Origin of the sequence: Pseudomonas sp. 2957 (assembly GCF_031456345.1) — a bacterium.
GTDB classification, from domain to species: Bacteria; Pseudomonadota; Gammaproteobacteria; order Pseudomonadales; family Pseudomonadaceae; genus Aquipseudomonas; species Aquipseudomonas siliginis.
This window is the reverse complement of sequence record NZ_JAVDUL010000008.1, coordinates 1-113,328: the sequence shown is the minus strand read 5'-3', so window position 1 is coordinate 113,328 and position 113,328 is coordinate 1. Positions and strand designations below refer to the sequence as shown.

Here is a 113,328-nt window from a genome sequence, read left to right as displayed (position 1 = left end):
TGGCGCTGTACTTGCGTCAGGAACTGGGGCTGGCGATTGAAACCGTCGGCTGGTTGCTGTCGGCCTATGGCGCTGGGTTGCTGGTCGGTTCGATGCTCGGGGGCTTGCTCAGTGATCATGTGCGCACGGCGCGGCTGACGGCGGCGCTGTTTTTCGTTTCGGTGTGGGTGCTGATGCTGTTGGGGCTGGTGAAGCAGGTGCCTTGGCTCGCCGGTTTGCTATTGCTTAGCGGTGTCATCGATGGGGCGATTCGGACGTTGCATCAGCGGCTGATCATGGAGTATTGCGAAGTCGCGCAACGCTCGCGTGCGCAGGCCCTTAGTCGGGTCGCGCGTAATCTGGGCATGGCCGCTGCCGGGGTGGCGGGTGGGGTGTTGGCGCAGGCGGATTTTCGTTGGGTGTTTTTTGCCAGTGCAGCGATGACGATGCTGGCGTTGCTGTGGTTCGTGCGCACAACGTGGCGGCGGCCGGTGCTGGTGGTTGGAGACGAATCCGCCGATGGCTCGAGCGTGCCGCTTCGCGACAAGCCGTTCCTCTGGCTGCTGGCGGCGACGGCCGTGCTCGGCATTGCGTTCGACACGGTCTACAGCACGCTGGGCAATTATCTGCGTGATTACTACCACCTGAGCACAGAGGCGATCGGCTGGCAGTTCGGGCTCAATGCGCTGTTGGTGATCGCTTTACAAATCCCGCTGTCGCACTCGGTCGAACGCTGGGGCTCGCGTTGGCAGATGCTCGTTGGCAGTGTCCTGTTGGCCTGTGGGCTGGGCATGTTGCCGTTCGGTTCCGGCTTGGCTTTTGTCTGTCTGTCGACGCTGATCTGGACGCTGGGCGAGGCGCTGTTCATGCCGCCACTGAATGTGCTGGCGATGCACTTTGCGCAGAGCGGCAAGAGCGGTCAGTACTTCGGGCTGTTCTTCATGAGCTGGAGTGCCAGCGCGCTGTTGTCGCCGGTGCTCAGCGGTCAGCTGTATGGCCAGTTTGGCGGGCACAGTGTCTGGTTGATGAGCGCGCTGCTGGTGCTGATCTCCATTCCACTGACCTGGCAGGCCACGCGCGGCGCTTAGCTGATTCGGTTATCGGGGTTATTCGAAAGCAATCTGGCGGTCGATGGCATTTCTGCCTGCGCGGTCGCGTCCTAAGTGGTGAGCCGGTCGGATCGCAACTAGATTTCACACGGAGCCAGTCCGGCAAGCATGTCTTAGCGCAACAGGATGGAGTCGGCCATGAAAAGCAGATTGCTACGGGTTTTGATGTTGTTGAAAGTGATGGTGATGCTATCCCTCGGCACCGCAACGGCGTGGGCCGAGTGCGAGGATCACGAATCTCAGGCGTTCAATGGGCAGGTCGGGCATAGCGGGCTGATGCTGGCCAAATCCGAGTCGGAGCCGGGAGATATGAATCAGGGTGGCAGCGCCGAAGATGATGACTCGACGACCGACGAGCCGGACACCGATGATCCGGGTGACGAAGGCGATAGCCAGACATAGATCGCCGGCCAAAGAAAAACCCCTTCTGCCTCGACTGATGCGCAATGGAGGTGGAAGGGGTTTTGTTATCGCGTGAACTCTTGAATCAACACGAATTCCCTGTGGGAGCGAGCCTGCTCGCGAAAGCGGTTAATCAGTCACCGATGATGTTGACCGAAATGACGCCTTCGCGAGCAGGCTCGCTCCCACATGAGATATTTCGTGGGCCTACGCCGCGCCGTCGAGAAACTGCTCGGCGTAGTGGCAGGCCACCTGCCGATTATCCAGCTCACGCAACAGCGGTTCTTCCGTGGTGCAACGCTCGGTCGCGTACGGGCAGCGCTTGTGGAAAGCGCAGCCCGGTGGCGGGTTCAGCGGGTTGGGCAGTTCGCCGACGATCTTGATTTTCGGCTTGTTCGGGTCCGGGTGAATCGTCGGGGTCGCCGACAGCAGCGCTTGGGTATACGGGTGCAGCGGGCGCTCGTAGATGTCGTTCTTCGGACCCAATTCCACCGGGCGGCCGAGGTACATCACCATCACGTCATCGGCCACGTGCTGCACCACCGCGAGGTTGTGCGAGATGAACACGTAGGCGGTGTTGAACTCCTGCTGCAAATCCATGAACAGGTTCAGCACCTGGGCCTGAATCGATACGTCCAGCGCCGAAGTCGGTTCGTCCGCGACCAGCACTTTCGGTTGCAGCATCATTGCCCGCGCCAGAGCGATACGCTGGCGCTGACCGCCGGAGAACATGTGCGGATAGCGCTGGTAATGCTCGGGCCGCAAGCCGACCTGCTTCATCATCGCCTGGACTTTCTCGCGACGTTCGCTGGCCGACAGCTTGGTGTTGATCAGCAACGGCTCGGCCAATTGATCACCGATTTTCTGCCGTGGGTTCAACGACGCATACGGGCTCTGAAACACCATCTGCACGTCTTTGCGCAGTTGCTTGCGCTCGGCCTTGTCGGCGCCGGCGACTTCCTGGCCGGCGATCTGCAGCGAACCCGACGACGGCTCTTCGATCAGCGTCAGGGCGCGGGCGAGGGTGGATTTGCCGCAGCCCGACTCACCCACTACGGCGAGGGTCTTGCCGGCTTCCAGTTCGAACGACACGCCGTTGAGCGCGCGCACGGTGGCGTGGCCCTTGAACAGGCCACGGGAGACTTCGTAGTGACGGGTCAGGTCGCGGGCGGTAAGTACGACGGCCATTACGCCACCTCCTGGTTCAGCGGGTAGAAGCAGCGGGCGAGGCTGTTGGCTTTCGGATCAAGGCCCGGACGCTGGGTGCGGCAGTTGTCCTGCACATACGGGCAGCGCGGCGACAGCAGGCAACCCTGCGGTCGGTCGTAACGGCCCGGGACGATGCCCGGCAAGGTCGACAGGCGTGAGGCGCCGAGGCTGTGCTCGGGAATCGCCTTGAGCAGTGCTTCGCTGTACGGGTGTGCCGGGATGTCGAACAGCTGCGGCACCTGGCCGACTTCCACCGCTTGGCCGGCGTACATCACGCAGACGCGCTGGGCAGTTTCCGCCACGACCGCGAGGTCGTGAGTGATCAGCACCAGGCCCATGTTCTGCTCTTTCTGCAACGCCAGCAGCAGATCCATGATCTGCGCCTGAATCGTTACGTCCAGCGCCGTGGTCGGTTCGTCGGCGATCAACAGTTTCGGCTCGCCGGCAATCGCCATGGCGATCGCGACGCGCTGGCTCATACCGCCAGACAGTTGATGCGGATAGGCGTCCATGCGGCTGGCGGCGCCGGGGATCTCGACTTTTTCCAGCAGTTCGATGGCACGCTTGCGCGCTTGCTTGCCGGACATTTTCAGGTGCAGGCGTAGCACTTCCTCGATCTGGAAACCGACGGTGTAGCTCGGGTTCAGTGCGGTCATCGGGTCCTGGAAGACCATCGACAGATCTTTGCCGACGATCTGCCGACGCTGACGGTTGCTCAGCTTGAGCATGTCCTTGCCGTCGAAGCTGAGCGAGTCAGCGGTGACGATGCCGGGATGCTCGATCAGGCCCATCAGCGCCATCATGGTCACGGATTTACCCGAACCCGACTCGCCAACGATGGCCAATACTTCGCCTTTGTCGACTTTCAGGTCGAGGCCGTCGACCACCGGGGTCGCGGTCTTGTCGCCGAAGCGGACGTTGAGATTCTTGATTTCTAGCAGTGACATTTGAATCTCCTCAGGCGGCGTTCTTGAGTTTCGGGTCCAGCGCATCGCGCAGGCCGTCGCCCATCAAGTTGATTGCCAGCACGCTGAGCAAAATGGTCAGACCAGGCAGGCTCACCACCCACCAGGCGCGTTCGATGTAGTCGCGGGCCGAGGCCAGCATGGTGCCCCACTCAGGGGTTGGCGGTTGTACGCCGAGGCCGAGGAAGCCCAGTGCGGCGGCATCGAGAATCGCCGAGGAGAAGCTCAGGGTTGCCTGCACGATCAGCGGCGCCATGCAGTTGGGCAGCACGGTGATGAACATCAGGCGCGGCAGACCGGCACCGGCCAGACGCGCGGCGGTGACGTAGTCGCGGTTCAGTTCGCCCATGACGGCGGCACGGGTCAGACGCACGTAGGACGGCAGGGAAACCACGGCAATCGCGATCACGGTGTTGATCAGGCCAGGGCCGAGGATGGCGACAATCGCCACGGCCAGCAGCAGCGACGGCAGGGCCAGCATGATGTCCATCAGACGCATGATGGTCGGGCCGACCACTTTCGGGAAGAAACCGGCAAACAGACCCAGCAGGATCCCCGGAATCAGCGACATCACCACCGACGACAAGCCGATCAGCAGCGACAGGCGCGAACCCTGGATCAGACGCGACAGCAGGTCACGGCCGAGTTCATCGGTGCCGAGCAGGAACTGCATCTGCCCGCCTTCGAGCCACGCCGGTGGCGTCAGCAGGAAGTCACGGTATTGCTCGCTCGGATTATGCGGCGCGACCCACGGCGCGAAAATCGCGCAGAAGATGATCAGCAGCATGAACAGCAGGCCGGCAACGGCGCCCTTGTTCTTCGAGAACGCTTGCCAGAATTCTTTGTACGGCGACGGGTACAGCAGGCTTTGATCCACGGCGGACGTGGCGGTGGCTACTGAGGATGTTGGAGTGCTCATGGGTATTGACCTCAGCGCTGATGACGGATGCGTGGGTTGGCAAAGCCGTAGAGGATGTCCACTACGAAGTTGACCAGAATCACCAGGCAGGCGATTAACAGGATGCCGTTTTGCACCACCGGATAGTCCCGGGCGCCGATGGCTTCGATCAGCCATTTACCGATGCCGGGCCAGGAGAAGATGGTTTCGGTCAGGACCGCACCGGCCAGCAAAGTACCGACTTGCAGACCTACAACCGTCAGCACCGGAATCAGCGCATTGCGCAGACCGTGCACGAACACCACGCGCGACGGCGACAGGCCTTTGGCCTTGGCGGTGCGGATGTAGTCTTCGCGCAGCACTTCGAGCATCGACGAACGGGTCATCCGCGCGATTACCGCCAGCGGAATGGTACCGAGCACGATGGCCGGCAGGATCAGGTGGTGCAGGGCGTCGAAGAACGCGCCGACGTCATCGGCCAGCAGCGTGTCGATCAGCATGAAGCCGGTTTTCGGCTCGATGTCATACAGCAGGTCGATGCGCCCGGACACCGGGGTCCAGCCCAGGCTCACCGAGAAGAACATGATCAGGATCAGGCCCCACCAGAAGATCGGCATCGAATAGCCCGCGAGGGAGATGCCCATCACCCCGTGGTCGAACAGCGATCCTCGTTTGAGTGCCGCGATCACCCCGGCCAGAAGCCCGAGGATGCCAGCGAACAGCAGGGCGGCCATGGACAGTTCCAGGGTCGCCGGGAAAAGAGAGGTGAACTCGGTCCACACACTTTCACGGGTACGCAACGACTCACCGAGATCGCCCTGAGCCAGTTTGCCGATGTAGTCCAGATACTGGGCATACAGCGGCTTGTTCAGCCCCAGGCGTTCCATTGCCTGAGCGTGCATTTCGGGGTCGACCCGACGTTCGCCCATCATCACTTCCACGGGGTCGCCCGGAATCATGCGAATCAACGCGAAAGTCAGCAAGGTGATGCCGAAAAACGTGGGGATCAACAACCCCAGTCGGCGGGCAATAAAACTAAACATCTTGTGTGGTACCTCATCAGCCGGTTAGGCGTGTCCGGCGTCCCTCAGGTAAGGGACGCCGGGCGTTTCTTATCTACTTCACCTGGGTGGTGGCGAAGTTATTAGTGGTGAGAGGGCTGATGTGGTAGCCCTCTACATTGTTGCGCATTGCAGTGAACATCCGAGTATGGGCCATGCTGATCCATGGCTGGTCCTGATTAAACAGCACTTGAGCCTGTTCGTAGAGCGCGGCGCGTTCGGCCGGATCTACTTTAGCCCGCGCTTCATCCAGCAGTGCCTGGAATTTCTCGTTGCACCAGCGTGCGTAGTTTTCGCCGTTCTTGGCGGCCTCGCAACTGAGCATAGGCGTCAGGAAGTTATCCGGGTCGCCGTTGTCGCCCGCCCATCCGGCCGAGACCATGTCGTGCTCGCCGGCCTTGGCGCGCTTGAGCATTTCGCCCCATTCCATCACGCGGATGTCGATCTTGATCCCGACTTTCGCCAGGTCAGCCTGCATCATCTGCGCACCGAGCATCGGGTTGGGGTTGGTCGGACCGCCGCCGTTGCGGGTGAACAGGGTGAAGGTGGTGCCTTCCGGAACCCCGGCTTCCTTGAGCAGCGCGCGCGCCTTGTCGAGGTCGCGTGGCGGGTTTTTCAGATCATGGTTGTAGCCGAGCAGGGTCGGCGGGTAAGGGTTGACCGCCACCGACGCGTTACCCTTGCCGAACAGCGCGTTGACGTAGGCTTCCTTGTCGAACGCGATGTCGATGGCTTTGCGCACGCGTACGTCGCTCATGTACTTGTGCTGGGTGTTCATGGCGATGTACGAAACGGTCATCGCGTCCAGCTCGTCGACTTTCAGCTTGCTGTCTTTCTTGATGCTCGGGATGTCATCCGGTTTCGGATACAGCGCGACCTGGCACTCGTTGGCCTTGAGCTTTTGCAGGCGCACGTTGTTGTCGGTGGCGATCGCCAGGATCAACGCGTCGGCCGGTGGCTTGCCACGGAAATAATCCGGGTTGGCCTTGAAGCGCACCTGCGCATCCTTGGCGTAGCGCTGGAAGATAAACGGGCCGGTGCCGATCGGCTTGTTGTTAAGATCGCCGGTCTTGTTGGCCTTGAGCAACTGGTCGGCGTACTCGGCCGGGTAGATCGACGAGAAGGCCATGGCGATGTCGGCCAGGAACGGCGCTTCGCGACGGGTCAGGGTGAACTTGACCGTGTTGTCGTCGACTTTTTCTACGCTTTTGAGCAGTTCCTTGAAGCCCATGCTTTCAAAGTACGGGAAGCCTACGCTCGACAGTTTGTGCCACGGGTGATTCGGGTCCAGCTGACGCTGGAAGCTCCAGACCACGTCGTCGGCATTCATGTCGCGGGTCGGCTTGAAATATTCGGTGGTGTGAAACTTGACGCCTTTGCGCAGGTGGAAGGTGTAGGTCAGGCCGTCTTCGCTGATGTCCCAAGACTCGGCGAGCGCCGGGATCACCTCGGTGGTGCCGGGTTTGAAATCGGCCAGGCGGTTGAAGATGGTTTCGGCCACAGCGTCCGCCGTGACTGCAGTTGTGTACTGGACCATATCGAAGCCTTCCGGGCTGGCTTCGGTGCAGACCACCAAGGGTTTGGCCGAGGCGCCGACAGCGACACTCAGCAACGCAGCCGCGATGGCCGCACGTAGGGGAAGCATTTTCATCGATAACCCTCTGCAATCGGTTGAAGACAGAAAACCGAACGGCCGACTCATCATGAGTCAGCCGTCGGTTGGCGTTTTTACAGAATGTTGAACGGGATGGTGGTTACGAGACGGAACTCGTTGATGCTGCCGTCCGATTGGAACTCGCTCGCACGGTGGGCTGTGTAGGTGCCGCGAATCGTGGTGGCTTTCAGAGGACCGCTTTGTACCGCATAGGTCGCACCGATGCCGTATTCATAGTGGTGCTCGCCATCCTGTTCCTGGATGCCGTCGTAGCCTTTGCCTTCAACGCCTTTGTTGCCGTTGTAGTGCGTGCCATCGATTCCCCAGCCGCGAGCTTGATAGATGTTGAATTTCAGGCCCGGCACACCGTACTCGGCCATATTGATGGCGTATGAAACCTGGAAGGATTTCTCGTTCGGGCCGTTGAAGTCCGACAGCAGGGAGTTGGCTAGGTAGATACCGTTAGTCTCGTGCAGGTAATCGAAGTACTCGTTACCGTTTACTTGCTGGTAGGAGAAGGTCAGGTTATGCGCTTGGTGGGTCAGTCCGAACGACAGCGAGTAGGTGTCGTTGTCGATGTCGCCCAGCAGCTTCTTACCTTCGTCGACGGTTTTGTAGTAGTTGAAACCGGTAGTCAGGGCGAGGACGCTGCTGTCACCCAGTTCATGGGTGGCGCCGAAGTAGTACTGGTTCCACAGATCTTCAACTTGCGTGCCCCATAGACTGGTTTTCAGACTTTCGAGCGGCTGATAGCTGATACCGGCGGTGTTGACCTTGTCGGATTCGACACGGCCGTTGGCATACTCGGCGCGGAATTTCTGCAGGCTTTGTTCCGATCGTGGCGAGACGCGATCAAAAGTGGCCAAGTCGAAGGACAGATTGTTCAACTCTTCACTGTGCAGGGAGACACCCTCGAAGCTCGAAGGCAGTGCACGGTTGCCGATCACGTCGACCTGCGGGCTGCTGAAGCTCATACGACCGGCAGTCAGAGTGGTGTTGGAAACGCGCGCCTTGATGTTGGCAAGGCCTACCTTGCTCCACTGATCTACGGCTTCACCGTTATTCTTGTGCGTCAGGGTGCGGTTGTTACCCGATCCCACGCCCGTCTTTGGGGCGCCGCCATTTCCGGAAGCCAGATTTTCACGATCACGTTCAAGCGCAATTGCATTATATGCCGCAACTTCGGTGCTGATACCTACAGTGCCCTCGGTGAAACCCGAGTTGTACTTGACGATGGTCCCTTGCACCCAGTTGATCCGACGGTCAGTTTCGGCCGGAGAACCATTTTTTTTATAGGAGAATTTGCCGCCGCGCTTCAGTTGCTCGTTGGCGTACCAGTTACGTGTCGTACCGGTGATCGACTGTCCTTCGACGAACCCAGTGGCCTCAGCCTGGGCGCTTTTGGTGTTGACGGTCACCGGGGTGAACGCCTGGCTCTGGGTTTCCGCATAAGCCGTGGCGGTGATGCTGCTGATGGCCAGAGCCAGTATCGCGGTGCTGCTCAGTTTCATGGGTGAAGCTCCTTTACTTTCTTTTTATCCCGGCTTTTTTTGGTATGCCGGTTATTGGTTTAGAACTCGTTCACACATCGCAAACGTTTGCAAAAAGCCGGATTGGCGAATTTAGGCAAAGCGCTTGCGTGAGGGGAGTAGACGGCTCCCCTCAGCATTGCGGCTAATCGGTTGGGTTAATCGATACTGACACCCGAGAACACGTTGCGGCCGAACGGGCTGACTTTGAATCCTTCGACCCGGGTGCTTAACGGCTGGTTGACCGTCGAGTGGGCGACAGGCGTGATCGGCACTTGCTGTTTAAGCAATTGCTGGGCCTGTTTATAAAGCACGGTGCGCTGGTCGCGGTCGGTGACGACCTTGGCCTGTTTGATCAGCTTGTCGTAAGCCGGATCGCACCACATGGAGTAGTTGTTGCCGCCGATGGCGTCACAGCTGTACAGCGTGCCCAGCCAGTTGTCCGGATCCCCGTTGTCACCGGTCCAGCCAATCAGGCTGACGTCGTGCTCGCCGTTCTTGGTGCGCTTGATGTACTCGCCCCATTCGTAACTGACGATCTTCACTTTCAGACCGATCTTGGCCCAGTCGGACTGGAGCATTTCGGCCATCAGTTTGGCGTTCGGGTTGTACGGACGCTGCACCGGCATTGCCCACAGGGTGATCTCGGTGCCTTCTTTCACGCCGGCAGCCTTGAGCAGTTCCTTGGCTTTTTCCGGGTTGTAGGCGGCGTCCTTGATCGTGTCATCGTAGGACCACTGGGTCGGCGGCATGGCGTTGACGGCCAGTTGGCCGGCGCCTTGATAAACAGCGTTGAGAATTCCCTGTTTATTCACCGCCATGTCCAGTGCCTGACGCACTTCGAGTTGATCGAACGGCTTGTGGCGCACGTTGTAGGCGATGTAGCCGAGGTTGAAGCCCGGCTTGGAAATCAGTTGCAATTTCGGGTCGGCCTTCAGCGCTTCAACATCGGCGGGGCGCGGGTGCAGGGTGATCTGGCACTCGTTGGCCTTGAGCTTCTGCACACGTACCGAGGCGTCGGTGTTGATCGCGAAAATCAGGTTCTTCAGCTTGACCCGGCTCGGATCCCAGTACTGCGGGTTACCGGTGTAACGGATGTTCGAGTCTTTCTGGTAGCTCTTGAACACGAACGGCCCGGTGCCGATCGGCTTCTGGTTGATGTCGCTCGGCTTGCCGTCGGCCAGCAGTTTGTCGGCGTATTCGGCAGACAGAATGGCGGCGAAGCTCATGGCGATGTTCTGGATGAACGCGGCGTCAACACTGTTGAGCGTGAACTCCACGGTCAGCGGCCCGGTCTTCTCGACCTTGGCGATGTTCTTGTTCAGGCTCATCCCGTTGAAGTACGGAAACTCGGTGGGATAGGCCTTGCGGAACGGCTGTTGCGCATCGAGCATGCGATTGAACGTGAACAGCACGTCGTCGGCGTTGAAATCGCGGCTCGGCTTGAAGTAAGGGGTTGTGTGAAATTTCACGCCTTCACGCAGGTGAAAGGTGTATTTCAGGCCATCTTCGGAAATGTCCCACTTGGTTGCCAGACCGGGTACGACATTGGTCGCGCCTTTTTCGAACTCCACCAGGCGGTTGTACAGCGGCTCGGCGGCGTCGTTGTCGGTGGCCGTCGTGTATTGCGCGGTATCGAAACCCGCCGGGCTGCCTTCCGAGCAAAACACCAGGCTGTCGCTGGCGGCGTAGCTTGCAGACGTGGCGGCCAACAGGCCGGCGCCCAACAGTGCGGAAAAAATCAAGGTATGGCGCATGACGCTCCCTCTTTTTAGTGTTGTGCAATGCGTCAGGGTCCCTATCCCGGGACTTTCTGGTCGCATTGAGCTCAATCCAATACGTACGGCAAAACCGGTGGCCCACGCAGACACTGGTCAGTACGCGACGGTAGGCACCGTGCCTCTGGCAGTAAATACGTAATTGCCTTAATGCTCGTAGGAAAAGTCGACGCGCCTATACCGAAGCAATCATCTGCGGCGGATTTGGGTGTAGGCCTTTTCCTTTTTTCCCGGTAGATAAAGCAACGGCGACGTCAGAAACGCCGCCGTTGCAATGTCTTACTTGCTGACGCTGACGCCGTAGAAGGAATTCAGGCCAAATGGGCTGATCTTGAAATCCTGCACGTTGGCGCGCATGGGTTGATACACCGTCGAGTGAGCGATAGGTGTCATTGGAACTGCATCTTTGAGGACGTGTTGCGCCTGTTTGTACAGCTCGGTGCGCTTGCCCTGGTCGGTAGTGCGTTTGGCTTCTTTCACCAGGCCGTCGAACTTCTTGTCGCACCACTTGGAGAAGTTGTTGCCGCTCAGCGAGTCGCAGCCGAACAGAACGTTGAGCCAGTTGTCCGGATCACCATTGTCACCGCTCCAGCCAATGATCATGGCCTGGTTCTCGCCACCTTTGGAACGCTTGATGTACTCGCCCCACTCGTAGCTGGTGATCTTCACTTTCAAGCCGATCTTGGCCCAGTCGGACTGGAGCATTTCAGCCATCAGTTTGGCGTTCGGGTTGTACGGACGCTGCACCGGCATCGCCCACAGGACGATCTCGGTACCTTCCTTGACGCCGGCTTCCTTGAGCAGCTGTTTGGCTTTCTCAGGGTCGTACTTGGCATCCTTGATCGTGGTGTCGTAGGACCACTGGGTCGGTGGCATGGCGTTGACCGCCAGTTGGCCGGCGCCCTGGTAAACCGAATCGATGATCTGCGGCTTGTTCACGGCCATGTCCAGCGCCTGGCGCACACGCAGGTCAGCCAGTGGGTTGGCCTCGTTGCTGCCCTTGACCTTGTCCATCACGTTGTAAGCGATGTAGCCCAGGTTGAAGCCAGCCTGATCCGGCATCTTCAGGGACTTGTCTTCTTTCAGCGCTTTCAGATCGGCCGGACGCGGGAACAGGGTGACCTGGCACTCGTTCTTTTTCAGCTTCTGGATACGCACCGACGGGTCGGTGGTGATGGCGAAGATCAGGTTGTCGATCTTCACGTCTTCAGGTTTCCAGTAATCCTTGTTGCCGGTGTAACGGATGTTCGAGTCTTTCTGGTAGCTCTTGAACACGAACGGGCCGGTGCCGATCGGCTTCTGGTTGATGTCGGCGGCTTTGCCATCCTTGAGCAGTTGGGCCGCGTATTCGGCGGACTGCACGGACGCGAAGCTCATGGCCATGTTCTGGATGAACGCGGCGTCGACTTCTTTCAGGGTGAACTTGACGGTGTGGTCGTCGACTTTATCGATCTTGGTGATGTTGGTATCCATCCCCATGTCGGTGAAGTACGGGAATTCGGTCGGGTACGCCTTACGGAACGGGTCATCCTTGTTAATCATGCGATTGAAGGTGAACAGCACGTCGTCGGCGTTGAACTCACGAGTCGGCTTGAAATACGGGGTGGTGTGGAACTTGACGCCTTCACGCAGGTGGAAGGTGTAGGTCAGGCCATCGTCGGAAATGTCCCACTTGGTCGCCAGGCCAGGAATCACGGCGGTGCCGCCGCGCTCGAACTGGGTCAGGCGGTTGAACATGGTTTCGGCTGAGGCGTCGAAGTCGGTTCCGGTGGTGTACTGGCCTGGATCAAAACCGGCCGGGCTCCCTTCGGAGCAGAACACCAGGTTAGTCGCAGCGGTGGCGAAAGGTGCGGAGGCTAACAAGCCTGCGCCGACTAGAAACGGAATGACCGCGTGTTTAAGCATGTTGGCCTCATGATTTGTTGTCATTTTTTAGTTGTGAGGTACGACCTCGTGAGTCGTGCCTGCGGATACTTATGCAGGCCCCATACCCAATGCAAGATCCAGAGCAGTCGGCGGCGTTAAACGGTGGCACGAACGTACCTTAATGTCGCATCCGTATAACTTTTGACGCATTTGACCGTTTGCGGGTGGTTTTTGCGGTGCATTCGGGGCACTGAAATGGTGCGCTGCAGGTGTCGGGTGCGCTTGGGTGGGGCTTGGTGTTACTTATTTATACCCTTGGGGATGGGCGGGGTTGAGGGGTTTTCGGGGTGGGCTTTGGTGGGGTGGATTGGGGCAGGGATTGGGGAGTTTTACTTGGTGCAACTGGGTGTTTCGATTGGTGGCACCTTGGCGGCCTTTGGGCCGACCAGGGTGTTGGTTGGTTTAGGTGAATATCCGTTTTTTGCGGTGTGGCGGCTGGCGGTTTCGCCCTTACGGCGAGTCACCTTTTTCAAACGCCAAAAAGGTAACCCAAAACGCTAGCTCCTGCGTTCGGCCCTCGCAGGCTCGGGTTCCTTCGCTCCGGGACTGATCCGGGCGCAGCGGCTCCGGTTTGCTTCGCTGCACCTCCTTCCGCTGTGTCTGGCTGCGCCAGACGGTCGCTGCGCTCCCACGCCCGGATCAATCCCTCCACTCAGCCTTCGGACGTCGCCGGTGGATCAAGATCAAGAGCAGGCGAGCTGACACTCGGCCTATTGAGTGGTGAAGAGCGGGTGTTCGGCGTTATTTTTGTTGTGGATTTGCCCCTCACCCCAGCCCTCTCCCCGAGGAGAGGGGGCTGATTTGTGTGCTTTTCAAATCCTGAGTTCAACTCGGAGTTTCACGTTGGCGTATCTCCCCCAAACACCTCGGTCAGTCCCCTCTCCCTCTGGGAGAGGGTTAGGGTGAGGGTTTGCTTTTTGGCTGTTTAAATCCGCTGCGAAACAGCCAGAACCTTCCCACAAGGTTTTCAGGTTGTCCGTCGGACGTGCGCTCTCTAGGCTTGGGGCGTCGCTGGTTGTTCAGCGATCGGGTGTGAGAACCCGGAAAATTAGTGATTCAGTGCGCATGTCCGCATAATTGCCGCCAGCTCTTCAGTTGTCTGCAATAACGATATGGCGACTGTGTGCGGGCAGACTTCGGTCTGGCCGGTTTTCCTATTTTTCCGGTTTCTCACCCCGCACATAGTTGCCACCCACTTCGCCGCGTGAGAAACGGCAGGTGATGGCGTTCATTTAGCAAAGTAGGGCTATTTAATGACCAAACCAGTCCCCGACCCACCCGAAGAAACCTCAACCCCCCTTGAAGCCGCGCTGCGTGCCGACGATTTCGCGAAGAACCGCGAAGCCATCAAGCGTGCCCTCGATTTCTATCTCTGCCCGCCACCCGGCAAACCCCATCCACCCAGCACGATGTTTTTGATCCGGCCCGACATCGACACCGAAAGCCTGCTGGCTCACGCCTGTGAGTCCCTTGCTTCAGCCAATACGCTGGCCAGCGATTTCGCCGATCAGCTTGGTAGGCCGCAGCGCAATACGGCGCTGGCGATTCAGCAGATCATCATGCTGGCGGAGTTGGCGGTGAATCGGGCGCTGGATCGGGTTGATCCGCACGCTTGAGATCGCGTCATCGTTCTTCGCGAGCAGGCTCGCTCCCACATGGAAATGCGTTCAACCTGTGGGAGCGAGCCTGCTCGCGATAGCGGTGGATCCTTCACTACAAAACCCGGACACAAAAAAACCGGCAACCATTTGCTGATTGCCGGTCCTTCATTCAGCCAAGCTCAAATCACTGCATCAACACTTCAATCGAGCCATCGGCGGTCATGCTGACCTGACTGGTGCCGGCTTCGACTTCCGGGGTGACTGGTGCGGAATCCATGGCTGCGGCTTTCATCATCATCGGCGCGCGCAGGTACGGTTGTGGATAACCGTTGCTGTTGAGGTTCAGGTTGACGATTTTGTAGCCCTTGCCGCCCAGTGCATCGGTGGCCAGTTGGGCGCGGGTCTTGAAGGCGGTGACGGCTTCTTTGAGCAACTGGTCTTCGCTGGCCTTGCGGGTCGGGTCGGCGATGGCGAAGTCCATGCCGCCCATTTTCAGGTCGGTCAGCAACTCGCCGGTGAGTTTGGACAGAGCGGCGAAGTCGGTGCTTTCCAGGCGCAGTTCGGCGCGTTCGCGCCAGCCGGTGATCTTCTGGCCTTTGGTGTCGTAGATCGGATAGCTGTTGCGGCTGCCCGTGCGCAGGGTGATGTCTTTGACTTGTTTGGCCTGGGCGGTGGCCTTGTTCATGGTGGTGCTGATGGCGGCGGCGAGTTTGGCCGGGTCGGTGTTCTGCTCTTCGGTGTAGAGCGTCACGATCATCTGGTCGCGGGCCACTTCCTGGCTGACTTCGGCGCGCAGGGAAATCTGGTTGTAGTGCAGCTCATCGGCGGCCAGCGCCGGAAGGCTGGCGACGCTGCCGACGGTCAGGGCGAGGAGGGCGGCGCTGCGGCGAAATGTGTGCATGAAGGCTCCTTGAATGAGGCGCAGGTGATGGGTCGCGGCCTGCGTGAACCATCAGACTCTAACTTCTATGATCCGGTTCGCCCAGTTACAACTTCTATACAGATACCTGCGCGCAGTGGGGAGTGCTTCTGTGGCGAGGGGATTTATCCCCGATCGGCTGCGCAGCAGGCGCAAATCCGGCTGATACGGTATTTCTGGTTAAATGAGGTCGCATGATTTGGGGCGGCTCCGCCACCCAGCGGGGATAAATCCCCTCGCCACAATGATCTCCAATAGCCTTCGGAATTTTCTTCAACTCAGATGAATTCTTCATCGTCGCCATGTGGTCGTTTGCCGCACTTTCGCCTCTGAACCCCGCGCCTTGGTTATACTCCGTGCGATCCGCCTGGAGCGCTCATCAGGAGAGCTCATGCTCGCCCCCGTACAACTGACTTCCGCCACTCGCCAGAACCTCTGGCGGCTGACTTTCATCCGCACACTTGTGCTCGCCGCGCAGGCCGGGTCCGTGGGTCTGGCCTACTGGCTGCAATTGCTGCCGTTGCCGTGGGTGCAATTGGCGATGACCCTGGGCTGTTCGATTCTGCTCTGCGTGTTCACTGCCGTGCGCCTGCGCACATCGTGGCCGGTGACCGAGCTCGAATACGCGCTGCAACTGGCCTGCGATCTGGTGATTCACAGTGCGCTGCTGTATTTCTCCGGCGGTTCGACCAACCCCTTCGTTTCCTATTATCTGGTGCCGCTGACCATCGCGGCGGTGACCTTGCCGTGGCGTTATTCGGTGATTCTGTCCGGTATCGCGCTGGCGCTGTACACGCTGATGCTGACGCGTTTCTATCCGCTGGAAACCCTGCCGGTCGCCCGTGAGAATCTGCAGATCTACGGCATGTGGCTGAGCTTTGCCCTGGCTGCTGCGGTCATCACGTTCTTCGCCGCGCGTATGGCTGAAGAGCTGCGCCGGCAGGAAGAATTGCGCGCGATCCGCCGGGAGGAAGGGCTGCGTGATCAGCAGCTGCTCGCCGTTGCGACCCAGGCCGCCGGTGCGGCGCATGAATTGGGCACACCGCTGGCGACCATGAGCGTGTTGCTCAAGGAAATGCAGCAGGATCACCCCGATGCACTGCTGCAGGACGATCTGAAAGTGCTGCAGGATCAGGTCAAGCTGTGCAAGGAAACCTTGCAGCAACTGGTCCGTGCCGCCGAGGCCAATCGGCGTCTGGCGGTGGAGATGCAGGACGTTACCGACTGGCTCGACGAAGCGCTGAACCGCTGGCACCTGATGCGCCCGGAAGCCAGTTATCGCTTCCAGCGTCTCGGTCAGGGGGCGGTGCCGCGCATGGCGCCGCCGCCGGATCTGACCCAGGCATTGCTGAATCTGCTCAACAATGCAGCCGACGCCTGCCCGGAAAATCTCCAGGTGACCCTCGACTGGGACGCAGAGACTTTGACGATCAGCATTCGCGACCACGGCGCCGGTGTGCCGCTGGCCATCGCCGAGCAGATCGGCAAGCCGTTTTTTACCACCAAGGGCAAAGGTTTCGGCCTGGGCCTGTTTTTGAGCAAGGCCAGCGTGACACGCGCCGGCGGCTCAGTGAAACTCTATAGTCATGAGGAAGGCGGCACGCTCACCGAGCTGCGCCTGCCCCACGGCGCCCGAGGAGACCAACATGAGTGACGAAATCCAAGTCGAAGGCGAAGAACTGCCGCATCTGCTGCTGGTCGACGACGACGCGACCTTCACCCGCGTCATGGCCCGCGCCATGGCCCGTCGCGGCTTTCGCGTCAGCACTGCCGGTTCCGCTGAAGAAGGCCTGACCATCGCCCAGGCCGATCTGCCTGATTACGCCGCGCTGGACCTGAAAATGGACGGCGACTCCGGTCTGGTCCTGCTGCCCAAGCTGCTGGAACTCGATCCGGAAATGCGCGTGGTGATCCTCACCGGTTATTCGAGCATTGCCACGGCAGTCGAGGCGATCAAGCGTGGCGCCTGCAACTACCTGTGCAAACCCGCCGATGCCGACGACGTGCTGGCCGCGCTGCTGTCCGAGCATGCCGACCTCGACAGTCTGGTGCCGGAAAACCCGATGTCGGTCGATCGTCTGCAATGGGAGCACATCCAGCGCGTGCTCACCGAGCACGAAGGCAATATTTCCGCCACGGCCCGCGCGCTGGGCATGCACCGCCGCACCTTGCAGCGCAAACTGCAGAAGCGCCCGGTGCGTCGCTGAACCTGCGCTGAACGACTATCGCCAGCCCTCGCGATAAAACGCGCCGATCATCTATGATCGGCGCGTGTCCGTTCTTTTTACTATCGAGCCTTATCCATGAATCAGAACGCTGAATATTCCGCGGTCAACGATGCTGTGCGCGGGCAGTTTTTTCGCAAGGTCTGGGCGATGACCACGCCTTACTGGCGCAGCGAAGAGAAGGGCAAGGCCTGGACGTTGCTGATTGCCGTAATTGCGCTGACGCTGTTCAGCGTAGCGATCTCGGTGTGGATCAACAGTTGGTACAAGGATTTCTACAACGCTTTGCAGAGAAAGGATGAAGCCGCGTTCTGGCAGTTGATCCTGTATTTCTGCGGCATCGCGACGGTGGCGATTCTCGGTGCGGTGTATCGGTTGTATCTGACTCAGATGCTGACGATCCGCTGGCGGGCGTGGCTGACCGAAAAACACTTCAAGCGCTGGCTGGACCACAAGAATTACTACCAGCTGGAGCAGGGCGGGTACACCGATAACCCCGACCAGCGGATTTCCGAAGACCTCAACACTTACACCGCCAACACCCTGAGCCTGGGCCTCGGGCTGCTGCGCACGATTGTCAGTCTGGTGTCGTTCTCGATCATTTTGTGGGGCGTGTCGGGCAGTATTGAAGTGTTCGGCATCGAGATTCCCGGCTACATGTTCTGGTGCGCGCTGCTGTACGCAGCGGTCGGCAGTTGGTTGACGCATTTGATCGGTCGCCGTCTGATCGGTCTGAACAACAAGCAACAACGCTTCGAAGCAGACCTGCGTTTTTCCATGGTGCGCGTGCGTGAGAATGCGGAAAGCATCGCCTTGTACAACGGCGAACCCAATGAAAACCGCCGCTTGAGTAATCGCTTCGGACTGGTCTGGCACAATTTCTGGGACATCATGCGCGTGTCCAAGCGCCTGACGTTCTTCACCTCCGGCTACGGGCAGATCGCAATCATTTTCCCGTTTGTCGTCGCCGCACCGCGCTATCTGTCCGGCAAGATCGAACTGGGCGAGCTGATGCAAATCAACTCGGCGTTCGGCAACGTGCAGGAGAATTTCAGCTGGTTCATCACCGCCTACTCGGATCTCGCCGCGTGGCGCGCCACCTGTGATCGTTTGCTGAGTTTCCGTCAGGCCATGAGCGACAACGAACAACGCACCCCGGCCATCGACGTGCAGAACCAGGGCAGTGAGTTGCAGGTTCACAACCTCGGCCTGGATCTGGCCGATGGTCGTCACCTGCTGACCGACGCCGACATGACCGTTGAACCGGGTGAGCGCGTGATGCTCAGCGGCCGTTCCGGCAGCGGCAAGTCGACACTGCTGAGAGCGATGGGGCATTTGTGGCCGGCGGGGCACGGCAATATTCGTTTGCCGGCGGCGCGTTATCTGTTCCTGCCGCAGAAGCCTTATCTGCCGATCGGCACATTGCGTGAAGCGTTGAGTTATCCACAACCGGGCGACACCTACGCGCCAGAACGTTATGCACAGGTGCTGGAAACCTGTCGTCTGCCACATTTGATTGGGCGGCTGGATGAAGCCAATCACTGGCAGCGCATGCTTTCACCGGGCGAGCAACAACGCCTGGCCTTCGCCCGCGCGCTTCTCTACGCACCGCAATGGCTGTACATGGACGAGGCTACATCGGCGATGGATGAAGAGGACGAGGCGACCTTGTATCAGGCGTTGATCGATGAGATTCCGGGGCTGAGCATTGTCAGCGTCGGTCACCGAAGCAGTTTGAAACGATTCCATCCACGGCACGTGCGGATCGACAGCGGTCGTCTGGTCGAACAGGCCATAACTGTCTGAACACCCACCTGTGGGAGCGAGCCTGCTCGCGAAGGGGTCATATCGGTCGACGAATCTGTCGTCTGAACCACCGCTTTCGCGAGCAGGCTCGCTCCCACAGTGGGGCAATGTGATCTGCCCGGTGATCGTACAACCCGCTTGAGCTATGATGGCGCCAAGCCGAACTTTCGAGACAAGATGCAGACCATGGAAAAGCTGATCGACACCCCGCGCCTCCCCCGCAAGCGCCGCAGCCTCGCCCAGGAATTGGTGACGGTGTTGAGCGAGCAGATCCGTGATGGCCTGCTCAAGCGTGGCGACAAATTGCCCACCGAGTCGGCGATCATGGAAGCCCATGGCGTCAGCCGCACCGTGGTCCGCGAGGCAATTTCCCGTCTGCAGGCCGCCGGCCAGGTAGAAACCCGCCATGGCATCGGCACCTTTGTTCTCGATACGCCGAGCCCGAGCGGTTTCCGCATCGATCCGGCCACCGTTGTCACCCTGCGTGACGTGCTGGCGATTCTCGAATTGCGCATCAGCCTCGAAGTCGAATCCGCCGGCCTTGCCGCGCAACGCCGCAGCCCCGAACAACTGGCAACCATGCGCGCCGCCCTCGACGCCTTGAACGAAAGCGCCTCGCACGCCAGCGATGCGGTGTCGTCAGACTTCGCTTTCCATCTGGAAATCGCCCTGTCCACCGGCAACCGCTACTTCACCGACATCATGACGCACCTGGGCACCAGCATCATTCCACGTACGCGGCTGAACTCGGCGCGGCTGGCCCACGATGATCAACAGCACTACATGAGCCGCCTGAGCCGCGAGCACGAGGAAATCTACGACGCGATTGCCCGTCAGGACTCCGATGCCGCGCGTGCGGCGATGCGTCTGCACCTGACCAATAGCCGTGAAAGACTGCGCCAGGCTCATGAAGAGGCGCAGGCGCAGCGAAGCTGAGTCTTACGCCTCTATGCGCATTCGCAGCGGCAGCGAATACGGCTCCATGCTCGACTCGTCACGAAATTTGTAGCGCAGCTCCACCTCGCGGTTCAGGTACGGTTGCAATGCCTCTTTCGGCAGCTGCACCTCGATGTCGAGCAGCTTTTCCATTTCATCCTCGGCGTCGTCCCAGGCGCCAGTGTCCACCTCATCACCTTCCCATTCGGGTTCCTCGGCATCGCTGCCGAGGACCGCGTAGACGCTCCAGTTTGCTGCGAAATCGCTGGAATCCGGGACCTGCACGGTGAGGATGTCCGGCAATTGCGAGAGCTGAAGCGTCACGCAATCGTCTTGCGCAGGGGCGACGTGGGTGAGGGTGGGGGCGGCAAAATGCATCGACATAGCGGCTTCCTTTGAGTGGTCCGCCACGATCCTTCGTGGCAGTCGACGTACTTTACGAGCCGCAGGTCGCCTCAGAATTAAACGAATCCAGACCAGATATTTCAGCCTTCGAAAGCGTCAAGCACGAGCCTTGTAGCCATTTCATAAAGCGCAAAAGCCAATCTTGTCCGACAAAAAAGCCCTGCCAACGATGAAATGCAGTTGACGGTTATTTTTTAAGTTGTACGATGACCTACAACTTCGGCGAAGGCTGAATGGTCCACTCACAATAAAACGTTGCTACCAGGGTGTTCGAATAATGAATCCACAAGAACTGAAGTCCATCCTCTCTGCCGGCCTGCTGTCTTTCCCGGTGACCGATTTCAACGCGCAGGGCGATTTCAACCGCGCGGGCTACATCAAACGCCTGGAATGGCTGGCTCCGTATGGCGCTTCGGCTCTGTTCGCCGCCGGTGGCACCGGTGAGTTCTTCTCCCTGGCCGCCAGCGAATACTCGGAAATCATCAAGACTGCCGTCGACACCTGCGCAACCAGCGTGCCAATCCTCGCCGGCGTTGGTGGTTCGACCCGCCAGGCCATCGAATACGCTCAGGAAGCCGAGCGTCTGGGCGCCAAAGGTCTGCTGCTGCTGCCGCACTACCTGACCGAAGCGAGCCAGGACGGTGTTGCCGCCCACGTTGAAGCCGTGTGCAAATCGGTGAAGATCGGCGTGGTCGTCTACAACCGCAACGTTTGCCGTCTCACCGCGCCGCTGCTGGAACGTCTGGCCGAGCGCTGCCCGAACCTGATCGGCTACAAGGATGGCCTGGGCGATATCGAGTTGATGGTGTCGATCCGTCGCCGCCTCGGTGATCGCTTCAGCTACCTGGGTGGTCTGCCGACCGCCGAAGTCTACGCCGCTGCCTACAAGGCGTTGGGCGTGCCGGTGTACTCCTCGGCGGTGTTCAACTTCATCCCGAAAACCGCGATGGACTTCTACCACGCGATCGCTCGCGAAGATCACGCCACCGTCGGCAAGATCATCGACGACTTCTTCCTGCCGTACCTGGACATCCGCAACCGCAAGGCCGGTTACGCGGTGAGTATCGTCAAGGCAGGTGCAAAAATCGCCGGCTATGACGCAGGTCCGGTGCGTGCGCCGCTGACCGACCTGACCGGCGAAGAGTACGAAATGCTCGCCGCGCTGATCGACAAGCAAGGCGCGCAATAAGCGAGAGAAGCGAGGCCGCTGAGCAATCAGCGGCTTTTTGCGTGAAGGCTTTTAGAGTTGAGGGCTGCCCTGTGACAACTGCAAAACGCTACGACAACTACATCAATGGCGAATGGGTCGCCGGTGCCGATTACTCGGCCAACATCAACCCGTCCGAACTCAGTGACACCATCGGCGATTACGCCAAGGCTGACCTGACCCAGGTCAACGCCGCCATCGACGCTGCCCGCGCTGCGTTCCCGGCGTACTCCACGTCGGGCATCCAGGCTCGTCACGATTCGCTGGATAAAGTCGGCACGGAAATTCTCGCCCGTCGCGAAGAGCTTGGCACCCTGCTGGCCCGTGAAGAAGGCAAGACCCTGCCGGAGGCGATCGGTGAAGTGACCCGCGCCGGCAACATTTTCAAGTTCTTCGCCGGTGAATGCCTGCGTCTGTCCGGTGACTACGTGCCGTCGGTACGCCCGGGCGTCAACGTCGAAGTCACTCGCGAAGCCCTGGGCGTGGTCGGTCTGATCACTCCGTGGAACTTCCCGATCGCCATCCCGGCGTGGAAAATTGCTCCGGCCCTGGCCTACGGCAACTGCGTCGTGCTCAAGCCTGCCGATCTGGTGCCGGGCTGCGCCTGGGCGCTGGCGGAAATCATCTCCCGCGCGGGCTTCCCGGCCGGTGTGTTCAACCTGGTAATGGGCAGCGGTCGCGTGGTTGGCGAGGCGTTGGTCAACAGCCCGAAAGTCGACGGCATCAGCTTCACCGGTTCGGTGGGCGTGGGTCGTCAGATCGCGGTCAACTGCGTTTCGCGCCAGGCCAAGGTGCAGCTGGAAATGGGCGGCAAGAACCCGCAGATCATTCTCGACGACGCCGACCTCAAGCAAGCGGTCGAGCTGTCGGTGCAGAGCGCGTTCTACTCCACCGGCCAGCGCTGCACAGCGTCGAGCCGTCTGATCGTCACCGCCGGCATTCACGACAAGTTCGTTGAAGCGATGGCCGAGCGCATGAAGTCGATCAAGGTCGGCCACGCGCTGAAGGCCGGCACCGACATCGGTCCGGTGGTCTCCCAGGCGCAGCTGGAACAGGACATGAAGTACATCGACATCGGCCAGTCCGAAGGTGCACGTCTGGTCAGCGGCGGCGGTGTGGTGACTTGCGACACCGAGGGCTACTTCCTCGCGCCAACGCTGTTCGCCGACAGCGAAGCGTCGATGCGCATCAGCCGCGAAGAGATCTTCGGCCCGGTGGCCAATATTGTTCGTGTGGCCGATTACGAAGCTGCGCTGGCAATGGCCAACGACACCGAATTCGGCTTGTCGGCCGGCATCGCCACCACCTCGCTGAAGTACGCCAACCACTTCAAGCGCCACTCCCAGGCCGGGATGGTGATGGTCAACCTGCCGACCGCCGGTGTGGATTACCACGTACCGTTCGGCGGGCGTAAAGGTTCGTCCTACGGCTCCCGTGAGCAGGGCCGCTATGCACAAGAGTTCTACACCGTGGTGAAAACCGCCTATATAGGCTCCTGATACACGCAATACCCCTGTAGGAGCTGCCGAAGGCTGCGATCTTTTGATCTTTTTTTTCAAGATCAAGATCAAAAGATCGCAGCCTTCGGCAGCTCCTACAGGCAATAAATGCAAGACCAAAGAAGCTTCACCCCGCATAAAAATAATCAGTGGGAGTACATCTGCATGCAATCCTCCAAGCCGACTCACGTCCGCTATTTGATCCTGCTCATGCTGTTTCTGGTGACCACGATCAACTACGCCGACCGTGCCACGATCGCCATTGCCGGCTCCAGCCTGCAAAAGGACCTTGGCATTGACGCCGTCACCCTCGGCTACATCTTCTCCGCATTCGGTTGGGCCTACGTCGCCGGGCAAATTCCCGGTGGCTGGCTGCTCGATCGTTTCGGCTCGAAAAAAGTCTATGCCCTGAGCATTTTCACCTGGTCGCTGTTCACCGTGCTGCAAGGCTTTGTCGGAGAATTCGGCATGTCCACGGCAGTGGTTGCGCTGTTCATGCTGCGTTTCCTCGTGGGCCTGGCCGAAGCGCCATCGTTCCCCGGCAACGCACGCATCGTGGCGGCGTGGTTCCCGACCGCTGAACGCGGCACCGCTTCGGCGATCTTCAACTCGGCGCAATACTTTGCCACCGTGCTGTTCGCGCCGTTGATGGGCTGGATCGTCTACAGCTTCGGCTGGGAGCACGTGTTCATCGTCATGGGTATCCTCGGTATCGTGTTCTCGCTGGTGTGGCTGAAAGTCATCTACAGCCCGCGCGAACACCCACGCGTCAACGAGGCCGAGTTCAAGCACATCGCTGACAACGGCGGCATGGTCGACATGGATCAGAAGGGCAAGAAGTCCGACGGTCCGAAGTGGGATTACATCCGTCAGCTGCTGACCAACCGCATGATGCTGGGAGTGTATCTGGGCCAGTACTGCATCAACGGCATCACCTATTTCTTCCTGACCTGGTTCCCGGTGTATCTGGTGCAAGAGCGTGGCATGACCATTCTCAAGGCCGGTTTCATCGCTTCGTTGCCGGCCATTTGCGGCTTTATCGGCGGCGTGCTCGGCGGGGTGATTTCCGACTACCTGCTGCGCAAGGGCCATTCGCTGACCTTCGCCCGCAAGGCGCCGATCATCGCCGGCCTGCTGGTGTCGAGCAGCATCGTCGCGTGCAACTATGTTGACGTGGAATGGATGGTGGTGGGCTTCATGGCTCTGGCATTCTTCGGCAAAGGCGTTGGCGCACTGGGCTGGGCGGTGGTTTCCGACACTTCGCCGAAACAGATCGCCGGTCTGAGCGGTGGCTTGTTCAACACCTTCGGCAACATCGCTTCGATCACCACGCCGATCGTCATCGGCTACATCATCAGCTCCACTGGCTCGTTCAAGTGGGCGCTGGTGTTTGTCGGCGCCAACGCACTGGTCGCGGTGTTCAGCTATCTGGTAATCGTCGGCCCGATCAAGCGTGTGGTCTTGAAAGAGCCGCCAGCCAAGGGCGGCAATGAAGCCACCGGCAATTTGTCTCAAGCGCATTCCTGAGGAGCGGCGTCATGCAGTTGATTGAACATTCCGACTCGCCGCGCTACATCCGCCTGCACGAGCGGGACAACGTTGTAGTGGTGGTCAACGATCAGGGCGTACCGGCCGGTACCGAGTTTGCCGATGGCCTGGTCACCTTGGATTTCGTACCGCAGAGCCACAAGGTCACCCTGGAGGATATTCCTGAAGGCGGCCCAGTTATCCGTTACGGGCAGATCATCGGCTACGCCTTGCAGCCGATCCGCCGTGGCAGTTGGGTCAAGGAAGATCAACTGCGCATGCCCACCGCGCCGCCGCTGGACAGCTTGCCGCTGTCCACCGATGTGCCGGATGCGCAGGCACCGCTGGAAGGCTTCACGTTCGAGGGTTATCGCAACGCCGACGGCACCGTCGGCACGCGCAACATTCTCGGCATCACCACCACCGTGCAGTGCGTCACCGGCGTGCTCGATCACGCGGTCAAGCGCATCAAGGAAGAGCTGCTGCCGAAGTACCCGCACGTCGATGACGTGGTGGCGCTGACCCACAGTTATGGCTGCGGTGTGGCGATTACCGCGACCGATGCCTACATCCCGATTCGTACCGTGCGCAATCTGGCGCGCAACCCGAACTTGGGCGGCGAGGCGCTGGTGATCGGTCTGGGCTGCGAGAAATTGCAGGCCGGGCAGGTGATGCACGAGGACGATGCCTCGGTGGATCTCAGCGATCCGTGGCTGTACCGCTTGCAGGATTCCAGTCACGGTTTTACCGAAATGATCGAGCAGATCATGGACCTGGCCGAAGTGCGTTTGAAGAAACTCGACCAGCGCCGCCGCGAAACCGTGCCGGCCTCCGAGCTGATTCTCGGTATGCAGTGCGGCGGCAGCGATGCGTTCTCCGGGATTACCGCCAACCCGGCGCTGGGTTATGCCTCGGATTTGCTGCTGCGTGCCGGGGCGACGGTGATGTTTTCCGAAGTCACCGAAGTGCGCGATGCGATCTACCTGCTGACCTCACGGGCGCAAACGCAAACCGTCGCCGAAGAGCTGGTGCGCGAGATGGACTGGTACGACCGTTACTTGGCCAAGGGCGAAGCCGATCGCAGCGCCAACACCACGCCGGGCAACAAGAAGGGCGGGTTGTCGAACATTGTCGAGAAGTCGCTGGGCTCGATCGTCAAGTCCGGCAGCAGCGCGATCAATGGCGTGCTCGGCCCGGGCGAGCGTTTCAAGCACAAGGGCCTGATTTTCTGCGCGACGCCGGCCAGCGATTTTGTCTGCGGTACGTTGCAACTGGCAGCAGGGATGAACCTGCACGTGTTCACCACCGGTCGCGGCACGCCTTACGGGCTGGCCATGGCGCCGGTGGTCAAGGTATCGACGCGTACTGAACTGGCGCAGCGCTGGCCGGACCTGATCGACATTGATGCCGGACGCATTGCCACCGGGCGCGCGACCATCGAAGAACTGGGCTGGGAGTTGTTTCACTATTACCTGGATGTTGCCAGTGGCAAGCAACAGACCTGGGCGGAGAAACACAAGCTGCACAACGACATCACCTTGTTCAACCCGGCGCCGATTACCTGATCGTTTCATGGAAGATCAAAAGCCCCTCACCCCAGCCCTCTCCCGGAGGGAGAGGGGGCCGACCGAGTTGTTTGGCGCTATACATCGACCTGACAAATCGGGTCGATTATGGATTCGACGATGTCATTTCAGGTCGGTGGATTGTTTAAATATCCCCCGATCGGTTCCCTCTCCCTTTGGGAGAGGGCTAGGGTGAGGGGCTTTTGCTTTATCATTGCCCCCCTGACTAAGCTCACCCAAGGCTCCCCGGCATGCTGGCAATCTTTCTTGAAACCCTGAACATCACCGCGCCGGTGTTTGCCATGCTGTTTCTCGGTGTGCTGCTCAAGCGCATCGACTGGATCAACGACAACTTCATCCACACCGCCTCGTCGCTGGTGTTCAACGTGACCATGCCGGCGCTGCTGTTTCTCGGCATTCTCCACGCTGACCTGCACGCCGCACTGCAACCTTCGCTACTCATCTACTTTTCCCTCGCCACCCTGGTGAGTTTCGCCGTGGCCTGGGGCTGGGCGATTTTCAGGTGTCCGCGCGAAGATCGCGGCATCTACACCCAGGGTGCGTTTCGCGGCAACAACGGCGTGATAGGCCTGGCGCTCGCCGCGAGCATGTACGGCGATTACGGCATTTCCCTCGGGGCAATTCTCGCGGCGCTGGTGATCCTGTTCTACAACACGCTGTCGACCATCGTGCTGGCGGTGTACAGCCCGGTGATCAAGTCCGATCCGTGGAGCATCTGCAAAAGCGTGTTCAGCAACCCGCTGATCATCAGCGTGATTTCGGCAGCGCCGTTTGCCTATTTCAAGATCGGACTGCCGGGCTGGCTGGAGACCTCCGGCCAGTATCTGGCGCAGACCACTTTGCCACTGGCGCTGATTTGTATCGGCGGCACGCTGTCGCTGGCGGCGCTGCGCAAGAGCGGCAAGATGGCACTCAGTTCCAGCCTGGTGAAGATGATCGGTCTGCCGGTGCTGGCGACACTGGGGGCATGGCTGTGGGGCTTTCGCGGCGCGGAGCTGGGGATTCTGTTTCTCTACTTTGGCAGCCCGACGGCGGCGGCGAGTTTCGTCATGGCCCGGGCGGCGCAGGGCAATCATGAGCTTGCAGCAGCGATTATCGTGATGACCACGTTGATGGCGGCTATTACCACCAATGTCGGGATCTTTGTGTTGCAGTGGGGTGGGTGGATCTGACCAAGGATTTGCAGTGTCTGTCAGGGCCTCTTCGCGAGCAGGCTCGCTCCCACAGGGAAACGCATTCCAACTGTGGGAGCGAGCCTGCTCGCGAAGGCGGTCACTGCGGTTTCTGATAGCTGTCGATCACTTCCTGCGCCGCGCGAAACGCATCGATCGCCGCTGGCACGCCGGCATACACCGCGCAATGCAGCAGCGCTTCGCGAATCTCTTCCACGCTGCAGCCGTTGTTCAGCGCACCGCGCACGTGGCCCTTCAACTCCTGCGGGCACTTCAACGCGGTCAGCGCGGCGAGGGTAATCAGGCTGCGGGTCTTCAGCGACAGACCTTCGCGATTCCACACGCCACCCCAGGCGTGTTCATTGACGAAATCCTGCAACGGCTGGGTGAACTCGGTGGCGTTGCCCAGGGCGCGATCAACGAACGCATCGCCCATGACCTGACGACGGATTTCAACCCCGGACTGCTTCGACTCGCTCATGGCACATCTCTCTTGTGGTGTTGGCGACGCCAGGCGCGGATCGACGTGAACAACAGAAACGTCAGCAGCGCCGGCAGGACATAAAACAGCATCAAGCGCTCGAGTTTGCCGGCCAGCGGCATACCAGTGGTGAACGACACCACATGCAGTCCGTAGACCAGATACAAACCGAGCAGCAGCAAGCCTTCGGCCCGGGTAACCCGGTAGCCGGAATAGAACACCGGCAAGCACAGCGCCGCGACGCCGAGCATCACCGGCAAGTCGAAATCCAGCGCATTCGGGGAAACGGAAAGCGGCGTCGGTGCGAGTAGGGCGGTCAGCCCGAGCACTCCGAGCAGGTTGAACAGATTGGCGCCGATCACGTTGCCCACGGCAATGTCACGCTGCCCGCGCAGGGCGGCGATCAGCGAGGTCGCCAGTTCCGGCAGCGAGGTGCCGACCGCGACCACGGTCAGGCCGATGACCCGTTCGGACAGGCCCAAGTCGGTGGCCACGACCACGGCGGCGCCGAGCAGCAAACGCCCGGCGAACACCAGCATGGCCAGGCCAGCGAGAATCATCAGCACACTGATCAACCAGGATTGCTGCGTATCCTGTGGTCGTGCGCCATGGGGCCGGGTCGAGTGTCGCGACTGACGCAACAGCAAGCCGAGGTACAGCGCCAGAGCGCCGAGCAGCACGACGCCGTCGAAACGCCCGAGGTCTTTATTCCAGGCGAGGATGAATACCAGCAGGCTGGCACCGATCATCAACGGGATATCCAGGCGCACCAGTTGCCGCGATACGCGCAGCGGGATGATCAGTGCCGAGAGGCCAAGGGTTACGAGGATATTGAAGATGCCGCTGCCGACCACGCTGCCGACGGCGATGTCCGGGTTGTCGGTCAACGCCGCTTGCAGGCTCACGGTCATCTGCGGCGCGCTGCTGCCGAGGGCGACGATGGTCAGGCCGATGATCAACGGACGCACATGCAGGCGCTCGGCCAGACGCACGGCGGCGCGCACCATCAGCTCGGCGCCGATGAGCAAAAGACACAGGCCGCTGAGCAGTTCGATGACGTTGATCAGCGGCAGATCGGCTAGTCCGAAAATGGTCGGCGCTCCATCAGTCCAGGGCCTGCACGCGAACCCGTGCGGTGCCGCTGCGCAGCATGCCGATTTCATCGGCGGCCTCGCGTGACAGATCGATCAGTCGGCCACGGGTGTGCGGGCCACGGTCATTGATGCGGACCACGACTGATTCATCGTTTCTCAGATTGGTGACCTTCACCCGCGTGCCGAACGGCAACTGGCGGTGGGCGGCGGTCAGGGAATGCTGGTTGAACGCTTCGCCGCTGGCGGTGCGTTTACCGTGATGTTTGGCTCCGTAATAGGAGGCGACGCCGGTCTGGTCATAACCGTGCGGGTCGATGGTGTCGGTACTGGCGCAACCGGCCAGCAGAGAGAGCAGGGCGCTGCTCAGCAACAGACGCTTCATTCAAAGGTATCCCGGATCAAATGTAGGAGTGACCTGTGGCGAGGGGATGGAGCCAGGCTTTGGATCTGGCTCCATTGGTGGTCAGCCTTCGAGCTTGCTTTTCAGCAGTTCGTTCACCTGCTGCGGGTTGGCCTTGCCTTTCGAGGCTTTCATGGCCTGGCCGACGAAGAAGCCGAACATCTTGCCGCGTTTGGCTTCGTCTGCCGCGCGGTACTGTTCGACCTGTTCGGCGTTGGCCGCGAGCATTTCGTCGAGCACGGCCGAGATCGCGCCGGTGTCGGTGACTTGCTTGAGGCCGCGCTTCTCGATGATCTCGTCAGCACTGCCTTCACCATTGGCCATCGCTTCGAACACCACCTTGGCGATCTTGCCGGAGATGGTGTTGTCCTTGATGCGCTGCAGCATGCCGCCCAGTTGCTCGGCGGAGACTGGCGAGTCTTCGATGTCCAGGCCCTGCTTGTTGAGCAGGCTGCCCAACTCGACCATCACCCAGTTCGCCGCCAGTTTCGCGTCGCCACCGATGGCTGCGACTTTCTCGAAGTAATCCGCCTGTTCACGGCTGGTGGCCAGCACGTTGGCGTCGTAAGCCGACAGACCGAACTGGCTCTGGAAGCGCTCGCGCTTTTGCGGTGGCAGTTCCGGCAGGGTGGCACGCACTTCACCGAGGAACGACTCTTCGATGACCACCGGTAGCAGGTCCGGATCAGGGAAGTAACGGTAGTCGTTGGCTTCCTCTTTCGAACGCATCGGACGGGTCTCGTCCTTGTTCGGATCGTACAGGCGGGTCTGCTGGATCACTTTGCCGCCGTCTTCGATCAGCTCGATCTGGCGCTGAATTTCCGAGTTGATCGCCTTCTCGATGAAACGGAACGAGTTGACGTTCTTGATCTCGCAGCGGGTGCCGAACTCAACCTGGCCTTTCGGCCGTACCGAGACGTTACAGTCGCAACGCAGCGAGCCTTCGGCCATGTTGCCGTCGCAGATACCCAGGTAGCGCACCAGCGCGTGGATCGCTTTGACGTAAGCCACGGCTTCCTTGGCGCTGCGCATGTCCGGCTCGGAGACGATTTCCAGCAGCGGCGTGCCGGCACGGTTCAGGTCGATGCCGGTGGCACCGTTGAATTCTTCGTGCAGGCTCTTGCCGGCATCTTCTTCCAGGTGCGCGCGGGTGATGCCGACGCGTTTGACCGTGCCGTCTTCCAGGGCGATGTCCAGGTGGCCTTTGCCAACGATCGGCAATTCCATCTGGCTGATCTGGTAGCCCTTCGGCAGATCCGGGTAGAAATAGTTTTTCCGGGCGAACACGTTGTGCTGGCCGATCTCGGCGTCAATTGCCAGGCCGAACATCACCGCCATGCGCACCGCTTCCTGGTTGAGCACCGGCAGCACGCCGGGCATGCCCAGGTCGATCAGGCTGGCCTGGGTGTTCGGCTCGGAACCGAATGTGGTGGAACTACCGGAAAAGATTTTCGACCGGGTGGTGAGCTGAGTGTGAATCTCCAGCCCGATCACGACTTCCCATTGCATGTGTGTCTCCTCAGAAGCCGGTTGGGGTGCGGGTGTGCCAGTCAGTGTTGAGCTGATACTGGTGGGCAACGTTCAACAGGCGGCCTTCCTGGAAGTACGGCGCGAGCAACTGCACGCCCACCGGCAGACCGTCGACAAAACCGGCCGGCATCGACAGGCCCGGCAGGCCGGCGAGGTTGGCGGTGATGGTGTAGACGTCTTCCAGGTATGCAGCGACCGGGTCGCTGTTCTTCGCGCCAAGCTTCCAGGCCGGGTTCGGCGTGGTCGGGCCGAGGATGATGTCGACTTCATTGAACGCAGCCATGAAATCGTTCTTCACCAAACGACGAATCTTCTGCGCTTTCAGGTAGTAGGCGTCGTAGTAACCGGCGGACAGCGCGTAGGCACCGACCATGATCCGGCGCTGTACTTCCGCGCCGAAGCCTTCGCCACGGGAGCGCTTGTACAGGTCGATGAGGTTTTCCGGGTTTTCGCAGCGGTGGCCGAAACGCACGCCGTCGAAACGCGACAGGTTGGAAGACGCTTCTGCCGGGGCGATCACGTAGTACGCAGGAATGGCGTGCTGCATGTTCGGCAGGCTGATTTCCTTGATCACCGCACCGAGCTTCTGCAACTGCTGGATGCTGTTCTGGATCAGCTCGGCAATGCGCGGGTCGAGACCGGCGCTGAAGTATTCCTTCGGCACGCCGATGCGCAGGCCTTGCAGCGACTCGCCCAGGCCGGCGGAGTAATCCGGCACCGGCTCATCGATGCTGGTGGAGTCGTTCGGGTCGAAGCCGGCCATGCCTTGCAGCAGAATCGCGCAATCTTCGGCCGTGCGCGCCAACGGACCGCCCTGATCAAGGCTGGACGCGTAGGCAATCATGCCCCAGCGCGAAACGCGACCGTAGGTCGGCTTCAGGCCGGTGAGGTTGGTGAACGCCGCCGGCTGACGGATCGAGCCGCCGGTGTCGGTTGCGGTGGCGGCAGGCAGCAGGCGAGCGGCCACGGCGGCGGCGGAACCACCGGACGAACCGCCCGGCACGTGTTCCAGGTTCCACGGGTTTTTCACTGCGCCGTACCAGCTCGACTCGTTGGCCGAACCCATGGCGAATTCGTCCATGTTGGTCTTGCCCAGGGTCACGGCGCCGGCAGCGGCCAGTTTCGCGACGACAGTGGCGTCATACGGGGCTTTGAAGTTGTCGAGCATCTTCGAGCCGCAGCTGGTGCGGATGCCCAGGGTGCAGAACAGGTCCTTGTGGGCGATCGGCGCGCCGAGCAGGGCGCCGCTCTCACCATTGGCCCGGCGTGCATCGGCGGCTTTCGCCTGCTCGATGGCCAGATCCTCGGTGAGGCTGATGAAACTGTTGAGCTGCGGATCGAGCTGGGTAATACGCGCCAGCAGGACTTTGGTCAGCTCTTCGGAGGAAAACTTTTTATCGGCGAGACCGCGGGCGATCTCGGCCAGAGTCATTTGATGCATTGCAGGCTCTTTCCCTTTAGTCGATGACTTTCGGAACCAGATACAGGCCGTTTTCGACCGCTGGTGCGATGGACTGGTAGGCCTCGCGATTATTCGTCTCGGTCACCACGTCGGCGCGCAGGCGCTGACTGGCTTCCAGGGGGTGGGCCAGCGGCTCGATACCGTCGGTATCAACGGCCTGCATTTCGTCGACCAGCCCGAGAATGCTGTTGAGGGCGGAAGTAATGTGCGGAAGATCGGCATCGTTGAGGCCAAGGCAGGCCAGATGCGCGATTTTTTCCACGTCGGAGCGTTCTAGCGCCATCGGGATTCTCCAGTGGAAAACAGAACGGACGGCGTCCGTGTGTTAGATTGTCGGAACACTACCGCACTTCTACGGTCATAAGGCCGCGATTGTGGGGCTTGGTGCACAGAAAAGCGGCCAATTTAACATATTGGCGCCTTGCCCAAAATCCCTGTCGTTGTTAGAGTTTGCCGCACTTTTTTACCCACGCGTTGCCTAGGGTCCCTTTCCCATGTTCAAGAAACTGCGTGGCATGTTTTCCAGCGATCTTTCCATTGACCTGGGCACTGCCAACACCCTTATTTACGTGCGCGAGCGCGGTATCGTCCTGAATGAGCCATCGGTTGTGGCCATTCGGACACACGGTAACCAGAAAAGTGTCGTTGCTGTCGGCACCGAGGCCAAGCGCATGCTCGGCCGTACGCCGGGCAACATTGCTGCCATTCGTCCGATGAAGGATGGCGTGATCGCCGACTTCAGCGTCTGCGAAAAGATGCTGCAGTACTTTATCAACAAGGTTCACGAAAACAGTTTCCTGCAGCCCAGCCCTCGTGTGCTGATCTGCGTTCCATGCAAGTCCACCCAGGTTGAGCGTCGCGCCATCCGTGAATCGGCCCTTGGCGCCGGTGCCCGTGAAGTGTTCCTGATCGAAGAGCCGATGGCTGCTGCGATCGGTGCCGGTCTGCCGGTTGAAGAAGCACGCGGTTCGATGGTCGTGGACATCGGTGGTGGTACCACTGAAATCGCCCTGATCTCCCTTAACGGTGTGGTTTACGCCGAATCCGTACGTGTCGGCGGCGACCGTTTCGACGAAGCGATCATCACCTACGTGCGCCGCAACTACGGCAGCCTGATCGGTGAATCCACCGCCGAGCGCATCAAGCAGGAAATCGGTACGGCCTACCCGGGCGGCGAAGTACGCGAAGTCGATGTTCGCGGTCGCAACCTGGCCGAAGGCGTTCCACGCGCATTCACCCTGAACTCCAACGAAGTGCTCGAGGCTCTGCAAGAGTCGCTGGCCACCATCGTTCAGGCGGTGAAAAGCGCGCTGGAGCAATCGCCGCCGGAACTGGCTTCCGACATCGCCGAGCGTGGCCTGGTGCTGACCGGTGGTGGCGCGCTGCTGCGTGACCTCGACAAGTTGCTGGCCCAGGAAACCGGTCTGCCGGTGATCGTTGCCGAAGATCCGCTGACTTGCGTTGCTCGCGGCGGTGGCCGTGCGCTGGAAATGATGGATAAGCACACCATGGATCTGCTTTCGAGCGAATAAGCTTCGAATGCAATACGTGGGTGAGCGCACAGGCAGCACTTTGCAGTGCTGCCTGTTGGCGTTTATCTTCTGTCAGTCTTCATCCAGGCCGGTTTGATGCCGTATGAATAAACAGAACATTTGCCTGGGAGGAGCGGCTTATTAAACCGCTTTTCACCAAAGGCCCTTCGTTGGGCGTGCGCCTGTTGGTGCTGGCCGTGCTCGCGGTCGCGCTGATGGTGGTCGATGCACGTTTCGACCTGCTCAAGCCCGCGCGCAAGCAAGCGTCGCTGGTGCTCATGGATGCCTACTGGATCACTGATCTGCCCGGCCGCTTGTGGGAAGGGGTCGCCAGTCAGTTCGGCAGCCGCACCGAGCTCGTCGCCGAAAACGAAAAACTCAAGACCGAAAACCTGCTGTTGCAGGGGCGCATGCAAAAGCTCGCGGCCCTGACCGAGCAGAACGTTCGGCTGCGCGAGTTGCTCAACTCCTCCGCACTGGTCAATGAAAAGGTCGAAGTGGCCGAGCTGATCGGCATGGACCCCAACCCCTTCACCCATCGCATCATCATCAACAAAGGTGAGCGCGACGGCGTGGTGCTCGGCCAACCGGTGCTCGATGCACGCGGGCTGATGGGCCAGGTGGTTGAATTGATGCCGTACACCTCGCGGGTCCTGCTGCTGACCGACACCACTCATAGCATTCCGGTGCAGGTGAATCGTAACGGTCTGCGCGCGATTGCCAGTGGCACCGGCAACCCTGAGCGCCTGGAATTGCGTCATGTCGCCGACACGGCGGACATCAAGGAAGGCGATCTGCTGGTCAGCTCCGGCCTTGGCCAGCGTTTTCCGGCCGGTTATCCGGTGGCCACGGTCAAGGAAGTCATCCACGATTCCGGCCAACCGTTTGCCATTGTCCGCGCCGTGCCGACTGCCGCCCTGAACCGCAGCCGCTACCTGCTGCTGGTGTTCAGCGACAGCCGCACTGCCGAGGAACGCGCCAATGACGCGGCCCAGGCGCAGGAACAGCTCGATGCCCACGGCGGCGGTCCGATGTTGCCGGCCAGCGTGCCGAAACCGTTGATCATGCCTGCCACGCCGTCGACCGCTACCGCAGCGCCGGCCGCTGAAGCAGCGGCGCCTGCCACCACGCCTGCCAAGCCTGCCGCGAGCAAACCGCCCGCTGCCGCTCCGGCCACTGCCAAACCGCCCGCCGCGAGCAAACCACCGGCGAAACCGCCAGCGACTACCGGGGGACGAGAATAATGGTCGGCGCGAAAAAATCCGGAAACGGCTGGATGATCTGGCTGACGTTCTTCGTCGGCATCCTGCTCAGCGTTTCACCGTTGCCGATCTTCATGGAAATCCTTCGCCCGCTGTGGCTGGCCTTGCTCGTGACTTTTTGGGCGCTGTACATGCCGCACACCGTCGGCATGGTCACCGCCTTCTGTCTGGGACTGGCCGAAGATGTCCTGCAGGGCGACCTGCTCGGGCAGAACGCGCTGATCCTGACCCTGATTACTTTCCTCGTGTTGTCGTTGCAGCAGCGTCTGCGCATGTTCCCGATGTGGCAGCAGTGCCTGGTGATCCTGGTGATCTTCGGCCTCGCACAGTTGGCGCAACTGTGGCTGAGCGCTCTGACCGGCAACCGTCAGCCAACCCTGGCGCTGGTCTTGCCGGCGCTGGTCAGTGCCTTGCTCTGGCCGTGGGTCAGCTTCGCCCTTCGCGGGATGTGCCGACGCTACAGAATCTATTGAGCCGGTGAAGCAGGGCACTGAACAGGGAGATGTTTTGATGAAACTGCTTTACCTCGCCTCCGGCTCACCGCGTCGCCGTGAATTGCTCACGCAGATCGGCGTGCAGTTCTCCGCCATCAGCGCGGACATCGACGAAACCCCGCTTCCTGAAGAGTCCCCTTCGGCCTATGTCGAACGCCTTGCGCGTGGCAAGGCTGAGGCCGGTCGCTGTTCGGTCGTCTCTGATCAGCCGTTCTGCGTGCTTGGCGCCGACACCGCAGTGGTGCTCGACGGCAAAATACTTGGCAAACCGGTGGACGAAGCCGATGCATGCGCCATGCTGATGATGTTGTCCGGCAACGAACACGAAGTGCTGACCGCCATCGCCGTGCTTGAAGGTGAGCGCTGCGAGTCGCGGGTGGTGCGCAGTCGCGTGCGTTTCCGCACCATCAGCCGCGATGAGGCCGCTGCCTACTGGGCCAGTGGCGAACCGCGCGACAAGGCCGGCGGCTATGGCATTCAGGGCCTGGGTGCGGTGTTTGTCGCCGGGCTCGAAGGCAGCTATTCGGCGGTGGTCGGCTTGCCGTTGTGCGAAACCTGCGAGGTGTTGGGCCATTTCGGCATACCCTGTTGGCAAAACCTGAACACGCCCTGAGCGTCGTACGAATCCAGATGCGGCCACTATCGTGAACATGCCTGAACGAGATCCTGCCATGAGTGAAGAGATTCTGATCAACATCACGCCGATGGAATCGCGCGTGGCGGTGGTCGAAAACGGTGTGCTGCAAGAAGTCCACGTCGAGCGCACGCAGAAACGCGGGATCGTCGGCAACATCTATAAAGGCAAGATCGTTCGCGTCCTGCCGGGCATGCAGGCGGCATTTGTTGACATCGGCCTCGATCGTGCGGCTTTCATTCACGCCGCCGAAATCTCCCTGCGCGAAGGCCCGGCGGTGGAAAGCATCAGTTCGCTGGTGCACGAAGGCCAGAGCCTGGTGGTGCAAGTCACCAAGGATCCGATCGGCTCTAAAGGCGCACGCCTGACCACGCAACTGTCGATTCCTTCGCGTTATCTGGTGTACATGCCGCGCACTGCCCACGTTGGCATTTCCCTGAAGATCGAAGACGAAGCCGAGCGCGAGCGTCTCAAGCAGGTGGTCAGCGATTGCGTGGCCAAAGAAGGCATCAAGGAGGCCGGCGGTTTCATTCTGCGCACTGCTGCTGAAGGTGCAGGCGCTGATGAAATCCTCATGGACATCCGCTACCTGCGGCGTCTCTGGGACCAGATCAACGAGCAGATCAAGACCATCGCCGCGCCGAGCGTGATTTACGAAGACCTCGGCCTGGCCCTGCGCACCCTGCGTGACCTGGTCAATCCGAAAATCGAGAAGATCCGCATCGATTCCCGGGAAACCTTCCAGAAAACCACGCAATTCGTCGCCGAACTGATGCCGGAAATCGCTGATCGTCTGGAACACTACCCGGGTGAACGACCGATCTTCGATCTGTACGGTGTCGAAGACGAAATCCAGCGCGCGCTGGAGCGCAAGGTGCCGTTGAAGTCTGGCGGCTATCTGGTGATCGATCCGGCGGAAGCCATGACCACCATCGACGTCAACACCGGGGCGTTCGTCGGTCATCGCAACCTCGAAGAAACCATTTTCAAGACCAATCTCGAAGCGGCCACGGCGATCGCCCGGCAGATGCGCCTGCGCAATCTCGGCGGGATCATCATCATCGACTTCATCGACATGGAAGATGAAGAGCACCAGCGTCAGGTCCTGCGCACTCTGGAGAAACAGCTGGAGCGCGACCACGCCAAGACCAACATCATCGGCATCACCGAGTTGGGCCTGGTGCAGATGACCCGCAAGCGCACCCGCGAAAGCCTTGAGCAGGTGCTGTGCGAACCGTGCAGCAGTTGTCAGGGACGCGGCAAACTGAAGACCGCCGAAACCATCTGTTACGAGATCTTCCGCGAGATTCTGCGCGAGGCCCGCGCTTATCAGGCCGAGGGTTACCGGGTGCTGGCCAACCAGAAGGTGGTCGATCGTCTGCTCGATGAAGAGTCCGGTAACGTCGCCGAGCTTGAAGGCTTCATCGGTCGCACCATACGCTTCCAGGTGGAAACCATGTATTCCCAGGAACAATATGACGTGGTGCTGCTCTGAAACCCTGCATCACCCTTCATTCAACGCGGCTGGCCTCAGCTTTTCGCAGTTTTTTTGCCATGGGAGCCAACTGACATGGAGCGTCTGACACGCATTCTGGCCGCACTCACCCGCTGGGGGCTGGGCCTGTGCGCGTTGGTTCTGGTGTTGATGGCGTTGTACGTCAGCCTCGGCCGCGAGCTGACGCCACTGGTGGCCGAATACCGCGCCGACATCGAAGACAAGGCCAGCGCCGCCCTCGGCATGCCCTTGCAGATCGGTGAGCTGGAAGGCAACTGGAGCGGTTTCGCGCCGATCCTGCTGGCCCATGACGTGATGGTCGGCGACGGCGCCAACGCGCTGCGCCTCGACCGCGTACGGGTAGTGCCGGATATGTGGGGCAGCTTGCTCGCCCGCGAAGTCCGTCTCGCGCATATCGAACTCAACGGTTTGAAGATCAGCCTCAAGGAAGCCGAAGACGGTACCTGGGCGCTGGAAGGGCTGCCGGTGCAGAAGGATCAGCCGTTCGATGCGGCGCAACTGTTCCAGCGCTCGCAGATGATCAGGCAATTGTCGGTGCTCGACAGCCAGGTGACCCTGCAACCGCTCGATCACCCGCCCATGACGCTCACCTATGTCGGCCTCAATCTGCGTACCGGCGCCAGCCGCCAGCGTCTCGACGCGCGTCTGACCTTGCCCGATGGCCAGCCTGTCGCGCTGAGCCTGCGCAGCCAGCTGCGTCCCGATCAATGGCAGAACAGCGCCATCGAGGGTTATGCCAGCCTGCCGCAGAGCGACTGGTCGAAATGGCTTCCCGAGCGCCTGACCCAGCAATGGAATTTTTCCGAGATCAAGGCCGGCGGCGAACTCTGGGTCGATTGGTCCGAAGGCGCTTTGCAAAGCGCCGCGTTGCGCCTGAATGCGCCGCAAGTGACCGGTGCCTACGCCGAGCGCAAGCCGATCCAGATCAACAATCTGGCGCTCAACGCCTATTACCGCAACACAGCCGAAGGGGTGAAAGTCACCCTCGATTCACTGGCGATGAGCTTCGGCGAAACCCGCTGGGAATCCCATGTGCAGGTGCAGCAGACTCGCGCCAGCGCCAAGGCTGAAGAGCTCTGGCATCTGCAGGCCGATCGCCTCGATCTGACCCCGATCACGCCGCTGCTCAATGCGCTGGGGCCGTTGCCACAAAGCTTCGCCACAGTGGTCGAGCGTTTGAAGGTAACCGGCGGCCTGCGTAATGTGCTGCTGGACTTCCGCCCGACCGCCACCGATGGCAGCAAATTCGGCTTTGCCGCCAACCTCGACAATGTCGGTTTCGATGCCTACCACGGCGCTCCGGCGGCGCGCAATGTCAGTGGCAGCCTGAGCGGCAACCTCGACGGCGGCGAGTTGCGCCTCGACAGCAAGGATTTCGTCCTGCACCTCGATCCGATTTTCGCCAAGCCATGGCAATACCTGCAGGCCAATGCGCGGCTGACCTGGAAGCTCGACAAGGATGGCTTCACCCTGATTGCGCCATACCTCAAGGTATTGGGCGAGGAGGGCAAGATTGCCGGCGATTTCCTCATTCGCCTGCACTTTGACCATAGCCAGGAAGACTACATGGACCTGCGCGTCGGCCTGGTTGATGGCGACGGTCGCTACACCGCGAAATACCTGCCGGCGGTGTTGAGCCCGGCGCTTGATGAGTGGCTGCGCACAGCGATCCTCAAAGGCGCAGTGGACCAGGGCTTCTTCCAGTATCAGGGCTCGCTGAGCAAGAACGCCGGCGAGGCTGATCGCAGCATCAGCCTGTTTTTCAAAGTGCACGACGCCGAGCTGGCGTTTCAGCCGGGCTGGCCGCATGTGAGCAAAGTCAGCGGCGATGTGTTCATCGAAGACAGCGGCGTGCGCATCTGGGCCAGCAAAGGCCAGTTGCTCGACACCCAAGTCAGCGATGTCTTCGTCAATATTCCTCATGTACCGGCCGGGCAGAACTCGCATTTGTTCCTTGATGGCGCATTTGCCGGTGGCCTCGGCGACGGCTTGAAGATTCTTCAGGATGCGCCGATCGGCACTGGTGAGACCTTTGCTGGTTGGGAGGGTGCGGGTGATCTGAATGGCAAGCTCAAGCTGGATATTCCGCTGGCCAAGGGCGAACAGCCGAAAATCCTCGTCGATTTCAAAACCGCCAACGCGCGGCTGAAACTGGCCGAACCGAAACTGGAACTGAGCCAGCTCAAGGGCGATTTCCGCTTCGACAGCAATAAAGGCCTCAGCGGCCAGAACATCTCTGCACGGGCCTTCGACAAAGCGGTCACTGCGCAGATCTTCGCTGATGGCAGCCCCAACCAGATCAAGACCCGAGTTGCGGCGTCGGGGCAGGTCGAAGTGAAGAAGCTCACTGACTGGCTGGGTGTGACCCAGCCGTTGCCGGTGTCCGGGACGATTCCGTATCAGTTGCAGCTGAATCTTTCCGGGGCCGACAGTCAGTTGCTGGTCAGCTCCAGCCTCAAAGGCGTGGCGGTGGATCTGCCGGCGCCGTTCGGCATGACCGCCGATGTCGGGCGCGACACAGTGTTTCGCATGACCCTGCAAGGGCAGGAGCGGCGTTACTGGTTCAATTACGATCAACTGGCCAATTTCACTTTTGCTGCGCCGCCGAGCAATTTCGCCGACGGCCGTGGCGAACTGTTTCTCGGCGCTGGCGAAGCGGTGTTGCCGGGCGCCAAGGGCCTGCGCATTCGCGGGGTGCTGTCGGAACTGGACGTCGCGCCGTGGCAGGATCTGGCCAGCAAGTACGCTGGCGGGGATCCGGGCGGCAGCGCCAAACAACTGCTGAGCAGTGCTGACATCAAGGTCGGCAAATTGACCGCGTTCGGCACCACGCTGGATCAGGCTTCGGTGCAGATCAATCGCAAGCCAGGCGCGTGGAACCTGGCGCTGGATAGCCAACAGGCCAAGGGCAGCGCCAGCCTGCCGGACGCCAACGGCGTGCCGATTGCGGTGAATCTGCAATACGTGAAACTGCCGGCGCCGGACCCGGCGGTGCAGGCTGACGAGAATGCACCGGATCCATTGGCGTCGGTCGACCCGACGAAAATCCCGGCGCTGGATATCACCCTCAATCAGTTGTTCCTCGGCCCCGACCTGGTGGGTGGCTGGTCGCTGAAAGTGCGGCCGACCGCCAAGGGCATCGCGCTGAACAACCTCGACATGGGCCTCAAGGGCATCCTCCTGCAAGGCAACGGCGGCTGGGAAGGCGCGCCGGGGGCGACCAGCAGTTGGTACAAGGGCCGCATTGGCGGCAAGAATTTGGCCGACGTGCTCAAAGGCTGGGGCTTCGCGCCGAGCGTGACCAGCGAAGAATTCCATATGGATGTCGACGGCCGTTGGCCGGGCTCGCCGGCGTGGCTGGCGACCAAGCGCTTCTCCGGCACCCTCGATGCCTCGCTGAACAAAGGCCAGTTCGTTGAAGTGGAAGGCGGTGCTCAGGCGCTGCGGGTGTTCGGCCTGCTCAACTTCAACTCGATCGGCCGGCGCCTGCGTCTGGACTTCTCCGACCTGTTCGGCAAAGGCCTGAGCTACGACCGGGTCAAAGGTCTGCTGGTGGCGAACAATGGTGTCTACGTGACACGTGAGCCGATTCGCCTGACCGGGCCTTCGAGCAACCTGGAATTGGACGGCACGCTGGATCTGGTCGGTGACAAGGTCGATGCGAAATTGCTGGTGACACTGCCGGTGACCAACAACCTGCCGATCGCCGCGCTGCTCGTCGGCGCACCGGCGGTCGGCGGCGCGCTGTTCCTCATCGACAAGCTGATCGGCGACCGCGTCGCGCGCTTCGCCAGCGTCAAGTACACCGTCAAAGGCCCATGGAAAGAGCCGAAAATCACCTTCGACAAGCCTTTTTAACTAGCAGACACTACCCCTGTAGGAGCTGCCGAAGGCTGCGATCTTTTGATCTGGCTCTTAAAAAAAATCAACAGATCGCAGCCTTCGGCAGCTCCTACACAGTCATATGCAAATCCCGAGGAGCGGCCATGTCTTTAGCGGTGATTCAAATGGTCAGCCAGAGCGACGTGCTGGCCAATCTGGCCCAGGCCCGACGCCTGCTTGAACAGGCCGCCGCCGGCGGGGCGGAACTCGCGGTGCTGCCGGAAAACTTCGCCGCCATGGGCCGTCGCGACGTCGCCGATATCGGCCGCGCCGAGGCCTTGGGCGAAGGGCCGATCCTGCCATGGTTGAAACAGACCGCCCGCGACCTCACCTTATGGATAGTCGCCGGTACATTGCCGTTGCCACCGTTGGGTCAACCCACGGCCAAAGCCAATGCCTGCTCGTTGCTGATCAACGATAACGGTGAGATCGTCGCGCGCTATGACAAGCTGCATCTGTTCGATGTCGATGTCGCCGACAATCGCGGCCGGTACCGTGAATCCGATGACTATGCTTATGGCGGTAATGTAGTGGTGGCGGATACGCCGATGGGGCGCGTTGGTCTGAGCGTGTGTTACGACTTGCGTTTCCCGGAGCTGTACAGTGAATTGCGTGCCGCCGGTGCCGAATTGATTACTGCACCGTCGGCCTTTACGGCCGTAACCGGCGCCGCGCACTGGGATGTACTGATCCGCGCGCGGGCCATCGAAACACAGTGTTATATCCTCGCGGCCGCACAGGGCGGCAGTCATCCGGGGCCACGCGAGACCTTCGGGCATGCGGCGATTGTCGACCCGTGGGGGCGCGTACTGGCCCAACAGGATCAAGGCGAGGCGGTGTTGCTGGCCGCCCGCGACAGCGATGAACAAGCGTCCATCCGGGCGCGCATGCCGGTGACGCGTCATCGGCGGTTTTTCTCGCAGGGCGCCCAGCGGCCTGCTTCAGAACACGAATTTAAGGCGTAAACCTATGAGCGAGTTGTTGTCCTCAGTCAGTGATCACCTGTTGGCACCCGGCGGTGTCACGATCGAGAGCCTGCAAGGCGTGCTCGGCGATCTGGCCGGACCGGGCATCGATGCCGCCGACCTGTATTTCCAGGGCCAGATTTCCGAGTCATGGGCGCTGGAAGACGGCATCGTCAAGGAAGGCAGCTTCAACCTCGATCAGGGTGTCGGCGTGCGTGCACAGTCCGGTGAGAAAACCGGTTTTGCCTACAGCAACGCGATCACCCTCGAGGCCCTCGGCGCAGCGGCCCGCGCCGCGCGTTCGATCTCCCGCGCCGGACAGAACGGCACCGTGCAGGCATTCACCAGCCAGGACGTCGCGCAGCTGTACGCGCCGGATAACCCGCTGGAAGTGCTCAGCCGCGCGGAAAAAGTCGAGTTGCTCAAACGCATCGACGTCGCCACCCGCGCACTCGACCCACGGATTCAGCAGGTCAGCGTGAGCATGGCCGGGGTCTGGGAGCGGATTCTGGTGGCCTCCACCGACGGCGGTCTGGCCGCTGATGTGCGCCCGCTGGTGCGCTTCAATGTCAGCGTCATCGTTGAACAGAATGGCCGTCGCGAACGCGGCGGGCACGGCGGCGGTGGGCGTACCGATTACCGCTACTTCCTCGCCGAAGACCGCGCCATGGGTTATGCCCGCGAGGCGCTGCGCCAGGCACTGGTCAACCTTGAAGCAATTCCAGCGCCGGCCGGTACCTTGCCGGTGGTGCTGGGTTCCGGCTGGTCCGGGGTGCTGCTGCACGAAGCGGTCGGTCACGGTCTGGAAGGCGATTTCAACCGCAAGGGCAGCTCGGCCTATAGCGGGCGCATGGGTGAAATGGTTGCCTCCAAGCTATGCACCATCGTCGATGACGGCACCTTGAGCGGCCGTCGCGGTTCGCTGAGCGTCGATGACGAAGGCACGCCGACCGAATGCACCACGCTGATCGAAAACGGCGTACTCAAGGGCTACATGCAAGACAAGCTCAATGCGCGGCTGATGGGCGTGGCGCGCACCGGTAACGGTCGTCGCGAATCCTATGCGCATCTGCCGATGCCCCGGATGACCAACACCTACATGCTCGGTGGCGAAAGTGATCCGGCGGAAATCATCGCCTCGGTGAAGAAGGGCATCTACTGCGCCAACCTCGGCGGCGGTCAGGTCGATATCACCAGCGGCAAGTTCGTGTTCTCGACCAGCGAGGCTTATCTGATCGAGGACGGCAAAATCACCGCACCGGTCAAAGGCGCGACATTGATCGGCAACGGCCCCGAGGCGATGAGCCGGGTGTCGATGGTCGGTAACGATCTGGCGCTGGACAGCGGTGTGGGTACGTGCGGCAAGGATGGGCAGTCGGTGCCGGTGGGTGTCGGCCAGCCAACGCTGAAAATCGATGCGATCACCGTGGGTGGCACGGGCGCATAAGAACGGTGGGGCTTTCGGGTGGCGCGCAGGACGGCCACCCGGTGGCGATTATCAACGCAGACCGCGTTGAGTCTCGTCCAGCTCCCGAATGTATTTGAAGATCTTGCGGCTCGAAGCAGGTGGTTTGTTTTGCGCAACCTCATGCTGGGCCTGACGGATCAGGGAACGCAATTGCTGGCGATCGGCGTCCGGGTACTCGATGACGAATTTTTCCAGCACGGCGTCATCGCCCGCGATCAGGCGGTCACGCCAGCGTTCCAGATTATGGAAACGCTCGTTGTACTGGCGAGTGGAGGCATCGAGTTGATCGAGCAGAGTCAGAATCGCGTCAGTGTCCTGGTCGCGCATCAGTTTGCCGATGAACTGCAAATGCCGTTTACGCGCGATGTTCGCGGTGTGCTTGGGCGCATCGGCCAATGCCCGGCGCAAAGCGTCGGTCAACGGCAGTTTGGCGACCAGATCAGGCTTGAGTGTGGTCAGGCGCTCGCCGAGGTCAACCAGCGCATGCAACTCGCGTTTGACCTGAGATTTGCTTTTTTCTCCCGTATCGAGGGAGTCGTCGTAAGAATCAACCATGGTGGCAGTCCGCAAAGAAACGCCGCCATGATAACCAGTCGGGGGCCGCTTGTCCGGCCCGGTCGCTCGATGACCCCAGCCGAAAGCAGAATTTGAGTGGAGATGAGCATGAGTGCAGTTCAAAGCGTCGGCCCGCAGGCATTGCCGGCACTGCAAGAACAGGTCGAGCAGATCATCGCCGAAGCCAAGCGCCAGGGCGCCAGCGCCTGTGAAGTCGCGGTGTCGCTGGAGCAGGGGCTGTCGACCTCGGTGCGTCAGCGCGAGGTCGAAACCGTTGAATTCAATCGTGATCAGGGTTTTGGCATCACCCTGTACGTCGGCCAGCGCAAAGGCTCGGCCAGCACCTCGGCCACCGGGCCGGAGGCGATTCGTGAAACCGTCGCTGCAGCACTCGCGATCGCCAAACACACCTCCGAGGACGAAGCCTCGGGTCTGGCCGACGCCGCACTGATGGCCAGGGATGTGCAGGATTTCGACTTGTTCCACGAATGGGACATCACCCCGGAACAGGCCATTGAGAAGGCTTTGCTCTGCGAGGCAGCGGCGTTCGATGCCGATGCGCGGATCAAGAACGCCGACGGCACCACCCTAAGCACCCATCAGGGCTGCCGGGTTTATGGCAACAGCCACGGTTTCATCGGCGGTTACGCATCGACCCGGCACAGCCTGAGTTGCGTGATGATCGCCGAAGCTGACGGGCAGATGCAGCGCGATTACTGGTATGACGTCAATCGCCAGGGCAGTCTGCTCGCCGATCCGGTGAGCATCGGCCAGCGTGCCGCGCAACGGGCGGCGAGCCGTCTGGGCGCGCGGCCGGTGCCGACCTGCGAAGTGCCGGTGCTGTTTTCCGCCGAACTGGCGGGCGGTCTGTTCGGCAGCTTCCTCTCGGCAGTATCCGGCGGCAGCCTGTATCGCAAATCGTCGTTTCTGGAAGGCACACTGGGGCAGAAGCTGTTCCCGGAATGGCTGACCATTGATGAGCGTCCGCATCTGATGCGTGCCATGGGCAGTGCTTCCTACGACGGTGATGGCCTGGCGACTTACGCGAAACCGTTCGTCGAAAAGGGCGAGTTGGTCTCCTACATCCTCGGCACCTATTCCGGACGGAAACTGGGCATGCCGAGCACCGCCAACGCGGGCGGGGTGCACAACCTGTTCGTCACCCATGGCGACGAGGATCAGGCAGCACTGCTCAAGCGCATGGGCCGGGGATTGCTGGTCACCGAGTTGATGGGCCATGGCCTGAACATGGTCACCGGTGACTATTCGCGCGGCGCTGCGGGCTTCTGGGTGGAAAACGGCGAGATCCAGTTCGCCGTGCAGGAAGTGACCATCGCCGGCAACATGCGTGACATGTTCAAGCAGATTGTCGCAGTGGGTAATGATCTGGAACTGCGCAGCAACATTCGCACCGGGTCTGTGTTGATCGAGCGGATGACTGTCGCCGGCAGCTAAGCCGCGAATCCGCCAACAAAAAAAGGCGCGCCATCCGTTGTGGATGGCGCGCCTTTTTTATTCGCTTCGCACAAATCCCCTGTGGGAGCGAGCCTGCTCGCGAAAGCGGTGGATCAGTTGCAAATGTGCTGGCTGACACGGCGCATTCGCGAGCAGGCTCGCTCCCACAAATGAACAGCGCAAACTCGAACGCTTGTTTTGGTTCTCATTATCATCTAATAATAAATCTCATTACTGAACGAATCACGGATCATGAGTTCTGCCTTGTACGAGCAGCCCTATCTCGAAAGCCGGCGCTGGATGAGTCGCCAGATCCGTTGCGCGCTAAAGCCTGCAAGGAAGGCCGCGCGGTGATCGACGTCGCCCTGGAACACACCGACCTGTCGCGCAGCCAGCTGGAAGAGTTGCTCAACCCCGAGAAACTCACCGCCGGCGGCGTGTAAACCCCGCAACCGCTTTGGAGGCTCATCATGGAGCACTGGAAACGCACGATCGAACGGGCCAATCGCTGCTTCATGCTGGGCGAACTGATCGACGCCCGAGAGGCTTACCTGCAAGCCCTGGCCCTGGCGCAAGTGTTGTTCGAACGCTGGGCGGATGCCGACGAAGCGGTGGCGGCCTGCGTCGTCTCACATCACAACCTGGCTGACCTGCATCTGCGCCTGAACCAACCGGAGGAGAGCGCCGAATATCTCTGTGCCATCCATCAACGTTTGTTGCAGACCATGCAGGACGAGCGCTTGCGTCCGGCCCTGCGTGAGGCGGCGCTGCGCCAGAGCAGCAAGACCTATGTCGAACTGTTGAATTTCATCAGCGAGCACGGCGAATACCCACGCACCCAGCGCCTGCTGCATCCGGACACCGGCAATGCCCGCCGCGCCTCAACTTCTCATCAGTATGGAGTCCATTGAAATGGCTTTTACCTTGCCTGCCTTGCCTTACGCCTACGATGCCCTCGAGCCGCACATCGATGCGCAGACCATGGAAATCCATTACACCAAGCATCACCAGACCTACATCAACAACCTCAACGCCGCCGTGGAAGGCACCGAGTTCGCCGAGTGGCCGGTAGAAAAACTCGTCGCCAGCGTGCAGCAACTGCCGGAAAAACTTCGCGCGGCGGTGATCAATCAGGGCGGCGGCCACGCCAACCATTCGCTGTTCTGGGAAGTAATGGTGCCCAACGGTGGCGGCAAGCCCAGCGGCGCGCTGGCCAAGGCCATCGACGAGCAACTGGGCGGACTCGACAGTTTCAAGGAAGCGTTCACCAAAGCCGCGCTGACCCGTTTTGGCAGCGGCTGGGCGTGGCTGAGCGTGACACCGGATAAAAAACTGGTCGTGGAAAGCAGCGGCAACCAGGACAGCCCGTTGATGAACGGCAACACCCCGATCCTTGGCCTCGATGTCTGGGAGCACGCTTACTACCTGCGTTACCAGAACCGTCGCCCGGAATACATCAACGCGTTCTACAACGTGATCAACTGGCCGGAAGTTGCTGCGCGCTATCAGGCCGCACTGGTTTAAGCCTTCAATAAAAACAATCAGGGCTGACTATGGGCACGGAAACACTGGCGATTGGCAGCGGGCGCATGTTTCGTTACGCGGTGGGTTCGCTGTTGCTGTTGGCGGGTATGACTTTACTGGTCGCCCACGCTTTGCAATGGCTGAATCTGGAACCGAGGCTGTTGCGCGCCTTGCAGGGCGGTGCCATCTGCGCCTTGGGCACGGCGCTTGGCGCGGTGCCGGTGCTGGTGATCCGGCGCATGCCGCAGGCACTAAGCGACACCTTGCTGGGATTTGGTGCCGGGGTGATGCTGGCGGCGACGGCGTTTTCGTTGATCGTGCCGGGCATAGCTGCAGCTGAGAGCCTTGGCCTGACGCCGTGGGCCGCCAGTGGCCTGATCTGCTTTGGCATCCTGCTCGGTGCGTTCGGTCTGTATCTGGTGGATCGGCGCATTTGCGGTGCCTCGCCGGAGATGCTCGTCGGCACGCTGGAGCATCCGGTGATTCCACCGCGAATCTGGCTGTTCGTGTTCGCCATCATCGCGCACAACATTCCGGAAGGCATGGCGGTTGGCGTATCTGCCGGAGGCGGGATGGCGGACGCCGACAGTCTGGCGATGGGCATTGCGTTGCAGGATGTGCCGGAAGGACTGGTGATTGCTCTGGTGCTGGCCGGGGCGGGAATGTCGCGGGTCAGAGCGTTTCTGATCGGCGCGGCGTCGGGGCTGGTCGAACCGGTATTTGCGCTGCTGTGTGCGTGGCTCGTGAGTCTGGCTCAGGTGCTGCTGCCGCTGGGGCTGGCACTGGCGGCGGGGGCGATGTTGCTGGTGGTGACCCACGAAGTGATCCCGGAATCGCGCCGTCATGGGCATGACAAGCTGGCCAGTCTGGGCCTTCTGATCGGGTTTTGTCTGATGATGGTGATGGATACGGCGTTGGGGTGAATGGAGGCGAGGAACAGTGTCCCCGCCTCGAGGATTATTCACCTTCGTCGAAATACCTTTCGATCAGATCGACCAATGCGTCCATGGCTTCCTGAGCCTGTTCGCCTTCGGTGCTCAAATGGATCTTGGTGCCTTTACCCGCCGCGAGCATCATCATTGCCATGATGCTCTTGCCGTCGACAGTCGTTTCAGGTGTGCGTCCCACTCGGATCGTGCAGTCTGGATACTGACCCGCCACGCCGACAAATTTGGCCGATGCCCGGGCATGCAGGCCCAGCTTATTGATGATTTCGATTTCACGAGCAGGCATCGCGGTGTAAATCCTTTAGGTGAGGTCGCGGTGGCGAACCTGGACGTTCTTCAGGGTTTTCTGCAGGGCCTGACCCAGTCGTTCGGTCAGGTAGACGGAGCGGTGATGCCCGCCGGTGCAGCCAATGGCAATGGTGACGTAGGCGCGGTTGCTGGCGGCGAAGCGTGGCAGCCACTTGTTCAGGTAGGCGTAGATGTCCTGATACATTTCTTCGACATCCGGCTGCTGCGCCAGGTACTCGGCCACCGGTGCATCAAGGCCCGACTGAGCGCGCAGCTCCGGTTTCCAGTACGGATTGGGCAGGCAGCGCACGTCGAACACCAGGTCGGCGTCGACCGGCATGCCGCGCTTGAAGCCGAACGACTCGACCAGAAACGCCGTACCGGGCTCCGGTTGATTCAACAGGCGCAACTTGATGGTGTCGCGCAGTTGATACAGATTCAGACTGGTGGTGTTGATCTTCAGGTCGGCCAGATCGGCGATCGGACCGAGCAGGGCGGTTTCATCGTGAATCGCCTCGGCCAGTGAGCGATTGGCGTTGCTCAGCGGGTGACGACGACGGGTCTCGGAAAAACGCTTGAGCAGGGTTTCTTCATCGGCGTCCAGGTACAGCACATCGCACTTGATATGCTTGGCACGCACGTCTTCGAGCAATTCAGGGAAACGTGACAGATGGCTGGGCAGGTTGCGCGCATCGATCGACACGGCGACCAGCGGCTGCGCCAGTTCTGTGTGAATCAGCGCTCGCTCGGCCAGTTCCGGCAGCAAACCGGCCGGCAGATTGTCGATGCAGTAGTAGCCGTTGTCCTCAAGGACATTCAGGGCGGTACTTTTACCCGAGCCCGAACGGCCACTGACAATGATCAAGCGCATGATTAGTGCCCGTTCTGCTCGTCCAGTACAACCTGGTACAAGGCTTCATTGCTCGGAGCGCTGCGCAATTTGTCGCGCACTTCCTTGCGGTCGAGCATGCTGGCGATCTGGCGCAACAACTCCAGATGCGCGTCGGTTGCGGCTTCCGGGACCAGCAGCACGAACAACAGGTCCACCGGAGCGCCGTCGATGGCGTCGAAATCGATCGGGGCTTCGAGGTGCAGCAGGGCGCTCACTGGCCCCGCGCAGCCCTTGAGGCGGCAGTGGGGAATGGCGATGCCGTTGCCAAAACCGGTGGAGCCGAGTTTTTCACGGGCGATCAGCGCCTCGAAGACATCCTGCATCGCCAGATCCGGCACTTCGCGGTGGATCAGGTTGGCAATCTGTTCGAGGGCTTTTTTCTTGCTGCCGCCCGGCGCGTTCACTTGGGAACGGCCGGGGGTCAGGATGGTTTCAAGTCGGATCATGGATAGGGGTGTTAACGACCGGTCGCGCCCTGGAGGAGGCTCTGGGTCTTTTCCTTATGCTTTTTGAGTTGGCGATCCAGCTTGTCGGTAAGTGAGTCGATCGCAGCGTACATGTCGGTATCTTCTGCGTTGGCGACCACTTCGCTGCCGGGGATATGCAAGGTGGCTTCGATCTTCTGCTTCAGCTTTTCGACGCACATCGTGACCTGCACGTTGGTGATCTTGTCGAAATGTCGCTCCAGTCGCTGGAGTTTTTCCTCGATGTAGGAACGCAGAGGTTGGGTCACTTCCAGTTGGTGTCCACTGATGTTGACTTGCATACAGCTTCTCCTTCGTTGCCAGTGCATAAAGCGGCAGGCCGAAAAGCCTGCCACTGGAACGCTGTAACGTGGCTTACATCAACCGCTTGCGTTCGCTCGAAGGCGCGATTCCGAGGGATTCGCGGTACTTGGCGACGGTGCGGCGAGCCACCTGAATGCCTTGTGCCTCCAGTAAACCAGCGATCTTGCTGTCACTCAACGGCTTTTTCTGATTTTCCGCTGCGACCAGTTTTTTGATGATCGCGCGGATCGCTGTGGACGAGCATTCGCCGCCTTCGGAGGTACTGACGTGGCTGGAGAAAAAGTATTTCAGCTCATAAATACCGCGCGGGGTATGCATGAATTTTTGTGTGGTCACCCGGGAAATCGTCGATTCGTGCATGCCGACCGCTTCGGCGATGTCATGCAATACCAACGGCTTCATTGCTTCGTCGCCGTATTCGAGGAAGCCGCGCTGATGTTCGACGATCTGCGTGGCCACTTTCATCAGGGTTTCGTTACGGCTCTGCAGGCTCTTGATGAACCAGCGCGCTTCCTGCAACTGGTTGCGCATGAAAGTGTTGTCGGCGCTGGTGTCGGCACGCTTCACAAAACCGGCGTACTGGGCGTTGACGCGCAGGCGAGGCACCGATTCCTGGTTCAGCTCGACCAGCCAGCGCTCGTTGTCCTTGCGCACGATCACGTCGGGAATCACGTATTCGGCTTCGGTCGACTCGATCTGTGAGCCGGGACGCGGATTGAGGCTCTGCACCAGTTCGATGACTTGGCGCAGCTCGTCTTCCTTGAGCTTCATGCGTCGCATCAACTGGCTGTAATCGCGGCTGCCGAGCAGGTCGATGTAATCGGCGACAAGCCGCTTGGCCTCGGTCAGCCACGGCGTCTTCGCGGGCAGCTGGCGCAATTGCAGCAGCAGGCATTCGCTGAGGTTGCGGGCGCCGATACCGGCGGGCTCGAATTGCTGGATGCGATGCAGGACGGCTTCGATTTCGTCGAGCTCGATGTCCAGTTCCGGATCGAACGCTTCAAGAATTTCTTCGAGTGTTTCGTCCAGATAGCCCTGATTGTTGATGCAGTCGATCAGGGTGACAGCGATCAGGCGATCGGTGTCGGACATCGGTGCCAGGTTCAGTTGCCAGAGCAGATGGCTTTGCAGGCTCTCGCCGGCGGACGTGCGGGTGGTGAAATCCCACTCATCGTCATCGCTGCTGGGCAGGCTGCTGGCGCTGGTCTGGTAGACGTCTTCCCAGGCGGTATCCACTGGCAGTTCGTTGGGGATGCGCTCGTTCCAATCGCCATCCTCGAGGTTATCCACCGTCGGGGCGGTTTCCTGGTAGGAGGGTTCCTGGATTTCGGCGGGCTTCTGTTCGGCGTTGTCGGCCAGCGGATCGGCGTTGTCGAAGTCGTCGCCTTCTTCCTGGCGCTCGAGCATCGGATTGGATTCCAGAGCCTCCTGGATCTCCTGTTGCAGGTCCAGGGTCGACAATTGGAGCAGGCGGATGGCCTGTTGCAGCTGCGGTGTCATCGTCAGCTGCTGGCCCATTCTCAAGACTAGCGATGGTTTCATGGCAGGGGCTTAACACCTTATTCGCCGGCGCTTTGCGCCATCCACTACAGGGCGCCGAAGCGCCAAACTTAAGCAAATTATATGCCTGAAACTGAAGTGTTTGCCTAGAGCGCTGTAACAATTAAAGCGGATAAATGCGCCTTGAATCGATACAGCGCTGTCGCGCTTACAGGCGGAACTCGTGACCCAGATACACTTCCTTGACCAGATCGTTGGCCAGGATGGTCTCGGCATCGCCTTCAGCGATCAGTTGACCGTCGTTGACGATGTAAGCGGTTTCGCAGATATCCAGCGTCTCACGCACGTTGTGGTCGGTGATCAGCACACCGATGCCCTTGGCCTTGAGGTGATGGATGATCTGCTTGATGTCGCCGACCGAGATCGGGTCGACACCGGCGAACGGTTCGTCGAGCAGGATGAACTTGGGTGCAGTGGCCAGGGCGCGAGCGATTTCCACCCGGCGACGCTCACCGCCGGACAGGCTCATGCCGAGGTTGTCGCGGATGTGGCTGATGTGGAATTCCTGCAGCAGGCTTTCCAGCTCCTTGCGACGACCGGTCTTGTCCAGCTCCGGGCGGGTCTCGAGGATCGCCATGATGTTGTCGGCGACCGACAGTTTGCGGAAGATCGACGCTTCTTGCGGCAGATAGCCGATACCGGCCTTGGCGCGGCCGTGCATCGGCTGGTGGCTGACGTCCAGATCATCGATCAGCACACGGCCCTGATCTGCCTGCACCAGGCCAACGATCATGTAGAAGCACGTAGTCTTGCCGGCGCCGTTCGGGCCGAGCAAGCCGACGATCTGCCCGCTGTCGATCGACAGGCTGACGTCACGCACGACCTGGCGGCTTTTATAGGCCTTGGCCAGATGCTGAGCTTTCAGAGTTGCCATTACTGGGATTTCTCTTCGTTTTTCTTCTTCGGCTGGATCACCATGTCGATGCGCGGACGCGATTCGGTGACCTTGCTGCCCGTGGCGCGACCGGCGCTGGCCAGTTTCTTCACGGTGTCGTAGACGATTTTTTCGCCCTGGGTGACGTTGTTATCCTTGTCGATAACCTTGGCCTTGTCGATCAGCACCACCCGGTTCTGCTGGGCGTGGTATTGAATCGTCACGCCGTAGCCCTTGACCGGGTTGGCGTCGCCCTGGGTCTGCAACTGCTCGAAGTAAGCCAGGTTGCCTACCGAGGTCACCACGTCGATGTCGCCATTGGGCGCGCGCGTCATGGTCACGGTGTTGCCTTTAACGATCATCGAGCCCTGGGTAATGATCACGTCACCTTTATAGGTGGCGATGCCATTCTTGTCGTCCAGTTGGGCGTCGTCGGCCTGAATGCGGATAGGCTGCTGCTGATCGTTCGGCAGGGACCAGGCGCTCGCGCTTCCCAGTGCTGCGCCCAGACTGAGCAAAATAGGGAGGGTTTTAACGAGCCTCATACTGTCCTCTTACGTTCGATTGCAGGTGTATCCTGCTGTCCTTCAGGTACGCTTTCATTCCGACGCCAGTCGATACGCCGCCAGCGCCCTCGATTCTAACGGGTTGCGCGGTCTGCGCATATTCTTGCTGCGGGAACACGGTCATGCGGGTGCTGGTGATCAGGGTGCCGCGCTGTTTCTCATCGGTGCGCTGTACGCGTACCGAATCGATCAATTCAACTTCGGTGCCGCCCGAATTCACTTCGCCGCGCTCGCTGGTCACGTGCCACGGGAAGTCGGTGCCGCGGTACATGTTCAAATCAGGCTTGGTTACCAGAGTGACATCAGTGGCCTTGACGTGCTCGGCCTTGTCGGAGGTCATCTCATACTGCACCTTGCCGTCGGGCAGGTATTGAATGGTGTGCGTGTTGGTCGCGTACCAGTCGATCGGATTCTCGGCGGCCGAGACCGGCGGCTTGTCGAGGAAGCGCTCCGGGCTGATGTTCCAGTAGCCCACCGCAGCGAAAATCGCCGCGATGCAGCCGAACAGCAGGAAATTGCGAAACTTTTTGCTAAACATGGTCAGGCTCACAGGTACGCGGCGTTGGCCGCTTCGAGGCGGCCCTGGGCGCGCAGGATCAATTCGCAGAATTCGCGGGCGGCACCTTCGCCGCCACGGGCGCGGGTAACGCCGTGGGCATGTTCGCGGACGAAATCGGCAGCGTTGGCCACCGCCATGCCCAGCCCTACACGGCGGATCACCGGCAAGTCTGGCAGATCGTCACCCAGATAGGCGACTTCTTCATAGCTTAGGCCCAGTTGCGCGAGCAGACCGTCGAGTACCACCAGTTTGTCCTCGCGCCCCTGAAACAGATGCGGGATGCCGAGGTTCTTCGCGCGGCGCTCGACCACCGGGGTCTTGCGACCACTGATGATCGCCGTCTGCACGCCGGCATTCATCAACATCTTGATGCCCTGGCCGTCGAGCGTGTTGAAGGTCTTGAACTCGCTGCCGTCTTCAAGGAAGTACAGGCGCCCATCGGTGAGCACACCGTCGACGTCGAACACAGCCAGTTTGATTGCTTTACCGCGTTGCAGCAGATCGTTGCTCATTACATGACTCCTGCGCGCAGCAGATCGGAGAGGTTGAAGGCGCCGATCGGGCGATCCTCCTCGTCGACGACTACCAGGGCGTTGATTCGATGGTCTTCCATGATTTTCAGGGCTTCGGCGGCGAGCATGTCGGGCCGGGCGGTCTTGCCGTGGGCGGTCATCACCTGGTCGATGGTGGCGCTGCGGATGTCGATGGCGCGATCCAGCGTGCGGCGCAAATCACCGTCGGTGAAGATCCCGGCGAGCTTGCCATCGGCTTCAATAATAGCGGTCATGCCCAGACCCTTGCGGGTCATTTCCATCAGCGCGTCCTTGAGCAGGGTGCCGCGTTGTACCTGCGGCAGCTCCTGCCCGGCGTGCATGACGTTTTCGACTTTCAGCAGCAGGCGACGGCCAAGGGCGCCACCCGGATGCGAGAAGGCAAAATCTTCGGCGGTAAAACCACGCGCTTCCAGCAGGGCCACGGCCAGGGCGTCGCCCATGACCAGTGCCGCTGTGGTCGATGAGGTCGGCGCCAGGTTCAGCGGGCAGGCTTCGTGCTCCACATGCACATTGAGATTGACCTCGGCAGCCTTGGCCAGTGGCGACTGCGGATTGCCGGTGACGCTGATCAGCTGGATACCCAGGCGTTTGATCAATGGCAGCAGCGTTACGATTTCGTTGGTCGAGCCGGAGTTCGACAGGGCCAGAATCACATCGTCGCGGGTGATCATGCCCATGTCGCCGTGGCTGGCTTCGGCCGGATGCACGAAAAACGCTGGAGTACCGGTGCTGGCGAGGGTGGCGGCGATCTTGTTGCCGACGTGCCCGGATTTGCCCATGCCGACTACGACCACGCGGCCCTTGCTGGCCAGAATCATCTCGCAGGCGCGTACGAAATCGGCGTCGATATGGGCCATCAAGCCTTGGACGGCTTCCACTTCGAGGCGGATGGTGCGTTGTGCCGATTGAATCAGGTCGCGGGTTTTGCTCATGTCAGAATCGTATGGGCCGATGAAAAGGCGGCGATTATAGCGGTTATGTGGCAAAGCCTCACGCAAGTTCGACGTGCTTTGTCATTACTGGTTACCAAAACACTCTGAAAGTCGCTCAGGCCCTCTTCAGTCGGCGATCTTGGCCGGGTTCTCGCTTGGGCGCTCAGCCTTTGCAGTGATATAGTTCGCCGCCAGTTCGGCCTGCCCGGGATGCAGGTGTTTCCGAGGAAAGTCTGGCATCCCAGTGAGAGGCTGCATCGCAAGGAGTTTAGATGAGTGCCGATAACGCCTACGCGGTCGAGCTGAAGGGAGTCTCCTTCAAGCGCGGTGCGCGGAGCATTTTCAATAACGTCGATATCCGCATCCCGCGCGGCAAGGTCACCGGCATCATGGGGCCTTCCGGCTGCGGCAAGACCACGCTGCTGCGCCTGATGGGCGCGCAGTTGCGGCCGTCCGGCGGCGAAGTCTGGGTCAACGGGCAGAACCTGCCGACGCTGTCGCGCAGTGATCTGTTCGATGCGCGCAAGCACATGGGCGTGCTGTTTCAGAGCGGTGCGCTGTTCACCGACCTCGATGTGTTCGAGAACGTGGCCTTTCCGCTGCGGGTGCACACGCAACTGCCGGAAGACATGATTCGCGACATCGTCCTGCTGAAATTGCAGGCCGTGGGACTGCGTGGCGCCATCGAGCTGATGCCGGACGAACTGTCCGGCGGCATGAAGCGCCGCGTGGCGCTGGCCCGGGCGATTGCCCTCGATCCGCAGATTCTCATGTACGACGAGCCTTTTGTGGGCCAGGACCCGATTGCCATGGGCGTGTTGGTGCGCCTGATCCGCCTGCTCAACGATGCACTGGGAATCACCAGCATCGTGGTCTCGCACGACCTGGCGGAAACCGCGAGCATTGCCGACTACATCTATGTCGTGGGCGATGGTCAGGTGCTGGGGCAGGGCACGCCGGATGAGCTGATGAATTCGGATGACCCGCGTATCCGTCAGTTCATGACCGGTGATCCCGATGGCCCGGTGCCGTATCACTTTCCAGCGACGGATTACCGCGCAGATCTTCTGGGGAAGCGTTGATGCGCAGAATTTCATTGATGGAACGCGTGCGTCGGTTCGGCGAATCGGCGATCGACGCGGTCGCGGTGTTTGGTCGGGCGACCCTGTTCCTGTTTCACGCCCTGCTGGGCCGTGGCGGCATCAGCGGTGGATTCGGCCTGTTGGTCAAACAGCTGCATTCGGTCGGCGTCATGTCGCTGGTGATCATCGTGGTCTCCGGCATTTTCATCGGCATGGTCCTGGCGCTGCAGGGCTTCAGCATTCTTTCCAGCTATGGTTCAGAGCAGGCTGTAGGGCAGATGGTCGCCCTGACGCTGCTGCGTGAACTGGGGCCGGTGGTCACGGCGTTGCTGTTTGCCGGGCGGGCCGGTTCGGCGTTGACCGCCGAGATCGGCAACATGAAATCCACCGAGCAGCTGTCCAGCCTGGAAATGATCGGTGTCGATCCGCTCAAGTACATCATTGCCCCGCGCCTGTGGGCCGGCTTCATTTCCCTGCCGGTGCTGGCGATGATTTTCAGCGTCGTCGGCATCTGGGGCGGTTCGTGGGTGGCGGTCGACTGGCTGGGCGTCTACGAAGGCTCGTACTGGGCGAACATGCAGAACAGCGTGAACTTCACCAGTGATGTGCTAAATGGCGTGATCAAGAGTGTCGTTTTCGCCTTTGTCGTGACCTGGATCGCCGTATTCCAAGGCTATGACTGTGAACCCACTTCCGAGGGGATCAGTCGTGCCACCACCAAGACCGTGGTGTTTGCCTCGCTGGCAGTGCTCGGCCTGGACTTTATTCTGACCGCTTTGATGTTTGGAGATTTCTGATGCAAAACCGCACCCTGGAAATCGGTGTCGGCCTGTTCCTGCTGGCAGGGATCCTGGCTTTGCTGCTGCTCGCCTTGCGCGTCAGCGGCCTCTCTCCGACTTCGTCCACCGACACTTACAAGTTGTATGCGTATTTCGACAATATCGCCGGTCTGACGGTCAGAGCCAAAGTGACCATGGCCGGTGTGACCATCGGCAAGGTCACCGCAATCGATCTGGATCGCGACAGCTTCACCGGTCGGGTCACGCTGCAAGTGGATAAAAAGGTCGACAACCTGCCGGTCGATTCGACTGCATCTATCCTCACCGCGGGTCTGCTGGGCGAGAAATACATCGGTATCAGCGTCGGCGGTGAAGACACCCAGTTGAAAGACGGTGGAACCATCCACGACACGCAGTCGTCACTGGTACTGGAAGACCTGATCGGTAAATTCCTGCTCAATACCGTTAGCAAAGACGCCAAATGAGGAGCTTTTGAATGATCTCTATCTTGCGACGTGGCCTGTTGGTGTTGCTCGCGGCCCTGCCGTTGATGGCTAACGCTGCACCGGGGCAATCGGCTCATGACCTGATTCAGGACACCACGAACCGGATGCTTGCCGACTTGCAGGCAAATAAAGAGAAGTACAAGCAGGATCCGCAGGATTTCTATGCGGCGCTCAACAGCATTGTGGGGCCGGTGGTGGATGCCGAGGGCATCTCCAAAAGCATCATGACCGTGAAGTATTCGCGCAAGGCCACGCCTGAGCAGATGCAGCGCTTTCAGGAAAACTTCAAGCGCGGTCTGTTCCAGTTCTATGGCAACGCTCTGCTGGAATACAACAACCAGGGCATCACGGTTGATCCGGCCAAAGACGAATCGGGCGACCGCACCAGCGTCAACATGACCGTCAAGGGCAGCAATGGCGCGATCTATCCGGTGCAGTACACGCTTGAGAAGATCAGCGGCGAGTGGAAGCTGCGCAACGTGATCATCAACGGCATCAATATCGGCAAGCTGTTCCGTGACCAGTTCGCCGACGCCATGCAACGCAATGGCAATGATCTGGACAAGACCATCGATGGCTGGGCCGGTGAAGTGGCCAAGGCCAAGCAGGAAACCGACAAAGCCGCCGCGAAGCCAGCGCAATGAGTGAGGCGGCAGTTCGTATGAGTGATGTCGACGAGCTGGTGCTCAGCGGCGTGCTGGATTACCGCACCGGGCCTGAGCTGCGCAAGGAAGGGCAGGCGCTGATCAAGTCGAGCAAGGCGTCCGCGCTGGTCATCGATTGTTCGGCGGTGCAGAAGTCCAGCAGCGTCGGCCTGTCGTTGCTGCTGTGCTTCATGCGCGATGCGCAGGCGGCCGGCAAGGCCGTCAGCATCCGTGCGATGCCTGATGACATGCGCCAAATCGCTCAGGTCAGTGAATTGACCGAGCTGTTGGCGCAACCCTGAACCACCATCTATAAAGAAGCCCCCCGTCAGAGTCCTGCGTTGCGGGGTTCGCAGGCGCGGGGCTTTTTTGTATGATGTCCGACCCGTGCGCACAGGGCGCCGATTGAGGTTGAGCATGCAGGCCGTAGAAGTGAAGAGCTTCCTTGAAGGAAAGCTGCCAGGAACGCTGGTAGAAGTTGAAGGCGAAGGCTGCAACTTCCAGCTGAACGTGATTAGCGATGAACTGGCGGCGTTGAGCCCGGTGAAGCGTCAGCAGCAGGTCTATGCCCATTTGAACCCATGGATCACCGATGGCAGCATCCATGCGGTCACTATGAAATTTTTCAGCCGCGCGGCCTGGGCCGAGCGCACCTGAGCCCTAGGGCGTCGAGATACTAATGGATAAATTGATTATTACCGGTGGCGCTCGTCTTGATGGCGAGATCCGCATTTCCGGCGCGAAGAACTCCGCCCTGCCGATTCTGGCCGCGACCTTGCTGTGCGATGGCCCGGTCACCGTTGGCAACCTGCCGCACCTGCACGACATCACCACGATGATCGAGCTGTTCGGGCGCATGGGCATCGAGCCGGTTATCGACGAGAAGCTCAGCGTCGAAATCGACCCACGTACCATCAAGACCCTGATCGCGCCGTACGAACTGGTGAAAACCATGCGTGCGTCGATCCTTGTGCTCGGCCCGATGGTAGCGCGTTTCGGTGAAGCCGAAGTCGCGCTGCCTGGCGGTTGCGCCATCGGTTCGCGTCCGGTCGATCTGCACATCCGCGGTCTGGAAGCCATGGGCGCGGTCATCGACGTCGAAGGCGGCTACATCAAGGCCAAGGCGCCTGAAGGCGGCCTGCGCGGCGCACACTTCTTCTTCGATACCGTCAGCGTGACCGGTACCGAAAACATCATGATGGCCGCTGCGCTGGCCAAAGGCCGCAGCGTGTTGCAGAACGCCGCGCGCGAACCTGAAGTGGTCGACCTGGCGAACTTCCTCAACGCCATGGGCGCCAAGGTTTCCGGTGCTGGCACCGACACCATCACCATCGATGGCGTCGAGCGCCTGGGTTCGGCGTTCTACAAGGTCATGCCTGACCGTATCGAAACCGGCACCTACCTGGTCGCCGCTGCCGTGACCGGTGGCCGCGTCAAGGTCAAGGACACCGATCCGACCATCCTTGAAGCGGTGCTGGAAAAGCTGCGTGAAGCCGGTGCGGAAATCACCTGCGGTGAAGACTGGATCGAGTTGAACATGCACGGCAAGCGCCCGAAGGCGGTCAACGTGCGCACCGCGCCGTACCCGGCGTTCCCGACCGACATGCAGGCCCAGTTCATCTCGCTCAACGCCATTGCCGAAGGTACTGGTGCGGTGATCGAGACGATCTTCGAAAACCGTTTCATGCACGTGTACGAGCTGCACCGCATGGGCGCGCATATCCAGGTTGAAGGCAACACTGCCATCGTCACCGGTATCGAGAAGCTCAAGGGCGCGCCAGTCATGGCCACCGACCTGCGCGCATCGGCCAGTCTGGTGATCTCGGCGCTGGTTGCCGAAGGCGACACGCTGATCGACCGCATCTACCACATAGACCGTGGTTACGAGTGCATCGAAGAAAAACTGCAAATGCTGGGTGCCAAGATCCGTCGCGTTCCGGGCTGATCGCTGCATCGGGACACAGGGACGTGTCCACTGAATTCGTTTCGAGTCGAGGGTGTACGCACCCTCGATGTGTGTCCGGCGCCGATTGCGACCGGGCATGAGTACCTTGATAAGGACTGACGTTTCCCATGTTGACCATCGCACTGTCCAAGGGCCGCATCCTTGACGACACTCTGCCGCTTCTCGCTGAAGCGGGCATCGTGCCGACCGAGAATCCGGACAAGAGCCGCAAGCTGATCATTCCCACGACCCAGGACGACGTGCGTCTGCTGATCGTGCGTGCCACCGACGTGCCGACCTATGTCGAGCATGGCGCGGCCGACCTCGGCGTCGCCGGTAAGGACGTGCTGATGGAATACAGCGGCCAGGGCCTCTACGAGCCGCTGGACCTGCAGATCGCCCAGTGCAAGCTGATGACCGCCGGCAAGATCGGCGCGGCCGAGCCCAAGGGCCGTCTGCGCGTGGCGACCAAGTTCGTCAACGTTGCCAAGCGTTATTACGCCGAGCAGGGCCGTCAGGTCGACATCATCAAGCTGTACGGCTCGATGGAACTGGCGCCGCTGATCGGGCTGGCCGACAAGATCATCGACGTGGTCGACACCGGCAACACCCTGCGCGCCAACGGCCTGGAGCCACAGGAACTGATCGCCACGATCAGCTCGCGTCTGGTCGTCAACAAGGCTTCAATGAAAATGCAGCACGCCCGAATCCAGGCGTTGATCGACACCCTGCGCAACGCAGTGGAATCGCGACACCGCGGCTGATCTACCAGCGCGGCCCGAGGCCGCGCCGTCTATCCGCCTCATAGCCAGAATTCTCAGGTGCCCAAGCGGATCGAATGCTAGTTTCGGGCGCCTGAGTTTTTTGCCAATTCCTATGAGGCTCTCGCTATGACCGCACCGACTGCAATTCGCCGACTCAACGCTGCTGACCCGGATTTCGCGCATCATCTGGATCATCTGCTGAGCTGGGAAAGTGTGTCTGATGACTCGGTCAATCAGCGCGTGCTGGACATCATCAAGGCTGTGCGCGAGCGCGGTGACGCGGCGCTGGTCGAGTTCACCCAGAAGTTCGACGGTCTTGAAGTCGCCTCGATGGCCGACCTGATCCTGCCGCGCGAGCGTCTCGAACTGGCCCTGACCCGCATCACCGTGCCGCAACGCGAGGCCTTGGAAAAAGCCGCCGCCCGCGTGCGCAGCTATCACGAAAAACAGAAGCAGGATTCCTGGAGCTACACCGAGGCTGACGGCACGGTGCTCGGCCAGAAAGTCACGCCACTGGATCGTGCCGGCCTGTACGTGCCAGGTGGCAAGGCTTCGTATCCGTCGTCGGTATTGATGAACGCGATTCCGGCGAAGGTGGCCGGCGTGACCGAAGTGGTCATGGTCGTGCCGACCCCGCGCGGTGAAATCAACGAGCTGGTGCTGGCCGCTGCCTGCATCGCCGGTGTCGACCGCGTGTTCACCATCGGCGGCGCGCAAGCGGTTGCCGCACTGGCTTATGGCACCGAAAGCGTGCCGCGTGTTGACAAGGTTGTCGGCCCGGGCAACATCTACGTCGCCACGGCCAAGCGTCATGTGTTCGGCCAGGTCGGCATCGACATGATCGCCGGCCCTTCGGAAATTCTTGTAGTGTGCGACGGCCAGACCGATCCGGACTGGATCGCCATGGACCTCTTCTCCCAGGCCGAGCACGACGAAGACGCGCAAGCGATTCTGGTCAGCCCGGACGCCGAGTTCCTCGACAAGGTAGCCGCAAGCATCGACAAACTGCTGCCGACCATGGACCGCGCGACCATCATCGAAACTTCGATCAATGGCCGTGGTGCGCTGATCCAGGTCACTGACATGGCCCAGGCCATCGAAGTCGCCAATCGTATCGCCCCGGAACATCTGGAATTGTCGGTCGCTGATCCACAAGCCTGGCTGCCGCAGATTCGTCACGCCGGTGCGATCTTCATGGGCCGCCACACTTCCGAAGCGTTGGGCGATTACTGCGCCGGTCCGAACCACGTGTTGCCGACTTCCGGCACCGCGCGGTTCTCCTCGCCGCTTGGCGTCTACGACTTCCAGAAGCGCTCGTCGATCATCTTCTGCTCCGAGGCCGGCGCTTCCGAACTGGGCAAAACTGCATCGGTACTGGCCCGTGGTGAATCGCTGAGCGCCCACGCGCGCAGCGCCGAATACCGCATCAAAGACCAAGACTTTCTGAAAGGGCAGGGGAACTGAGCGATGAGTAAATTCTGGAGCCCGTTCGTCAAGGATCTGGTGCCCTACGTGCCGGGCGAACAGCCGAAGCTGACCAAACTGGTCAAGCTCAATACCAACGAAAATCCGTATGGCCCGTCGCCAAAAGCGCTGGCGGCGATGCAAGCCGAACTCAACGACAACTTGCGCCTGTATCCGGACCCGAACAGTGATCTGCTGAAAAACGCCGTGGCCGAATATTACGGCGTGCAAACCAGTCAGGTGTTCCTTGGCAACGGTTCGGACGAAGTGCTCGCGCACATCTTCCACGGTCTGCTGCAACACGATCAGCCGCTGCTGTTCCCGGACATCAGCTACAGCTTCTATCCGGTCTACTGCGGTCTGTACGGCATTGAATTCGATGCGGTGCCACTGGATGCGCAATTCCAGATCAACCCGGCCGACTACGCCAAACCGAATGGCGGGATCATTTTCCCCAACCCGAACGCCCCGACCGGATGCCTGCTGGCGCTGGACGCCGTCGAGCAAATCCTCAAGGCCAGTCCAGATTCGGTTGTAGTCGTGGATGAGGCGTACATCGACTTCGGTGGCGAGACGGCGATCAGTCTGGTGGACCGCTATCCGAATCTGCTGGTGACGCAGACGCTGTCCAAGTCACGCTCGCTGGCCGGCCTGCGTGTCGGTCTGGCGGTAGGGCACCCGGATCTGATCGAGGCGTTGGAGCGGATCAAGAACAGCTTCAACTCCTATCCACTGGATCGTCTGGCGATTGTCGGCGCGGCGGCGGCTTTTGCCGATCGCGAGTATTTCGACAAGACCTGTCGTCAGGTGATCGAGAGCCGCGAATGGGTGGTGGCGCAGTTGCAGGCTAAAGGCTTTGAAGTGCTGCCGTCGGCGGCCAACTTCATCTTCGCTCGCCACCCGCAGCATGATGCGGCGGGCATGGCGGCCAAGCTGCGCGAGCAGGGCGTGATCGTGCGGCACTTCAAGCAGGAACGGATTGCGCAGTTCTTGCGGATATCGGTGGGTACGCCGGAGCAGAATCAGGCGTTGATCGACGGCCTTGGCGACCTCTAAAAGCAAAAGCCCCTCACCCTAGCCCTCTCCCAGAGGGAGAGGGGACTGAATGGGGAATATTGCAGAGGTTCACCGACTTGAACGATTTGTATTGAATCCATAATCAACTCGGTCTTTCAGGTCGATGTATCCCGCAAGACAACTCGGTCGGCCCCCTCTCCCAGAGGGAGAGGGGGCTGAGTGGGAATATTGCAGAGGTTCACCGACTTGAACGATTTGTATTGAATCCATAATCAACTCGGTCTTTCAGGTCGATGTATCCCGCAAGACAACTCGGTCGGCTCCCTCTCCCGCCGGGAGAGGGCTGGGGTGAGGGTGTGCTTTTATTCGTGATGCGGCTCGCCAACGAATGTCAGCGAACTGAACAACCCACGACTGTCCACATCCACACTGTCCTTCACCGGCACTTCAACCTGCGCCGCAATCACATTCAACCCTTCATTACGCACCAGCACCTGCGCACGCCCATCCTTGTCGGTCTCGGTGCTCAGGGTGTTTGGCGCGCTGCGATAGTCGCCAATCAACTTCACCCCTGCCGCCGGTTTGCCATCGAGCAGCACCCGCACCGGTAACGATTTGCCCGGCCCGACCGTCAGCGGATCGACCTCCGGCAGGATCAGCAGTTTGATCTGGTCCAGTTTCGGCAATTTCGCCCCCGGCTGATAGATCGACAGGCTGTACTTGAAGGTCTGCGTGGCCTCGGTAGCGCCGGGCACTTTGCTGCGTCCTTCGTTGATCCACTTCTTGTCCGCCGTCTGCGACCACATGCCATTGTTCAGCGCCACGGCCATCACCGCCGGCGGCTTCAATGGTTTCAGCCGGGCATGATCGGCCAGGCGCTCGACGCTGACCGGGATCATTTTGCCGCTTGCGTCATATGCCCAGGCACCGCTGATTTTTTGTGCCTTGAAGGCGTTGTCTTCGGCGCCGTGACCGTAGACCACTTCGATGTTGCCGCGTCGTTCCTCTGTCCACAGGCCGTGGGCCGACACCTGACCGGTGAATAGCGCAGCGATGAGCAGAAGGGATTTGCCGTAGTGCATGGTGACGCCCTTTTACAGGTTGAGTGTCAGGCTGACGGTGAAATTGCGCGGCTCGCCGGGGTTGACCCAGTAGTTGCTGTAGGAGCGCTCGTAATATTTCTCGTCGAAGACGTTGTTCAGGTTGAGGCCGACCGTGACGTTGTCGCTGGCCTTGTAGTGCGCGAGCAAGTCGACGGTCTGGTAGGCCGGCAATTCGAAGTCGCTGCCGGATTCGCCCGAGCGATCGCCGACGTAGGTGAACGCTGCGCCGACGTCTGAACCGCGCAGACGGCCATCCTGAAATTCATAGACGCCCAGCAGACTGCCGCTGCGTTTGGCCACGCCGAGGATGCGGCTGCCGGTGGGAATGGTCGCGTCGCCCTTGGTCACCTCGGCGTCGATGTAGGCGAAGGCGCCGATGACCCGTATCGCGTCGGTCACCTGGCCGCTCACTTGCCAATCGAAACCCTGACTGCGCGCCTTGCCCATGGCGCGGCTGGTGTCGGTGCCCGGATCGAGGGCGAGGACGTTTTCCTTGTCGATGTGGAAGAAGGCGAGGGTGCTGCTCACGCGCTCATCGAAGAGTTCGTTCTTGATCCCCACTTCGTAACCGACACCTTCTTCCGGATCGAAGGATTTGCCGGAAGCATCCAGGCCGTTGTTCGGTTTGAACGAGGTCGAGGCGTTGGCGAACAGGCCGGTGTTCGGCGTGAGCTGATAGAGCAGGCCGGCGCGTTGAGTCAGCGCGTCGTGGCGTTGCTGACTTTTGGCGTTGCGGCTGTGATCGTCGATGCGCTGATCGAAGTGCTCGAAGCGCGCGCCGACCATGCCGCGCAGCTTGTCGGTGAAGATGATCTGGTCCTGCAGATTCAGCGCATGACTTTCGACGTGTTCGAAGAAGTCGGTGCCCGAGCGTGCGCCGTTGGGTTTCGGCTGGCCGTAGACCGGCTTATAGATGTCGATGGCGTAGGGGCCGCCAGCAATGGTGGTGACGCGTTCGTCCTTGCGGTAATTCTCGTACTCGGTGCCGATCAGCAATTCATGCTGCCACGGCCCGAGGTCGAACAGACCGCGCAGTTCCAGTTGGGTGATGCTGTCGTGCCAACTCGTGTCGCGTTCGCGCAAGCGGCGGTTGACCGTATGGCCGTCGGCGTTCAGCGCGCGTTGTTCCGTGGCGTCGCCCCAGAGCTTGCCTTCCTTGTAGTGGCTGGCCAGACGCAGTTTCCAGCTGTCGTTCAGATGGTGTTCAAGAGTGGCCTGGAGCAGGTTGTTATGGTTGTCGATGTTGCCGTCGTTGGGCTCGCCCAAGAACGTCGAGCGCGATACGCCGCTCCATTTGTTGTTCGGCGCCACAACGCCACGATCGAACGTCGAGTTGTGACGGACAATTTCGCTCTCCACCAGCAGCGAGGTGTCCGGGCTCAACTGCCAACTGATCGAGGGCGCAACGAATACCCTCTGGCTGTCGACGTGGTCGCGAAAGCTGTTGTTGTCTTCTACGGCGAGATTGATGCGCGAGAGCAAATCGCCCTGATCATCGAGGGGCGTGTTGACGTCCAGCGCGGTGCGGTAGCGGTCCCAACTGCCGGCGCTGGTTTGCACAGTGGTGAACGCTTCGGGCTGCGGTTTCTTGGTGACGATGTTCACCGTACCGCCGGGATCGCCCCGGCCGTACAGGCTGGCGGCCGGGCCTTTGAGCACTTCGATGCGCTCGATATTGGCCGCATCCGGCGTGCTCGGGTAACCGCGATTGGCGCTGAAACCGTCCTTGTAGAACTCGGACGTGGTGAAGCCGCGCACGCTGTATTCGTACAGGGTCAGGCCGCCGAAATTGTTCTGCTTCGACACGCCGCCGGCAAAATCCAGCGCACGTTCGACGCTGCTGCTGCCCAGATCCGAGAGCACACTGGCCGGAACGACGCTGATGGCTTGTGGGATATCGCGAATCGCCGTGTCGGTTTTGGTCGCACTGGCGGAGCGAGTCGCGCGATAACCGCTGACCGGGCCGGTCGGGGATTCGTAGTCGGAAGTGACGCTGATGGCTTCCAGTTCAACGGGCTGCGGCTCATCGGCGAAGGCGGGATCGCAGAGCAAACCCAGAGTCAGGCCCAACAGCGAGGCCTTTTTGCGAGACGACATGTTATGTTGTTCCAATTGCTAGAATTGAAACAATATAACATGCCTGTTGAGAGTGTCTGTTATTCGCGCCACTGGCGCGAAAACATTTTTACTCTTCTTTTTCTTTCACCGGTGCCGGTGGTGGACGCAGGCCGATTTCAGCGGTCAGCTTCAGCTCCTTGCCGTTACGCATCACTTGAATCGTCACCTTGTCGGTCGGTTTGATCCGCGCCACCTGGTTCATCGAGCGGCGACCATCGCCGGCCGGCTCGCCATCGATGCTCAGAATCACATCGCCCAGTTGCAGGCCGGCTTTCTGCGCCGGGCCGTCACGGAAGATTCCGGCGACGACAATCCCCGGACGCCCGGACAAGCCAAACGACTCCGCCAGCTCCTGAGTCAGCGGTTGTACTTCGATGCCCAGCCAGCCACGAATCACCTGGCCGTGCTCGATGATCGACTTCATCACTTCCATCGCCAGTTTCACCGGGATGGCGAAACCGATGCCTTGCGAGCCGCCGGACTTGGAAAAGATCGCCGTGTTGATGCCGGTGAGGTTGCCGTTGGCATCGACCAGCGCACCGCCGGAGTTGCCCGGGTTGATCGCCGCATCGGTCTGGATGAAGTCTTCGTAGTTGTTCAGCCCCAGCTGATTGCGGCCGGTGGCGCTGATGATGCCCATGGTCACGGTCTGACCGACGCCGAACGGGTTGCCGATGGCCAGCGCGACGTCACCGATGCGAATGCTGTCGGAGCGGCCGACGGTGATTGCCGGCAGGTTTTTCAGATCGATTTTCAGAACAGCGAGGTCGGTTTCCGGATCGCTGCCGATCACGCGGGCCAGCGTCTCGCGACCATCCTTGAGCGCCACGACGATCTGGTCGGCGCCGCTGGTGACGTGGTTGTTGGTGAGGATGTAGCCTTCCGGGCTCATGATTACCCCGGAACCGAGGCTCGATTCCATGCGCTTCTGTTTCGGCGAATTGTCACCGAAGAAGCGGCGGAACTGCGGATCCTCGAACAAGGGATGCGCCGGTTTGTTGATGACCTTGGTGGTGTACAGGTTGACCACCGACGGCGCGGCGATGCCCACCGCATCCGCATAGGACACCGGCCCCTGTTGCACGATCGTGGTCTGTGGCGCCTGTTGCAGATTGACGTCGAGGCTCGGCAGCCCGACCCACTCGGGGTAACGCTGAATAATCAACAGAGCGATAAGCACACCGGCCAACAGCGGCCAGCCAAAAAAACGCAGCGCCTTGAGCATTAAGCACGTTCCTGGAAAGGTTGCAGGCGAGGTCAGACCGCCCATAATGTCGCGCATTATACGAGGCCGCGCGCGCCTCTGAACGGGATATTTAGGAGTCTTTCATGGCCGTTGCCCTCAGCACCCTCGTCGAAGAAGCCGACCGTTACCTGGGCAGTGCAAAAATTGCCGATTATTGCCCCAACGGATTACAGGTCGAAGGCCGCCCGCAAGTGATGCGCATCGTCAGTGGCGTCACCGCCAGCCAGGCTTTATTGGACGCCGCCGTCGAAGCCGAGGCCGACCTGATCCTGGTCCACCACGGGTATTTCTGGAAAGGCGAAAACCCCTGCGTCACGGGTATGAAACAGCGCCGCTTGAAAACCCTGCTCAAGCACGACATCAGTCTGCTCGCCTATCACCTGCCGCTGGATCTGCACCCGGACGTCGGCAACAACGTGCAACTGGCGCGTCAGCTCGACATCACTGTCGAAGGGCCGCTCGACCCGAGCAATCCGAAAGTCGTCGGGCTGGTCGGTTCGCTGAATGAGCCAATGACTGCGCGGGATTTCGCGCGCAAGGTGCAGGAAGTCATGGGCCGCGAGCCGCTGCTGATCGAAGGCAGCGGCATGATCCGCCGCGTCGGCTGGTGCACCGGCGGTGGCCAGGGTTATATCGATCAGGGCGTGGCGGCGGGGGTCGATCTGTTCATCAGTGGCGAGGCCTCCGAGCAGACTTTCCACAGTGCGCGGGAAAACGACATCAGCTTCATCGCCGCCGGCCATCACGCCACCGAACGCTATGGCGTGCAGGCGCTGGGCGAGTATCTGGCGAAGCGCTTTGCCCTTGAGCACATATTCATCGATTGCCCCAACCCGATCTGAACTCACCGCAAACCCCTGTGGGAGCGAGCCTGCTCGCGAAGTCGTCAGACCTTCAATACAAAGGTGCCTGACACTCCGCCTTCGCGAGCAGGCTCGCTCCCCCGTTCGGCCCTGACGGCCGAACTGGTGGGCATATTCATATACCCTTTCGATCTAGTTGGCGTCCTGATTAGAAGAGGTCGCTGTGCTAGGATTCCTCGCTCGAACACGGCCCGCTGGCCGTTCATAAGAAAGCTTTCGTGAGTAGCCATGGTCGACAAACTGACGCATCTGAAACAGCTGGAGGCGGAAAGCATCCACATCATCCGCGAGGTGGCCGCCGAGTTCGATAACCCGGTGATGCTGTACTCCATCGGTAAAGACTCCGCCGTGATGCTGCACCTGGCACGCAAGGCGTTCTTCCCGGGCAAACTGCCGTTTCCGGTGATGCACGTCGACACCCGCTGGAAATTCCAGGAAATGTACAAGTTCCGCGACAAGATGGTCGAAGACTTAGGCCTGGACCTGATTACCCACATCAACCCCGATGGCGTGGCGCAGAACATCAACCCGTTCACCCACGGCAGCGCCAAGCACACCGACATCATGAAAACCGAAGGCCTGAAACAGGCACTCGACAAGCATGGTTTCGACGCAGCGTTCGGCGGCGCCCGTCGCGATGAAGAGAAATCCCGCGCCAAAGAGCGCGTGTACTCGTTCCGTGACAGCAAGCACCGCTGGGACCCGAAAAACCAGCGTCCGGAGCTGTGGAACGTCTACAACGGCAAGGTCAACAAGGGCGAATCCATTCGTGTGTTCCCGTTGTCGAACTGGACCGAGCTGGACATCTGGCAGTACATCTATCTCGAAGGCATTCCGATCGTGCCGCTGTACTTCGCCGCCGAACGTGAAGTGATCGAGAAGAACGGCACGCTGATCATGATCGACGACGAGCGCATCCTCGAGCACCTGTCCGACGAAGACAAAGCGCGCATCGTGAAAAAGAAAGTGCGGTTCCGCACCCTTGGCTGCTACCCGTTGACGGGCGCGGTGGAGTCCGAGGCCGAAAGCCTGACGGACATCATTCAGGAAATGCTCCTGACGCGAACTTCCGAGCGCCAGGGCCGGGTCATCGACCACGATGGCGCAGGCTCGATGGAAGACAAAAAACGTCAAGGCTATTTCTAAGGGGCTGTCATGTCGCATGTTTCTGATTTGATCAGCGAGGACATCCTCGCCTACCTGGGCCAGCACGAACGTAAAGAGCTGCTGCGCTTTTTGACCTGCGGTAACGTCGATGACGGCAAGAGCACCCTGATTGGGCGCCTGCTGCACGACTCGAAGATGATCTACGAAGATCACCTCGAAGCGATCACCCGCGATTCGAAGAAAGTCGGCACCACCGGTGACGACATCGACCTGGCATTGCTGGTCGACGGTCTGCAGGCCGAGCGTGAGCAGGGCATCACCATTGATGTCGCTTACCGCTATTTCTCCACCGCCAAGCGCAAATTCATCATCGCCGACACCCCCGGCCATGAGCAGTACACCCGCAACATGGCCACCGGTGCGTCCACCTGTGACCTGGCGATCATTCTGGTCGACGCCCGTTACGGCGTGCAGACCCAGACCCGTCGTCACAGCTTCATTGCTTCGTTGCTGGGCATCAAACACATCGTCGTCGCCATCAACAAGATGGACTTGAAGGACTTCGACGAAGGCGTGTTTGAATCGATCAAGGCCGACTATCTGAAGTTCGCCGAAGGCTTGAAGATGAAGCCGACCAGCATGCACTTCGTGCCGATGTCTGCCCTTAAAGGCGACAACGTGGTGAACAAGTCCGAGCGCTCGCCGTGGTACACCGGCCAGTCGCTGATGGAAATCCTCGAGACTGTGGAAGTGGCGGGCGATCGCAACTTCACCGATCTGCGTTTCCCGGTGCAGTACGTCAACCGTCCGAACCTGAATTTCCGTGGTTTCGCCGGCACCCTGGCCAGCGGTATCGTGCACAAGGGCGACGAAGTCGTGGTGCTGCCGTCGGGCAAGAGCAGCCGGGTGAAATCCATCGTCACCTTCGAAGGTGAACTGGAGCACGCCGGCCCAGGTCAGGCGGTAACCCTGACCATGGAAGACGAAATCGATATCTCCCGTGGCGACCTGTTGGTGCATGCCGACAACGTGCCGCCGGTCACCGACAGCTTCGAAGCGATGCTGGTGTGGATGGCTGAAGAGCCGATGCTGCCGGGCAAGAAATACGACATCAAACGCGCCACCAGTTACGTGCCGGGCTCGATCGCCAGCATCGTCAACAAGGTCGACGTCAACACATTGGAAGAAGGCCCGGCGAGCGCGTTGCAGCTCAACGAAATCGGCAAGGTAAAGATCGCGCTCGACGCGCCGATCGCCCTCGACGGTTACGAAAGCAACCGCACCACCGGCGCGTTCATCGTCATCGATCGCCTGACCAACGGCACCGTTGGCGCCGGCATGATCGTCGCTCAGCCAGTGGCCCATGGCACCGCCACCCACCACGGCAAACTGGCCCACGTGGCGACCGAAGAACGTGCCCAGCGCTTCGGCCAGCAACCGGCCACCGTGCTGTTCAGCGGCCTGTCCGGCGCGGGTAAAAGCACCCTGGCGTATGCGGTCGAGCGCAAGCTGTTCGACATGGGCCGCGCGGTGTTTGTACTGGATGGCCAGAACCTGCGTCATGACTTGAACAAAGGTCTGCCACAGGATCGCGCCGGGCGTACCGAGAACTGGCGTCGAGCCGCCCACGTGGCGCGTCAGTTCAACGAAGCCGGTTTGCTAACCCTGGCGGCGTTCGTTGCGCCAAGTGCCGAAGGTCGCGAGCAGGCCAAGGAACTGATCGGCAAGGATCGCTTGCTGACGGTCTACGTGCAGGCCTCGCCGACCGTGTGCGCCGAGCGTGATCCGCAAGGGCTGTACGCTGCTGGGGGCGACAATATCCCGGGCGAATCCTTCCCGTACGACGTGCCGCTGAATGCCGATCTGGTGATCGACACGCAGTCCCTGAGTCTGGAAGAAAGCGTCAAGCAAGTGCTGGAGCTGTTGCGTCAGCGTGGCGCGATATAAGCGTTAGGCACTAATGAAAAGCCCGCCGATGAGTGATCATCGGCGGGCTTTTTTAGTGTTGGGTGATCGTTCCCACGCTCCGCGTGGGAATGCCTCATTGGACGCTCCGCGTCCGCTTCGGCAGGGACGCGGAGCGTCCCGGGCTGCATTCCCACGCGGAGCGTGGGAACGATCAACTGTGGGAGCGAGCCTGCTCGCGAAAGCTTTATCTCATTCAACATCTTTGCAAGCTGATCCACCGCTTTCGCGAGCAGGCTCGCTCCCACAGGGGTCAGTGTTTGGGTGGATATTCGCGGTGCATCTGCTCCAGCAACGCATCCTTGTCCAGCCACAGCTGATTGATCCAGCCCTGGAACTGCAATCTATACTCGCCGTCCTGGTCGTAGTTCTTGCCGATGAAGGCCGGCGGGATTTTGATTTCTTCAAAATGCACCACCACATCACTCACATTGCCGCAGAGCAAATCCCAGAACCCCGGACGCCCGGCCGGGTAATGAATCGTCACGTTGACGATCGACTCCAGCTGTTCGCCCATCGCATCCAGCACAAAGGCGATCCCGCCGGCCTTGGGCTTGAGCAGGTATTTGAACGGTGACTGCTGCTGCGCATGCTTGCCTTCGGTGAAGCGTGTGCCTTCGACGAAGTTGAAAATCCCCACCGGGTTATGGCGGAATTTCGCGCAGGTCTTGCGCGTGGTTTCCAGGTCCTTGCCTTTTTTCTCCGGGTGTTTTTCCAGATACGCCTTGGAGTAGCGCTTCATGAACGGAAAGCCCAGCGCCCACCAGGCCAGCCCGATTACCGGCACCCAGATCAGCTCCTGCTTGAGGAAGAACTTCAGCGGCTGAATCTTGCGGTTGAGCACGTATTGCAGCACCAGAATATCCACCCAGCTCTGGTGGTTGCTGGTGATCAGGTACGAGTGCTGATAGTCGAGGCCTTGCAGACCGCTGAGGTGCCAGCGGGTGCGCCGTACCAGATTCATCCAGCCCTTGTTGTTGCTGATCCACGCCTCGTGGGTGTGGCTCATCAGCCAACCGGCAATGCGCTGGGTAAAGGCAAACGGCAGGGCCTTGACCAGCGCCACACAGAACAGGAACGAGCACAGCAGAATCGTGTTGAGCGCCAAGAGCAGCGAGGCGATCACGCCGCGCACGGGGGCGGGTAGAAAATCCAGCATTTACACATCCATAGGTCGGTTGGCGGCTTGAATCGCGGTGAGCGCGATGGTGTAGACGATGTCATCGACTTGCGCGCCGCGCGGCAGGTCGTTCACCGGTTTGCGCAGGCCTTGCAGCATCGGCCCGAGGCTGACGCAATCTGCGCTGCGCTGCACGGCTTTGTGCGTGGTGTTGCCGGTGTTCAGATCGGGGAACACAAACACCGTGGCGCGCCCGGCGACCTGACTGTTCGGCGCCAGTTGCCGGGCGACGTCGGCGTTGGCGGCGGCGTCGTACTGCAACGGGCCGTCGATCAACAGCGAGTTTTGTTGCTCATGGGCGAGCAGGGTCGCCTCGCGGACTTTCTCGACTTCTTCACCGCGCGCCGATTCGCCGCTGGAATAGCTGATCATCGCCACCCGTGGGGTGATGCCGAATGCGGCCGCCGAGTCAGCGCTTTGCAGGGCGATCTCGGCCAGTTCCGCGGCGCTCGGGTGCGGGTTCATCACGCAGTCGCCGTAGACCAGCACCTCTTCCGGAAAGAGCATGAAGAACACCGACGACACCAGCGTGCAGCCCGGCGCGGTCTTGATCAGTTGCAGGGCGGGGCGGATGGTGTTGGCGGTGGTGTTGATTACCCCGGAGACCAGGCCGTCGACCTCGTCCAGCGCAAGCATCATGGTGCCGATCACCACGGTGTCTTCCAGTTGCTGCTCGGCCATCGGTGCGTTGAGGCTTTTGCTCTTGCGCAGGGCGACCATCGGCTCGACGTAACGCTCGCGGATGTGGTCCGGGTCGAGAATTTCCAGACCCGGCGGCAGCACGATACCTTGCGCGCGGGCGACCGCTTCGACGTCTTCGGGTTTGGCCAGCAATACGCAGCGCGCGATCCCGCGTTCCTGACAGATTGCCGCTGCTTGCACGGTGAACGGCTCGCTGCCTTCGGGCAGCACGATGCGCTTGTTCGCCGCTTGCGCGCGCTGGATCAATTGATAGCGGAACACTGCCGGCGACAGGCGCATCTCCCGTGGCGTGCCGCAGCGCTGGTGCAGCCAGTTGGCGTCGAGGTGGCTGGCGACGAAATCAGTGATGATCTCCGCGCGCTCGCGGTCATCGATCGGGATTTCCTTGTTCAGGCCATTGAGCAGATTGGCGGTGTCGTACGAGCCGGTGCTCACCGACAACACCGGCAAACCGGCCTGCAACGCGCCCCGGCACAGGTCCATGATGCGCGGGTCGGGCAGGGTGTCACTGGTCAGCAGCAGGCCGGCCAGCGGCACGCCGTTGATCGCGGCAAGACTGACGGCGAGGATGATGTCGTCGCGATCGCCCGGCGTCACCACCAGCACGCCGGGCTTGAGCAGCTCGACGGTGTTGCGCATGGTTCGTGCGCAAATGATGATTTTGCTCATGCGCCGGGTTTCGTAGTCGCCCGCGTTGAGCACTTGCGCGCCCATCAGGTCGGCGACGTCACGGGTGCGCGGCGCGTTGAGTTCCGGCTGAAACGGGATGCAGCCAAGCAAGCGGAAATCACCGCTGCGCAGCAACGGCGAATGCTCCTTCAGACGCGTGGCGAAGGCGTCCATGCTCTCGTCGGTCTTGACCTTGTTGAGGATCACCCCGAGGACCTTCGGATCCTTCGGGCCGCCGAACAATTGAGCCTGAAGCTCGACACGGCCAGAAAGCTCGGCGAGCACTTCGTTTTCCGGCGCCGAGACCAGAATCACCTCGGCATCCAGACTCTTGGCCAGGTGCAGATTGACCCGTGCGGCGTAACTGGCGCTGCGGGTCGGCACCATGCCTTCGACCACCAGCACGTCTTTGCCGACCGCCGCTTGCTGATACAGGGCGATGATTTCTTCGAGCAGTTCGTCGAGCTGACCGTCGCCGAGCATGCGTTCAACGTGCGCCAGGCCTAACGGCTGCGGCGGTTTCAGACCGTGGGTGCGCGCCACCAGTTCGGTGGAACGTTCAGGGCCGGTGTCGCCCGGATGTGGCTGGGCGATCGGTTTGAAGAAGCCGACTTTCAGCCCGGCGCGTTCAAGTGTGCGCACCAGCCCGAGGCTGATAGAGGTCAGACCCACACCAAAATCGGTGGGGGCGATAAAAAAAGTTTGCATGGGAATTCTCTATGCAAGGGTGTCAGCCTATGTCTGGCCGACTACCGAAATTCAGTCGCCAAGGTTATCGCTAACCGAGCCTTGTGCACACCAACCGCAGGCAAAGGGTTGACCTGTTTTTTCAATACGTTGCGCCGGATCCAGGACCCAGGCGCGGGTTTGCCACGGCGGCTGGTGGCGCAGGTGCTGGGTGTGGCCACAGGAAAGCTCGACCACCCAATGGCCGTCTTCGTCCTGATGGAAGCCGGTGATGGTCGAAACCCGTTTGTCCGGGTTGTGGTCGCTTTCACGCGATTGCTTCGCTAAACTTGGCCTTTCTATATTCTTATGCAAAAGGTCTCGCCCCATGCTGATCGCCGCCAATAAGGCTGTCTCCATCGACTATACCCTGACCAACGACGCTGGTGAGGTCATCGACAGCTCCGCCGGCGGCGCTCCGCTGGTTTACCTGCAAGGCGCAGGCAACATCATCCCGGGCCTGGAAAAAGCCCTTGAAGGCAAAGCTGTCGGCGACGAGCTGAAAGTAGCCGTTGAGCCGGAAGATGCTTACGGTGAATACGCCGCTGAACTGGTCAGCACCCTGAGCCGCAGCATGTTCGAAGGCGTTGACGAGCTGGAAGTCGGCATGCAGTTCCACGCTTCGGCGCCGGACGGCCAGATGCAGATCGTCACCATTCGTGATCTGGACGGCGACGACGTCACCGTTGACGGCAACCACCCTCTGGCCGGTCAGCGCCTGAACTTCGAAGTGAAGATCGTTGATATCCGTGACGCCAGTCAGGAAGAAATCGCTCATGGTCACGTCCATGGCGAAGGTGGCCATCACCACTGATTTTCTGCGCTAAGCTTCGAGTACTGGAGAGGCGCCTGTGGGCGCCTTTTTAGTCCGCGGCTGTCCTTGGTGGCCTCGCCAAGTGGCTGTTTCGAGTAGAACACGAGAATCCTGGAGTTCGGCATGAGTGCTTTTCACGACCTTAAGTTGACCGCCCTGGATGGTCAGGAGCTACCGCTGGCGCCGTTCAAGGGCCAAGTCGTGCTGGTGGTCAACGTGGCCTCCAAATGCGGCTTGACCCCTCAGTACGCGGCACTGGAAAACCTCTACCAGCAATACAAAGATAAAGGCTTTGCTGTGCTGGGCCTCCCGTGCAACCAGTTTGCCGGCCAGGAGCCAGGCTCGGAGAAAGAGATCCAGGAGTTCTGCAGCCTCAACTATGGCGTGACCTTTCCGTTGTCGAGCAAGCTCGAAGTCAACGGCCACGAGCGGCATCAGTTGTATCGCCTGCTGGCGGGCGAGGGCGCCGAATTTCCCGGTGACATCACTTGGAACTTCGAAAAGTTTCTGCTCGGCAAGGACGGCCGGGTGCTGGCGCGGTTCTCGCCGCGCACCGCGCCGGATGATCCGACAGTGATTGCCGCGATCGAAAAAGCCTTAGCCTGAATCAGAAAATCGCAGCATTGAGCTGCGATTTTTTTGCCTGCCTTTTGACCCTTAATCACTCTGATCAATAGTGCTGTCACGCGAAGGATGTGGTGGATATTATCGCCGTCATATCGATCAATATCTGTCGCCAATGTTTTCGTGGAGCCTCTCGATGCCCGTTAAAGCCCTGTTCAAACCGTTCCTTCTCGGTGCCCTCGAACTGCCGACCCGCGTGGTCATGGCGCCAATGACCCGTTCGTTTTCGCCGGGCGGTGTGCCGAATTCCAAGGTCATTGAGTACTATCGCCGTCGTGCGGCCGCCGGGGTTGGTCTGATCATCACCGAAGGCACCACGGTCGGCCACATCGCGTCCAATGGCTATCCAAACGTGCCGCAGTTTTTCGGTGAAGCGCCGCTGGCCGGCTGGAAAAATGTTGTCGACGCCGTGCACGCCGAGGGCGGCAAGATCGTCCCGCAACTGTGGCACGTCGGCAGCGTACGTCGCCTCGGCACCGAGCCGGACGCCAGCGTACCGGGCTACGGTCCATCGGAGAAACTCAAGGACGGTCAGGTCGTGGTGCACGGCATGACCAAGCAGGACATCCAGGACGTGATCGCCGCGTTTGCCCAGGCTGCCAAAGATGCGCAAAGCATCGGCATGGACGGTGTGGAAATCCATGGCGCCCACGGTTATCTGATCGACCAGTTCTTCTGGGAAGGCAGCAACCAGCGCACTGACGAATACGGTGGCAGCCTGGCCAACCGTTCGCGTTTTGCCATCGAATTGATTCAAGCAGTGCGTGCAGCCGTCGGTGAGGGTTTCCCGATCATCTTCCGCTTCTCGCAATGGAAACAGCAGGATTACACCGCGCGTCTGGTGCAAACACCCGAAGCGCTGAGCGAGTTTCTCAAGCCGCTGTCTGACGCTGGCGTGGACATTTTCCACTGCTCGACCCGACGCTTCTGGGAGCCGGAGTTCGACGGCTCGGATCTGAACCTCGCTGGCTGGACCCGCAAGCTGACCGGCAAACCGACCATCACCGTGGGCAGCGTCGGCCTGGACGGCGAGTTCCTGCAGTTCATGGTCAACACCGACAAGGTCGCGCAACCGGCCAGCCTGGAAAACCTGCTGGAGCGTCTGAACAAAGAAGAGTTCGACCTGGTAGCGGTGGGCCGCGCGCTGCTGGTCGATCCGGACTGGGCGCAGAAAGTCCGTGAAGGGCGTGAGCAGGACATTCTGCCGTTCAGTCGTGAGGCGTTGATGACCCTGGTTTAAGCAGCGCCAGTTCGACCTTTTCGCGAGCAGGCTCGCTCCCACCCTCTACTGCATTTCATATGACGGAATGCGGTGCCCATGTGGGAGCGAGCCTGCTCGCGAACGCTGTTTCTATGTCGACGAAAATCTAAGGTTGTGTCTGCGCCCCAGGCACCACCAGCTCCCCCGCACAAGCCCCCCGCAAATACCCCTCGAACTGCTCGATGATCGCCGCCCAGCCCTGGCGACTGCCATGCTGCCGCGCATTCAGTCGCACACAACGCAACCGTTCATCTTCCTCCAGCAACCACGCCGCCGCTTCGCAAAACGCCTGCTCATCGCCGGGCATGGCTGACACGCCGTTGTAGCCATGGCGAATATGCTGCGCCGCGGCTGCCTGGTCATAGGCAACAACGCCAAGTCCCGAAGCCAGGGCTTCCAGCACCACATTGCCGAAGGTTTCGGTCAGGCTGGGAAATACAAACAGATCTCCTGAGGCGTAGTGCGCCGCCAGTGGTTCTCCCCGCTGCGCGCCGCAGAAGATTGCCTCCGGCAGTTCTTTTTCCAGCGCCGAACGTTGCGGGCCATCTCCGACCACGATCAGCTTCAGATGGCGTTGTGGATAAGTCTGCTGCAGGCTTTCAAAGCAGCGCTTGAGCAGGCCCAGATTTTTCTCCGGGGCGAGCCTTCCTACGTGGATGACCGCGATATCCGTATCAGAGAGCCCCCATTGCTCACGCAACGCGCTCTGCCGTTTGCTTGGATGAAACAACTGGCTGTCCACACCCCGCGACAACAACGCCAGCCGCTCGAAATGCCGTCGCTCCAGTTCCAGGCGCTGACTGACGCTCGGCACCAAAGTCATTGCCGAACGATTGTGAAACCAGCGCAGGTAATGAGTGAGCATGCGCGTCAGCAGACCGAGGCCGTACTGGCTGGTGTATTGCTGGAAGTTGGTGTGAAAACCGCTCACCACCGCAATCCCCAGGCGCCGTGCGGCGCGCAGTGCCGACAACCCGAGCGGGCCTTCCGTGGCGATGTACAGCACATCGGGGCGCTGGCGTTTCCAGCGGCGCAGCAGTTTATGCATCGACGACTGGCCCCATTGCAGTCCCGGATAGCCCGGTAGTGGCCATCCGCGACACAGCAACAGTGCATCGTCTTCGCTGCGTTGCGGATCGCCGGCCTGGCGCGGGCGCACCAGCTCCACCTGATGCCCACGTGCGCGCAAACCCTCGCACAAGCGGCCAAGGGTATTGGCCACGCCGTTGATTTCCGGTGGGAAGGTTTCGCTGATGAGGGTGATATGTAGAGCTGTCGTCATGACCTCAGTGTCGGCTGAGGCCATGTCGACGTTGTGACATTTGGATGATGGATTTGTGACGCGGTCAGTGCTGGATCACCAGATTTTCGGCACCACGTTCACGCACCCAGAACAACGTCGCCCCGGCTACCGCCGCCGGCATCATCAGGATGTTGACCACCGGAATCAGCAACACCAGATAGACGATCCCGCCAAAACTCATGCTCTGCCAGCGCTTCTGCCGCAGCCAGGCGAGCATCTCGTTCCAGCCCAGCTTGTGGTTGTCCGCCGGGTAGTCGATGTACTGGATGGCCATCATCCACACGCCGAACAGCAGCCATAACGGCGCGGCGATGATATTCACCACTGGGATGAACGACAGGATGAACAGGCCGATGGCGCGCGGCAGGAAATAGCCGAGCTTGCGCATTTCCCGGGAGAGGGTGCGCGGGATCATCGCGATCAGTTCGCCCCAGCTGAACGCCGGGAAATCATCGGTGCCGCGCACTACCACTTCGACTTTCTCCGCGAGGAAGCCGTTGAACGGTGCGGCAATGATGTTGGCGAGCATGGTGAAGGTGAAAAACACCATCAAGGCCACGAGGACCACGAACAATGGCCAGAGGATATAGCTGAGGAAACTCAGCCATTCAGGCAACGAGGGCATCAGCGTGTCGACCCACAGGCTGAACTGGTGGCCGGCCAGATAGATCAATCCGACGAACAGCACCAGGTTGATCGCCAGCGGCAATAGGACGAACAGGCGCAGGCCAGGGCTCAGTACCAGTTTGAGGCCTTCGCGCAGGTATTGCGGGCCGGACAGAACAGGGGCGGGCATAAGGTACTCCGAAGCAAGGGAAAACGCGCCGACGTTACCGGCTTTGCCCCAGCGGCGAAAGCGCGGCAGAGCAATCGACATTCACTGTAACAAAGAGGTCTATCTCGTCAGCGTCTCGGCATAGAGACCACCTATGAGCTGGATTGTTAAACCGTATTTCCTTAATCTTGCCCCCCTCGATACGCTGCACCCAACTTTTTACAGGACTGTCGAGTTCAAGCCTTCCCCAAGGTGTCCACGGTCCTTTTTTATTCCGCCGGCCGTCCGGCGTCCGCGCCAGATTTTTCATGGCCGGCCAACAGGAGCAGATTCATGTCTGAAGTCCGTCATTCGCGAGTGATCATTCTCGGTTCCGGCCCCGCCGGCTACAGCGCTGCGGTCTACGCGGCCCGCGCCAACCTCAAGCCACTGCTGATTACCGGCATGCAGGCCGGCGGTCAACTGACCACCACCACCGAAGTCGACAACTGGCCGGGTGATGTTCATGGCCTGACCGGCCCGGTGCTGATGGAGCGCATGCGCGAGCACGCCGAGCGTTTTGAAACCGAGATCGTGTTCGATCACATCAACGCCGTGGACTTCGCTGCCAAGCCGTACACCCTGACCGGCGACAGCGCGGTTTACACCTGTGATGCTCTGATCATTGCCACCGGCGCCAGCGCCCGCTACCTGGGCCTGCCGTCGGAAGAAGCGTTCATGGGCAAAGGCGTGTCGGCCTGCGCAACCTGCGACGGTTTCTTCTACCGCAACAAGCCGGTCGCCGTGGTTGGCGGTGGCAACACCGCTGTCGAAGAAGCGCTGTACCTGGCCAACATCGCCAGCACCGTGACTCTGATCCACCGTCGCGAAACCTTCCGCGCCGAGAAGATCCTGATCGACAAGCTCAACGCCCGTGTGGCTGAAGGCAAGATCATCCTCAAGTTGAACGCCAACCTGGACGAAGTCCTCGGCGACAACATGGGCGTCACCGGTGCGCGTCTGCGCAATAACGATGGCAGCTTCGACGAAATCAAAGTCGATGGCGTGTTCATCGCCATCGGCCACACCCCGAACACTTCGCTGTTCGAAGGCCAGTTGACCCTGAAAGACGGCTACCTGGTTGTGCAGGGCGGCCGTGAAGGCAATGCGACTGCCACCAGCGTAGAAGGCATCTTCGCTGCCGGTGACGTGGCTGACCACGTTTACCGTCAGGCCATCACCTCGGCCGGCGCCGGTTGCATGGCGGCACTGGACACCGAGCGTTACCTGGACGGCTTGCAGAACGCCACGTTCTAAGACCGCAGGGCATAAAAAAAACCGGCCAGATTGGCCGGTTTTTTTGTGCCCGAGATTCGCAGTCGCCACGCATCCAGTGTGGGAGCGAGCCTGCTCGCGAAAGCGGTGTATCAGTCGACATCAACGTTGAATGTCAGTCCGTCTTCGCGAGCAGGCTCGCTCCCACAGGTGTTATGTGTGGCCGTTGGGGATCAGCGGCGGGTCAAGGGTTGGGCGCTGAATTCAACCCCGGCCAGGCCGTGCTTGATCAACGCGCGGATATTGCCGTGATCGCTGCCCTCGGGCGTCGCCAGGACCGAACGGTAATGCTCGCCGAAAGCCAGCAGCGCTTCTTCATCGCTCAAGCCTTCCAGCAGTGCCAGACCCAGGGTCTTGCACGAGCCTTCGTTCTGCCCGGCAGCGTTTTCCACGCCGCCGTTGTTGAATGCTTGCGGCTGGTAGTCATAACCGGCGGCGATGAACGCCAGGGTGTCGGCGAAAGCATGCTCGCCACTCTTGAGGCTGGCGCGCAGGGTGTTCAGATCAGTCATTGGGTTTTCCTTTGGCAAACGCTGCTTGCTGCTCGGCGCTGGCTTCTTGCTGGTATTGGGCTTTCCACTCGGCGTAGGGCATGCCGTACACCACTTCGCGGGCGTCATCGAGGCTGACCTCGATCTGACGTTGGTCGGCTTCGGCCTTGTACCATTTCGACAGGCAGTTGCGGCAGAACCCGGCGAGGTTCATCAGGTCGATGTTCTGCACGTCCTTGCGGCTGTCGAGGTGAGCGACCAGTCGGCGAAAGGCGGCGGCTTCGAGTTCCAGGCGTTGTTGCTCGGTCATAAGGGTCTCTTCGAGACAGCTTCAAGCGGCAAGCTACAAGCTGCAAGATTGAATTGTGGGGGGCGTTAGATTAACGCTTACGGCTTGAAGCTTGAAGCTTGAAGCTTGAAGCTTGAAGCTTGAAGCTAGCGGCTCGCTGCGAGCGTAATCGATACCGATTCGGCGAAGCGCAGCGCGTGGGGCTTGTCGACTTCGACTTCGGCGTACAGTATCGATGCATTGGTCATTACCAGATCGAGCAATTCCTGGGTCAGGCGTTCGAGCAGGGCGAAGCGGTTGCCTTCGACGTGGGCGATGATTGCCTTGGTGATGGTGCGGTAATTCAGCGCATGGTCGATATCGTTGTCGCGCACCGCCTCCTGCGCTGCGTACAGAATGGTCAGGTTGATCAGCACATCCTGCTTGTTGAGGATTTCGTCCTCGTTGATGCCGATAAAGGTGCGCAGGCGCAGATCCTTGACCCGGATGCGCGCCATTCCCGGTTGAAGTTGTGGCATTGATTTGCTCCGTCCAGTCTATTGCAGGCGTTCAGGTGGATCTTACTCGACTCGCGGCTGAAGCGGGACGGCCTATTTGACGTGCCGGCCGCCGTTGACGGTCAGGGTCGTGCCGGTGACATAGGGATTGTCGAGCAGATAGCGCAGGCTCTGATAGATCACCTCGCTGCCCGGCTCGATACCCAGCGCGGACTTGGCCAACGCCTTGGTGCGGTACGCCGTGTCATCTTCGGGGTTGAACAATAACAGCGCCGGGGCGATGCCGTTAACCTTGATGGCCGGCGCAAAGCGCGCGGCAAACGACAGGGTCAGACTGTCGAGCCCGGCCTTGCTGGCGCAATAACCGATGTGCTTGCTGCTGCCTTTGCGGGTGACATCGTCGCTGATGTGGATGATGTCGGCAGGCGTCGAGCGCTGCAGCAACTCGGCGCAGTGCAGGTTGATCAGGTAAGGCGCGAGCATGTGAATGTTGAACATGCGATTGAAGGCTTGTGCTTCGCTGCCCTGGGTTTCCGCCAGCCATTCGGAGGCGTTGTGCACGACGGCGCGCAAGCTCTCGGTGTGGGCTTTCAGCGCGTCGATGAAGGCAAGAATCCCGGCCTCGCTGGAAAAGTCCGCGAACAGCGCTGTCGCACCAAGATCGCGAAGGGCCTGTACGCCCGGTCGCTCGGTGCGGTAAGTGAAAATCAGCGGGTGGCCATCCTCGATCAAGCGCTGCGCGCAGTGCAAACCGACACGCTGGCCGGCGCCGGTGATGAGGATCGGGGCTGCGGAATCTGGCATGGGCGGCTCGCATCGCGGTTGAAGCGAAAACTATAACAGGCTCGCCGCCCGCTGCAGATCAGCGATTCTGCGCCGACGGTGCGCCAGCCAATGGCCGCGTCGGCGTGCTGTTCAACCAGTTCGCCAGCAGACGCGTCGACAACGGGATGAAGAAATACACCATCAGCGGCGTCAGGCACGCCGTGCCGATCAAGATGCGCGGCAACAGGCTCAGCTCAGCGAGCAGCGGGCCGAGGGCAAAGTTGAATATCAGCGACACCGGAAAAAACGCCAGCCAGATCGCCACGGCCTGTTTCCAGCGCGGCGGGCGTTGGCCGGCAGCACCAAACCAGCCTTCAATGCCGCTGACCCGGTGCTCTTTGGGATGTTCGAAAAGATCGCTGCCACGATTCAGCCAGGCGGTACGCGACGCCGAGTATTCCCACGCGTGCAGGGTCTGCTCATCGACAAAGCGGAAGATAATCTGGAATTCGTTGTCACCGGGCGGTGGCGCGAGGACGCCGGAGCCGAGGTAGCCGGGGAAGTCGGTGGCCAGTTGCTCGCCTTCGCGCAACCAGGCGATAAGATCGTGATAACGGCCATCGGCGACGCGACGCGCTACCATTAGCGTGACGGGGGAAGTAGACATTTTGTATCTCCGTATTTCGAGTGCGTCGCTCCGGGTAAGAGCTTCGCCTGACGCAGGCCGGGGTAGAGGCTTGCGCTTTACAACAAGCAAGGATTATTCCTGATTTTGTCGATTAAACCAGCCACTTTCGTCGCAGATCACTACTTGAAGGTTTCCAGTCCATCATGTTTAAAATGGGATCCAATGAACCGACATGGAAGTTGACCGCCAGATGCCTGTAATCACGGACCCTCGCCCGGCTTCGACAGCACTCGGCACGATCGAGCGCGAAGAGCTTTTTCCCATCCGCGAAGTGGCGCGCCTGACTGGCGTCAACCCGGTGACCCTGCGTGCCTGGGAGCGCCGTTACGGACTCATCCAGCCGACCCGCACCGAAAGCGGGCATCGTTTGTATTCAATGAACGATATCGAGCGCGTGCGCAGCATTGTCGACTGGATCGATCGCGGCGTGGCCGTGAGCAAAGTCGGCAAGATCCTGGCGAAAACAGAGCCTCTGAAGGTGCTGGCAAACTTCATCCCCGATGACCATGTGCAGGCCGATTACAAGCAATGGCAGGAGCAGGTTCAGCAGGCGGTCAGTGCGTTCGACGATCAGCAGCTGGATCGCGTCTACGGGCAGATTTTCTCGTCGTACGCGCTGCCGGTGGTGTTCGAAGCCATTCTGATGCCGTTGTGGCGTCAACTGCTGCAGCGCCAGGACGCTTTCGGGCAAACCAGCGAATGGTTGTTTCTCGACGGATTTCTCAGGGTGCGTGTACTGCAGCGCATTGTCATGTTGCGGGGTGCGCAACCGCGTCGGGTGATTGTCAGCGCGCTCGCGGGGCAGTGCAGAGAGCTGGAGTTGCTGGTCGCGGCGTTGTTTCTCAGCGGCAACGACTCTGGCGTGCGGGTGCTGACCACGGGCCAGCCGTTCGATGAATTGACGCTGGTCTGCGAAAAGGTCAAGCCTGACGCACTTGTGTTGTTTTCCAATCATGCCCCCGCCCCAGAGCTGCCCCGGCGCCTGAATCGTCTGGCACTGAGCCTCGATTGCCAATTGATGCTGGCCGGCGATGCCTCGGAACTGGCCGAAGACAGTCTGGCCGGCTCATCCGTTGCATGTCTGGGTAACGAGGGCGCAACAATGCGTCAACGCATGAAGCAATTCATGGCAGGCAAGCTGGATACCTGAGACTCAGGCGTGCAGGGCGGGGTGGGTCAGGCGATGCTGTTGCAGGATGAACTGGCGCAAGCGCTCGGTTTCGTCGGCATCGGTCTGGCTCAGTTCGTAAGCGAAGAAACCTTGCTCGGTTTCACGCTCGAAATGGCCGCGCAACGAGATGCGCTCATAACCGGAAGGGCTGAACCATAGGGCGAAATGTTTCGGTGGTTTGGTCTTGTTGCGCACTTCCAGCAACACACCTTTGTGCGACACCTCGTGCACCCACAGCGTGCCGGGCTGGCCTTTGGCGTTTTCCAATGCCACCGGCTCTTCCAATACCAGGCGCCACGGCCGCACCATCGGGCCGTCTTCATAGATGCTCGGCACCCCGAGACGCAGATGCAGCGCGTGGAACTCGTCTTCCACCAGATGCAGCGGGAAGGTCATCTGTTGATTTTCGAAGTTGGCCTGGATCGTCACCTGCTCGTGAGCAGCCAGACGTGTCAGCAGATCACGGATCTGCGAACCACCATTAACCAGCAGACTCGACGTCGCATCCCGCACGTTCAGTTGCGGGTTGTGCTGCATTGTCTGGATGAAATCCAGCTCGTCCTGGGTGAGGAGGGCGTCGCGCTGCATGGCTAACTCGAAGTGAATAGTTACAAAGTCATTGGTGATTGTAGTTAATGACCGTCAGTTCGCGGTTTTGTTTGCGCCGTTCGTCGCTTTGAGTGCCGCCAGCTCGCTTTGCAGCGCCGCCACTTGAGCTTCCAGCTGTGCAACGCGCTGCTGCGCCTTGACCTGAAGCGTTACATCCTTCTGCACGCCGATGAAATAAGTCTGCCCGTCATCGGCATTTTTTATCGTCGACAATGACAATTCGTTCCAGAACGGCGTGCCATCCTTGCGATAGTTGCGCAGGATTTCCCGGCAGGAACCGCCTTCACGCAATGTCTCGCGAATCAGTTGCAGACTTGGTTGATCACGGTCTCCAGCCTGCAAAAAACGACAGTCCTGGTAGAGGATTTCCTCACTGCTATAACCGGTCATGCGCTCGAAGGCAGGGTTGACGTAAATAAGGATGTTGTCCTGCTCGCCTTCCTTTTCAGCGACCACGATTCCGTCATTCGACGCATTGATCACCATTTGCAGCAGGCTGGCGTTGATCATCCGAGAATCCCTTCCGTTATGTCAGTGGCAGGCATTCTAGAAGAAAGCCGCGGACTGTCTATAGGCCATCCGCTTGCATTGAGAGCCAATCGCAACTTCGCGGCATGGGCTGTTACTATCGCGGCTCTTTTTTTTCAGTTCCAGGATCAGATTGATGAAAGTCGCCATCCTCTCAGGTTCAGTCTACGGCACCGCCGAAGAAGTCGCCCGCCACGCCCAGAACCTGCTGAAAGCCGCCGGCTTTGAAACCTTCTACAACTCGCGGGCCGCGCTGGCCGATATTCAGGCGTTCGCTCCTGAGGCTCTTTTGGCCGTCACTTCGACCACTGGCATGGGCGAGCTGCCGGACAACCTGCAACCGTTGTATTCGATGCTGCGCGATCAGTTGCCTGCTTCGTTGCGGGGCCTGCCCGGCGCGGTGATTGCCCTCGGTGATGCCAGCTATGGCGACACCTTCTGCGGCGGTGGCGAGCAGATGCGCGAACTGTTTGCCGAACTGGGCGTAAACGAGGTTCAGGAAATGTTGCGCATCGACGCCAGCGAAAGCGTCACGCCGGAAACCGATGCCGAGCCGTGGCTGGCGCAGTTGATCGAAGCGCTCAAGGGCTGATTGCGGGCAATAATCGCTGCACCTTATAAGCGTTGTTGCATTGCAACGGATCCAGGCTGTTTGCCCGGCTGACTCGTTCAGTCATCAAGCTGGCTGCCAATGCAACTACGCGATGCCCTGCGCCTGACTAGACTGCTGACACGAGCAGAACAAGAAGAACGCAGAGGTGCATACAGTGAGCGTAGCCCCCGTCCAATCGTCGCCGAATGTCAAAGATCAGGTCAGCGCTGCCGAGTGGCAGACCCGCGTTGATCTTGCCGCCTGTTACCGTCTGGTGGCGCTGCACGGCTGGGACGATCTGATCTTCACGCATATCTCGGCCAAGGTGCCCGGCACCGAAGATTTCCTGATCAACCCGTTTGGCCTGATGTTCCACGAGATTACCGCCTCAAGCCTGGTGAAAGTCGATCAGGCCGGCAACAAACTCATGGACAGCCCCTACGAAATCAACCCCGCCGGCTATACCATTCACAGCGCCGTCCACGAGGTGCGCCACGATGTGGTTTGTGTGCTGCATACGCACACCGCGTCAGGCGTTGCGGTGTCGGCGCAAAGGCAGGGGGTGTTGCCGATCAGTCAACAGTCGTTGTTCGTGTTGTCGAGCCTGGCCTATCACGCCTACGAGGGCGTGGCCCTGAATCATGAAGAAAAGGCGCGCCTGCAAGCCGATCTCGGCGACAACAGTTTCCTCATGCTGCACAACCACGGTCTGCTCACCTGCGGCGGGACTATCGCCGACACTTTTCTGATGATGTTCACTTTCCAGCGGGCCTGCGACATTCAGGTCATGGCGCAGACTGGAGGGACCGAACTGATCGCCATCGAACCGCAGATTCTCGCCGGCGCCAAAGCGATGATTGCCGGCGTCACCAAGAGCGCGCAGGGCATGGGCGGCGCGCTGGCGTGGCCGGCGCTGCTGCGCAAACTCGACCTGCAGGATCCGGGGTATAAATTCTAATGCCACTTGCCGAGATTCCTTTGTGTGTCTGGCGCAAGCGCAGCCGGACCTTTGTTTTTCGTGGCCAGTCGATCCGCTACTGGACAGTCGGGCAGGGTGAACCGTTGCTGTTGATTCACGGTTTCCCCACCGCCAGTTGGGATTGGCATTACCTGTGGCAGCCACTGGCCCAGCGTTATCAGGTGATCGCCTGCGATATGCTCGGTTTCGGCGATTCGGCGAAACCGCGCAATCACACCTATAGCCTGCTGGAACAGGCCGATCTGCAACAGGCACTGCTCGCCCATCTGCAGGTTGAACAAGCCGTGCACATCCTCGCCCACGACTACGGCGACAGCGTTGCTCAGGAGCTGCTCGCGCGGCACTACGAAAAACGCATTGAAGTGGCCAGTTGCGTATTCCTTAATGGCGGTCTGTTTCCGGAAACCCATCGTCCGCTGCTGATGCAGAAACTGCTGCTCAGTCCGATTGGCTGGCTGCTTGGTCGCGCATTCAGTCGTGAGGCGTTGGTCAAAGGTTTCCGGCAGATCTTCGGCCCGCAGACCCAGCCGACTGAAAGCGAGCTGGATGATTACTGGAGTCTGGTCGACAGCAACCACGGCCCGCGCATCCTGCATAAATTGATCACTTACATTCCCGAGCGCCGGGTGCAACGTGAGCGCTGGGTGACGGCCATGCAGCAGGGTGACATTCCCTTGCGGGTGATCGATGGCGCATTTGACCCGATCTCCGGCGTGCACATGGTCGAGCGATATCGCGAACTGATCCCTGATGCAGACACCGTGCTCTTACCCGGCATCGGCCACTATCCGCAAACCGAGGCGCCGGTGCTGGTACTCAAGCACTATCTGGCGTTCCGCGATCGTCTGGTATTGCCTCCGCGCAAAGTGGCGTACTCCTGATTCTCGCCGAGAGCACGGGCTCTCGGCGTCCTGACACTCGATCATCCCTCAGCCTTATCGCGCACCATTCAGCCGCAGCCGTGTTCGTTGTGACCCAAAGCGCCGTGCCTGACACTCGGGGCAATATCCCTTGGCCTGCTGGAGTTGCCGCGATGAATGAACCTGTGCGTTTCGAAGATAAAGTCGTGATAGTGACCGGCGCCGGTGGCGGCCTCGGTCGTGCGCATGCTCTGCTGTTCGCCAGACAGGGCGCCAAAGTGCTGGTCAACGATCTCGGTGGCTCGACGCAGGGCGAGGGCGCCAACGCTTCGGCTGCCGACCGCGTAGTGGCGCAAATCCGCGAGGCCGGCGGTATTGCCGAAGCCAACCACGACTCGGTGACTGACGGCGACAAACTGGTACAGAACGCCCTTGATGCCTTCGGCCGCGTCGACGTCGTGGTCAACAACGCCGGGATCCTGCGCGACAAGTCATTTCACAAGATGGACGACGCCGACTGGGATCTGGTCTATCGCGTCCATGTTGAAGGCGCCTACAAGGTTACCCGTGCTGCCTGGCCGCATCTGCGCGAGCAAAACTACGGTCGCGTGATTTTCACTGCATCGACTTCAGGCATCTATGGCAATTTCGGCCAGTCCAACTACGGCATGGCCAAGCTCGGGCTGTACGGGTTGACCCGAACGCTGGCGATCGAAGGACGCAAGAACAACATTCTGGTCAACGCCATCGCCCCGACCGGCGGCACGCGCATGACCGAGGGCCTGATCCCGCCGCAAGTATTCGAGCAACTGAAGCCGGAACTGGTCAGCCCGCTGGTGGTGTATCTGGCCAGCGAGCAATGCCAGGAAACGTCCGGCCTGTTCGAAGTCGGCGGCGGCTGGATGGGCAAGGTGCGCTGGGAACGCAGCCTCGGTGCCGGCTTCGATCCGCGCGAAGGGTTCTCGCCAGAAGACGTCGCGGCGCACTGGCAGCAGATTTGTGATTTCGAAGGGGCGGCGCATCCGAAGGACAATATTGAAGCATTGAAGGAAATGATGGCGAATTTGCAGAAGTATTCGATTTGAAGTTAACGGAGCCACCAACCCTCGCGGCGGGTGGCTCCAGTTTTCAAATGTATCTTTTTTCTGTCATGAACTTGGGCGGCTTCCAGTTAGGTCCTTTGATAGCTAGGCCCTTTTCTCCCTCAAGCAAAATTCCCGCAGCGAAGAGCCGAGAGTACGACGCTTCCAGGGTCCCATACTCGTTGATCAGGTCTCGATTGTGCCGTCTGATCATCATGTCCAGATGTGGCGTTGCCTGAAGTAACGCGAACACAGTGACTATGTCATTTCATCTCCAGTCTCGTCTGGGTTGAAACCACGCCCGCTGTGCTTTCCCTTTTCGGTTGCTCCCTCATAAGGATTGCTGAACACCACATAAAGCGGCTCTATCCCCGAATCGGCTGGAAAAACGATGATGAATCGATCCCAGCGTTCGACCAGGATCGGGTTCAGATCCAGCCGCCCTTCAATCGGAACAACGGAAGCGCCGGAATAGGCGGGCGAACCGGTATCCACTATTGGCAAGGCGGTCGATTGGTCACCCGGTGTGTTAGCGGGTGTCCAGGTCAGCAAGTCGGTGGGCGAGTCCGATAGCGCGATCTTGTATAAGTCGTTGACCAGATCGTATGCGGCATTGAGAACCAGCACACTTGAGCGAATATGGAAGTCATCGCTCATAGCGACGAACACTTGCGTGCCAGCACCGAGTCGCCTGACCCCTAGCCCGACCTGCATCTCCAAAGTGCCCTGCCGGTCTGCGATTTCACGCAGCGACTCGGCCGGCTCGGACGACAACTCGGCCAGTGGAACGCTCATGGCGAAGCGTTCGCCGTTGCCCAGAGGTGACGGCATCAACAGCGCTGCGAATCCCATCAGTACCGGACTGCCGAACAGCGCCGTGCCCGTCGCTGTCAGGGTCGCTTTTGCCGTACGTAACGCATTGAGTATTCCCGCCGAGGTGGCCGGGCTGAGCGGGACGGCTGTCGAAGCGAAAGAAGCGGCCGGGCCGTTGCGGGCCACTGCTCCATAAGCCGGAAAGACATGCTTCCGTTTCTCCTGTAACCGAGCCTGTTCTGCCGCATTGGCCAGCGCCGCTGCTTCAGCTTTGGCTTGTGCCTCGGCCTGGGCGATTTTCAACGCAGCCAGCCGCTCTTTCTCCCGAGCTTCAGCCTCAGCATTCAGGCGCGCGGTCTCAGCCGCCAGTCGAGCCTGTTCGGTATCCCGACGCTGTTTCTCCGCCAACGCGGCCAGACGCGCCTGTTCGCGTACGCGGATTTCTTCCTGCTCTCGGCGCACCGCTTCGGCAATGTCACGCTGGCGCGGATCCAGTTCTAACGGTGGAGGCTTTGGCATATTCATATCCTTGTGAATGTGCGTTTTCACTCGCTCGAAAGTGCGCACGGGTGGCGATGACATCCGTGTCACCAGCGAATGGTTGAGGTGTTTCAAGTTACATCAGAGTGGCGGTAATCAAATCCGAGAAGCCCGTCGGTAACAGGGCGTTATGTCGAAAGGGTTTTCGCGGGTTTTCATCGATGCAGAGGGAATTCGTCCGAGCTTCGAAGAAATGTCTGACGCGCTGATCGGAAGCGCTCCCGAACCGCTAACCAGCCTTTTTAAACGCCCATAAAAAAGGCCGCTGCAAACGCAGCGGCCAAGGTAAGACGTTGGATCAAGGAGCTACAAATCAACGTCAGTGAACACCGGGGCGGTAAACCGAAAACATCGATTTATCCAGAATCTGTAGCCAGTCGCTCGCGATTCAGCGTGGCGAGCTTGGCGCTTTGCGGCGTGTGCCGAGGAAAGCGCGCTCAGAATAAGGTCTCAAGCCTGTAGGAAAAATACCGATTCCAGACATGCACTGTTACGGGGCGCGCAACAGTGGCGTGCGCATGGATGGCGCTGATGACGCGCTATCCAGCCAGTCCATGAACCGCCCCAAGCCCCGCCGTACAAGGTTATTCATCCTTTCGAGCGACAACGCAAATACCTCCTTGGTGCGCTTATCGACCGCTTCACCCGGCAGTAGGGTGGGGCCTTCTGTCACTCACCGGGGAAGACGCATGACAAAAACAACAATGCGCGCCATCTTCACACCGCAGGCGCTGGCCGCTGCGGTGGCTCTGGGTTGCTGCGCCCAGGCGCAAGCGGTCGCCTTCAACATCGGCGAAATCGAAGGCACCTTCGACTCGTCACTTTCGGTCGGCGCGAGCTGGGGTCTGCGCGATGCCGACAACTCGCTGGTCGGCACGGTCAATGGCGGCAGCGGACAATCGTCCACCGGTGATGACGGGCGCCTGAATTTCAAGAAGGGCGAAACCTTTTCGAAGATCTTCAAGGGCATCCATGACCTCGAACTGAAGTACGGCGATACCGGCGTGTTTGTGCGGGGCAAATACTGGTACGACTTCGAACTCAAGGACGAAGACCGCGAGTTCAAACAGATCAGCGACAGCGGCCGCAAGGAAGGCGCCAAGTCTTCCGGCGCGCAGATCCTCGATGCCTTCGTTTATCACAACTACGCCATCGCTGATTTGCCCGGCACCGTGCGGGCCGGCAAGCAGGTGGTGAGCTGGGGCGAAAGTACCTTCATCGGCAACTCGATCAACAGCATCAACCCGGTTGATGTCTCGGCATTCCGCCGTCCCGGTGCCGAGATCAAGGAAGGCCTGATTCCGGTGAACATGCTGTTTGGTTCGCAGAGCCTGACCGACAAACTCTCGGTCGAAGGCTTCTACCAACTGGAGTGGGACCAGACCGTTCTCGACAACTGCGGCACGTTCTTCGGCGTCGACGTGGCGGCGGACGGTTGCAACAACGGCTACACCGTCGGCAGCCCAGCGGTGGCGCCACTGGTGCCGCTGACCACCGCGTTCGGCCAAGGCATCCAGGTCACCCGGGAGGGCGTGGTGATCCCCCGTGGCGGCGATCGTGATGCGCGCGATTCCGGGCAGTGGGGCACGGCGCTGCGCTGGCTCGGCGACGACACCGAGTACGGCCTCTACTTCATGAACTACCACAGCCGTACGCCGACGGTCGGCACCACTACGGCGGGGCTGTCGACACTGGCGGCGTTGCCAGGCATGGTCGGCATTGCCAACGGACTCGCGCCCGGCAGTGGTGCCGGGCTGGCGCAAAGCGTGATGCTCGGGCGCGGTCAGTATTACCTCGAATACCCGGAAGACATTCGTCTGTACGGCGCCAGTTTCTCCACCACGCTGCCCACCGGCACCGCGTGGACCGGCGAGATCAGCTACCGGCCGAACGCGCCGGTGCAGGTCAACACCAACGATCTCACCCTGGCGCTGGTCAACCCGATTGCCGGCGGCACCGCATCGCCACTCGCCACTTCGCCGGGTGCCGACAACAAAGGCTACCGGCGCAAGGAAGTCACGCAGATCCAGAGCACCCTCACACACTTCTTCGATCAGGTGCTCGGCGCCGAACGCTTGACCGTGGTCGGCGAAGCAGCGGTGGTGCATGTCGGTGGTCTGGAGTCACGCAGTGAGCTGCGTTATGGCCGTGATTCGGTCTACGGCCAGTATGGTTTCGGCGGCGATACCGACGGCTTCGTCACCTCGACTTCGTGGGGCTATCGCGCCCGGGCGATTCTCGATTACGCCAACGTCATCGGCGGGATCAACCTCAAGCCCAACCTGTCGTGGTCGCACGACGTCGCCGGTTACGGCCCCAACGGACTGTTCAACGAAGGTGCGAAAGCCATCAGCTTCGGCGTCGATGCCGACTACCGCAACACCTACACCGCGAGCCTGAGTTACACCGACTTTTTCGGTGGCGACTACAACGTCCTCGAAGACCGTGACTTCGTGGCCCTGAGCTTCGGCGTGAACTTCTGATCTGCCCGAGAAGGATGACTGCAATGCGCAAAACGATTCTGCAATGTGGCGTGCTGGCCTTGAGTCTGCTGGCGGCCAACGTGATGGCGGCGGTGTCGCCGGATGAAGCGAATAAGCTCGGCACCAGCCTGACCCCGCTCGGCGCCGAGAAGGCCGGCAATGCGGACGGATCGATTCCGGCCTGGACCGGCGGCATCCCGAAAAACGCCGGTGCGGTGGACAGCAAGGGCTTCCTCGCCGACCCGTTTGCCAACGAAAAACCGCTGTTCACCATCACCGCCGCGAACGTCGAGCAGTACAAAAGCAAGCTCTCCGATGGCCAGGTGGCGATGTTCAAACGCTACCCGGAAACCTACAAGATCCCGGTTTACCCGACCCACCGCACCGTGGGGGCGCCGGCGGAAATCTATGAGTCGGCCAAGCGCAGCGCGCTGAACGTCAACGCAATCAACGACGGCAACGGCCTGGCCAATTTCACCGGCAATCGCTACTACGCCTTTCCGATTCCGAAAAACGGCGTCGAAGTGCTGTGGAACCACATCACCCGCTACCACGGCGGCAATCTGCGGCGGATCATCACTCAGGTCACACCGCAGACCAACGGCAGTTACACGCCGATCCGCTTCGAAGAAGAGATCGCCGTGCCGCAACTGATGAAAGACATCGACCCGGAAAAAGCCGCCAACGTGCTGACCTTCTTCAAGCAATCGGTGACCGCCCCGGCGCGGCTGGCCGGTAACGTGCTGCTGGTGCACGAAACTCTCGATCAGGTGAAGGAACCGCGTCTGGCGTGGATCTACAACGCCGGTCAGCGCCGGGTCCGGCGCGCACCGCAAGTGGCCTATGACGGCCCGGGTACAGCGGCCGATGGCCTGAGGACTTCCGACAACTTCGACATGTTCTCCGGTGCTCCGGATCGCTATGACTGGAAACTGGTCGGCAAGAAGGAAATGTACATTCCCTACAACAGCTACAAGCTCGACTCGCCGAAGCTCAAGTACGACGACATCGTCAAGGCCGGGCACATCAATCAGGACCTGACCCGTTACGAACTGCACCGCGTCTGGGAAGTGATCGGCACGGTGAAACCGAACGAGCGGCACATCTACGCCAAGCGCCACATGTACATCGACGAGGACAGCTGGCAAGTGGCGCTGGCCGATCACTACGACGGTCGCGGGCAACTGTGGCGCGTTGCCGAAGGTCACGCGCAGTACTACTACGATCATCAGGCTCAGGCTTACACGCTGGAAGCGCTCTACGACATCATTGCCGGCCGCTACATTGCGTTGGGCATGAAGAACGAAGAGAAGCACAGCTTCGAATTCGGTTTTGAAGCCAAGGCTGCCGATTACACACCTTCGGCCCTGCGCGCCGAGGGCGTGCGCTAACGGCTCTGCTGTACCGCTGGACAAAAGGCGACCGCACGGTCGCCTTTTTTATGGCCATCAATCAGCGTGCTGAATACTCGTCAACAAGGGCGCGGGAGAGGGCTAGGGTGAGCACACAACGATAAGAAGGCTCACCCGATGACCGCCATGACCCCGTGCCTGGATCGACCCGGATTTTTGCCGAGGCTTTCTTCACATCATCAGCCTCGCAGTCGCTTGACTGCGCCTTTGCTGACATCGAACGCACGGGTCAGGCTGTTGTGCGCGCCGGCAGGCAGTGGCAAAACCGCACTGCTCACCGAATGTCTTCTTCAGGTGCGCGCGGAGTGCGAGGCAATCTGGCTGCCGCTGGCGGGAGCGACGCTCAGCAGCGAAGAATTTTGCCTGCGTCTGACGCGGGCGCTCGGGCTGGTCGAAGGCCTTGATGATACGCAGCTGATGGCGGAACTGGCCCATTGGTCGAGGCCGACGTCGCTGTTTATCGACGATTACAGTCGGCTGCCGGATCCGGCTGTGGATGCTCTGCTGGATCGCTTGCTGGCGGTCAGCAGCCCGGCGCTCACCTGGTGGATCAGCACTCGCCGTCGGCCGCAGTGCAACTGGCCGCGCCTGTTGCTCGATGACGAACTCTACGAATTCGAGAGTGCCAGCCTGGCGCTGACTCACGATGAAGTTGTATCGGTGTTGCACCATTTGCCGCTTGACCAGGCGGACCGCGTCGCCACCCGTATCATCCAGCGTACTGGCGGTTGGTGCGCGGGGTCGCGCATGGCGCTCCTGCAGAAATGCGACTGGTCGCAAAACCTGCAACCGCAGCAGCGTGTCGACACTCTGCTCGATTATCTGCAGCATGAACTGTTCAGCAACCTGACGCCGGAGCAGGACGAGGCATGGCGTGTGCTGGCTCACCTGCCACGGTTCAATGCGCCGTTATGCGAGCATTTGTTCGGCGCCGGCGAAGGCGCTCAGTTGCTGCGTGATCTGCAAGTGCTGGGCTGCTTCATCGAGCCTTGGCAAGCGTCCGCTGACTGGCTCCAGGTGTTCCGCCCGCTGTCGCGAATCATCCAGGAGTCGCACTGGCCGTGTGCGCGTTCCTGGCACCGGCGCGCCTGTCAGTGGTTCAGCGCGACGCAGGATTGGCGAGCGGCGTTCGAGCAAGCGTTGTTGGCCGAGGAATACGAGACCGCCGTCAGCCTGTTGCAGCATTTCAGCTTCGAAGACCTGTTCGAGGACCAGACCGTCGTCCTGCTGTTGCGTTTGCACGAGCAACAAACTCAGGAGCTGACCCTGATGACACCGCAGTTGGTCGGGCTGGTCACCGGGGCCTTGCTGTTTGCCGGTCGGTTCGAACAGGCCGGGCAATGCCTGGCTCATCTCGGCCGCTTCATGCCACAACCGACAGCGCAGCTGGAGCAGCAGCTGCTGGCCCGCTGGCAGGCGCAACAGGGATGGCTGTTTCACCTGCAAGGGCAAATGGAGCCGGCACGCGGCTGCTTTCAGGAGGGGTTGTCCGCACTGGCTGACGATGCCTGGCAGGCCCGTGTGATGTGCTTGTCGGGACTGACCCAGCAGGCGTTGCTGTGCGGTGAGCTCGATCAGGCCCATGCCCTTAACCGCGAGGCGCTGTGCCTGGCGCGGGCTCACGGCTCTCTGTTGTTTGAGGGGGTGCTGGAGCTTGACCATGCGCAATGGCTCGAGCAGCGAGGCGCGCCTTTGCGTGCCGAAAGTCTTTTGGTGGAGATTGAGCACTTGCTGCGCCAGCGCGCCACGGTGCCCGTGCCGCTGCTCGGCCGGATTGCCCTGCGGCGCGGACGACTGGCGCTGTGCATGGGCCTTGAAGAGCAGGCTGCGCAGTTGTTCAGCCAAGGCCTTGAAGATTGCCTGCGCAGTGCAGACAAACGAGTCTTGTATGGTTATCTGGGGCAGGCGCAACTGGCCGGCAATCGCGGCGATTATGCCTGCGCTTTCGAACGCCTGCGCGAGGCCGAAAGGGTCATGCAGCAGCGGCAGATTCCCGATACGGTCTATCGCGGTGTCGTGTTGCAGGTGAGCAGCCAGTTCTGGTTGCAGCAGGGCCGACCACATCTTGCGCAAGAAGCGTTGAGCCGACTGTTACGGCATTACCGGGGACCTTCCGCGTTGCAGGCGCCACCCGCGACGTTCGAACTGATTATTCGCACCGAATACCTGCTGGCCTGCGCGAATGCGCAATCGATCCCTGACGAAACCGCTCTGCCCACCATCGAACGATTGCTGAAAAGTGCTCAGGCCAAGGGCATGTTGGCGGCGGAAACGGAGCTGTTGCTGGCCTTCGCCCAGTTGGCCGAATCGCGCGGTGACACGCTGGCGGCGCAGCAAGCGTTCCAGCGAGCCGCAACGCTGGCGGAGCGCTGCCGGTTGCAGCAAGCCATGCGCGAGTGGGAATTACGCCGAGGTTGCCCCGGCACTGGGTCTGGCAACGAGGTTTCTGCCTGGCCACGGGATAACGATGATCAGGCGCCAGGCCTCAGTCGGCGCGAACGCGAAGTGCTGATGTTGATTGCTCAAGGGGCTTCTAATCAGCAAGTTGCCGAACAACTGTTTATTTCATTACATACAGTAAAAACCCATGCGAGGAGGATTAACGGTAAGTTGGGTGTAGAACGCAGAACTCAGGCTGTGGCGAAAGCCAAGTTGATGGGGATACTGGTTTAGTTTTGTAAATTTCAGTAGCACAACATGGTGTTCGTTGTTGGGTGGCATGTTTTGTAATTTGTTCGAGCTTCATGTCGGCTGAAAAAGAAACTACCTTGCAATTATCGGCGGTGGCTGCACTTGCAGCTCTGGATAATCAAGTAAGGGAAGTTTGTGGCCAAGTTATATAAAAGTTTGATGCGTGGTTCTTTCGGTGAGCAGGTTACCTGGCCGGAAGAGTGGGAAAAGGCAACACAGGCTAAAACAGATCTGTTCAAGATCATCGACGCCATGCCGAGCGTGCTGGATATTCTGCGCAACATGCTTGAAGGTGAATTGAAGCGTCTGGGCAAAACAGTTGATATCGACAAGGTCTATATCAATACGGATCCTGCTTTCCCTGCCGATGAAAATCGGCCATCAGGCACTCTTTGGGAGGTGACGGTTCATTGTCTGAATAACCATATAAGTCCTGCCTATATTATGGGGGGCGATGGGGTTTTTGTTCTGCCGGATACGTTCAGTGAGCAATTCAAAGTCAAGGTGCTCAATACCATTGTTGTTGAGGATCTGATCGCTGCTGTAACTGCCGGACTGGAAAAAACATTGCGAGCCGAGATCGCAAAGTTCTGGGCTGCGCCAGCGAAACCCGTCCATGCCGACAATGCACCGCTGTCGAACAAACAGGCTTTCATCAAGGCCTATGCCGTGGTCACCGGTGCAGAGCTGTCGCTGTCGGTCATGGCCAACAATTTCGATGCCCGATTGGGCGAGCGATTCGCTCATCTGCTGGAAGCAGATGCCGGTCGCGCAGCGTTTGAAGTCAACCTGCAACCGGCACAGGATTATCTTCTGGTGCGCCAGCCCTGTTTCGTTCTGGACAACGCCGAGCGTGCGGTCGCAGAGATGCAACTGGTCAACGAGTCGACTTCCTATCTGCTGCACACGCCGGAAAACGGCTTCGAGTTCTTTGAAAAAAATACCGATTTGCACAGCAAACTTCAGCAGAGACTTTCCCTGCGTAGCGAGCAGATCAGTTACCCGAAAGCCACGCAAAGTCCTCATGCGTTTTGTGCAGAGGCCCACCTCGAAGGTCAGCTTGAAAGTGTGTCGACCATGATCAGTGGCCGGGAATTACTGGAAAAACCGCTGACCTCCATGCTTCAGGAGAATCAACGCCTGCATGTGCTGCGGTACGGTATCGACACCCGCTTTTATCTGCTTTGGGCTGCACTGAAACGCACCGACTGGCCGCTTTGGCTGCATGCCGCTGGTAACGATGTTCAACAACGTTATAGCGAGCTTGAAGCATCCAAAGACCAGTATGAGGCTGCATATTCGAGCGCGTTCGATGCGTGTTTTTCCTTCAAGGACTATGTGGTGCGCACGTTCGCCGCATGGGCGCAGAGGGCCTTTGACGAACGCCTGGATCCAGAAGCGATCAGTGTCCATAGCTCGTATACTTTGCAAGTTGCCGGACGGACCATCGAACAGGAAGAGACCCGGACGCTGACAGAGTTTGTTGTGTTCGGCCTGCATGACACTGGTTATAAAGCGACTCTGACTATCATCGGCGCTCCCGACGGAAGTCGGCTGACGGCAGTAGCGCTCGAGCAGTGGCTGGAAAATCGTAATCTGCGCCTGGAGTTTACCGGCAGTCTTGCATACTCGCCGTCGGTTGCTTGGCAGGAGGCCTATCGCAACTATCTCTTCAGCCAGATGGAGTTTGCAGTTTTTGGAGCTCGCCAGTCCGGGAAGCTGGATTCCACCGATGCGAACATCATCGCGCGAGCCATGGCCAACGACCCTGCGGTGACTATTCAGGGCTTGAAAATCAGGCTGCAAGTCCCAGCATTGAAAGATGTTCTGATGATTTCGGCCAAAGAATACGCACCGTCGCTGATGTTGGTCAAAACAGCTGACGGGCAATTCGAACTGCAGAAATTTTCCGATATCTACGCGGCGAACCGCTGGCTGGAGTCGGCATTGTCGGCGGATCGTGAATACGCCGCATTGATGATTCATCCCGACTACCTGCACGAGGCGGGTGAGTTGCTTGGCAGCGCTGGTACTCAACTGAGCTACCGCTACACGCTTGATAGCCGGCCGGTCGATCTTTATCTGAACGCCAAGGCACCTTTGGCGGACTACGTAAATGTCGCCTACCGAGCCGAAGTTGCGCTGCACAAGGCCATTGCACCGGCAGCTTATCGGGCGCTTGGCATTGAGGGGCGCAAGCGCTATTCGCGTCTGACAACCGAACTCAAGGCGCTGTCCACGGTTGATGCACGAGACAATGGTTTTCCGACATTCGAGCAGTTCACCTATGACGCGGTGAAAGCCCAGATAGAAGACCTATTGCGTTCGCGCGGCAGCAACATTTCGGTCAATCCCGACCAGATCATTATTCAGACCGAAGAGTTTCGTAAGAGCGTTACCGACGTCTTGCTTGAGGGACTCGCTTTCGAAGCGGATCATCCGGCCTATGAAACCAAGTACAGCCCCAAATATTACTTGGTGAATGGACATCCCCTCGTTGAAAAACTGGATATCCGGGATTTGTCTTCGCTATCGAAAACCTTCCGCCCTGGTGACCGATACAGCGCGATGCTGGAAGAGCAATATCTGAACAAGGCTCATCCTGATTACGCTTTCAAGCGCGCGGTACACGCCCGGAAAATCCGCTGTGAGATGTATCGCAATGCGTTTGCCGATTTCACCAACGGCAGATTATCGACAGAGTCTTTCTCTGCTGTCCAAGGGGTCATCGATAACCTGAAAGAGAGTGGCGGTTATCAGTCGGTAGGGACCAGCACCGCCGAAGGTGATATCGGGCTGTACAAATTCAATATTGGCGCGCTGGGTCTGACGACTCCTGGGGACCGCGCGGTTGGCGGCGTTTATATTTTTCGACTGAAGTTGTCGTCAGGTTTCTTCGACTTGCTCTATACGCCTGACGCACCGGATCAAGTCAACTTCCGACCGATCGCTGAGTTCATTCCTTCGATTCGTTTTCGAAAAGGCCCATTCAGGAGCTATTACAGCGAGCGGATACTGCTGGTTGACCAGAAAGTGACCAATGACTACTTCGATAATCTGGTCGCAACGGTTGATACCCGACCGGTCATTCGCACACAGCAGCGTTCGTTACTGCCCGATCTGTTCACTTTCCATGACGAGCGAGTGCGCCGTGTATTGAGTGACATCGACGAACGTACCACCAGTCTCAACGAAATAATCGCCAGTGTGGTTTATGAAAATCTGTTGAAGGCCGCAAACATTGTCAGCCTGCTGGTGCCACCCGTAGGCACTGTGGTGGTGGCTGTGCAGGTGATGAAAAGCATCTACGACGCGTCGCAGTCGCACCGACGCGGTGATTATTCCGCCGCGCTGGGGCATGTGCAGGATGTATTGAGCGGACTGCTGACATTGGGTCAGGCTGCAGCGGCGGGGGCGCCGGCTAAAGAACTTACCCGTGCGCAACGCTCGTTTCTCAGTCTGTTTGAAGACGCCCGCACGGTCGCGGAGCTGGTTACGTATTACACCGGCCATGAAGACCCCGCCGATGAACTGATCGGGTTCTTCAAGTCACTGATGCAAGAGGCTGAGTCTGCATTCAGCAAGACCACGGTTCGCTGAGCCGTTTCGAGGGCTCATAGTCTGATTTATCTTTCGTAACCCATGCGCCAGCTCACGGCCCGCGTCGCAGCCAACAACCGCTGCGCCGCCGGGCCGTTTTCGTCGGCGTGGAACAGTGAGGTCGGGCCGACGATGGTCAGCACCGCAGCGATCTGCCCGACCGCGTTGAACACTGGCGCAGAAAGCGCATCCACACCCGGCATCAACAAACCATGCACGTGATGCAGACCGCGTTCGCGGATCTGTTCACACAGCGCTGCATAGGCTGTTTCATCCTTGAGCGGATGCTCCGCGACAGCGATCTCCTGCTCGCGCAATTCATCGGTTTCCCGGTGCGGCAGGTAAGCGCTGAACACCAGCCCGGTGGACGAGCTGAGCAGCGGCAGCACCGAACCCAACTGCGTCACCACCGTCACCGCGCGCACCGCCGGTTCAATGTGCACGACGGTTGCGCCCTGATTGCCCCACACCGCGAGAAAGCAGGTTTCGTTGAGTTCATCGCGCAGCTCGGACAGCGGCAGGGCGGCAACTTTCAGCACGTCCATGCTGTTGAGCGCGGCCAGGCCCACGCGCAGTGCTTCGCGACCGAGGCCGTAATGGTTGGTGGCGGTGTTCTGTTCGGCAAATCCGGAGGCTATCAACGCCTGCAAATAGCGATGCACCTTGCTTGCCGGCATCTGCACATGTTCGGCCAGACGCGACAGCGAAGTCGACGGTGACAACTCGGCCAAAGCCTTGAGGATGTCGGTGCCGACTTCGGCGGAGCGGACTTTCTGTTTGCCGTTGCTGTCGCTGGTTTTTTCCATGGGGCTGGCGGTTCCGGTTCGAATGGGCGTCTTTATAGCTTGACGCTGGATAGCGAGCAAATTACGTTATGCGTAATCAGATTACGATAATAACAACCCCGGCGTGCCGAGACCTCTGAGCCAGAGCGATGGGCCACTGCCGACTCCCTGTTCAGGAGGCTCCATGAACCCCGATTCAACCGCGCAGGACCTGGTTTACCAGTCCGGCTTCGGCAACGAATTCAGCACTGAAGCGTTGCCCGGCGCGCTGCCCGTTGGCCAGAACTCTCCGCAGAAAGCCCCGTACGGCCTGTATACCGAGCTGTTCTCCGGCACCGCCTTCACCATGCCGCGCAGCGAAGCGCGGCGTACCTGGATGTACCGGATTCAGCCGTCGGCCAATCACCCGGCGTTCGTCAAACTGGAGCGGCAACTGGCCGGCGGACCTTTGGGTGAAGTGACGCCCAATCGCCTGCGCTGGAATCCATTGGAGCTGCCGACCGAGCCAACGGATTTCATCGATGGTCTGGTCAGCATGGCGGCCAATGCTGGCGCCGAAAAACCTTCCGGCATCAGCATTTATAACTACACCGCCAACCGTTCGATGGAGCGGGTGTTCTTCAACGCCGATGGGGAAATGCTGCTGGTGCCGCAACTCGGTCGCCTGCGTATCGCCACCGAACTGGGCGTACTCGAAGTGGCACCGCTGGAAATCGTCGTTCTGCCGCGTGGCCTGAAATTTCGCGTCGAACTGCTCGATCCACAGGCACGCGGCTACCTCGCCGAGAACCATGGCGCGCCGCTGCGCCTGCCGGATCTGGGGCCGATCGGCAGCAACGGTCTGGCCAATCCACGGGATTTCCTCACCCCGGTCGCTGCCTACGAAAACCTGCAGCAACCGACTACTCTGGTACAGAAATTCCTTGGCCAGTTGTGGGCCACCGAACTCAATCACTCACCGCTCAATGTGGTCGCCTGGCATGGCAACAACGTGCCGTACAAATACGACCTGCGCCGTTTCAACACCATCGGCACGGTGAGTTTCGATCACCCTGATCCTTCGATCTTCACCGTATTGACCTCGCCGACCAGCGTGCACGGTCTGGCCAACCTCGATTTCGTGATCTTCCCGCCGCGCTGGATGGTCGCCGAAAAGACCTTCCGGCCACCGTGGTTCCACCGCAACCTGATGAACGAATTCATGGGCCTGATCCAGGGCGAATACGACGCCAAGGCCGAAGGCTTCGTGCCCGGTGGCGCTTCGCTGCACAGCTGCATGAGCGCCCACGGCCCGGACGGCGAAACCTGCACCAGGGCGATCAACGCCGAGCTTGCACCTGCAAAAATCGATAACACCATGGCCTTCATGTTCGAGACCAGCCAAGTGCTTCGTCCAAGTCGTTTCGCCCTCGAATGCCCACAGTTGCAACCCAGTTACGACGCTTGCTGGGCGACGCTGCCCGCCACGTTCGACCCGACCCGGAGATAACCCATGACACAGAATTCCATCCCCCGCAGTTGGGTCGCTTCGGCCAACGGTCACAGCGATTTCCCCTTGCAGAATCTGCCGCTGGGCGTGTTCAGCCTCAAGGGTTCTGCGCCGCGCGCTGGCGTGGCGATCGGCGAGCACATCTTCGATTTGCAGGTGGCGCTTGAGGCCGGTCTGTTCGACGGCGTCGCACGCAGTGCGGTGGAAGCCATGCACGGCGGGCAGTTGAATGCGTTCTTTGAACTTGGCCGTGAGGCGCGGGTGGCCCTGCGCGAACGCCTGATCGAACTGTTCAGTGAAGGCAGCACCCTGCGCGGCAACATCGAAGCGCAAGGCGCGAAACTCTTGCCGCTGGCTGCCGATTGCCAGATGCACCTGCCGGCACGGATCAGCGATTACACCGACTTCTACGTCGGCATCGAGCACGCGCAGAACGTCGGCAAACTGTTCCGCCCGGATAACCCGCTGCTGCCGAACTACAAGCACGTGCCGATCGGTTACCACGGTCGCGCTTCCACGGTGCGAGCGTCCGGCACCGACGTGCGCCGGCCGAAAGGCCAGACGCTGCCGGCCGGCCAGACCGAACCGGTATTCGGTCCATGCGCGCGTCTGGATTACGAACTGGAACTGGGTATCTGGATCGGCCAGGGCAATGAGATGGGCGAGCCGATTGCCATCGGTGACGCTGCCGAGCACATCGCCGGTTTCTGCCTGCTCAACGACTGGTCGGCGCGGGATATCCAGGCTTGGGAATACCAGCCACTCGGCCCATTCCTGTCGAAGAGTTTCATCACCAGCGTCTCGCCGTGGGTGGTGACGGCTGAAGCACTGGAACCATTCCGCACGGCGCAACCGGCCCGCCCTGAAGGTGATCCGCAGCCGCTGCCGTATCTGCTCGACAAGCGCGATCAGGATGGCGGCGCCTTCGACATCGAGCTGGAAGTGCTGTTGCGTACCGAAACCATGCGCGAGCAGAACCTGCCCGCCCATCGCCTGACCCTGAGCAACACCCGCTACATGTACTGGACCGTCGCGCAAATGGTTGCGCATCACAGCGTCAACGGTTGCCAGTTGCAGGCCGGCGATCTGTTCGGTTCGGGCACTTTGTCCGGCCCGGAAAACGGCCAGTTTGGCAGCCTGCTGGAGATTACCGAGGGCGGTAAGAAACCGATCGAACTGGCTTCTGGCGAAGTGCGCAAATTCCTTGAGGACGGTGACGAAATCATCCTGCGTGCCCGCTGCGCCCGCGACGGTTTTGCCTCGATCGGCTTCGGCGAATGTCGCGGCACCGTGATCGCTGCGCGCTGACAGGAGCGGCTTATGGATCTCTATGGCTATTACCGTTCCACTTCATCGTACCGGGTGCGGATTGCGCTGGCGTTGAAGGGCCTCGATTACCAGGCGTTGCCGGTCAACCTGATCGCACCGTCGGGCGGTGAACATCGGCAACCGGCGTATCTGGCGCTCAATCCGCAGGGCCGGGTGCCAGCCTTGCGCACCGATGACGGCGCGCTGCTGATTCAATCGCCGGCGATCATCGAGTATCTGGAAGAGCGTTACCCGCAGGTGCCGTTGCTGCCGGATGATCTGCTGGCGCGCGCGCAGGTGCGCGGTGTCGCGGCGGTGATCGGCTGCGACGTGCACCCGCTGCACAACGTCAGCGTGCTCAATCGCCTGCGCCAGGCGGGGCAGAATGAGGCGCAAGTTGTGGAGTGGATCAGCCATTGGATCAGCCAAGGGCTGGCAACGGTGGAGCAGTTGATCGGCGACAGCGGTTTCTGTTTTGGCGAATGGCCGTGCGTGGCAGATGTGTATCTGATTCCGCAGTTGTATGCGGCTGAGCGGTTCAACGTCAGCCTGGAGGCATATCCGAAGATTTGCCGTGTGGCTGCCTTGGCGGCTGAACATCCGGCGTTTATCAAGGCGCATCCTGCCAATCAACCAGACACCCCGTAATTCCTGTGGGAGCGAGCCTGCTCGCGAAGACGGAGTGTCAGTGGCCTTTCATTCAGCTGACACACCGCTTTCGCGAGCAGGCTCGCTCCCACACAGGTTTGTGTGGGCCTCAAGGATGGTGGCAGCCTGCGGAAGGTAGTTAATGCACGACGGAGTTGGGCGGCAGATGGCCGAGGCGTTCGGTCAGGCGCAGGCGCTGGATCGGGTCTTCGCTGAGCAATAATGCATGCTCCAGATCGAAGCGTTCAGCGTTCGGGCAATCCAGCCGTTGATACAGACTGGCCCGGGCCATGTAATCGGAGGCCTTCGCATCGCCCAGTTCGAGCACTCGTTCTGCGTCGATCAGCGCGGCGATGTGATCGTCGTGGGTCAGGTGCAATTGGCGCAGGTTGCGTGACAGACGTTGCAGCATCTGCACCGGCGTTGCGCTCAGCAAATGTTCGGCGCTGAGCTGCATGTTCGGCCCGTATTGGCGTTGCAACAGTTCTCGGCAGTCATTGGGATACAGTCGCCGCCCGCCGCAAGGATCGAGCAAGTGGTCGGCGCCGGGTACCCGCAGCAGAAAATGTCCGGGGAAGTTGACCCCGACCAGAGGAATCTCCAACCCACGCGCCAATTCCAGTGCGATCAACGCCAATGCCAACGGCTGACCGCGTTGGGTGTGCAACACGCGATGCAGCAGCGCCGCCTGCGGGCGCAGCGGCAGGAAATCATCCTGCGCGAAACCGAGATCGACCATGCGTCGCAACAGCGGTTGCGCCAGTTCGCTGACCGGCAGCATCGGCAGCCCATAGCTGACGCGTAGTTGCAGATCCTTGAAGGTGCGCAACCATGCCTCGGGCTCGAGGGTTTTGTCGTGCTCGGCACTTATCCACAGCGCAGCTTCCAGCAGGGCCGGCGGTGAACGATGCAGGCATTCGAAAAAGCGTTGGCGCGCACTCATCAAAATCTCCCTCCAATGCCTCGTTTTAGCCCCGTCCGGGTTGTTCGTCCAGTGCCGGGCTCACTGAGCGCGAGTTATAGCGGCGCAGCATTGTCCGCTCGGCGGCTCATGCCGGTGTGCGCCAGCAATTTTCAGGGGCAAGCCTATACTGGCGTTCTACAAGAAGTGATTCGGGAGCCTGTCGATGTTCGCTCTCATGCAAAGCACTCGCCTGGAATCGCTGCACCTGAGCGTGGACCCGGCCACCGGGTTGAAGGCGGTCATTGCCATTCATAACAGCCATCTGGGGCCAGCCCTGGGTGGGTGCCGTTACCTTGCCTATCCCAACGACGAATCTGCGGTCGAGGACGCCATTCGCCTGGCGCAAAACATGAGCTACAAAGCGGCGCTCGCCGGCCTCGCGCAAGGTGGCGGGGTGGCGGTGATCGTGCGCCCGGCCCATGTCGAGAATCGCGCCGCGTTGTTCGAGGCTTTCGGACGTTGCATCGAGCAACTCGACGGCCGCTATATCACCGCCATCGACAGCGGTACGTCAGTGGCGGACATGGACTGCATTGCCCAGCAGACCCGCCACGTTACCAGCACCACTTCGGCAGGCGACCCGGCGCCGCATGCGGCCATGGGCGTGTTCGCCGGCATACGCGCCACGGCGATGGCGCGCCTGGGCAGCGACAACCTCGAAGGTCTGCGCGTTGCCATCCAGGGGCTTGGCAATGTCGGTTTTGCGCTGGCCGAGCAACTGCACGCGGCAGGCGCCGAGTTGCTCGTCAGTGACATCGACCACGGCAAGGTGCAACTGGCGATGGAGCAGCTCAATGCTCACCCGATCGCCAACGACGCATTGCTCAGCACGCCGTGCGACATTCTCGCGCCGTGCGGGTTGGGCGGTGTGCTCAACAGTCACAGCGTTTCACAGCTGCGCTGCTCGGCGGTGGCCGGTTCGGCGAACAATCAACTTTCCCATCTGGATGTGGCGGATCAACTGGAACGGCGCGGGATTCTTTATGCGCCGGATTATGTGATCAATGCCGGCGGGCTGATTTACGTATCGCTTAAACATCGCGGTGAGGAGTTGCCGACGATTACGGCGCATCTGTCGAAAATCAGTTCGCGGCTGACCGAAGTCTTCGCCCATGCTCAGGCGGAAAAACGTTCGCCGGCGCGGGTGGCGGATGAGTTGGCCGAAAAGGTTTTGTATCGCTGAAAGCAAAAGATCGCAGCCTTCGGCAGCTCCTACATTCCGAGTGCAGGAGCTGCCGAAGGCTGCGATCTTTCTAATTACTTCGGCGCTTTCGCTGGTTTGGCTGGCTTCGCCGGCGCCTCATCAGGTTCTGCCGCTTCAGCTTTTTCGACAGGCTCGGCCGGCGCATTGATCAGCTCCGACAGCGCATCGGGCTGGCTCTTGAACGCTCTGGCGAACACATCGCGATTCTTCGCCATGTAGATCCCGGCTTCTTCCACTTGCTGTTCAGTCAGGGACGGAACGGCTTTTTGCAGCACATCGGCCAGATATTCGGCCAGTTCGAGCATTTTGTCATGACGATCAGCTTCGGCTTTATCCATGAACAAGCGCTCCAGATCTCGGCTGCTGCGGTATACCACTTCGACGGCCATTCACCACCTCACATGCCTTCACATTAAGTTGTCTTGACGACTACTGTATCCATATACAGCGAAAAGGATAAGCGAATCCCTGCGCCATGGGTAGTGGCTTTTCAATGTAGACCGGATTTGGGTTTTGTCAGGGGTAGGTGTGGCTGCTATTCGCGAGCAGGCTCGCTCCCACGGGGATTGTGCTAAGCCGGGAGCCTGCGACCAAACGCCACGGCGCGGGATTTGCGGCGGATCGCCATGATGCGTGGCCCTGAACCTGCATGAAAACCGTTGCTACAAGGCGCGCGCGCAAAACCGTCACGTGCGATACGCATCATCCGCCCGAAACGGGCTAAGGAAACTCATCGTGAAAATAAATTGGGCCGAGAAACTGCGGCGTAACGTGCATCAACTGGCCGAGTCCCTGGGCAACCTGTTCGTCGAAACCTTTCACTATCTGGCGCTGTTCGCCATCGGTGCGGTGACAGCGTGGGCGGCGGTGATGGAGTTTCTCGGGATGCTCGAAGTCGGGCACATCAAGATCGATGACATTCTGTTGCTGTTCATCTATCTGGAACTGGGCGCGATGGTCGGGATTTATTTCAAGACCAACCACATGCCGGTGCGCTTTCTGATCTACGTGGCGATCACTGCACTGACGCGCCTGCTGATCTCCAACGTCTCGCACCACAACCCGCCGGACATGGGCATTATCTACCTGTGCGGCGGCATTTTGCTGCTGGCGTTTGCGATCCTGGTGGTGCGTTACGCTTCGTCGCAATTCCCCTCAGTGAAGATCGAGAACCCGCAGCGCAAGCTCGGCACGGGCTCCAGCGAACATCCTGAAGTGGAGAAGGGCGAGCTTTAAAGGCCAGCCGCCTGGCCCGGCTGGCCCTTGACGCGTGGCGGTGGCGGGGTCAGCCCGGCGCCGCTGGTCATGGCTTCGAGAATCGACATGGCGCTGTGGCCCTGTTCGATGGCGATGCCGAACTGGATGCTTTGCACCAGCCTCTTCAAACGCTCGGGATCGTTGCGCTGTTCGGCGCTGATCATGCGCTTGGCCACGATGCGCCCCGCGTTGGACAGCGTCAGCATGATGCTGCCGTCCAGGCCCTGAATGCTCAGATTGATCTGATAGTCCGGCGCGAAAGCATCGGTAATGATCTGAAATGGGTTGTCCATGATGCGTCACCGCCTGATTGAACGTGCAGTTGTTGACCGGCCATGATCTGATTTGGTTCGCAACACCAGACCACTGGCATCTCGTTCGCTGAGGTTTGCAATGTCCGTTTGCCTCAAGGGTGATGTAGCAAGGGGCATGCCGGAAAAATTGTCGAACAATAAACACGGCGAAAAAAACGGCGAGCCTCGGGGCTCGCCGTTTTTTGTAGCGCGTTTTCAGGGCAGGAATGAGCGGATGATCGCTGACAGTGCAGTCAGGCCGATCAGCACTCCACCCAGTTCACCGCCAGCCCGCCCCGCGAGGTTTCCTTGTACTTGTCGTGCATGTCGGCGCCGGTGTCGCGCATGGTGCGAATCACCCGGTCGAGGGAAATAAAGTGATTGCCGTCGCCGCGCAGGGCCATTTGCGTGGCGTTGATCGCCTTCACCGCCGCGATGGCATTGCGCTCGATGCACGGCACTTGCACCAGGCCACCGACCGGATCGCAGGTCAGGCCGAGGTTGTGTTCCAGGCCGATTTCGGCAGCGTTCTCCAGTTGCTCCGGTGTCGCGCCGAGGACGTCGGCGAGGCCGGCGGCGGCCATTGCGCAAGCCGAACCGACTTCGCCCTGGCAGCCGACCTCGGCACCGGAGATGGAGGCGTTTTTCTTGCACAAAATGCCCACGGCGGCTGCACCGAGAAAGAACGCAACGACGTCATCGTCAGACGCATCCGGATTGAATTTCATGTAGTAGTGCAGAACCGCCGGAATGATGCCGGCGGCACCATTGGTCGGCGCGGTGACCATGCGCCCGCCGGCGGCATTTTCTTCGTTGACGGCAAGGGCGAACAGGTTGACCCATTCCATCGCCGACAGGGTCGAGCTGATCACATTCGGTTTGCCGATTTCCAACAGGCTGCGATGCAGTTTCGCCGCGCGGCGCGGTACTTTCAGACCGCCGGGCAGGATGCCTTCGTGGCGCAAACCTTGTTCGACGCACTCGCGCATCACTGACCAGATGTGCAGCAGGCCTTGGCGAATCTCGGCATCGCTGCGCCAGGCGCGTTCGTTGGCCATCATCAGTTCGGACACGCGCAGATTGTGTTGTTTGCAGAGGGCGAGCAGTTCGGCGGCGCTGGAAAAATCGTACGGCAACACCACGTCGCTGGTTGGCGCCACGCCAGACTCGGCTTCAGCCGCTTCGACGATGAAACCGCCGCCCACCGAGTAATAGGTTTGCGCGAACAGCTCGGCGCTTTCGCCAAATGCGCTCAGCGACATGGCGTTGGGGTGGTAGGGCAAGCTCTCGTCGAGCAGCAGCAGATCGCTCTGCCAGTCAAACGCAATCGAGCGTTGACCGGCGAGGGACAGTTGTCCGGTTTCGCGCAGTTGCTGAATGCGTGGATCGATGGTCGAAGGATCGATGCTGTCCGGCCACTCGCCCATCAGGCCCATGACCGTCGCGCGATCGGTGGCATGGCCAACGCCGGTCGCAGACAGTGAGCCGTACAGACGGATTTCCACCCGTCGCACGTCATAGAGCAGATGCTGGTCGATCAGGGCCTGGGCAAAGGTCGCCGCTGCACGCATCGGGCCGACGGTATGGGAACTGGACGGGCCGATGCCCACTTTGAATAGATCGAAAACACTGATAGCCATGCTAAACCCTTACAAGCAATGGAGTAGGAATCGCTGCCATTTTTTGTCGGACAAGCGCAATGTCGGCGATACTGCCTGCCTCGGTTCGAGGTGACCAACGAAACCTCCTAAGACAGCCTTTAGCAGGACTAAACAATGAGTCGTCAATTGCATGCCCAGACCTATGTCTGGCTGCAGGTGTTTGCCTGTGCCGCGCGGCACCTGTCGTTCACCCGTTGTGCCGAAGAGCTGCACATCACCCCGGGCGCGGTCAGCCAGCAGATCCGCCAATTGGAAGAGCGCCTGGGCTTTCGCCTGTTTCATCGGCGCGCGCGGGGCGTTGAGTTGAGTGCACAGGGGCAGCGACTGGCGATTACCGTCAATGAAGCGTACGGCAGCATCGATGCGGAATTGCGCCGGCTGGACGCCGGGATGATCAGCGGAACTCTGCGGTTGCGGTCGATCCCGTCGTTTCTCGGCAAGTGGCTGACTCCGCGCCTGCCGCGCTTGCAGCAACGCTTTCCGGACATCCAGTTGCGCCTGGTGGCCGAGGACAGCAGCGTGCCGTTGCACGAAGGCGATTTCGATCTCGCCATCGACCTCAACGATGGCAGCTACCCCGGATTGTTATCCACAGCCTTGCTCGACGAGCAGATTTTCCCGGTGTGCGCGCCGAGCCTGTTACGTGGGCGACCGCCGTTGCACGGGCCGGCGGATCTGGTGCATTTCCCGTTGCTGCACGACATCACCGCTTGGCGTGGCAGTTACGAATACGCGGAATGGGAGTTCTATTTGAATGCGATTGGCTTCGAAGGCGCCGATGTGCGGCGCGGCCACACGTTCAATCGCAATCACTTGACCATCGAAGCGGCGATTGCTGGTATGGGCGTGGCGATTGCCCGGCGCACGTTGCTCAACGATGAGCTGGAGCGCGGCACTTTGATTGTGCCGTTCGGCTTGTCGGTGCCCAACCATAAACGCTACGTGTTGCTATATGCGCCGGGGGCGTTGAGCCATCCGGGCGTGCGCGCTGTGCATGACTGGCTGGTGGAGGAGGCGGGGATTTTTCGCAGCCTGCACCCGCTGAATGAGCAACAGATGTGAGCAGATTTTTCTGCGGAGCGGGTCGACCCAACTCCCGACATTAACAGCGCCCAGCTCGGTTGTCCGGCTTTTTTTGCGAATGAATATTTTTCTTTTTTCAGGGGTTGAAATGTTCGTCGCTCGGGCCGATTGTTGTAACCAGGAGGTCAGGAAATTCAACTCAAGGCCTCCAGCGAGCTAGCTGAAATAAGGGATGAACTATGCAAATCCAAGTCAACAGCGATAACCATATTCAAAGCAGTAAGCGACTGGAGGAGTGGGTACGTACAACTATTGAGAGCACGCTCGACCGTTATGAAGAAGACCTGACCCGTGTCGAAGTCCACCTGAGCGACGAGAACGGCGAGAAACCAGGTCCCCATGACTTGCGCTGCCAACTGGAAGCGCGGCCAAAAGGCCACCAACCGATTTCCGTGACTCATAAAGCCGATTCGCTGGAACAGGCGATCGACGGTGCTGCCGAGAAACTCGAGCACAAACTGGATCATCTGTTCGGCAAACTGCGAGGTAAACCACGCGCCGCTGTAGTGCCATTTACCGGCAAAGCCAACGACAAGCTGTTGGCGGAAGAATTTGACGAGAACGAACAGGCAGCGATCAACAGTTGATGCGCTGATTTCACAAGTAACCAAAGGAGAACGGGCCTGCTGATGCAGGCCCGTTTTTTGTTTGTGGTGTTGGTGATTGCTCGCAGGGTTTAAAACCGTAGCCCCTCACCCCAGCCCTCTCCCGAGGGAGAGGGAGCCGATTCCGGTTGTTTTCAAGTCCAGCGTTCGGCTCGATATTGCAGGTGAGCGTAAATCGTAAATACACCTCGGTCAGTCCCTCACCCTCTGGGAGAGGGGGCCGATTCCGGTTGTTTTCAAGTCCAGCGTTCGGCTCGATATTGCAGGCGAGCGTAAATCGTAAATACACCTCGGTCAGTCCCTCACCCTCTGGGAGAGGGGGCCGATTCCGGTTGTTTTCAAGTCCAGCGTTCGGCTCGATAT

At 60.1% G+C, this 113,328-nt stretch carries 106 protein-coding genes and 2 pseudogenes (1 of these 108 only partly in view); 59 read left to right on the top strand and 49 right to left on the bottom strand.

Annotated elements, in window-relative coordinates:
- Together J2Y39_RS25320 and J2Y39_RS25315 are read left to right on the top strand one after the other, a co-directional pair.
- On the top strand, nt 1-1,067 hold the 3' portion of the coding sequence (locus J2Y39_RS25320) for an MFS transporter (RefSeq protein ID WP_310220306.1). Its footprint begins 115 nt before the window's first position; 1,067 of the gene's 1,182 nt are visible here — the last part of the coding sequence; its start codon lies off the left edge, out of view; its stop codon occupies nt 1,065-1,067.
- A 159-nt stretch (nt 1,068-1,226) separates the two neighbouring features.
- The gene (locus J2Y39_RS25315; protein WP_056782908.1) at nt 1,227-1,490 is read left to right on the top strand and encodes a hypothetical protein; all 264 of its coding nucleotides are present in this window, start codon (nt 1,227-1,229) and stop codon (nt 1,488-1,490) included.
- A 207-nt stretch (nt 1,491-1,697) separates the two neighbouring features.
- Here the strand turns inward: J2Y39_RS25315 and J2Y39_RS25310 are convergent, their stop codons facing one another.
- From J2Y39_RS25310 to J2Y39_RS25275, 8 genes are all read right to left on the bottom strand, one after another.
- The gene (locus J2Y39_RS25310) at nt 1,698-2,678 is read right to left on the bottom strand and encodes a peptide ABC transporter ATP-binding protein (protein WP_095180366.1); all 981 of its coding nucleotides are present in this window, start codon (nt 2,676-2,678) and stop codon (nt 1,698-1,700) included.
- On the bottom strand, nt 2,678-3,646 hold the full coding sequence (locus tag J2Y39_RS25305; protein ID WP_016771722.1) for an ABC transporter ATP-binding protein: 969 nt from the start codon (nt 3,644-3,646) through the stop codon (nt 2,678-2,680). Before J2Y39_RS25305 ends, J2Y39_RS25310 begins: the two co-directional genes overlap by 1 nt.
- Nucleotides 3,647-3,656: 10 nt before the next feature.
- On the bottom strand, nt 3,657-4,583 hold the full coding sequence (locus J2Y39_RS25300; protein WP_016771721.1) for an ABC transporter permease subunit: 927 nt from the start codon (nt 4,581-4,583) through the stop codon (nt 3,657-3,659).
- An 11-nt stretch (nt 4,584-4,594) separates the two neighbouring features.
- Nucleotides 4,595-5,605, bottom strand: a complete 1,011-nt coding sequence (locus J2Y39_RS25295; RefSeq protein ID WP_016771720.1) for an ABC transporter permease subunit — start codon at nt 5,603-5,605, stop codon at nt 4,595-4,597.
- A gap of 73 nt (nt 5,606-5,678) precedes the next feature.
- A complete protein-coding gene (locus tag J2Y39_RS25290) occupies nt 5,679-7,274 on the bottom strand; it encodes an ABC transporter substrate-binding protein (protein ID WP_024011590.1) in 1,596 nt (531 codons plus the stop codon).
- A 77-nt stretch (nt 7,275-7,351) separates the two neighbouring features.
- Entirely contained in the window at nt 7,352-8,788 is a 1,437-nt protein-coding gene (locus J2Y39_RS25285) for an OprD family porin (RefSeq protein ID WP_056782911.1), read from the bottom strand.
- 176 nt (nt 8,789-8,964) lie between these two features.
- Nucleotides 8,965-10,563, bottom strand: coding sequence for an ABC transporter substrate-binding protein (locus tag J2Y39_RS25280; protein WP_122707559.1), 1,599 nt, complete (start codon nt 10,561-10,563; stop codon nt 8,965-8,967).
- A 300-nt stretch (nt 10,564-10,863) separates the two neighbouring features.
- Entirely contained in the window at nt 10,864-12,489 is a 1,626-nt protein-coding gene (locus J2Y39_RS25275; protein ID WP_016771716.1) for an ABC transporter substrate-binding protein, read from the bottom strand.
- A gap of 1,274 nt (nt 12,490-13,763) precedes the next feature.
- Between J2Y39_RS25275 and J2Y39_RS25270 the strand changes: the two genes are divergently transcribed.
- Nucleotides 13,764-14,126 (top strand): DUF6124 family protein, encoded by a 363-nt coding sequence (locus tag J2Y39_RS25270; protein WP_150742780.1) that lies wholly within the window; start codon nt 13,764-13,766, stop codon nt 14,124-14,126.
- A 169-nt stretch (nt 14,127-14,295) separates the two neighbouring features.
- Here the strand turns inward: J2Y39_RS25270 and J2Y39_RS25265 are convergent, their stop codons facing one another.
- Entirely contained in the window at nt 14,296-15,012 is a 717-nt protein-coding gene (locus J2Y39_RS25265; protein ID WP_016771714.1) for an SIMPL domain-containing protein, read from the bottom strand.
- Nucleotides 15,013-15,421: 409 nt separating this feature from the next.
- On the opposite strand from J2Y39_RS25265, the gene J2Y39_RS25260 reads away from it, so the two are divergent.
- The 4 genes from J2Y39_RS25260 (at nt 15,422) to J2Y39_RS25245 (ending at nt 19,997) form a co-directional block, all read left to right on the top strand.
- Nucleotides 15,422-16,684: an ATP-binding protein gene (locus tag J2Y39_RS25260; RefSeq protein ID WP_016771713.1), complete on the top strand. Its 1,263-nt coding sequence runs from the start codon at nt 15,422-15,424 to the stop codon at nt 16,682-16,684.
- On the top strand, nt 16,677-17,237 hold the full coding sequence (locus J2Y39_RS25255; RefSeq protein WP_003221630.1) for a response regulator transcription factor: 561 nt from the start codon (nt 16,677-16,679) through the stop codon (nt 17,235-17,237). Before J2Y39_RS25260 ends, J2Y39_RS25255 begins: the two co-directional genes overlap by 8 nt.
- A gap of 96 nt (nt 17,238-17,333) precedes the next feature.
- Entirely contained in the window at nt 17,334-19,061 is a 1,728-nt protein-coding gene (locus J2Y39_RS25250) for an ABC transporter ATP-binding protein/permease (protein ID WP_236169670.1), read from the top strand.
- A 186-nt stretch (nt 19,062-19,247) separates the two neighbouring features.
- Nucleotides 19,248-19,997: a FadR/GntR family transcriptional regulator gene (locus tag J2Y39_RS25245; RefSeq protein WP_177327011.1), complete on the top strand. Its 750-nt coding sequence runs from the start codon at nt 19,248-19,250 to the stop codon at nt 19,995-19,997.
- A gap of 3 nt (nt 19,998-20,000) precedes the next feature.
- On the opposite strand, the gene J2Y39_RS25240 is transcribed toward J2Y39_RS25245, so the two are convergent.
- Nucleotides 20,001-20,381, bottom strand: coding sequence for a hypothetical protein (locus J2Y39_RS25240; RefSeq protein ID WP_056782919.1), 381 nt, complete (start codon nt 20,379-20,381; stop codon nt 20,001-20,003).
- Between the two features lie 298 nt (nt 20,382-20,679).
- On the opposite strand from J2Y39_RS25240, the gene kdgD reads away from it, so the two are divergent.
- From kdgD to J2Y39_RS25215, 5 genes are all read left to right on the top strand, one after another.
- Nucleotides 20,680-21,591, top strand: coding sequence for a 5-dehydro-4-deoxyglucarate dehydratase (kdgD, locus tag J2Y39_RS25235; RefSeq protein WP_039759443.1), 912 nt, complete (start codon nt 20,680-20,682; stop codon nt 21,589-21,591).
- A 71-nt stretch (nt 21,592-21,662) separates the two neighbouring features.
- Nucleotides 21,663-23,108 (top strand): aldehyde dehydrogenase family protein, encoded by a 1,446-nt coding sequence (locus J2Y39_RS25230; protein ID WP_024011600.1) that lies wholly within the window; start codon nt 21,663-21,665, stop codon nt 23,106-23,108.
- A 165-nt stretch (nt 23,109-23,273) separates the two neighbouring features.
- Nucleotides 23,274-24,635 carry an MFS transporter gene (locus tag J2Y39_RS25225; protein ID WP_041477964.1) on the top strand — a complete coding sequence of 454 codons (1,362 nt, stop codon included), beginning with the start codon at nt 23,274-23,276 and terminating at the stop codon, nt 24,633-24,635.
- Nucleotides 24,636-24,646: 11 nt separating this feature from the next.
- Nucleotides 24,647-26,200, top strand: coding sequence for a galactarate dehydratase (gene garD / locus J2Y39_RS25220; protein WP_252885367.1), 1,554 nt, complete (start codon nt 24,647-24,649; stop codon nt 26,198-26,200).
- A 251-nt stretch (nt 26,201-26,451) separates the two neighbouring features.
- Nucleotides 26,452-27,393 (top strand): AEC family transporter, encoded by a 942-nt coding sequence (locus tag J2Y39_RS25215; protein ID WP_150742783.1) that lies wholly within the window; start codon nt 26,452-26,454, stop codon nt 27,391-27,393.
- 100 nt (nt 27,394-27,493) lie between these two features.
- Here J2Y39_RS25215 and J2Y39_RS25210 read toward each other — a convergent pair whose 3' ends face one another.
- The 6 genes from J2Y39_RS25210 to gatC form a co-directional block, all read right to left on the bottom strand.
- Nucleotides 27,494-27,874, bottom strand: coding sequence for a carboxymuconolactone decarboxylase family protein (locus tag J2Y39_RS25210; protein ID WP_310220297.1), 381 nt, complete (start codon nt 27,872-27,874; stop codon nt 27,494-27,496).
- Nucleotides 27,871-28,881, bottom strand: a complete 1,011-nt coding sequence (locus J2Y39_RS25205; protein WP_371857547.1) for a calcium/sodium antiporter — start codon at nt 28,879-28,881, stop codon at nt 27,871-27,873. The genes J2Y39_RS25210 and J2Y39_RS25205 overlap by 4 nt, the downstream gene beginning before the upstream one ends.
- Before the next feature lie 97 nt (nt 28,882-28,978).
- Complete coding sequence (locus tag J2Y39_RS25200) at nt 28,979-29,350, bottom strand: septal ring lytic transglycosylase RlpA family protein (protein ID WP_252877447.1); 372 nt, start codon at nt 29,348-29,350, stop codon at nt 28,979-28,981.
- A gap of 81 nt (nt 29,351-29,431) precedes the next feature.
- Nucleotides 29,432-30,877: an Asp-tRNA(Asn)/Glu-tRNA(Gln) amidotransferase subunit GatB gene (gene gatB / locus J2Y39_RS25195; RefSeq protein WP_016771702.1), complete on the bottom strand. Its 1,446-nt coding sequence runs from the start codon at nt 30,875-30,877 to the stop codon at nt 29,432-29,434.
- Between the two features lie 10 nt (nt 30,878-30,887).
- Nucleotides 30,888-32,339 carry an Asp-tRNA(Asn)/Glu-tRNA(Gln) amidotransferase subunit GatA gene (gene gatA, locus J2Y39_RS25190; RefSeq protein ID WP_056782927.1) on the bottom strand — a complete coding sequence of 484 codons (1,452 nt, stop codon included), beginning with the start codon at nt 32,337-32,339 and terminating at the stop codon, nt 30,888-30,890.
- Nucleotides 32,340-32,355: 16 nt separating this feature from the next.
- Nucleotides 32,356-32,643 carry an Asp-tRNA(Asn)/Glu-tRNA(Gln) amidotransferase subunit GatC gene (gatC, locus tag J2Y39_RS25185; RefSeq protein ID WP_024011606.1) on the bottom strand — a complete coding sequence of 96 codons (288 nt, stop codon included), beginning with the start codon at nt 32,641-32,643 and terminating at the stop codon, nt 32,356-32,358.
- A gap of 211 nt (nt 32,644-32,854) precedes the next feature.
- Between gatC and mreB the strand changes: the two genes are divergently transcribed.
- The 8 genes from mreB (at nt 32,855) to tldD (ending at nt 44,092) form a co-directional block, all read left to right on the top strand.
- Entirely contained in the window at nt 32,855-33,892 is a 1,038-nt protein-coding gene (gene mreB / locus J2Y39_RS25180; RefSeq protein ID WP_002555108.1) for a rod shape-determining protein MreB, read from the top strand.
- A gap of 140 nt (nt 33,893-34,032) precedes the next feature.
- Nucleotides 34,033-35,136, top strand: a complete 1,104-nt coding sequence (gene mreC, locus J2Y39_RS25175) for a rod shape-determining protein MreC (RefSeq protein ID WP_150742787.1) — start codon at nt 34,033-34,035, stop codon at nt 35,134-35,136.
- Entirely contained in the window at nt 35,136-35,627 is a 492-nt protein-coding gene (gene mreD / locus J2Y39_RS25170; protein ID WP_024011608.1) for a rod shape-determining protein MreD, read from the top strand. The genes mreC and mreD overlap by 1 nt, the downstream gene beginning before the upstream one ends.
- A gap of 37 nt (nt 35,628-35,664) precedes the next feature.
- Nucleotides 35,665-36,261, top strand: coding sequence for a nucleoside triphosphate pyrophosphatase (locus tag J2Y39_RS25165; protein WP_150636098.1), 597 nt, complete (start codon nt 35,665-35,667; stop codon nt 36,259-36,261).
- Nucleotides 36,262-36,319: 58 nt separating this feature from the next.
- Nucleotides 36,320-37,777, top strand: coding sequence for a ribonuclease G (gene rng / locus J2Y39_RS25160; protein ID WP_016771696.1), 1,458 nt, complete (start codon nt 36,320-36,322; stop codon nt 37,775-37,777).
- A gap of 75 nt (nt 37,778-37,852) precedes the next feature.
- A complete protein-coding gene (locus tag J2Y39_RS25155; protein WP_310220293.1) occupies nt 37,853-41,656 on the top strand; it encodes a YhdP family protein in 3,804 nt (1,267 codons plus the stop codon).
- Between the two features lie 128 nt (nt 41,657-41,784).
- The gene (locus J2Y39_RS25150; protein WP_310220291.1) at nt 41,785-42,645 is read left to right on the top strand and encodes a carbon-nitrogen hydrolase family protein; all 861 of its coding nucleotides are present in this window, start codon (nt 41,785-41,787) and stop codon (nt 42,643-42,645) included.
- A 4-nt stretch (nt 42,646-42,649) separates the two neighbouring features.
- Nucleotides 42,650-44,092 carry a metalloprotease TldD gene (gene tldD / locus J2Y39_RS25145; protein ID WP_016771693.1) on the top strand — a complete coding sequence of 481 codons (1,443 nt, stop codon included), beginning with the start codon at nt 42,650-42,652 and terminating at the stop codon, nt 44,090-44,092.
- Nucleotides 44,093-44,143: 51 nt separating this feature from the next.
- On the opposite strand, the gene yjgA is transcribed toward tldD, so the two are convergent.
- Entirely contained in the window at nt 44,144-44,668 is a 525-nt protein-coding gene (gene yjgA, locus J2Y39_RS25140; protein ID WP_016771692.1) for a ribosome biogenesis factor YjgA, read from the bottom strand.
- Nucleotides 44,669-44,776: 108 nt separating this feature from the next.
- Here yjgA and pmbA point away from each other — a divergent pair, with 108 nt between their 5' ends.
- The 6 genes and pseudogenes from pmbA to J2Y39_RS25110 all read left to right on the top strand — a co-directional run bounded on the left by pmbA (nt 44,777) and on the right by J2Y39_RS25110 (nt 48,570).
- On the top strand, nt 44,777-46,123 hold the full coding sequence (gene pmbA, locus J2Y39_RS25135; RefSeq protein WP_024011613.1) for a metalloprotease PmbA: 1,347 nt from the start codon (nt 44,777-44,779) through the stop codon (nt 46,121-46,123).
- A 252-nt stretch (nt 46,124-46,375) separates the two neighbouring features.
- Nucleotides 46,376-46,456, top strand: a pseudogene (locus tag J2Y39_RS25130) (FagA protein); the annotation flags it as partial.
- Nucleotides 46,441-46,566, top strand: a complete 126-nt coding sequence (locus tag J2Y39_RS25125) for a hypothetical protein (protein WP_269085003.1) — start codon at nt 46,441-46,443, stop codon at nt 46,564-46,566. The pseudogene J2Y39_RS25130 and the gene J2Y39_RS25125, both read left to right, overlap by 16 nt.
- 27 nt (nt 46,567-46,593) lie before the next feature.
- Nucleotides 46,594-47,034 carry a hypothetical protein gene (locus J2Y39_RS25120; RefSeq protein ID WP_042608764.1) on the top strand — a complete coding sequence of 147 codons (441 nt, stop codon included), beginning with the start codon at nt 46,594-46,596 and terminating at the stop codon, nt 47,032-47,034.
- A gap of 1 nt (nt 47,035) precedes the next feature.
- Nucleotides 47,036-47,647, top strand: coding sequence for a superoxide dismutase (locus tag J2Y39_RS25115; protein WP_095180375.1), 612 nt, complete (start codon nt 47,036-47,038; stop codon nt 47,645-47,647).
- Between the two features lie 29 nt (nt 47,648-47,676).
- Nucleotides 47,677-48,570, top strand: coding sequence for a ZIP family metal transporter (locus J2Y39_RS25110; RefSeq protein WP_305382220.1), 894 nt, complete (start codon nt 47,677-47,679; stop codon nt 48,568-48,570).
- A gap of 34 nt (nt 48,571-48,604) precedes the next feature.
- Here J2Y39_RS25110 and J2Y39_RS25105 read toward each other — a convergent pair whose 3' ends face one another.
- From J2Y39_RS25105 to J2Y39_RS25060, 10 genes are all read right to left on the bottom strand, one after another.
- Nucleotides 48,605-48,880 carry an HPr family phosphocarrier protein gene (locus J2Y39_RS25105; RefSeq protein WP_016771685.1) on the bottom strand — a complete coding sequence of 92 codons (276 nt, stop codon included), beginning with the start codon at nt 48,878-48,880 and terminating at the stop codon, nt 48,605-48,607.
- 15 nt (nt 48,881-48,895) lie between these two features.
- Entirely contained in the window at nt 48,896-49,753 is an 858-nt protein-coding gene (gene rapZ, locus J2Y39_RS25100; protein ID WP_041477977.1) for an RNase adapter RapZ, read from the bottom strand.
- 2 nt (nt 49,754-49,755) lie between these two features.
- Entirely contained in the window at nt 49,756-50,220 is a 465-nt protein-coding gene (gene ptsN, locus J2Y39_RS25095; protein WP_041477978.1) for a PTS IIA-like nitrogen regulatory protein PtsN, read from the bottom strand.
- Nucleotides 50,221-50,231: 11 nt separating this feature from the next.
- Nucleotides 50,232-50,540 carry a ribosome hibernation-promoting factor, HPF/YfiA family gene (gene hpf / locus J2Y39_RS25090; RefSeq protein WP_007912419.1) on the bottom strand — a complete coding sequence of 103 codons (309 nt, stop codon included), beginning with the start codon at nt 50,538-50,540 and terminating at the stop codon, nt 50,232-50,234.
- Nucleotides 50,541-50,613: 73 nt separating this feature from the next.
- Nucleotides 50,614-52,104, bottom strand: coding sequence for an RNA polymerase factor sigma-54 (locus J2Y39_RS25085; protein ID WP_041477979.1), 1,491 nt, complete (start codon nt 52,102-52,104; stop codon nt 50,614-50,616).
- 166 nt (nt 52,105-52,270) lie between these two features.
- Nucleotides 52,271-52,996, bottom strand: a complete 726-nt coding sequence (lptB, locus tag J2Y39_RS25080) for an LPS export ABC transporter ATP-binding protein (protein ID WP_310220282.1) — start codon at nt 52,994-52,996, stop codon at nt 52,271-52,273.
- The gene (gene lptA / locus J2Y39_RS25075; RefSeq protein WP_310220280.1) at nt 52,996-53,541 is read right to left on the bottom strand and encodes a lipopolysaccharide transport periplasmic protein LptA; all 546 of its coding nucleotides are present in this window, start codon (nt 53,539-53,541) and stop codon (nt 52,996-52,998) included. Before lptA ends, lptB begins: the two co-directional genes overlap by 1 nt.
- Entirely contained in the window at nt 53,528-54,100 is a 573-nt protein-coding gene (lptC, locus tag J2Y39_RS25070; protein ID WP_024011622.1) for an LPS export ABC transporter periplasmic protein LptC, read from the bottom strand. The genes lptA and lptC overlap by 14 nt, the downstream gene beginning before the upstream one ends.
- An 8-nt stretch (nt 54,101-54,108) precedes the next feature.
- Complete coding sequence (locus tag J2Y39_RS25065; protein ID WP_016771677.1) at nt 54,109-54,633, bottom strand: HAD family hydrolase; 525 nt, start codon at nt 54,631-54,633, stop codon at nt 54,109-54,111.
- Complete coding sequence (locus J2Y39_RS25060) at nt 54,633-55,607, bottom strand: KpsF/GutQ family sugar-phosphate isomerase (RefSeq protein ID WP_041477981.1); 975 nt, start codon at nt 55,605-55,607, stop codon at nt 54,633-54,635. The genes J2Y39_RS25065 and J2Y39_RS25060 overlap by 1 nt, the downstream gene beginning before the upstream one ends.
- A gap of 272 nt (nt 55,608-55,879) precedes the next feature.
- On the opposite strand from J2Y39_RS25060, the gene J2Y39_RS25055 reads away from it, so the two are divergent.
- The 10 genes from J2Y39_RS25055 to hisC all read left to right on the top strand — a co-directional run bounded on the left by J2Y39_RS25055 (nt 55,880) and on the right by hisC (nt 63,847).
- Nucleotides 55,880-56,689, top strand: a complete 810-nt coding sequence (locus J2Y39_RS25055; RefSeq protein WP_076565862.1) for an ATP-binding cassette domain-containing protein — start codon at nt 55,880-55,882, stop codon at nt 56,687-56,689.
- Nucleotides 56,689-57,486, top strand: coding sequence for a lipid asymmetry maintenance ABC transporter permease subunit MlaE (gene mlaE / locus J2Y39_RS25050; RefSeq protein WP_016771674.1), 798 nt, complete (start codon nt 56,689-56,691; stop codon nt 57,484-57,486). The genes J2Y39_RS25055 and mlaE overlap by 1 nt, the downstream gene beginning before the upstream one ends.
- Nucleotides 57,486-57,953, top strand: a complete 468-nt coding sequence (mlaD, locus tag J2Y39_RS25045) for an outer membrane lipid asymmetry maintenance protein MlaD (RefSeq protein WP_016771673.1) — start codon at nt 57,486-57,488, stop codon at nt 57,951-57,953. Before mlaE ends, mlaD begins: the two co-directional genes overlap by 1 nt.
- Nucleotides 57,954-57,964: 11 nt before the next feature.
- Complete coding sequence (locus J2Y39_RS25040) at nt 57,965-58,618, top strand: phospholipid-binding protein MlaC (RefSeq protein ID WP_076565863.1); 654 nt, start codon at nt 57,965-57,967, stop codon at nt 58,616-58,618.
- Complete coding sequence (locus J2Y39_RS25035) at nt 58,615-58,920, top strand: STAS domain-containing protein (protein ID WP_310220274.1); 306 nt, start codon at nt 58,615-58,617, stop codon at nt 58,918-58,920. The genes J2Y39_RS25040 and J2Y39_RS25035 overlap by 4 nt, the downstream gene beginning before the upstream one ends.
- 115 nt (nt 58,921-59,035) lie before the next feature.
- Entirely contained in the window at nt 59,036-59,275 is a 240-nt protein-coding gene (locus J2Y39_RS25030; RefSeq protein WP_016771670.1) for a BolA family protein, read from the top strand.
- Nucleotides 59,276-59,297: 22 nt separating this feature from the next.
- Entirely contained in the window at nt 59,298-60,563 is a 1,266-nt protein-coding gene (gene murA, locus J2Y39_RS25025; RefSeq protein WP_016771669.1) for a UDP-N-acetylglucosamine 1-carboxyvinyltransferase, read from the top strand.
- A gap of 128 nt (nt 60,564-60,691) precedes the next feature.
- Complete coding sequence (gene hisG, locus J2Y39_RS25020) at nt 60,692-61,327, top strand: ATP phosphoribosyltransferase (protein WP_016771668.1); 636 nt, start codon at nt 60,692-60,694, stop codon at nt 61,325-61,327.
- A gap of 126 nt (nt 61,328-61,453) precedes the next feature.
- The gene (gene hisD / locus J2Y39_RS25015; RefSeq protein WP_041477986.1) at nt 61,454-62,791 is read left to right on the top strand and encodes a histidinol dehydrogenase; all 1,338 of its coding nucleotides are present in this window, start codon (nt 61,454-61,456) and stop codon (nt 62,789-62,791) included.
- A gap of 3 nt (nt 62,792-62,794) precedes the next feature.
- Nucleotides 62,795-63,847: a histidinol-phosphate transaminase gene (hisC, locus tag J2Y39_RS25010; protein WP_056782953.1), complete on the top strand. Its 1,053-nt coding sequence runs from the start codon at nt 62,795-62,797 to the stop codon at nt 63,845-63,847.
- 323 nt (nt 63,848-64,170) lie between these two features.
- Here hisC and J2Y39_RS25005 read toward each other — a convergent pair whose 3' ends face one another.
- The 3 genes from J2Y39_RS25005 to algW all read right to left on the bottom strand — a co-directional run bounded on the left by J2Y39_RS25005 (nt 64,171) and on the right by algW (nt 68,254).
- A complete protein-coding gene (locus tag J2Y39_RS25005; protein WP_095180379.1) occupies nt 64,171-64,890 on the bottom strand; it encodes a DUF4198 domain-containing protein in 720 nt (239 codons plus the stop codon).
- Between the two features lie 12 nt (nt 64,891-64,902).
- Nucleotides 64,903-67,008: a TonB-dependent siderophore receptor gene (locus J2Y39_RS25000; protein ID WP_310220271.1), complete on the bottom strand. Its 2,106-nt coding sequence runs from the start codon at nt 67,006-67,008 to the stop codon at nt 64,903-64,905.
- 88 nt (nt 67,009-67,096) lie between these two features.
- Entirely contained in the window at nt 67,097-68,254 is a 1,158-nt protein-coding gene (gene algW / locus J2Y39_RS24995) for a Do family serine endopeptidase AlgW (protein ID WP_016770590.1), read from the bottom strand.
- Between the two features lie 104 nt (nt 68,255-68,358).
- On the opposite strand from algW, the gene J2Y39_RS24990 reads away from it, so the two are divergent.
- From J2Y39_RS24990 to cysN, 3 genes are all read left to right on the top strand, one after another.
- Nucleotides 68,359-69,117: a Nif3-like dinuclear metal center hexameric protein gene (locus tag J2Y39_RS24990; RefSeq protein WP_024011629.1), complete on the top strand. Its 759-nt coding sequence runs from the start codon at nt 68,359-68,361 to the stop codon at nt 69,115-69,117.
- Between the two features lie 249 nt (nt 69,118-69,366).
- A complete protein-coding gene (gene cysD / locus J2Y39_RS24985) occupies nt 69,367-70,284 on the top strand; it encodes a sulfate adenylyltransferase subunit CysD (protein ID WP_016771664.1) in 918 nt (305 codons plus the stop codon).
- A gap of 9 nt (nt 70,285-70,293) precedes the next feature.
- Nucleotides 70,294-72,192, top strand: coding sequence for a sulfate adenylyltransferase subunit CysN (gene cysN / locus J2Y39_RS24980; protein ID WP_073473760.1), 1,899 nt, complete (start codon nt 70,294-70,296; stop codon nt 72,190-72,192).
- A 271-nt stretch (nt 72,193-72,463) separates the two neighbouring features.
- Here cysN and J2Y39_RS24975 read toward each other — a convergent pair whose 3' ends face one another.
- From J2Y39_RS24975 to J2Y39_RS24965, 3 genes are read right to left on the bottom strand one after another with little or no spacing between them, the layout of a single operon-like run.
- Nucleotides 72,464-73,369 carry an acyltransferase gene (locus J2Y39_RS24975; protein WP_310220267.1) on the bottom strand — a complete coding sequence of 302 codons (906 nt, stop codon included), beginning with the start codon at nt 73,367-73,369 and terminating at the stop codon, nt 72,464-72,466.
- Complete coding sequence (gene pta / locus J2Y39_RS24970; protein WP_024011632.1) at nt 73,370-75,469, bottom strand: phosphate acetyltransferase; 2,100 nt, start codon at nt 75,467-75,469, stop codon at nt 73,370-73,372.
- A gap of 51 nt (nt 75,470-75,520) precedes the next feature.
- The gene (locus tag J2Y39_RS24965; protein WP_082530248.1) at nt 75,521-75,847 is read right to left on the bottom strand and encodes a DUF3565 domain-containing protein; all 327 of its coding nucleotides are present in this window, start codon (nt 75,845-75,847) and stop codon (nt 75,521-75,523) included.
- Here J2Y39_RS24965 and J2Y39_RS24960 point away from each other — a divergent pair.
- From J2Y39_RS24960 to J2Y39_RS24950, 3 genes are all read left to right on the top strand, one after another.
- Nucleotides 75,816-76,301, top strand: coding sequence for a peptidylprolyl isomerase (locus tag J2Y39_RS24960; protein WP_016771661.1), 486 nt, complete (start codon nt 75,816-75,818; stop codon nt 76,299-76,301). The two genes, J2Y39_RS24965 and J2Y39_RS24960, sit on opposite strands and share 32 nt — an antisense overlap.
- A gap of 123 nt (nt 76,302-76,424) precedes the next feature.
- Nucleotides 76,425-76,907 carry a glutathione peroxidase gene (locus tag J2Y39_RS24955; protein WP_016771660.1) on the top strand — a complete coding sequence of 161 codons (483 nt, stop codon included), beginning with the start codon at nt 76,425-76,427 and terminating at the stop codon, nt 76,905-76,907.
- 154 nt (nt 76,908-77,061) lie between these two features.
- Nucleotides 77,062-78,165 carry an NADH:flavin oxidoreductase gene (locus tag J2Y39_RS24950; protein WP_310220265.1) on the top strand — a complete coding sequence of 368 codons (1,104 nt, stop codon included), beginning with the start codon at nt 77,062-77,064 and terminating at the stop codon, nt 78,163-78,165.
- 127 nt (nt 78,166-78,292) lie between these two features.
- Here the strand turns inward: J2Y39_RS24950 and J2Y39_RS24945 are convergent, their stop codons facing one another.
- Nucleotides 78,293-79,492: a glycosyltransferase family 1 protein gene (locus tag J2Y39_RS24945; RefSeq protein ID WP_310220263.1), complete on the bottom strand. Its 1,200-nt coding sequence runs from the start codon at nt 79,490-79,492 to the stop codon at nt 78,293-78,295.
- A 40-nt stretch (nt 79,493-79,532) separates the two neighbouring features.
- Nucleotides 79,533-80,285: a sulfate transporter CysZ gene (gene cysZ / locus J2Y39_RS24940; RefSeq protein ID WP_122692856.1), complete on the bottom strand. Its 753-nt coding sequence runs from the start codon at nt 80,283-80,285 to the stop codon at nt 79,533-79,535.
- A 312-nt stretch (nt 80,286-80,597) separates the two neighbouring features.
- On the opposite strand from cysZ, the gene trxB reads away from it, so the two are divergent.
- Nucleotides 80,598-81,560, top strand: a complete 963-nt coding sequence (gene trxB / locus J2Y39_RS24935; RefSeq protein WP_016771656.1) for a thioredoxin-disulfide reductase — start codon at nt 80,598-80,600, stop codon at nt 81,558-81,560.
- Between the two features lie 191 nt (nt 81,561-81,751).
- On the opposite strand, the gene J2Y39_RS24930 is transcribed toward trxB, so the two are convergent.
- The 5 genes from J2Y39_RS24930 to J2Y39_RS24910 form a co-directional block, all read right to left on the bottom strand.
- Complete coding sequence (locus tag J2Y39_RS24930) at nt 81,752-82,090, bottom strand: HopJ type III effector protein (protein WP_252877461.1); 339 nt, start codon at nt 82,088-82,090, stop codon at nt 81,752-81,754.
- On the bottom strand, nt 82,083-82,379 hold the full coding sequence (locus tag J2Y39_RS24925) for a DUF1244 domain-containing protein (RefSeq protein ID WP_039759325.1): 297 nt from the start codon (nt 82,377-82,379) through the stop codon (nt 82,083-82,085). Before J2Y39_RS24925 ends, J2Y39_RS24930 begins: the two co-directional genes overlap by 8 nt.
- 125 nt (nt 82,380-82,504) lie before the next feature.
- Nucleotides 82,505-82,876 (bottom strand): dihydroneopterin triphosphate 2'-epimerase, encoded by a 372-nt coding sequence (gene folX / locus J2Y39_RS24920; protein ID WP_310220261.1) that lies wholly within the window; start codon nt 82,874-82,876, stop codon nt 82,505-82,507.
- 72 nt (nt 82,877-82,948) lie between these two features.
- Nucleotides 82,949-83,659 carry a dihydromonapterin reductase gene (gene folM / locus J2Y39_RS24915; RefSeq protein ID WP_252887333.1) on the bottom strand — a complete coding sequence of 237 codons (711 nt, stop codon included), beginning with the start codon at nt 83,657-83,659 and terminating at the stop codon, nt 82,949-82,951.
- Between the two features lie 58 nt (nt 83,660-83,717).
- Nucleotides 83,718-84,287, bottom strand: a complete 570-nt coding sequence (locus J2Y39_RS24910) for an antibiotic biosynthesis monooxygenase (RefSeq protein WP_041477999.1) — start codon at nt 84,285-84,287, stop codon at nt 83,718-83,720.
- Between the two features lie 211 nt (nt 84,288-84,498).
- Here J2Y39_RS24910 and J2Y39_RS24905 point away from each other — a divergent pair, with 211 nt between their 5' ends.
- Nucleotides 84,499-85,458: a MerR family transcriptional regulator gene (locus tag J2Y39_RS24905; RefSeq protein WP_150636757.1), complete on the top strand. Its 960-nt coding sequence runs from the start codon at nt 84,499-84,501 to the stop codon at nt 85,456-85,458.
- Nucleotides 85,459-85,461: 3 nt separating this feature from the next.
- Here the strand turns inward: J2Y39_RS24905 and J2Y39_RS24900 are convergent, their stop codons facing one another.
- The gene (locus tag J2Y39_RS24900; RefSeq protein WP_024011639.1) at nt 85,462-86,067 is read right to left on the bottom strand and encodes a hypothetical protein; all 606 of its coding nucleotides are present in this window, start codon (nt 86,065-86,067) and stop codon (nt 85,462-85,464) included.
- 54 nt (nt 86,068-86,121) lie between these two features.
- Nucleotides 86,122-86,598: a PAS domain-containing protein gene (locus tag J2Y39_RS24895; protein ID WP_016771648.1), complete on the bottom strand. Its 477-nt coding sequence runs from the start codon at nt 86,596-86,598 to the stop codon at nt 86,122-86,124.
- A 154-nt stretch (nt 86,599-86,752) separates the two neighbouring features.
- Between J2Y39_RS24895 and J2Y39_RS24890 the strand changes: the two genes are divergently transcribed.
- From J2Y39_RS24890 to J2Y39_RS24875, 4 genes are all read left to right on the top strand, one after another.
- The gene (locus J2Y39_RS24890) at nt 86,753-87,208 is read left to right on the top strand and encodes a flavodoxin (RefSeq protein WP_041478001.1); all 456 of its coding nucleotides are present in this window, start codon (nt 86,753-86,755) and stop codon (nt 87,206-87,208) included.
- 175 nt (nt 87,209-87,383) lie between these two features.
- Nucleotides 87,384-88,166, top strand: a complete 783-nt coding sequence (locus J2Y39_RS24885) for a class II aldolase/adducin family protein (protein ID WP_041478002.1) — start codon at nt 87,384-87,386, stop codon at nt 88,164-88,166.
- Entirely contained in the window at nt 88,166-89,068 is a 903-nt protein-coding gene (locus J2Y39_RS24880; protein ID WP_150636130.1) for an alpha/beta fold hydrolase, read from the top strand. The genes J2Y39_RS24885 and J2Y39_RS24880 overlap by 1 nt, the downstream gene beginning before the upstream one ends.
- Before the next feature lie 152 nt (nt 89,069-89,220).
- Nucleotides 89,221-90,132 (top strand): SDR family oxidoreductase, encoded by a 912-nt coding sequence (locus tag J2Y39_RS24875; RefSeq protein WP_041478004.1) that lies wholly within the window; start codon nt 89,221-89,223, stop codon nt 90,130-90,132.
- 255 nt (nt 90,133-90,387) lie between these two features.
- On the opposite strand, the gene J2Y39_RS24870 is transcribed toward J2Y39_RS24875, so the two are convergent.
- Nucleotides 90,388-91,461, bottom strand: a complete 1,074-nt coding sequence (locus tag J2Y39_RS24870; protein WP_310220253.1) for an S-type pyocin domain-containing protein — start codon at nt 91,459-91,461, stop codon at nt 90,388-90,390.
- Nucleotides 91,462-92,171: 710 nt separating this feature from the next.
- On the opposite strand from J2Y39_RS24870, the gene J2Y39_RS24865 reads away from it, so the two are divergent.
- The 4 genes from J2Y39_RS24865 (at nt 92,172) to J2Y39_RS24850 (ending at nt 101,668) form a co-directional block, all read left to right on the top strand.
- Nucleotides 92,172-93,965 carry a DUF1302 domain-containing protein gene (locus tag J2Y39_RS24865; RefSeq protein ID WP_095180396.1) on the top strand — a complete coding sequence of 598 codons (1,794 nt, stop codon included), beginning with the start codon at nt 92,172-92,174 and terminating at the stop codon, nt 93,963-93,965.
- 23 nt (nt 93,966-93,988) lie between these two features.
- Nucleotides 93,989-95,356 carry a DUF1329 domain-containing protein gene (locus J2Y39_RS24860; RefSeq protein ID WP_039759308.1) on the top strand — a complete coding sequence of 456 codons (1,368 nt, stop codon included), beginning with the start codon at nt 93,989-93,991 and terminating at the stop codon, nt 95,354-95,356.
- Nucleotides 95,357-95,494: 138 nt separating this feature from the next.
- Entirely contained in the window at nt 95,495-98,050 is a 2,556-nt protein-coding gene (locus J2Y39_RS24855) for a LuxR C-terminal-related transcriptional regulator (protein WP_310220249.1), read from the top strand.
- Between the two features lie 153 nt (nt 98,051-98,203).
- Nucleotides 98,204-101,668, top strand: coding sequence for a dermonecrotic toxin domain-containing protein (locus J2Y39_RS24850; RefSeq protein ID WP_310220247.1), 3,465 nt, complete (start codon nt 98,204-98,206; stop codon nt 101,666-101,668).
- Between the two features lie 26 nt (nt 101,669-101,694).
- On the opposite strand, the gene J2Y39_RS24845 is transcribed toward J2Y39_RS24850, so the two are convergent.
- Nucleotides 101,695-102,474 carry an IclR family transcriptional regulator gene (locus J2Y39_RS24845; RefSeq protein WP_150636138.1) on the bottom strand — a complete coding sequence of 260 codons (780 nt, stop codon included), beginning with the start codon at nt 102,472-102,474 and terminating at the stop codon, nt 101,695-101,697.
- Nucleotides 102,475-102,637: 163 nt separating this feature from the next.
- Between J2Y39_RS24845 and hmgA the strand changes: the two genes are divergently transcribed.
- From hmgA to maiA, 3 genes are read left to right on the top strand one after another with little or no spacing between them, the layout of a single operon-like run.
- Entirely contained in the window at nt 102,638-103,942 is a 1,305-nt protein-coding gene (gene hmgA / locus J2Y39_RS24840; protein WP_056782993.1) for a homogentisate 1,2-dioxygenase, read from the top strand.
- 3 nt (nt 103,943-103,945) lie between these two features.
- Nucleotides 103,946-105,250: a fumarylacetoacetase gene (gene fahA / locus J2Y39_RS24835; RefSeq protein WP_056782995.1), complete on the top strand. Its 1,305-nt coding sequence runs from the start codon at nt 103,946-103,948 to the stop codon at nt 105,248-105,250.
- A 12-nt stretch (nt 105,251-105,262) separates the two neighbouring features.
- Nucleotides 105,263-105,898, top strand: coding sequence for a maleylacetoacetate isomerase (gene maiA / locus J2Y39_RS24830; RefSeq protein ID WP_252887342.1), 636 nt, complete (start codon nt 105,263-105,265; stop codon nt 105,896-105,898).
- A gap of 139 nt (nt 105,899-106,037) precedes the next feature.
- On the opposite strand, the gene J2Y39_RS24825 is transcribed toward maiA, so the two are convergent.
- Nucleotides 106,038-106,841, bottom strand: a complete 804-nt coding sequence (locus J2Y39_RS24825; RefSeq protein ID WP_056782998.1) for a SirB1 family protein — start codon at nt 106,839-106,841, stop codon at nt 106,038-106,040.
- 184 nt (nt 106,842-107,025) lie between these two features.
- Between J2Y39_RS24825 and J2Y39_RS24820 the strand changes: the two genes are divergently transcribed.
- Nucleotides 107,026-108,045, top strand: a complete 1,020-nt coding sequence (locus J2Y39_RS24820; RefSeq protein WP_041479665.1) for a Glu/Leu/Phe/Val dehydrogenase dimerization domain-containing protein — start codon at nt 107,026-107,028, stop codon at nt 108,043-108,045.
- A 155-nt stretch (nt 108,046-108,200) separates the two neighbouring features.
- Here the strand turns inward: J2Y39_RS24820 and J2Y39_RS24815 are convergent.
- Nucleotides 108,201-108,455 (bottom strand): annotated as a pseudogene (locus J2Y39_RS24815) (YebG family protein); the annotation flags it as partial.
- Nucleotides 108,456-108,801: 346 nt separating this feature from the next.
- Here J2Y39_RS24815 and J2Y39_RS24810 point away from each other — a divergent pair.
- Nucleotides 108,802-109,302: a phosphate-starvation-inducible protein PsiE gene (locus tag J2Y39_RS24810; protein WP_039759287.1), complete on the top strand. Its 501-nt coding sequence runs from the start codon at nt 108,802-108,804 to the stop codon at nt 109,300-109,302.
- Here J2Y39_RS24810 and J2Y39_RS24805 read toward each other — a convergent pair.
- Nucleotides 109,299-109,616, bottom strand: coding sequence for a DUF3509 domain-containing protein (locus J2Y39_RS24805; protein ID WP_016771632.1), 318 nt, complete (start codon nt 109,614-109,616; stop codon nt 109,299-109,301). The genes J2Y39_RS24810 and J2Y39_RS24805 overlap by 4 nt on opposite strands.
- A gap of 263 nt (nt 109,617-109,879) precedes the next feature.
- Nucleotides 109,880-111,256 carry an L-serine ammonia-lyase gene (locus J2Y39_RS24800; protein WP_095180402.1) on the bottom strand — a complete coding sequence of 459 codons (1,377 nt, stop codon included), beginning with the start codon at nt 111,254-111,256 and terminating at the stop codon, nt 109,880-109,882.
- A 135-nt stretch (nt 111,257-111,391) separates the two neighbouring features.
- On the opposite strand from J2Y39_RS24800, the gene J2Y39_RS24795 reads away from it, so the two are divergent.
- Together J2Y39_RS24795 and J2Y39_RS24790 are read left to right on the top strand one after the other, a co-directional pair.
- Nucleotides 111,392-112,339, top strand: coding sequence for a LysR substrate-binding domain-containing protein (locus J2Y39_RS24795; RefSeq protein WP_016771630.1), 948 nt, complete (start codon nt 111,392-111,394; stop codon nt 112,337-112,339).
- Nucleotides 112,340-112,539: 200 nt separating this feature from the next.
- Nucleotides 112,540-112,947 (top strand): HPF/RaiA family ribosome-associated protein, encoded by a 408-nt coding sequence (locus J2Y39_RS24790; RefSeq protein ID WP_016771629.1) that lies wholly within the window; start codon nt 112,540-112,542, stop codon nt 112,945-112,947.
- A 10-nt stretch (nt 112,948-112,957) separates the two neighbouring features.
- Here J2Y39_RS24790 and J2Y39_RS24785 read toward each other — a convergent pair.
- The coding region (locus tag J2Y39_RS24785; protein ID WP_310220241.1) for a hypothetical protein at nt 112,958-113,328 on the bottom strand (371 nt) is incomplete at its 5' end.

Coding starts and splice junctions, on each gene's coding strand:
- J2Y39_RS25265 (WP_016771714.1), bottom strand. CDS start 15,012: ATGCACACATTTCGCCGCAGCGCCGCCCTCCTCGCCCTGACCGTCGGC.
- J2Y39_RS24790 (WP_016771629.1), top strand. CDS start 112,540: ATGCAAATCCAAGTCAACAGCGATAACCATATTCAAAGCAGTAAGCGA.
- J2Y39_RS25305 (WP_016771722.1), bottom strand. CDS start 3,646: ATGTCACTGCTAGAAATCAAGAATCTCAACGTCCGCTTCGGCGACAAG.
- J2Y39_RS24950 (WP_310220265.1), top strand. CDS start 77,062: ATGCCCGTTAAAGCCCTGTTCAAACCGTTCCTTCTCGGTGCCCTCGAA.
- J2Y39_RS25280 (WP_122707559.1), bottom strand. CDS start 10,563: ATGCGCCATACCTTGATTTTTTCCGCACTGTTGGGCGCCGGCCTGTTG.
- J2Y39_RS25285 (WP_056782911.1), bottom strand. CDS start 8,788: ATGAAACTGAGCAGCACCGCGATACTGGCTCTGGCCATCAGCAGCATC.
- hisG (WP_016771668.1), top strand. CDS start 60,692: ATGTTGACCATCGCACTGTCCAAGGGCCGCATCCTTGACGACACTCTG.
- J2Y39_RS24795 (WP_016771630.1), top strand. CDS start 111,392: ATGAGTCGTCAATTGCATGCCCAGACCTATGTCTGGCTGCAGGTGTTT.
- gatA (WP_056782927.1), bottom strand. CDS start 32,339: ATGCATCAAATGACTCTGGCCGAGATCGCCCGCGGTCTCGCCGATAAA.
- trxB (WP_016771656.1), top strand. CDS start 80,598: ATGTCTGAAGTCCGTCATTCGCGAGTGATCATTCTCGGTTCCGGCCCC.
- J2Y39_RS25120 (WP_042608764.1), top strand. CDS start 46,594: ATGGAGCACTGGAAACGCACGATCGAACGGGCCAATCGCTGCTTCATG.
- mlaD (WP_016771673.1), top strand. CDS start 57,486: ATGCAAAACCGCACCCTGGAAATCGGTGTCGGCCTGTTCCTGCTGGCA.
- J2Y39_RS25165 (WP_150636098.1), top strand. CDS start 35,665: ATGAAACTGCTTTACCTCGCCTCCGGCTCACCGCGTCGCCGTGAATTG.
- J2Y39_RS25290 (WP_024011590.1), bottom strand. CDS start 7,274: ATGAAAATGCTTCCCCTACGTGCGGCCATCGCGGCTGCGTTGCTGAGT.
- yjgA (WP_016771692.1), bottom strand. CDS start 44,668: ATGGTTGATTCTTACGACGACTCCCTCGATACGGGAGAAAAAAGCAAA.
- cysD (WP_016771664.1), top strand. CDS start 69,367: ATGGTCGACAAACTGACGCATCTGAAACAGCTGGAGGCGGAAAGCATC.
- folX (WP_310220261.1), bottom strand. CDS start 82,876: ATGCCACAACTTCAACCGGGAATGGCGCGCATCCGGGTCAAGGATCTG.
- J2Y39_RS24800 (WP_095180402.1), bottom strand. CDS start 111,256: ATGGCTATCAGTGTTTTCGATCTATTCAAAGTGGGCATCGGCCCGTCC.
- J2Y39_RS24860 (WP_039759308.1), top strand. CDS start 93,989: ATGCGCAAAACGATTCTGCAATGTGGCGTGCTGGCCTTGAGTCTGCTG.
- J2Y39_RS25310 (WP_095180366.1), bottom strand. CDS start 2,678: ATGGCCGTCGTACTTACCGCCCGCGACCTGACCCGTCACTACGAAGTC.
- hisC (WP_056782953.1), top strand. CDS start 62,795: ATGAGTAAATTCTGGAGCCCGTTCGTCAAGGATCTGGTGCCCTACGTG.
- J2Y39_RS25210 (WP_310220297.1), bottom strand. CDS start 27,874: ATGAGCGAGTCGAAGCAGTCCGGGGTTGAAATCCGTCGTCAGGTCATG.
- garD (WP_252885367.1), top strand. CDS start 24,647: ATGCAGTTGATTGAACATTCCGACTCGCCGCGCTACATCCGCCTGCAC.
- J2Y39_RS24900 (WP_024011639.1), bottom strand. CDS start 86,067: ATGCAGCGCGACGCCCTCCTCACCCAGGACGAGCTGGATTTCATCCAG.
- cysN (WP_073473760.1), top strand. CDS start 70,294: ATGTCGCATGTTTCTGATTTGATCAGCGAGGACATCCTCGCCTACCTG.
- J2Y39_RS25300 (WP_016771721.1), bottom strand. CDS start 4,583: ATGAGCACTCCAACATCCTCAGTAGCCACCGCCACGTCCGCCGTGGAT.
- J2Y39_RS24845 (WP_150636138.1), bottom strand. CDS start 102,474: ATGGAAAAAACCAGCGACAGCAACGGCAAACAGAAAGTCCGCTCCGCC.
- J2Y39_RS24905 (WP_150636757.1), top strand. CDS start 84,499: ATGCCTGTAATCACGGACCCTCGCCCGGCTTCGACAGCACTCGGCACG.
- mlaE (WP_016771674.1), top strand. CDS start 56,689: ATGCGCAGAATTTCATTGATGGAACGCGTGCGTCGGTTCGGCGAATCG.
- J2Y39_RS25205 (WP_371857547.1), bottom strand. CDS start 28,881: ATGGTGCGCGCCGCCGTGCGTCTGGCCGAGCGCCTGCATGTGCGTCCG.
- J2Y39_RS24865 (WP_095180396.1), top strand. CDS start 92,172: ATGACAAAAACAACAATGCGCGCCATCTTCACACCGCAGGCGCTGGCC.
- J2Y39_RS25055 (WP_076565862.1), top strand. CDS start 55,880: ATGAGTGCCGATAACGCCTACGCGGTCGAGCTGAAGGGAGTCTCCTTC.
- pmbA (WP_024011613.1), top strand. CDS start 44,777: ATGAGTGCAGTTCAAAGCGTCGGCCCGCAGGCATTGCCGGCACTGCAA.
- J2Y39_RS25060 (WP_041477981.1), bottom strand. CDS start 55,607: ATGAGCAAAACCCGCGACCTGATTCAATCGGCACAACGCACCATCCGC.
- lptA (WP_310220280.1), bottom strand. CDS start 53,541: ATGAGGCTCGTTAAAACCCTCCCTATTTTGCTCAGTCTGGGCGCAGCA.
- J2Y39_RS24895 (WP_016771648.1), bottom strand. CDS start 86,598: ATGATCAACGCCAGCCTGCTGCAAATGGTGATCAATGCGTCGAATGAC.
- J2Y39_RS24975 (WP_310220267.1), bottom strand. CDS start 73,369: ATGCTGGATTTTCTACCCGCCCCCGTGCGCGGCGTGATCGCCTCGCTG.
- J2Y39_RS25215 (WP_150742783.1), top strand. CDS start 26,452: ATGCTGGCAATCTTTCTTGAAACCCTGAACATCACCGCGCCGGTGTTT.
- J2Y39_RS24855 (WP_310220249.1), top strand. CDS start 95,495: ATGACCGCCATGACCCCGTGCCTGGATCGACCCGGATTTTTGCCGAGG.
- rng (WP_016771696.1), top strand. CDS start 36,320: ATGAGTGAAGAGATTCTGATCAACATCACGCCGATGGAATCGCGCGTG.
- J2Y39_RS25240 (WP_056782919.1), bottom strand. CDS start 20,381: ATGTCGATGCATTTTGCCGCCCCCACCCTCACCCACGTCGCCCCTGCG.
- J2Y39_RS25150 (WP_310220291.1), top strand. CDS start 41,785: ATGTCTTTAGCGGTGATTCAAATGGTCAGCCAGAGCGACGTGCTGGCC.
- J2Y39_RS24925 (WP_039759325.1), bottom strand. CDS start 82,379: ATGACCGAGCAACAACGCCTGGAACTCGAAGCCGCCGCCTTTCGCCGA.
- J2Y39_RS25250 (WP_236169670.1), top strand. CDS start 17,334: ATGAATCAGAACGCTGAATATTCCGCGGTCAACGATGCTGTGCGCGGG.
- J2Y39_RS25270 (WP_150742780.1), top strand. CDS start 13,764: ATGACCAAACCAGTCCCCGACCCACCCGAAGAAACCTCAACCCCCCTT.
- J2Y39_RS25295 (WP_016771720.1), bottom strand. CDS start 5,605: ATGTTTAGTTTTATTGCCCGCCGACTGGGGTTGTTGATCCCCACGTTT.
- hisD (WP_041477986.1), top strand. CDS start 61,454: ATGACCGCACCGACTGCAATTCGCCGACTCAACGCTGCTGACCCGGAT.
- pta (WP_024011632.1), bottom strand. CDS start 75,469: ATGCAAACTTTTTTTATCGCCCCCACCGATTTTGGTGTGGGTCTGACC.
- mreB (WP_002555108.1), top strand. CDS start 32,855: ATGTTCAAGAAACTGCGTGGCATGTTTTCCAGCGATCTTTCCATTGAC.
- murA (WP_016771669.1), top strand. CDS start 59,298: ATGGATAAATTGATTATTACCGGTGGCGCTCGTCTTGATGGCGAGATC.
- lptC (WP_024011622.1), bottom strand. CDS start 54,100: ATGTTTAGCAAAAAGTTTCGCAATTTCCTGCTGTTCGGCTGCATCGCG.
- gatB (WP_016771702.1), bottom strand. CDS start 30,877: ATGCAATGGGAAGTCGTGATCGGGCTGGAGATTCACACTCAGCTCACC.
- J2Y39_RS25030 (WP_016771670.1), top strand. CDS start 59,036: ATGCAGGCCGTAGAAGTGAAGAGCTTCCTTGAAGGAAAGCTGCCAGGA.
- J2Y39_RS25115 (WP_095180375.1), top strand. CDS start 47,036: ATGGCTTTTACCTTGCCTGCCTTGCCTTACGCCTACGATGCCCTCGAG.
- rapZ (WP_041477977.1), bottom strand. CDS start 49,753: ATGCGCTTGATCATTGTCAGTGGCCGTTCGGGCTCGGGTAAAAGTACC.
- J2Y39_RS24880 (WP_150636130.1), top strand. CDS start 88,166: ATGCCACTTGCCGAGATTCCTTTGTGTGTCTGGCGCAAGCGCAGCCGG.
- J2Y39_RS25105 (WP_016771685.1), bottom strand. CDS start 48,880: ATGCCTGCTCGTGAAATCGAAATCATCAATAAGCTGGGCCTGCATGCC.
- J2Y39_RS25260 (WP_016771713.1), top strand. CDS start 15,422: ATGCTCGCCCCCGTACAACTGACTTCCGCCACTCGCCAGAACCTCTGG.
- J2Y39_RS24955 (WP_016771660.1), top strand. CDS start 76,425: ATGAGTGCTTTTCACGACCTTAAGTTGACCGCCCTGGATGGTCAGGAG.
- J2Y39_RS25065 (WP_016771677.1), bottom strand. CDS start 54,633: ATGAGCAACGATCTGCTGCAACGCGGTAAAGCAATCAAACTGGCTGTG.
- J2Y39_RS25255 (WP_003221630.1), top strand. CDS start 16,677: ATGAGTGACGAAATCCAAGTCGAAGGCGAAGAACTGCCGCATCTGCTG.
- J2Y39_RS24870 (WP_310220253.1), bottom strand. CDS start 91,461: ATGCCAAAGCCTCCACCGTTAGAACTGGATCCGCGCCAGCGTGACATT.
- J2Y39_RS25085 (WP_041477979.1), bottom strand. CDS start 52,104: ATGAAACCATCGCTAGTCTTGAGAATGGGCCAGCAGCTGACGATGACA.
- fahA (WP_056782995.1), top strand. CDS start 103,946: ATGACACAGAATTCCATCCCCCGCAGTTGGGTCGCTTCGGCCAACGGT.
- hmgA (WP_056782993.1), top strand. CDS start 102,638: ATGAACCCCGATTCAACCGCGCAGGACCTGGTTTACCAGTCCGGCTTC.
- J2Y39_RS25225 (WP_041477964.1), top strand. CDS start 23,274: ATGCAATCCTCCAAGCCGACTCACGTCCGCTATTTGATCCTGCTCATG.
- mreD (WP_024011608.1), top strand. CDS start 35,136: ATGGTCGGCGCGAAAAAATCCGGAAACGGCTGGATGATCTGGCTGACG.
- J2Y39_RS24945 (WP_310220263.1), bottom strand. CDS start 79,492: ATGGCCTCAGCCGACACTGAGGTCATGACGACAGCTCTACATATCACC.
- J2Y39_RS25200 (WP_252877447.1), bottom strand. CDS start 29,350: ATGAAGCGTCTGTTGCTGAGCAGCGCCCTGCTCTCTCTGCTGGCCGGT.
- J2Y39_RS25005 (WP_095180379.1), bottom strand. CDS start 64,890: ATGCACTACGGCAAATCCCTTCTGCTCATCGCTGCGCTATTCACCGGT.
- J2Y39_RS24930 (WP_252877461.1), bottom strand. CDS start 82,090: ATGACTGATCTGAACACCCTGCGCGCCAGCCTCAAGAGTGGCGAGCAT.
- J2Y39_RS24875 (WP_041478004.1), top strand. CDS start 89,221: ATGAATGAACCTGTGCGTTTCGAAGATAAAGTCGTGATAGTGACCGGC.
- J2Y39_RS24805 (WP_016771632.1), bottom strand. CDS start 109,616: ATGGACAACCCATTTCAGATCATTACCGATGCTTTCGCGCCGGACTAT.
- folM (WP_252887333.1), bottom strand. CDS start 83,659: ATGCCAGATTCCGCAGCCCCGATCCTCATCACCGGCGCCGGCCAGCGT.
- maiA (WP_252887342.1), top strand. CDS start 105,263: ATGGATCTCTATGGCTATTACCGTTCCACTTCATCGTACCGGGTGCGG.
- J2Y39_RS25245 (WP_177327011.1), top strand. CDS start 19,248: ATGGAAAAGCTGATCGACACCCCGCGCCTCCCCCGCAAGCGCCGCAGC.
- J2Y39_RS24820 (WP_041479665.1), top strand. CDS start 107,026: ATGTTCGCTCTCATGCAAAGCACTCGCCTGGAATCGCTGCACCTGAGC.
- J2Y39_RS24890 (WP_041478001.1), top strand. CDS start 86,753: ATGAAAGTCGCCATCCTCTCAGGTTCAGTCTACGGCACCGCCGAAGAA.
- J2Y39_RS25110 (WP_305382220.1), top strand. CDS start 47,677: ATGGGCACGGAAACACTGGCGATTGGCAGCGGGCGCATGTTTCGTTAC.
- J2Y39_RS25035 (WP_310220274.1), top strand. CDS start 58,615: ATGAGTGAGGCGGCAGTTCGTATGAGTGATGTCGACGAGCTGGTGCTC.
- J2Y39_RS24990 (WP_024011629.1), top strand. CDS start 68,359: ATGGCCGTTGCCCTCAGCACCCTCGTCGAAGAAGCCGACCGTTACCTG.
- kdgD (WP_039759443.1), top strand. CDS start 20,680: ATGAATCCACAAGAACTGAAGTCCATCCTCTCTGCCGGCCTGCTGTCT.
- J2Y39_RS24825 (WP_056782998.1), bottom strand. CDS start 106,841: ATGAGTGCGCGCCAACGCTTTTTCGAATGCCTGCATCGTTCACCGCCG.
- lptB (WP_310220282.1), bottom strand. CDS start 52,996: ATGGCAACTCTGAAAGCTCAGCATCTGGCCAAGGCCTATAAAAGCCGC.
- gatC (WP_024011606.1), bottom strand. CDS start 32,643: ATGGCGCTAGAACGCTCCGACGTGGAAAAAATCGCGCATCTGGCCTGC.
- J2Y39_RS25000 (WP_310220271.1), bottom strand. CDS start 67,008: ATGTCGTCTCGCAAAAAGGCCTCGCTGTTGGGCCTGACTCTGGGTTTG.
- ptsN (WP_041477978.1), bottom strand. CDS start 50,220: ATGATCCGACTTGAAACCATCCTGACCCCCGGCCGTTCCCAAGTGAAC.
- J2Y39_RS25315 (WP_056782908.1), top strand. CDS start 1,227: ATGAAAAGCAGATTGCTACGGGTTTTGATGTTGTTGAAAGTGATGGTG.
- J2Y39_RS25275 (WP_016771716.1), bottom strand. CDS start 12,489: ATGCTTAAACACGCGGTCATTCCGTTTCTAGTCGGCGCAGGCTTGTTA.
- cysZ (WP_122692856.1), bottom strand. CDS start 80,285: ATGCCCGCCCCTGTTCTGTCCGGCCCGCAATACCTGCGCGAAGGCCTC.
- J2Y39_RS24910 (WP_041477999.1), bottom strand. CDS start 84,287: ATGTCTACTTCCCCCGTCACGCTAATGGTAGCGCGTCGCGTCGCCGAT.
- tldD (WP_016771693.1), top strand. CDS start 42,650: ATGAGCGAGTTGTTGTCCTCAGTCAGTGATCACCTGTTGGCACCCGGC.
- J2Y39_RS25155 (WP_310220293.1), top strand. CDS start 37,853: ATGGAGCGTCTGACACGCATTCTGGCCGCACTCACCCGCTGGGGGCTG.
- J2Y39_RS24965 (WP_082530248.1), bottom strand. CDS start 75,847: ATGGAGACAGCCTTATTGGCGGCGATCAGCATGGGGCGAGACCTTTTG.
- J2Y39_RS25040 (WP_076565863.1), top strand. CDS start 57,965: ATGATCTCTATCTTGCGACGTGGCCTGTTGGTGTTGCTCGCGGCCCTG.
- hpf (WP_007912419.1), bottom strand. CDS start 50,540: ATGCAAGTCAACATCAGTGGACACCAACTGGAAGTGACCCAACCTCTG.
- J2Y39_RS24960 (WP_016771661.1), top strand. CDS start 75,816: ATGCTGATCGCCGCCAATAAGGCTGTCTCCATCGACTATACCCTGACC.
- algW (WP_016770590.1), bottom strand. CDS start 68,254: ATGCTCAAGGCGCTGCGTTTTTTTGGCTGGCCGCTGTTGGCCGGTGTG.